We start from the raw sequence: 115,343 nt of genomic DNA, 5'->3' as shown, positions 1-115,343 counted from the left end.
CAACAGCGATCAGCCGCTGCTCGCCCACAACGGCCTGCTGATCATCAGCGGCGATCCGCTGATCGCCCGGCGCGCCACCACGGGCAGGCCGAAGTGGACACGCAAGGGCGTCGCACCCGCCGGCGCACCGCTGATCTTCGCGGGCGGCCGGCTCTTCCTCGTCAGCACCGAATACGACGGCGATGTCATCGGCCTCGACGCCGGCACCGGCAAGGAGGCGTGGCGCAGCAGGCTCAAGGGCAAGCTGAACGCCGAGCGCATTCTCGCCGCCGACAAGGAACGGATCTATGTCGTCGCCTCGGTGCGCACCGAGGACACCACCGTCCATCTCACGGCGATCGCCGCCATCAACCTCCGTACCCGCAAGGTGGAATGGCAGAAGCCGCGCGACAAGGGCACCCACGACTACGACCTCGAAGGCGTCGCGGTGGGCGGTCGCCTCGTCTATACGGACGGCCGGAAGAACGTCACGGTCCGCGACGCCGCGAACGGCCGGCAGCTGTGGACGCAGAAGATCGGCGATGACATCGCCTGGCGTCCCGCCGTGCACGCCGGGCGGGTCTTCCTCGGTGGCGAGCGCCTGCGGTCGGTGCACCTCGACAGCGGCAAGGCCGACTGGTCGATGTCCACCGGCGGGCGGCTCAGCTTCTACCAGCCGATGGTGGTCGACGGGGTGCTCTACGCGGCGGACCACAGCGGCGGGGTGTGGGCTGTGGACCCGGTGCGCGGTAAGAAGCTCTGGCTCTGCGAGGACGTCGGGGCACGGCGCGCGCCGACGGAGTTCGTACGGGTCGGTGACACGCTCTACGGCGCGTCGTATGACGACGTCGGTGGCATCTTCGCGCTCAACCCCCGTACGGGCGCGGCACGTTGGCACTACAACGACAACTCCGGCAGCATGGAGCAGTGGCATGTCGTCGCCTCCGGGCAGCGGTTGCTGGCCACGCACGGCGACGAGATCTACGGCCTGCCGGCGGTGTGAGCCGCCCCGCGACTCCGTCCGGTGAGCACCGCCGAGGGCCGCTGATCACTCCCACGTGACCAGCGGCCCTTGGCGGTGCGCGGGCCCGCGCCGGGCGGCGGCCGCCCCGCTCACCCGGCCGCCGGCTTCCCCCGCGGCAGGAACAGCGCAGGCAGCAGGGCCAGCGCGACCAGCGCCACGGCCCAGATGTAGGTGTGCCGGAACGCCTCGGCGAGCTGCGGTGCGACGGCGCGTACGGCGTCGGCGGGCAGTGCGTGGACGGCTTCCAGTCCGCCGCCGGACAGCGCGTGCGGCAGCCGTTCGGACATCGCCCCGGCGAGCAGGACGGACATCAGCGCGGCGCCGACCGACGAGGCGAGCTGCGGAACGATGGCGAGCGCCGTCGAGGCGGCCGGTATCCGGTCGATGCCCACGCTGCGGGTGGCCGCGGTCATCGTCGGCATCATCGTCATACCGACCCCGACGCCCATGACGGCGAGTGCGGTGAGCAGCACCGTGTAGGGGGTGTCGGCGGCGACCTGGGTGGTGAAGGTGAGGAACCCGGCGGTGGCCAGGACCACTCCGGTCAGCACGAGCCTGCGCGGTGCCACCTTGTCGACCAGCCGGCCGGAGAACTGCATCGTGATGCCGGTGGCCAGAACCTGCGGGATGCCCAGCAGCCCGGCGCCGGTCGCACTCTGCCCCCGTACGACCTGGTAGTAGAGCGGCAGCAGCAGCATCGAGCCGAAGTACCCGGCGGCGAACAGCGCCAGGGTGGCGGCGGCCGGCCCGAAGGAGCCGTGCCGCAGCAGCCGCAGATCGATCAGCGGGTCCCGGACGGTCAGCGAACGGATCACGAACGCGATGACGAGCGCGGCGCCGACCAGAGTGGGCAGCAGGGCGCCGGCAGTGGTGAAGGAGTGCCGTTCGGCGCCGCTGCTCAGCCCGTAGAGCAGCAGGGCCAGGCCGGGGGAGAGAGCCAGCAGACCGGGCAGGTCGAGCCGCCGGGTGGGCTGCGGGGTGTCCCGCCGGAAGAAGCGGGTGCCCAGGACGAAGGCGATCAGGCCGACCGGGATGTTGATCAGGAACACCCAGCGCCAGGATGCCGCATCCACCAGGTAGCCGCCCAGGACCGGACCGACCAACGGGCCGACCAGTACGGGGATGCCGAGAACGCTCATGATCCGGCCGCGGTGCGCGGGATCGGAGGCCCGGATGAGGATCGTCATGCCGACGGGCTGGACGACGCCGCCCGCCAGCCCCTGGACCACCCGGAAGGCGACCAGCGATTCGGTGTTCCAGGCGAGCCCGGCGAGCAGCGAGCCGACGGCGAAGCCACCGATCGCGAGCAGGTAGAGGCGCTTGGTGCCGAAGCGGCCGATGGCCCACGCGGTGAGCGGGATGACGGCGGCGAGCGCCAGGGTGTAGCCGGTGACGACCCACTGGATCGCGGCCAGCGGGGCGTGGAAATCCTCCGAGAGGCGGTTGAGCGCGACGTTGACGATCGTCATGTCCAGCACGGTCATCAGGGAGCCGAGGACGACGACGGAGGCGAGGGCCGCGACGCCGCGTTCACGGCTGCGGCGGCCGGCGGGCGGGGCGGACCCCGCGGCGGTGTCGTGGGGCGCGGTGGCCCCGTGGGCGGCGGCGCCGGGTGCGGCGGGGGCAGCGGACATGGCAGGACTCCCGAGACGGAGAGGGGTGCCGGCCGTTCAGCAGGCCGACACCCCGAACCCTCGGACCTCAAGCGAACTTGATGTCAAGGGGAGCCGGTCGGGCTCCCCGCCCGTCTCACCCCTTGCTGACCGCCGTCAGGATCTCCGGCAGCCGCCGCACCACTCGGGGCGCGGCCACCCGCAGCCCCAACTCCGCGATGCCGGCCCCGTAGACGACGCCGACCGGCAGCAGGATCCACAACAGGCCGTGCAGCCCCGCCACATGCAGCCAGATGGTCAGGCCCAGCAGCGGCGCGCTGAGCACCGCGCCCACGAGGAGCCCGCCGAACAGGCTGAACCACGCGATGGCCCCCTGGCCCGGCGCGACGTTCTTGTTGCCCTCCGACGGGATCGAGTACGGGAAGAGCGCCGAGGAGAGCGCGCCGGTGGCCAGCAGCGCGCCCAGCAGGGCCAGCGACAGCCCGTACACCTCCAGGAAGGAGGACCACGGGCCGATGAGGGCGGCGGTGCCGACGACGACCAGCGTGACGTACGGGACCGCGACCATCGCCAGGGTCAGCGCACGGGCCCGCAGCTCCTGATAGGCGTCCCGCGGTGTGGAGATCGTCGAGGCGACCATCCAGAACGCCGAGGTGTCCTGCCCGAACTGGTTGTACATCTGCATACCGAGCAGCGCGGACGCGGAGAACGCGGTGTAGAGGGAGCCGTTGCCCTGCACGGACGAGACGAACGGCACCAGCAGGCCGACCGCCAGCGACGTCGCCCAGGACATCTTCGACTTCGGGTCACGCCAGGCGTAGCGCAGCGTCCGCAGCATGACCGTGCCCGTACGGCCGCCGGGCAGTAGCCGCGCCACCCCGCGCTCCCCGGAACCGGCCCGGCGGGTGCTGTCCTTCTCCACGGCCTGGAGGGTGGAGGAGTCGGGGGACGCCATCAGGGTGGTCAGGGTGCGCTGCCACCACCACAGCAGCAGCGCCAGGGCCAGCGCCGTCAGGGCCAGCCCCGCCACCGCCCGCCCGTACGAGCCGTTTCCGGCGTCCTCCACCGCGCTCATCGCCGAGGCCGGCGGCACCCAGCGCAGGACGTTGCCCAGCGGCTCCAATACGGACAGGCCGTCCGGGCGGCCCAGCCGCTGGGCGGCGATGTTCACGCCCTGGGCGCCGATCGCGATGAACAGGCCGCTCAGCACGGCGAGATCGCGGCCACGGCGGCTGGTCAGCAGCCGCACCGAGGCCGTCGCGACCGCGCGCGCCAGGGTCACGCAGACCAACACCACCAGGACGGTGGCGATGACCCCGGTGACCGCGGCGACCGGCCCGTCGGCCACCGCGATGACCGAGCCGACCACCAGCGCGAGGGTGAAGACCGGGCCGATGCCGATGAGCGACGCCACCAGCAGCGCGCCGATCAGCGGGCGCGGCCGCAGCGGCAGCATGACCAGCCGGGTCGGATCGAGGGTCTCGTCACCCGTCGGGAAGAACAGCGGCATCACCGCCCAGCCCAGGGTGAGGATCCCGATGAGCAGCACGACCAGCGCGCCGACATGGGAGTTGCCGCGCAGCGCGACCAGCCCGAGCACGACCCCGGCCGCGAACAGCAGCCCGACGAGGACCGAGGCGACGTAGGCCAGCGTGCGTCCCGTCGACTGGCGCAGGCCGTTGCGCAGCAGGGTCAGCTTCAGGCCCACGAAGACGGAGGTCACGGAGGGCGCGGTGGCCGGACGCCGCGCCACGGTGACGGTTTCGGTGCTCATCGGCTGCCGCCGCCCAGCCAGTCCAGATTCTGTCCGGCACCCCGCGCGTTCGCGCCGACGAGTTCGAGGAACGCGTCCTGGAGCGAGGGGGCCGCGCCGCGCACCTCGGCGAGCGGACCGTCGGCCCGGATCCGGCCGGCCGCGATCACCGCGACCCAGTCGCACAGCGACTCGACCAGTTCCATCACATGGCTGGAGAAGATGACGGTCGCGCCGGAGGCGGTGTAGCGCTCCAGGACGCCGCGGATGGTCTGCGCGGACACCGGGTCGACGCCCTCGAAGGGCTCGTCGAGGAAGAGGATCTCGGGGTTGTGCAGCAGCGCCGCGGCCAGACCTATCTTCTTGCGCATACCGGTGGAGTAGTCCACGACCAGTTTGTTCTGCGCGCCGGACAGGTCGAGGACGTCCAGCAGCTGACCGGCCCGCTTGTCGACCTCGTCACCGGGCAGGCCGCGCAGCCGCCCGATGTAGCCGAGGAGTTCGCGGCCCGAGAGCCGCTCGAAGAGGCGCAGTCCCTCGGGCAGCACCCCGATCCGGGACTTCACGGCCACCGGGTCCTGCCAGACGTCGTGCCCGCCGATCTCGACCTGCCCGGAGTCCGGCCGCAGCAGGCCCGTCACCATGGACAGGGTGGTGGTCTTGCCCGCGCCGTTGGGGCCGACCAGGCCGATGAAGCGGCCGGCGGGCAACGTCAGATCGATGCCGCTGACGGCGACCTGCTCGCCGAACTTCTTCCACAGGCCCCGGATGCGTACGGCGGGCGGACCGGCCGCGCTGCCGCCGCCGGCTCCCGGCCCGCCCCGGGAGGCGTCCGTCCCGGTGAGTGGCGGCACCGACTCGGCCCGCTCTTCGATGTGTTCCGGTTCGTTGCCCACCGGTCTGCCCTTCGACGTCCCCGCAGGAGCGGCTGTGCCCCCGTCCGTGGCCACGATACGGGCGGATCACGCACGACGGTCGGGCTGTGGACGCAGCGGGCGCCGGGTGCCCGGGGGAGGGGCCGGTCGGCCGGTGGCGGCCGGTGGTGGCCGGGGAACGGGCGGCCCCCGGCCCCGGGGTCACTGCCCGCGGGCCGCCGCCGCGTCCCGTGCGCAGGCGTACGCCAGCGGGCTGATCAGCTCCTCCGCGTCCGGCAGCCAGCGGTTGGTGGCGGTGGGGCGGCGCGCCCACTGCACCGAACCGTGGGTGCCGACGCGGGTCGGCGGCGCGGCGATGTACTCGCCCTCGCCGCGGCAGACCAGGTCCAGGGCGGCCGGCGGCCAGCCCAGGTTCCGTACCAGCTCCGGGACCTTCACCGAGGCGCCGGGCAGGACGAGGAAGAGCATCCGGCGGCCGGGGGTGCGGGTGACGGGGCCGAGCGGCACCTCCATCCGCTCCATACGGGCCAGCGCCAGACAGCCCGCGGTCTCGGACACGTCGAGCGCCTCGAACGTCCGGCCCGTCGGCAGCAGGATCGCCGCCTTCGGGTGCTTGGTCCACATCCGGCGGACGGCGCTGCCGCTGCCGCTGGCCTGGCCCGCCCAGCCGGGGCCGGTGGGGTGCGCGCCCGGCGCGGCGCAGTCGGCGGCGTCGCACGAGCAGCGCAGGGTCTGGCCGTTGTGCTCCAGCCACGCGCCGGGGAACACGTCCCAATGGCGTTCCTCCGCGTAACGCACCGCGATGTCGAGCAGCTGCTCGCCGCGCTGCTGGGGGATCTGCGCGGCTCCTGTGACTCCGATGGTCTCTTCCACGCAGAGGTCAACTTCCCTTCTCACCAAGGGTTACGGCCGACATGCGGCGCGCCCCGGCGCATCGTTCTTGCATGTGGGGCGCATGGGTGCACCGGCGGGGGCGCGTAGGGGCCGTGGTCCCGGAGCGGGGTAACCACCTGCGTGAGGGGCGGAGAGGCCGCCCGGCGGCAGGCCGCAGTGCGCACGGGGATCCCGGGCACCGCGGCGCCGCGATCTGTGCACGGGCACCGCGCGCCAACTGCTTCTCGCAGGTCAAGACCTGAGGCCCGAAAGCGGGCCCGGATACGGGCAGGCACCTCTCGCTCGCATCACTCGTAGTGCGCATATGCCGGAAGTCCCGGATATCCCGGATATGTGTGGGGAATTGATCACGAGGAACGGCGTTCGACGGTGAACGCGCAGCAGTCATCAGGGGGTACAGCATGGCCGCAAGGCCACTCGTCGCGCGGCAGCCCAACGAACGGCTGCAGGCGCTGATCCAGGAAGCCGCCTGCTCCAACGCGGGGCTCGCCCGCCGCGTCAACATGTGCGGTGCGGAACACGGTCTCGATCTGCGGTACGACAAGACCTCCGTGGCCCGTTGGCTGCGTGGACAGCAGCCGCGTGGCCGTGCCCCGGCCGTCATCGCGGAGGCGCTCGGCCGGAAGCTGGGGCGCACGGTCACCATCGACGAGATCGGGATGGCCGACGGCAAGAACCTCGCGTCCGGCGTGGGGCTGCAGTTCTCCCCGACGGTCCTCGGGGCCATCGAGCAGGTCTGTGAGCTGTGGCGCAGCGATGTCGGGCGGCGCGACTTCCTCAGCGGGTCCACGGTCGCCGCGTCCGCACTGGTGGAGCCCAGCCGGGACTGGCTGATCACCGGCGCGGACTCCCAGGTCGCCCGGAACGCCGGGGCCCGGGTGGGGATGGCGGACGTCGAGGCCGTCCGCGCCATGACGTCGGCGCTCAGCGACCTCGACCACCGTTTCGGCGCCGGGCACGTCCGCCCGGTCGTCGTGCACTACCTCAACAGCGTCGTCTCCGGGCTGCTCGCGGGCTCGTACCGTGAGTCGGTCGGGCGGGAACTCTTCGCGGCGGTCGCGCGGTTGACGGAGCTGGGCGGCTACATGGCCGTCGACACCGGTCAGCCCGGTCTGGCCCAGCGCTACTACATCCAGGCGCTGCGGCTGGCCCAGGCGGCCGACGATCGCGCCTACGGCGGCTATGTGCTGGCGGCGAGCATGAGCCACCTCGCCGCCTCGCTCGGTAATCCGCGCGAGATCGCCCAGCTCGCGCGGGCCGCGCAGGAGGGGGCGCGGGGCCATGTCACCCCGCGCGCGGAGGCGATGTTCTTCGCGGCGGAGGCCCGCGGCCATGCCCTGATGGGCGACGACCGGGCCTTCCAGACGGTGGCGGGCCGGGCGCTGTCCGCGATGGAAGGCGCCGAAGCGGCGTCCGACGCGGGCGACGACCCGGTCTGGATCAGCCACTTCGGCCCGGCCTATCTGGCCGACGAACTCGCGCACTGCCACCGCGACTTGGGGCAGTCCGGTCCGGCCGCCCAGTGTGCGCAGGAGGCGCTGGACGGGCTCCCGGACGGGCGTGCGCGGCGGCGCGCCATCGGGCTGGTGCTGCTGGCCGGCGCCCAGGTGCAGCAGCGCGAGATCGAGCAGGCCTGCCATACGGGCACGCAGGCGGTGGAGCTGCTGAGCGGGCTGCGCTCGGACCGCGGCGCCGAGTATCTGGAGGACTTCCAGCTGCGCCTGGAGCCGTATCGGGACGAACCGGTCGTACGGGAATTCGGCGCGCGACTGGAACTGCGGGCCGTGGCGGCGTAGGGGGCAGCTGTAGCGGCGGAGGCAAGCGGAGGGGCCCGGTCCGGGGCGCCCTCCGCCGTCCGGGCGGGCCGGGGATCCGGCCCGCCCGGTGCGCTCAGGGGGCGGGCGGGGGTGGTGACCAGGGGACGTGGTCGAACGTTGCTGCGACCCGGTAGCGTGAGCCGACGATTCGTAGGTCTGCACGATGGTAGGAGTCCCGGTGACGCAGAGCGGACAGGGTCACGACCCGCAGGATTCTGCGGCCGGTCCCGCCCGAGAGGGCATAGTGCTGCCCGCAAACGGTGAGCCGTGGGTTCCCGAGCAGCAGGCCGCGCCGCCGGCGGGCCAGCCCTGGGGGCAGCCCTGGGGGCCGGGCCAGCAGCAGTCCCAGCCGGCGCAGCAGCCTTCGCAGCCCTACGGCCAGGCACCCGCCCAGGGGCAGCCGCCGGCGCAGTCCTACGGCGGGCCGGCCGGCGCGCCGTCGCAGGGATACGGCCAGGACTACGGTCTGCCCCACCAGGGCGCCCCCGCCTCGATGCCGCAGCAGCACTCCCAGCAGCCGCACTCTCCGCAGGGCGACGCCTTCCCGGCGCCGCCCCAGGCGCACCCCCCGTTGCCGCCCATGCCCCCGGCCATGCCGTCGCAGCCGGCCCCCGGCGCGCAGCCGCCGTCCGAAGGCGCCCCGTACGCAACCGGCGCGCAGCAGCAGGGCTACGGACAGCAGCAGGGGTACGGGCAGCAGCCCTACGAGCAGCAGCAGAATTTCGGGCAGCAGCAGCAGCCGCCGCAGCAGCAGCCGCAACAACAGCCTCAGCAGCAGGCGTACGGCCGGCCGCAGCAGCCGCAGCAGACGTACGGCGAGCAGCCCCCACAGCAGCAGCAACCCCAACAGCAACAGCACCAGCAGCAGCCCCGGCCGACGTCTGGGGCGCTCGTCCCCGCGACGCCGCAGGCCGCCGCGCCGCTGCCGCCCGCCACGAGCGACGCCGAAGCGACCGCGCTGATACCGCCCTTCGCGTCACAGGGCGCCCCCGCGGGCGCCCCCGGCGTCGCACCGCTGCCGCCCGAGGCTGCCGCGCGGCCCGAGACGCCCGGTGAGTCCACCCAGATGCTGCGCCGGGTCAAGCCGCCGCAGGGCGGCCTGACCAAGGGCGCCGCACAGCCGATGCCGCAGTCGCAGCCGATGCCCGGTGCGGGCCCCGGGGCCACGGACGGCTCCGAGGCCACCCAGATGATTCCCCCGGTCGGTGCCGGTGCGCCGACCCCGCCGCCCGGTGCGCCGTTCGGGATACGTCCCGGTGAGCCCGGCGACCGCCCGACCCCTGCCGAGTTCGACGGCCTCTTCCGCGCCGAGCCCGGCGCGCCGGGAGCGGGCGCCGCGCCGGATTCCACCGCGCAGCTGCCGCGCTTCGAGGACCCGGGCCGGCCGCCGTACGGCCACCAGGGGCCGGGCCAGGGCGGCCAGTTGCCCCCTCAGGGCTACGACAACGGCTACCACAGCGGCAACAACGGCAACTACAACAACACCTCCTACGACGACGGTTACGACGAGCCGCGCCGCCGCCGGCTGGCCCCCGCGGCGATCATCGGCATCATCGTCGTCGTACTGGCGGGTGCCGGGCTCGGTGTCGGCTGGGCGCTGAGCGGTGGCGGCGACGACGAGGCCGCCAAGAAGCAGCAGACGCCCGCGGCCGGCTCGGACAAGACGCCGAAGGAGTCGCCCAAGGCGCAGCCGTCCGCCGACCCCGCCGCATCGCAGGCCAAGGGTCTCGACGCGCTGCTGGGCGACAGCAACAACAGCCGTGACTCCGTGGTCAACGCGGTCAAGAACATCGGCAGTTGCGACAACCTCCCGGCCGCCGCGAAGGACCTGCGGGGCGCGGCCGCACAGCGCAACAATCTGGTGAAGCGGCTCCAGGGCCTCCCGGTCGACAAGATCCCGAACCACGCGCAGCTGACCGCGGCGCTCACCAAGGCGTGGCGGTCCTCGGCCGCGGCGGACAACCACTACGCGGCATGGGCCGGCCAGGTGGCGGGCAAGAAGGGCTGCCACAAGGGCAAGGCCCGCACCACGGGGCACACCGGGCAGGGCACGGTGGCCAGCGGCGAGGCGACGAAGGCCAAGCGGCAGGCGGCGAAGATCTGGAACCCGCTCGCCCAGAAGTACGGTCTGACGCCGCACAGCCCCGAGCAGCTCTGAGGCGACCGCGGGGGCGGGCGGGGCGAGGGGCCGAGGTGGTCCGGCCGCCCCGGCCCGCCCGGCACCGCTCAGGTGTCCGTGTGGCGCTGCTCCAGCGTCTTCGTGACGTTCACGAATCCCTCCTTGGCGGCGACCAACTGCCCGTCCCGTACGGCCTGGTAGGTCACCATGGCGTTCACGATGCGCGGGAAGTCCTGGACGGCGAGCATGTCGTCGTCGCGCCAGCGCAGCTTCGGGGTCAGGCCGCCGGTGTCGATGGCGCGGTCCCCGCGGTCCAGGGTCCTCTGCAGAGCGTGCGAGGTGATGTCCGCGGTGCCCTCGTCGTCGAGCTGCTCGATCAGGGCCCGCAGCACGGTGTAGGCGATCCAGGTCGTCTGGACCCCCTGGTCGGCGGGGTCGATGCGGTTGTCGCCGAAGGCGTGATCGTGGATGACCTTGCGCATCGGCTCCCAGCGGGCGTCGCTCGCGACCGGATACCAGCCGGTGAGGAAGGCGCCTTCCAGCGGCCCGGAGGTGCCGCCCGTGCGGTTGACGAGCGACTGCCCGACGCTGCCGAGGACGGAGGCGATGCGCACCTTGGGGCTGTCCTCCTGGAGCCGTCGGAAGGAGTCGAAGAACGCGTCGGTGTGGTCGCCGAGCGAGGCCGCCACGCAGGAGCCGTCCGCCGCCCCGCCGGCGTCGGCCGTCCCGTAGACGGCCGGGTCCGCGCCGACACCGTCCAGGGCGCGGGTCACCTCGGGGGTGTAGTCGGTGCCGTCCTCGGGCGCGCGGATGTCGTCGGCGGGGTGCCGATGGCCGCTCTGCAGGCCGGAGTTGAGCAGGGCCGGCATCTGGTCGCCCTGGAGGGTGTCCGGCCGGACCAGCGCGACGCGCTTGCAGTCCCGTGCCAGCTGGCGCCCGTTTCCGGCGAGCAGAGAGGCCTGGCCGCCGTTGACGGGGTAGGAGAGCGGGCTGGCGAACTCCTCGTCGGAGGCGCCGTAGCCGCCGATGAAGGGGATGCCCTTGATCTCCAGCGGCGACATGAAGGAGCGGCCGAACTGGCTGTACGAGCCGACGACCGCGACGGCCCCGCTGTCCACCGCGCGCTGGGCGCACTGCTGGGCGGTCACCGAGTCGTTGCGTTCGTTGCAGGTGAGGACCCTCAGATGATGGCCGTCGATACCGCCCCGGGAGTTGACCCAGCGGGCGTAGGCCTGTGCCATGGCGGGCATTCCCGGCATATTGGTCGCCTTGGTGTCCTGGGGGGCCCAGGTCATCACGGTGACCGGCTCCTTCTCCCCGGAGTCCCCCGAACTGCCGGGGAGGGAGCCGCAGCCGGAGAGCAGCGACGCGATGACCGCCGTGCACACCACCGCCGAAGCGATCGCGACCGCGGGTGCGTGAGAGAAGGGGCGGGGGGAGGGGCGTCGCCGTCCGGTCATGTTCACGAAGCCTTCCGTCCCGCCGGGAACGGTTGAGTGACGTCCGCACAACGGATGGTGACGTCGGGGTGAACTCCGGGGGGCCGCTGGAGATCATCAGCGCGGAACGTACGATCGAATACTGTGCAAGGTTCGGAGAACTCTTCCCGTCGCGGCCGCCGCTCCACCACCATGGGCGGCATGCCACTCAACGACATGCCGTGGTGGCGCTGGCGCAGCAATGTGCGCTCCGCGCTGCACATGCTCTCCGACCCCGCCTTCCAGCAGGAGACCTGGCTGGCCGGCCGGCCCGGCTACGGCGACGTCACCGACGCCGTCTACCGCCTCGTCGAGGACACCTGGCTCGACAACTGGTCCGCCGACAAATACGTCGGCACGATCTTCCGCGACGCGCAGGAGGCGGGCCTGGTCGATGCCGCCGTGCTGCGGGTGCTGCGGATCATGCACCAGGTCGGTGCGGACGCCCCGGTGGCCGCCTACATGCAGCACGAGGCCTGGCCGGAGGCCGTACGGTCCGCGCGAGCGGCGCATGTGCAGCTGGCCTCGGCGGACGGTGAGGACCCCGATGTCCCGCCGCGCTCGCTGGAGGTGCTGGCCCTCATGACCAGCGGACTGGATGCCCCGGCCTGAGCGCTGCGGAGGGTGTGCGACCCTATGAGGTCATGAGCGAGTCGCAGCCCCCCAAGCCCGGTCGAAACGGCCGGCCCGGTCGAAACGACCGGCCCGATCAGTACGTCCTCACGCTGTCCTGCCCGGACAAGCAGGGGATCGTGCACGCCGTGTCCAGCTATCTCTTCATCACCGGCTGCAACATCGAGGACAGCCAGCAGTTCGGCGACCACGACACCGGGCTGTTCTTCATGCGCGTCCACTTCAGCGCGGACTCCCCGGTGAGCGTGGAGAAGCTGCGGGCGAGCTTCGCCGCGGTGGGCGACTCCTTCCAGATGGACTGGCAGATCCACCGGGCCGACGAGAAGATGCGCGTCATCCTGATGGTGTCCAAGTTCGGGCACTGCCTCAACGACCTGCTCTTCCGCTCCCGGATCGGCGCGCTGCCGGTCGAGATCGCGGCCGTGGTCTCCAACCACACCGACTTCGCCGAGCTCGTCGGCTCGTACGACATCCCCTTCCACCACATCCCGGTCGGCCGTGAGAACAAGGCGGCGGCCGAGGCGGAGGTGCTGGAGCTGGTGCGCGCCGAGAACGTCGAGCTGGTGGTCCTCGCCCGCTATATGCAGGTGCTCTCCGACGATCTGTGCAAGGCGCTGTCCGGCCGGATCATCAACATCCACCACTCCTTCCTCCCGAGCTTCAAGGGCGCCAAGCCGTACCACCAGGCGCACGCGCGCGGGGTGAAGCTGATCGGCGCCACCGCCCATTACGTGACGGCGGACCTCGACGAGGGCCCGATCATCGAGCAGGAGGTCGAGCGCGTCGGCCACGACGTCACGCCCGACCAGCTGGTCGCCATCGGCCGCGATGTGGAGTGCCAGGCGCTGGCCCGCGCCGTGAAGTGGCACAGCGAACGCCGGGTGCTGCTGAACGGCACGCGCACGGTCGTCTTCGCCTGACGCGGACGACCGGCCGGGGCCCGGGTCCCACGGCGCCGGCCGGGCCCGGGTCCTCGGTGCCCGGCCGCGCCGGTCAGAGGCGGGACAGCGACGCCGTCGCGAAGAGGACGTCGCGGATCGCCGCCCGCTCGCCGTGCTGGCCCGCGGCGGCCTCCTCGGGCGGGACATGTCCGGCCGCCAGCTGGCAGAACTCGGCGCTGTCCAGGGCGATGTGGGCGACCGTACGCTCCGGCGAGGCGACGGCGGCCGGGGAATCCAGCGCTATGTACCAGTGGCCGCCACCGTTGCCCTCGACCTCCAGATGGAGGGTACGGCCGGGGGCGCCGACCTCGACCAGCCGCTGCGCGGGCGCCGCGGCCCCGGCGCGTCTGCGGTGCGCCAGCGCCTTGGGCAGCAGCCGGGCGGCGAGATCCACCAGACCGTGCAGATGGCCCGCGCTCGGCGGGTCGTACGGATAGTCCACCGCGTCCGCGATGTCCCCGGCATGCACCCAGCACTCGAAGGCGCGGTCCAGGAACGCGTCGCGCAGCGGGAGCCGGAAGCCGCCGTAGGGCACGGCGAGTTCGGCCGCCCCGCTGCCGGCGAACGACACGGTTCTGATCAGGGTGTGACTCTGGTCGCGCCACGGGCCGTGGGTGGCCGACGGGCTCGGCTCCTCGCCCATCGCCTGCCAGTACGCCTCCGTACGCGCGGTGGGGGCGGGCGAGCGCGGCGGGGCGGTGGCGCCCAGCGGGTCGGCGAGGCCGAGGGCCGTCGCGGCCAGCCCGTCCACCGCCATCAGATGCCCGATGACCCCGGCGACGGTGGTCTCGCGCGCGACCGGTCGGTCGTCCTCGAACCACCGCAGTCGCACCGGGGCACGCCACTCCGCCTCGCCCATGTCGCGCAGCAGCGCGTCGAGCCGCGCGGTCTCCGCGTCATACGGCGTGACCCATTCAGGGACCGGGATGCGGGCCGGCCGGCGGACCAGGCAGCCCTCCAGGACGCGGGAGCGCAGCAGCGGGTCGAGGTCGAGGCTGTCGGCGGGGTGCAGCAGGCCGACGGCGTCGCGCAGCCGCAGCGCCTCGTCCGCGCAGGAGGCGCAGTCCGTGAGGTGCGCTTCGACGGCGGCGGTCTCCTCGGCGGAACAGGCGGCCAGCGCCCAGGCCCCGAGCAGCGACTTGAGGACCTTGTGGGGCGGGGCGGCGGAGGCGGCCTGGACGGGCCGGGGCGGCGGGACGGGCGCGGGGGCGGAACCGGGCTCGTCGTCGGCCCCGGGTTCGTCGTCGGCCCCGGGTTCGTCGGCCCCGGAATCGGCGCGGTCGGGTTCGCGGCCGGCGTCCGGTTCGCTGCCGGCGTCCGGCTCGGGGCCGCTGGTCGGGGTGCGGGGGGAATCGCTCATGGCATCAGAGGCGGGCCTGGCCCCGGAGGTGGCATCAGGGGCGGGTGGAGGCGGGGCGTCGGGCAGCGGACCTTGGTCCTCGGCGGCGGTACGCGGGGAAGGTATCCGCGGTCGCTCGCCGGGCCCGCCGGCCGGCTGGGGGCCGTCCCACTCGTCCGGGCCGTTCACAGCGGCCGTCCCTGGCCCGCGCCCGGCGAGGGGCGGGGGAGGGGCGGCGGCAGCGCCGGGTGGTTGTGCGCGGTGGAGAGCAGTTGCAGCCCCAGGCGGAGCCGGCGTCTGGCCTCGTCCTCGGTGACGCCGAGGTCGGCGGCGGTCTGGCGGTAGTCGCGCCGCTGGAAGTAGGCCAGCTCCAGGGCGGCCCGCAGCGGCGCGGGCATGGAGGTGACGATGTAGTCGGCGCGGGCGGCGGTGGAGGCCTCGCGGATCTTCTGCTCCATCTCGGCGGGCGCAGGGGCGTCCGGGCCGCAGTCACGCGCGGAGGCGGCCTCGGTCTGGCGCAGCCGCTGGACGGCCTGATGGCGGGTGAGCCCGGCGACCCAGGAGCGCAGCGAGCCCTGCTTGGGGTCGTAGGAATCCGGGTTTTCCCAGATGAAGCCGAACACCTCGCGGGTGATGCGGTCGGCGGAGTCCTCATCGTCCAGGACGCGGTGCGCGAGGTTGTGCACGAGGGAGGCGAAGCGGTCGTAGAGCTCGCCGAGCGCGGCAGCCTCGCCGCGGGCGAGCCGCTGCTGCATCCGCCTGTCCCACCGTGGTGGTGCGTCGTTTCCCATCGGACCCCCATCCCTGTCCGTCGCTGCCGAACTCACACCTCTGCCGAGACTTGGCCACCCTTCCTGCTGTCCGGCCCCTCGCTTCCTGACGGGGCTGCCTGACGGGGTTGCCTGACGGGCGCGCCCGCGCGTGTGCGCACGATCACACCTCCGCCGTGCCCTCGAATGTAATGCCCGGGTCTGACAACGCACGCTCCTTTGCGGCAAGTCGAGCCCCCGAACGGCTTCGGATGGTAAGGACGTTGTCACTTTGCGGTGGTACTGCCCGATCGGAGTGGATCGATGCCGATCGTTCCTGCCCGTATAGGTGGATGTGTTATCTGTGTGTGACCGGGCGAAGGGGAAAAGTGACGTCCTGCTGGGCATAGCCTTGGGCGGGAGCGGCCTGTTGCGTCAAGGATTCGGAAGAGTTTCAGGGGAAAGAGGCCGGGCAGTCGAGCCGGGGAAGGATGAGCTCCGGATACCACCGGGATCCATCCGGTCCGAAAGCGAGCGAAAGGCTTCGAGCGCGTGTCGTTGAAGGTGGCAGAGGACGAAAAGGGCCTATGGGCCGTACTTCAGGTTTCCGGTGAAATGGACCTGGTCACGTCGCCTGCGGTGCGCCAGCACGTGCACGACGCCGTGGCGGACGGCCGGCGAAGTCTCGTACTCGATCTCTCCGAGGTCCGGTTCTGCGATTCCAGCGGTGTCGGCGTCCTCATCGCCGCGCGCCGGCTGATGCGCTCCTGTCAGGGGCGGCTGCGGCTGATCCTGCCCGCCCAGGGCGCCGTCGACGGTTCGCACGTCAACCGCGTCCTCGCGGCACTGGGTGTACGCAGGCTCTTCGAGGTCTACCCGGACGTCCACACGGCCGTCGACGAGGCCGCCGCCCCGCTCTCGGCGTGACGCCGGAGCCCCTGAGGGCTTGAGGCCCTGAGGCGCTGAGCCCGAAGCCCGACCCGCGGGCCCCGCCCACGGCATCGCACGCCCGCCCGCGGCCCGATTCACCCCGCTCCGTACGGGAATTCCGCCCGTACGACGAAGCCGCCGTCGGACGTGGGACGCGCCTCCAGCGTCCCGCCGAGGCTCTGCGCGCGTTCGCGCAGCCCCACCAGACCATGACCGCCCCCGGGCAGCGCGGGCACCGTCGCCGCCGCGTCCGGCGGCCCGTTACGGATCTCCACCCGCAGCCCCTCGCCGGCGCACACCCCGTCGGCCGCTCCCGCACCGTCCACCGGCCCGTTCGGCCCGCCGGACGGTGTCCGCGTCTCCACCGGGTCGACGCGCACCCGGACCCGCGCCCCCGGTGCGTGCTTGCGGACGTTGGTGAGCGCCTCCTGGACCGTGCGGAAGGCCGCCCGCTCCACCGTTTTCGTGCCGCCCGTACCGCCCGCGCCGGCCACCACACCGCCCTCGTACGTCACATCCAGCGCGCTCATCTCGATCAGCCGCGGCAGCTCGTCCAGATCGGGCTGCGGCGCCAGGCCGCGCGCCTCCTGCGCGTCGCCGTCCGGCGCCCGCAGCACACCGACCATGTGCCGCAGCTCCTCCAGTGTCCGTACGGACAGTTCGCGGATCGTCCGGGCGCCCGTGCGGGCCGCCTCGTCCTCGGTGCTGACCTGCACCGCCCCCGCCTGCAGGCTGATCAGGCTGACCTGGTGGGCCACCACGTCGTGCATCTCGCGGGCCAGCCGGGCGCGCTCGGTGGTCTTCACGCGGTCCGCGAGCAGCCGGTCCTCGCGGCGCAGGCTGCGGGTCAGGTCCTCGACGCGGACGGCGAGTTCCCGGCGGGTGCGGACCAGCAGCCCCAGCGCTATCGGCGCGGCGGAGGTCACACAGGCGTCGATCAGCACCAGCGTGTTCTCGCGGTACGCGGTGAGTTCGAGGTCGGACAGCGGATAGGGGAAGAAATGCGCGGCGATCAGCAGCGCCGCACAGATCCCGAGCCGGGTGCGCCCCGGGCGCAGCGCGGCGAGGGTGTACAGCGCGATCATCGGCGCGAACCAGATGTAGCCGATGTAGAGACCGGGCAGCGTGAAGAGGAAAACGAGGAGCGGGAAGCGCCGGCGCAGCAGCAGTGCGGCCGCGGCGACCATCGACACGCCCAGCTCCAGGGCGGGTTCGAGGCCGTTGACGAGCAGCGCGTCGGCGACCGCGAGCAGCACCGGGACCACCACGGGCGCGATCTTGTACAGCCACCGCCCCGCCGGCCCGTGCGCGAACGCCCGCAGCCGCCCGCGTATGCCGCCCGGCGCGGAGCCGGCGGCCCCCGTCACGCCGTCCCCCGGCCGCTGCCCGAGACGAGGCCCGCACGGTCGGCGACGATCGCCGCCTGGATGCGGTTGATGCCGCCCAATTTGCCCAGCAGGGCGCGTACGTGATCTTTGACCGTGCTGGGGGCGAGCCCCATCCGGTCGGCGATCTGGGCGTTGCCCAGGCCCTCGCCGAGCAGCGCCAGCACCTCCGACTCGCGGGGGGTCAGCCCGCTGACGGCCCGCGCCGCCGCGGCCTGGTCCTCGGAGGTCAGATAGCCGCCGATCACCGCCCGGGTCACGCCCGGGTCCAGCACGCTGCCGCCCGCCGCCAGCGTCCGTACGGCCCGCAGCAGCTGCTCCGGGTCGGAATCCTTGAGCAGGAAGCCCGCCGCGCCCTCGCGCAGCGCGGCCGTCAGGTACTCCTGGGCGTCGAACGTGGTCAGCATCGCCACGGCCGGCGGGTGCGGGGCGGCCCGCAGCCCGCGCAGCACGGTCAGCCCGTCCACGTCCGGCATCCGGATGTCGAGCAGCACGACCTCGGCCGCGCTGCGCAGCACGGTGTCCACGGCCTCCACGCCGGTGCAGTCCGCCACCATGTCGATGTCCGGGGCGGTCCCCAGAATCATCCGCAGTCCGGACCTGACGAGCTGCTCGTCATCCACCACAGCGACACGGATCACCGGCCGCCCCTTTCCGTCGCACCTGTCCTGGGCCGCGGGGCCGCCCGGCCCCGCCCGCCTCTCACGGTCCCGCCCCGAGGCGGCCCCGCACCCCCGCCGGCCGGCGGGGGTGATCCCGCGACCTCTGGAGGATGCCGTGAGCAGGCACCCAACGGCAGAGTTCTCCTCATGCTGCACCACTGAAGAGGCCATCGGCCCCATACGCGTTGCAGTTCACATCGGCGGCCGCCGCGACCCCCACACGCGGCGGCCGCCTTTTTGGCGTGCGTGCGGGGGAGGTTCGGAGGGGGATCTCCCGCGCACGCACGAAAGTCACGGGTCGCCCGTCAAGAGCCGTCTTGTGCGCTCTCCTCCAGCCGCCCGCCACGGCTCTCGGCGATCCGCACGGTGTCCCGCAGAGCCGCGCTGAGCTGCGCGGACAGGAACCGCAGCTGCGCGGCGTCCACCGCCGGGTCGGCGATCAGGGCCCGAGCGTGCTCCAGCAGACCTAAGCCCATACCCAGCTGGATGGCCTCGACCTGGTCGGCGTGCCGGGACACGGGGCCGCCGTCGCTGTCGGTCAGCAGATAGCAGCGCTGGTCGTCAGGCCCGGCCCAGGGGAGCAGACGGGCGCTGGGGCGGGCGGTACGGTGCGGCATGTCGACCTGCTTTCGTCAGGTGGGCCATGCCCCCGGACCGGTCGCACGGTCGCGGGGGTCCGCCGTGATCGACGGACTGGCAACGCCAGGTAGCGCGCCCCTCGACGAACAGTGACGCCCTGTGCCACTTTCCACCCCGAGCTGTGACGCCCTGTCCTACCCGTCGAGGCGGAGCCGGTCGGCGAGGTCGAGGAGGGGGGACGTCCGCCGGCGCTCGCGGCCACGGAGATCGGCCACCAGGCGGCGGCTCGTGGAGTGGTAGCGCATCCACTCCGGGGCGGCGCGCTCCGCCGTGAGCAGCGCCTGCAGCGCGCCGTCGTCCTTGTTCAGGTCGGCGAGGGCGAGCGCACGGTCCACGTGGAACCGGGCACGCCAGGTCGGCGGCAGCGCGTGCAGCTCGGGGACGGAGCGGGCCGTCCGCAGCGCCTGCGCGCTCTCCGCCATCTCCACCTGGAAGTTGACCTGCGCCACACCCACGTTGGTGGGGCCGAACGGCGTTGCGTAGTCGAGGCGGTCCGTGCCGATCCGCGCCGCGGCCGCGCCGGCCATGGAGAGCAGCTCCCGCACCGTGTCCCGCCGCTCCAGGCGGACCGCGGCCGTGGCTGCGCGGAGCAGCAGGATGCCCCACAGCGCCAGCTCGACGGGCGGGGAGCGGAAGCCCGGCTCCGTGCGCTCGGCGGCGGTCATCGCCACGTGTTCGGCGTCCGCGAGGCGGCCCTGTTTCGTGAGAACCCAGGCGAGGCTGGAGTGGCCAACGGTCTCCAGGTGGGGGTCATCCCCCTTGGCCGCCGCCGCCATCGAGCGTTCGAGGGCGGTGAAGGCGGCGTCCTCCTTGCCGAGCGCCGTCAGCGTGGTCGCGGCCACCTGATAGGCCTCGGCGAGGACGGAGTGGGCCGCGGCGGCCTCGCTCCCGGTGGTCGTGCGGGCCGTGGCCTTGGCGTCCTGGATCAACTGCGGTAGCAGCACGCCGATTTCCGCCATCCGGCCGTCGCGGCGGATGCTTTCCGTCGCACGCAGCGAGGCCCGCAGCGCCGCGATACCCGGCGGATCCTCCGGGTCGGACTCGTCACCCAGCAGGTCGGCGACGGGCGAGACCGCCTGGCGCAATGCCAGGACGGAGGGCTGGTCGCCCTCGCTGCGGACCTCGAACGTGGCGGGCTGACCGACGAGTGCGGACGGCTCCACGTCCAGGGCTCTGGCCAAGGCGTTGAGTGTGGCCGGCCGGGCCGTCCGCCGTACGCCTTGTTCGAGCTTGCGAACGGTGTCGGTGCACAGGCCCGCCCGCTCGGCGAGGCCTTCCTGCGTCAGTTTGCGCCGTCTGCGCAGCCGGGCGATGCGCTCGCCGATGCCTGGCTCCTCGTGGAACACATCCATGGCCACCCCCGCGAGAAGGACGTAGCGGCCACGCTACTCCGGTGTGTGGAGCGCCCAGGCCCGCGACCCCGCGTACACCCCCGCGCCCCGCCCGGTGGACAGCACCACCACCGAGGTCATGGCCGCCAGGGCGTACCCGGACGTCGCCGTCGCCAGCATGCCGGTGTGCGTATCGAAGGACCGGTTGAAGGAGCCGGTCACGGCCAGCAGGACCACCGTGCGGACCGTGAGGTACAGCTGCACGGAGGCGAACACCAGGAGGGCGCCCCGGACATCGCGGCGGCCGCGCAGCGCGAGTGCGCCGAGGGTCAGCAGGGCGGCCACCGTTCCCACGGCGGCGAATTCGGGGGTGGTCTCCAGGTGGAGGGTGCCGGGCACCGAACCGTCGACCACGGCGTGCAGGAAGCTGTCCGCGCGCACCATGGGGGACGTCATCGTGCGCACCGTCCAGGCGAGCTGCGCGGCGCCCAGGGCGAGGAACAGCACCCCGCAGATGCGCGACGGGCGGCGCCACCAGGCGTCCAGCTCGTCCGGGCCGCCGGGCCCGTCCGCGCCGCGGCGCTCCTTGGCCGGGAGCAGGACGACGAGGACGACCAGCGCGGTGAGCAGTCCCAGCCCGCGGGTGGCGAGCATCCAGCCGCCCAGCGGGTCGTTGCTGTACTGGTCGCGGTAGGCGGCATCGAAGAGGCCGACGCCTTCGCGGGCCGAGAGGGCGAGCAGCACGAATCCGCACAGCAGCGCCGCGGTGCGCGCCACCCGCCGCTGGGCCAGCGTCAGCCGCGCGATGACCAGGAAGGCCAGGGCGAAGGCCCATTCGTACGGTCCGAGCAGTTGGGCGCCGGGTCCGGCGGCGGGATTGAACAGGCCCTCGAAGAAGTCCATGACGGTGCCGTCGCCCTGGGCGATGCCGTGCACGGTCCAGCCGATCAGCGCGGCCGCGTGGAGCAGCAGGCACAGGCCGGCTGCCAGATATGCGCCGCTGTGCTCCGGAGCGGCCCGGCCGGGATCGGGCCCCGGGCGGACGTCCACCGTTCCGCCGTCCTGCATCACCATGGCCGACCCCCGTTCCGCCCGCGCCGGTTGCCGCACCGGCCGTTCCCGTACAGCAGCCTCACTGTGTCAAGGACGGCGCGAGGGGCGGTGGAGGTTCCGCTCCACGTCCGCGGTGTGTCGTGGGGAGGGGCTCGGGCGGGGGGTGCCGCTCCCTCCGGTTCGGTGACTGTGGGGCAAGATGGGGCCATGGGCATCTTCGGGGGCGAGGGCCGGTTGATCGGCGGAAGGTACCGCCTGGACCTACGGCTGGGCCGGGGCGGAATGGGCACGGTCTGGCGGGCCACCGATGACCTCCTGGACCGCCAAGTGGCAGTGAAAGAGCTGCACTTGGACGAGGAGGCGAGCGGGCCCGAGACGCGGGTGCAGCGTGAGCGCGCGATGCGCGAGGCGCGCACCGTCGCGCAGATCAAACACCCGAACGTGATCGTCGTGCATGACGTCGTCGAGCAGGACGGCCGGCCGTGGATCGTGATGGAGCTGGTCGAAGGGCCGTCGCTGGCCGACCGGCTGTTCACCGGCGGGCCCGTGGCACCGCGCGAGGCGGCCCGGATCGGCATCGCGCTGCTGGGCGCGCTGCGGGCGGCGCACGCGCGGGGGGTGCTGCACCGCGACATCAAGCCCGCCAACGTCCTGATGGAGACGGGCACCAACCGGGTCGTGCTCACCGACTTCGGGATCGCCCAGGTCCCCGGCGTCACGACGCTGACCGAGGCGGGCGGATTCGTCGGCTCGCCCGAATACACCGCGCCGGAGCGGATGGCGGGCCGCGGCACGGGACCCGAGGCCGATCTGTGGTCGCTCGGGGTGCTGCTGTGTGCCGCGCTCAGCGGCGCTTCGCCCTTCAGCCGCGACTCGTTGGGCGGTGTGCTGCACGCCGTCATCCATGACGAGATCGAACTCCCGGAAGCCGCCCGGCCGTTGGGCGCCGTCGTCGGCGGTCTGCTGGAGCGGGACCCGCTGCGCCGGCTGGACGTCACCGAGACCGAGCGGCTGCTGCGCGGCTATCTGCACTCCGGCCGGGCGCCGGAGCGGCCGGCAGGCGACGCAGCCACCCACCACCCGGCCGAAGCCCACCCGTCGGCCGCCGCCCTCGACCCCGACCCGATGTCCGCGGAGGCCCGTACGCCCGGCGCGCCCGCCGCTGCCGGGCACGGCGCGGGACGCCCGGCAGGCCGTACGGGACCTCGTGCCCACGGAGTGCCGATCCCGCACGCGCTCGACGACCGCGCGCTGGCCGCCGCGGCCCGGCCGCACACCGGCCGCACGCGGATCGCCCTGCTGGTGGCGCTGGCGGTGGTCGTGCTGGGCGGTGCGGGGGCCGGCGTCACGGCGCTCGTCATGAACCAGGGCGGCGAGGACGGCGCGAGGGACGCCACCGGCCGCTCCCAGCAGAAGCAGAAGCCGGGCACGCAGGTGACGCCGAGTCCTTCGGTCGGCAGCCCGCGCCCCGGCGTCACGATCGCCTCGCCGCCCGAGCGGGGCGGCACCGCCACGGCCCCGGCCGGATACGGCATCGTCCGCGACCCGCTGGGCTTCGCGCTCGCGACACCGGACGGATTCACCCGCTCCTACGAGAAGCCGCGGGTCTACTACTACTCCGAGGGCAAACGCTTCCGGCTCGGCATCCAGCTCCAGAAGCAGGTGCCGGCCGGTCCGCTCGGCACGATGCGTACGGCGCACGCCGAGGGCCCGGCCCACTACCCGGGCTACCGCCGGGGGCGGGTCGTCGAGACCACGCACAACGGCCTGCGGGCCGCGCTCTGGGAGTTCGTCTGGGACGGCAGCGCGCAGGACGGCGGCCCCCGCTACACCTACGACCTCAGCTGGAACGAGGGCGGCAAGATGATGGACGTGTGGATGTCGGCGCCGCTCGGGTCGCGCGCGGAGGCCAAGCGGCACTTCGACACGGCAGCCGACACCTTCCGGCTGACCCCTGGCAGCTGATCCGGTCGCCGCCACGCCCGCCCGCTGTCGGATCCGCGCTGCCCAGCACCGTCGTGGCCAGCGATTACTGGCGCGATTGTGCGCAGCGCGTGAAAACTCATTACTCCCGGGTACACAAAGCGCCCGGGGAGGAATACGCTCGCCGACATGACGGACTCGCAGGACACCGGAACAGCCGCCTCCACCGCTGACGAGGCCCCCGCGGCCACGGCGACCGCCGACGCCCCCGCCCCGCCCGCCGGGGGCAACCCCGTAGCCCTCGCCGCCGCCGGCACCCGCACCGCGGCCGACGTGGTCACCCCCGAGGTGGCCGCCCGGCTCACCCGCGGCGTGATCGGCAGCGGCCGTACCGCCAACCACACCCCCTTCACCGGGGAGAAGCTGGCGGACCTGCCGGAGTCCACCCCCGAGGACGTCGCCACCGCCTTCGAGCGGGCCCGCGCCGCCCAGGCCGCCTGGGCCAAGGTCCCGGTCAAGCAGCGCGCCGCCGTCCTGCTGCGCTTCCACGACCTGGTGCTGCGCCGCCAGGCCGAGGTGCTCGACCTGATCCAGCTGGAGACCGGAAAGGCGCGGCTGCACGCCCACGAGGAGGTGCAGGCGGTCGCCGTCGCCGCGCGCCACTACGGCCGCAAGGCCCCGTCCTACCTCGGCCCCAAGGGCCACACCGGTGTCATACCGACCCTGACCAAGGTCACCGAACTCCGCCAGCCGCGCGGAGTCGTCGGCCAGATCGCCCCCTGGAACTACCCCTTCGAGCTCTCCGTCGGCGACGCCCTGCCGGCCTTCGCCGCGGGCAACGCCGTCGTGATGAAGCCCGACACGGAGACCGCGCTGACCGCCCTGTGGGCGCGCGAGCAGCTCATCGAGGCCGGACTTCCCGAGGACGTCTGGCAGGTCGTGATCGGCGAGGGCCCGGTCGTCGGCCCCGCCGTCGTCGAGCACGCCGACTACGTCTCCTTCACCGGCTCGACCCGCACGGGCCGCGAGGTCGCCCAGGGCGCCGCCGCCCGCCTGGTCGGCGTCTCGCTCGAACTCGGCGGCAAGAACGCCATGTTGGTGCTCCAGGACGCCGACATCGAAAAGGCCGCGTCCGGCGCCGTCCGCGGCTGCTTCTCCTCCGCCGGCCAGCTGTGCATCTCCATCGAGCGGCTGTACGTCCACGAGTCCGTCGCCGACGACTTCCTCCAGCGGTTCGCCGCCCGCACCAAGGCGATGCGGCTGGGCAACGCCCTCGCCTACGGCGCCGACATGGGCTCCCTGGTCGGCGAGCGCCAGCTGGAGACCGTCACCCGCCATGTCGAGGAGGCCGTCGCCAAGGGCGCCGAGCTGGTCGCCGGCGGCCGGCCGCGCCCGGACATCGGCCCGCTCTTCTACGAGCCCACGATCCTCGACGGCGTCCAGGCCCCGATGGCGGTCTGCGGCGAGGAGACCTTCGGCCCGGTCGTCTCGATCTACCGCTTCAGCGACGAGGACGAGGCCGTGGCGCTCGCCAACGCCACGCCGTACGGCCTGAATGCCAGCGTCTGGACCAAGGACGGCCGGCGCGGCCGCGCCGTCGCCGCCCGGCTGCGCACCGGCACCGTCAACGTCAACGAGTCCTACGCCGCCGGCTACGGCAGCGCGCAGGCCCCGATGGGCGGCATGGGCGATTCGGGCCTCGGCCGCCGGCACGGCTCCGAGGGCATCCTGAAGTACACCGAGGCACAGACCGTCGCCCAGCAGCGGGTGATGCCGCTGGCGCCGTCCTTCGGCATGACGGACGAGAAGTACGCACAGATCATGACCCTTGGCCTGCGTGCGATGAAGGCCTTCCGACTTCGCTGAACGCCTTCCGGCTTCGCCGACCGAATCACCAGGGAGAGCCAGTGTCTCAGGAGAACTCTGTCCAGAATCAGGACCCGGAGCACGCGCGGGCGCCCGAGCAGGAGGACGGCTACGACTACGACGTCCTCGTCGTCGGGTCCGGCTTCGGCGGCGCCGTCTCCGCCCTGCGGCTGACCGAGAAGGGCTATCGCGTCGGCATCCTCGAAGCCGGCCGGCGCTTCACCCGCGCCACCCTGCCCAAGAACTCCTGGGACATCCGCAACTACCTGTGGGCCCCGGCCCTCGGCTGCTACGGCATCCAGCGTGTGCACCTGCTCGGCAACGTCATGGTGCTCGCGGGCGCCGGGGTCGGCGGCGGCTCGCTCAACTACGCCAACACGCTCTACGTGCCGCCGCAGCAGTTCTTCGACGACCAGCAGTGGGGCCACATCACCGACTGGCACGCGGAGTTGACGCCCTACTACGACCAGGCCAAGCGCATGCTGGGCGTCCGGCTCAACCCGACCATGACGCCCGCGGATGTCCATCTCAAGGATGCCGCACAGCAGATGGGCGTCGGCGACTCCTTCCACATGGCGCCGGTCGGCGTCTTCTTCGGCGACGGCGACGACGCCGGCGGCAAGGCGAAGGCCGCCCCCGGCGCCGAGGTCCCCGACCCCTACTTCGGCGGCAAGGGCCCCGCACGCAGGGCCTGCACGGAGTGCGGCGAGTGCATGACCGGCTGCCGGCACGGCGCCAAGAACACCCTCAACGAGAACTACCTCCACCTCGCCGAGCAGGGCGGCGCCGTCATCCACCCGATGACCTCCGTCGTCACCGTCACCGAGGACTCGCAGGGCGGCTTCGCCGTCGCCACCCTCCCCACCGACAACAAGCGCAAGGGCCGGGGCCGTACCTTCACCGCCCGCCGGGTCGTCATCGCGGCCGGCACCTACGGCACCCAGACCCTGCTGCACAAGATGAAGGACAGCGGTCTGCTGCCCGGCATCTCGGCGAAGCTCGGCGAGCTGACCCGGACCAACTCCGAAGCGCTGGTGGGCTCGCAGACCAACAACCGCCGCTACCGCAAGAAGTACGGCAGCACCCCCGACTTCACCCGCGGCGTCGCGATCACCTCGTCCATCCACCCCAACGCCAACACCCATATCGAGCCGGTCCGTTACGGCAAGGGCTCCAACGCGATGGGCGCGATGTCCATCCTCCAGGTGCCGCTCGCCGCCCGCCGTGTGCCGCGCGCGCTGTCCTGGGTCGGGCGCGGCGTACGGCACCCGGTCCTGATGATGTACTCGCTCTCCAACCGCCGCTGGTCGGAGCGCACCATCATCGGCCTGGTCATGCAGTCCCTGGACAACTCCCTGACCACGTACCGCAAGACGGACGGCATCGGGAAGGGACTGCTCACCGCCCGGCAGGGCCACGGTGCGCCCAACCCCGACCAGATCCCGGAGGCCAACGAGGCCGCCACGCTCATCGCCGACGAGATCAACGGCTTCGCCGGCAGCAACGTCGGCGAGCTGATGGGCACCCCGCTGACCGCACACTTCCTGGGCGGCTGCCCGATCGGGGAGGACGCCGACCACGGCGTCATCGACCCCTACCACCGCCTCTACGGCCACCCGGGCATCTCGGTCGTCGACGGTGCCGCGGTCTCCGCCAACCTCGGCGTGAACCCGTCCCTGACGATCACGGCACAGGCCGAGCGCGCGATGTCGCTGTGGCCGAACAAGGGTGAGAAGGACCCGCGCCCGGCCCAGGGCGAGGCGTACCGGCGGCTGAACCCGGTCGCGCCGGTCAGCCCCGCCGTCCCCGACGACGCTTTCGGCGCACTGAATCTGCCGCTGCTGGCCGTCCCGGCGGTCCCGCCCAGGAAGTCCCCGGCGACGCCCGAGCCGGAGCAGACCACGGAGCCGGCCCGCGCCCAGGAGTCCTGACAGGGTGGACGCATTGAGGGGCCGCACCGGACAGACCGGTGCGGCCCCTCAACGCGGCTGCCCGCGACCGCTGTTACGCGGCGCCGGCACCGTCCGTCCTGCGGCGGCGCACGACGAAGACCGCGCCCGCGCCCACGGCCATCGCGATCCCGCCGACCAGGCCGATCGCCGGCAGCGCGGAGGAGGCGCCGGTCTCGGCGAGGTTGCCGGTCACCGGCAGCTCGGCCAGATCGTCCCGCGGCTTGCTGGAGTTGACCGGCTTCGTGCTGCCCTGCGGGCCGGTCTTGTTGCCGGGCTTGCCGGGCTTGGCCGGCGGGACCTGGCCCGGCTCGCTGTCGGCGGGCAGGATCGTGAAGTCGTACCACTGCTCCTCGGACCAGCCGCAGGAGCCGTCCTTGTTGAGGTAATCCCCGGCGACCAGCGCGAAGCCGTCACCGGCCTTCGCGCCCTTGTCGGCACGGATGCGCAGCGTGAGCTCGGCGGTCCGGTGCGGGTCGAGCTGGAACCAGCCGAAGTACCGGCCGCTGGTCCACTCGTCGAACGCGGTCCACCTGCCGGTGTCCGGGTCCTGGTACTCCAGGTCCAGCTGGGTCCCGGGGTGGTCCATGTCGGCGGTCGGCACCGCGTAGATGACCGGGAAGACCTCGTCCAGCGCCCGGTCGGTGGTGTTGGCCAGCCGCACGCTGAAGCGCGACCAGGCTCCGCCCGCGACGAGCTGGGAGGGCAGACCGGCGACGTCGACCTTGATACCGGCCGCGTCCACCTCGCACTGCGGGTCGTCCGACGGGTCCGGGGACGGCGCCTGTGTGGTCGGGGGCGCGGGGGTACCACCGGGGGAGGCGGGGCCGGCCGGATCGGCCGGGTCCGTCGCCGTACCGCTTCCGCCATCGGTCCCGGCGCCCTTGTCCGGCTCGGTTCCCGTACCGGAACCGGGAGTTGCGGCCGGGGTGGCGGAGCCGCCGGAGGTGTCGCCGCCGGTCTCGCCGGTGTCGCCGGTCTGCTCCGGGGAGGGCGTGGCCGGTGCCGGTTCGGCGCTGGTCTCCGTCCCGGGGCCGGTCGTCGCGTACGCGGCGGGGGCCGCCATCAGGGCGGCGGGGGCGATGACGGCCGTCGCTGCGGCAGCCGTCAGGGCACGGCGAAGCTTCATCGAGAAGACCTCTCGGGTCCAAAATGCCGCAGGGCGGCACACGTTGGGTCGGGCCGTCGCGGTGGGGCGCGGTAGGGCCGTGCGATTGCAGGTACATGACCGGCCATGGCCGGAAATGGTTGTCCGCTTCGACCGGACGCGCTCCCGTGATACGCGTCACAGTGGCCACAGCCGTCACACAGGCACCCGACAGGGGACGCACAGGCCACTCATAGCGAAGGGCCCCGGGATTCCGTCCGCGAGGGGGGTGCGGACGGCCACGGGGCCCTTGGCTTTCGGTGCCGGCGTCAGGGCAGCGTCGGCACCGAGGGGCGGCGCTGGGGGGGGATAGCGCCGCTGGTTCAGGGGTTGTGCTCGATGGTGCGGGCCGCGCGGTGGTTGGACCAATGGCAATGCCGAGGTCCACACCAGGCGCGGTGAGTGACTCGTCAAGCATCGTGCTGGATACGCCTCATCCGGCGCAACCGTTTCGACCGGATGCGGTCGGTCCCGGGCGTCCCCAGGACCGACCACCCCATCGGATGTGACCGGGCTGCTGTCCCCTGCTGACCGGTCACGGCACCGGAACGAGGTCCCACGACGCGGACCGCTGCAAGCGGCCGGCGTCTCATCGCTCCGGGGTTCCGCCCATGGGGCGGCGTCTACGCGTAGTCCTGCAGGCCGCGCCTGGCTGGCGTGGCACCGGGAACAACGAACCCTCTCGGTGGCCGGTCACGCGCCGTACGGGTGAGACGGCAACCGAACTCAGATGCGGCCGCTGAAGGGGGGCGCGTGCCGCTGCCGCGCGCCGTGCCCGTGCGTCAGGACAACGCACGTTTCCGGCCAGCTGCAGACCGCGTCGGGCCCGGCCCCTCGTCGTCCCCCGGCGGGTCAGATCCGGCCGCGGGAGAGCTCCAGCAGGGTCATCGCCAGCGCCGTGCCGGGCTTGCCCAGCTGGTCGCGGTAGTGCGCCAGGATCTCCATCTCGCGCGAGAGGTTCACCCGGCGCCCGCCCGAGCCGATGCGCTCGCGCTGGATGACGGCCGAGACGGCCATCCGTTCCTGGACGAGGCCGATGATCCGGCCGTCGAGATCGTCGATCCGGGTGCGTGCGTCGGTGATCGCCCCGGCCGCCCGCGGGGTGCGCGCTCCGGTGTCGGGGCCGCCGGATCCCGCGGTGGAGGGGGTCGTGCCGGCGACGGCGGTGGCGGTGGCTGTGGCGCTGGTCTCGGTGCTCATGTCCGAATCTCCTGGGGTGGTGGCCCCGGAGCCGATGATCAGGTCCGGACAGACGCAGACGCCCCGGACCATTTCGGCCCGGGGCGCCTGGGAAGTTGCTTGTCAGTGAATCAAGCAGCGTGACCATGGCAGCCGGCTGGGCCGGTGCCATAGGTAAAGACGAAGGTCATCTGCTTGGACATGGCGCTCAGTATGAGCCCGTTAGAATCGAAAGTCCAACCCCTGCTCCACACCGCCGGAAGGCCGCCGAAGTGCCATCAGGACCCCCTGCCGCCGCCCCGGACGTCGTCCTCGTAGTCGACTTCGGCGCTCAGTACGCCCAGCTCATCGCCCGCCGCGTCCGCGAGGCCCGGGTATACAGCGAGATCGTGCCGTCCACCATGCCGGTGGCCGAGATGCTCGCCAAGAACCCGAAGGCGATCATCCTCTCCGGCGGCCCCTCGTCGGTTTACGCCGAAGGCGCCCCGAGCCTCGACCGCTCGCTGTTCGAAGCCGGTGTCCCCGTCTTCGGCATGTGTTACGGCTTCCAGCTCATGGCCACCACCCTGGGCGGCACCGTCGACGACAACGGCGCCCGCGAGTACGGCCGCACCCCGCTGACCGTCTCCCGTCCCGGCTCCACTCTCTTCGAGGGCACCCCCGCCGAGCAGCCGGTGTGGATGTCCCACGGCGACGCCTGCTCCGCCGCCCCCGAGGGCTTCACCGTCACCGCGTCCACCGACGTCGTCCCGGTCGCCGCCTTCGAGAACGACGAGAAGAAGCTCTACGGCGTCCAGTACCACCCCGAGGTCATGCACTCCACGCACGGCCAGCAGGTCCTGGAGCACTTCCTCTACCGCGGCGCGGGCATCGAGCCGAACTGGACCACCACCAGCGTGGTCGAGGAGCAGGTCGCCGCGATCCGCGAGCAGGTCGGCAGCAAGCGGGCCATCTGCGGGCTCTCCGGCGGCGTGGACTCCTCGGTGGCTGCCGCGATCGTGCAGAAGGCCATCGGCGAGCAGCTGACCTGCGTCTACGTCGACCACGGCCTGCAGCGCAAGGGCGAGTCCGAGCAGGTCGAGAAGGACTTCGTGGCCGCCACCGGCGTCCAGCTGAAGGTCGTCGACGCCGAGGAGCGCTTCCTGGCCGCCCTCGCCGGGGTGTCCGACCCCGAGCAGAAGCGGAAGATCATCGGGCGCGAGTTCATCCGCGTCTTCGAGCAGGCCCAGGCGGAGCTGGTCGCCGAGGCCGGTGCCCACGGCGAGTCCGTTTCGTTCCTCGTCCAGGGCACGCTCTACCCGGACATCGTCGAGTCCGGCGGCGGCACGGGCACCGCCAACATCAAGTCCCACCACAACGTCGGCGGACTGCCCGACGACATCGAGTTCGAGCTCATCGAGCCGCTGCGGCAGCTCTTCAAGGATGAGGTCCGGATGGTCGGCACCGAGCTGGGCCTGCCGGACGCCATCGTCCAGCGCCAGCCGTTCCCCGGCCCCGGCCTGGGCATCCGGATCGTCGGCGAGGTCACCAAGGACCGCCTCGACCTGCTGCGCGAGGCCGACGCCATCGCCCGCGAGGAGCTGACCTCGGCCGGTCTCGACCACGAGATCTGGCAGTGCCCGGTGGTGCTGCTCGCCGACGTCCGCTCGGTCGGCGTCCAGGGTGACGGCCGCACCTACGGCCACCCGATCGTGCTGCGCCCGGTGTCCTCCGAGGACGCGATGACCGCGGACTGGACGCGGATGCCGTACGACGTGCTGGCCCGTATCTCCACCCGGATCACCAACGAGGTCGCCGAAGTCAACCGCGTCGTCCTCGACGTCACCAGCAAGCCGCCGGGGACGATCGAGTGGGAGTGACCCCTGCCAGGATCTGACCCCCGCCAGGGTCTGACCCCTGCCAGGGTCGTCCGTGGAACGCCGGCGCCGCCGCTCAGCAGCAGTTCTGAGCGGCGGCGCCGGCGTTTGAGGATTGACGTGCGCGGCGGCGAATCCCATGATGACTTCCGTATAGTGATTGGATAAATCCATTATGCGGAAGCAGTAGTCAGCAGAGGGAGCGCGCAATGAGCACCATCGGATTCCTCGGCCTCGGCATCATGGGCAGCCCCATGGCCGTGAATCTCGCGAAGGCCGGGCACACCGTGCGCGGCTGGAACCGCAGCCCCGGCCGGGCGGACGCCCTGGTCGCCGCCGGTGGCACGGAGGCCGCGTCGATCGCGGAGGCGGTCCGCGACGCGGACGTCGTCATCACGATGGTCCCGGCGTCGCCGCAGGTGGAAGCCGTCGCGTACGGCCCCGACGGCATCCTGGAGAACGCCCGGCCCGACACCCTGCTGATCGACATGTCCTCGATCACCCCGCAGACCTCCATCGACCTGGCCGAGGCCGCGGGGCGCAAGGACCTCCGGGTGCTGGACGCTCCCGTCTCCGGAGGCGAGGCAGGCGCCGTGGAGGGCGTGCTGTCGATCATGGTCGGTGGCGACCGGGCCGACTTCGACGCGGCGCAGCCCGTCTTCGACGCGGTCGGCACGACGGTCGTGCTCTGCGGTCCGCACGGTGCCGGCCAGACGGTCAAGGCCGCCAACCAGCTGATCGTCGCGGTGAATCTGCAGGCCGTCGCCGAGGCCGTGGTCTTCCTGGAGAAGTCCGGCGTCGACCTGGCCGCCGCCCTGGACGTCCTCAACGGCGGGCTGGCCGGCTCCACGGTCCTGACCCGTAAGAAGGCCAACATCCTGGCGCGGGACTTCACCCCCGGCTTCAAACTGGAGCTGCACCACAAGGACATGGGCATCGTCACCGACGCCGCCCGCACCGTCGGTGCCGGTCTCCCGGTCGGCGCCACCACGGCCCAGCTCATCGCCTCCGCGGTGGCCCGCGGCGACGGCGCCCTGGACCACTCGGCGCTGCTGCGCGGGGTGGAGCTGCTGAGCGGGTACGGCCGCGACTGACGCCCTCAGGGCCCTACCGCCGCCGCGGGCCTTCGGCCCGTACGTCCGCCGCCGGTGAACCGCCTCCCGCGGAACTCGCCCCTTCGTCCTCGTCGGGGGCCTGGCCTCCTGAAGTACCGGAGGGTAGCTTCCGCACCGAGTGCTGTGTGCCGAACGTGCCAGGAGGAGAGCCGCGATGCCCGAACCGACGCCGATACCCACCGAGCAGCTGCAGTTCGCGATGCCGCCGACACACGAGACGATCGAGGGCGAGCGGCGGTACCGCAAGGAACGCCTGGTCGCGGCACTGCGCCTGTTCGGGCGCTTCGGCTTCGAGGAGGGCGTGGCGGGACACATCACCGCGCGCGACCCGGAGTTCACGACCTGCTTCTGGGTCAACCCCTTCGGGATGTCCTTCAAGCACATCACCGTCAGCGACCTGATCCTGGTCAACCACGAGGGGAAGGTCGTCGAGGGCCGCTACCACGTCAACCAGGCGGCCTTCGCGATCCATTCGCAGGTCCACCAGGCGCGCCCGGACGTCATCGCCGCGGCCCACAGCCACTCCGTCCACGGCAGGGCGCTGTCCTCCCTGGGGGAGCTGCTGGACCCGATCACCCAGGACGTCTGCGCCTTCTACGAATCCCATGCGCTGTACGACGCCTACACGGGTGTCGTCGTGGACGAGGAGGAGGGCCGCCGGATCGCGGCGGCCCTCGGCCCGCACAAGGCGGTGATCCTGCGCAATCACGGTCTGCTGACCGTCGGCGATTCGGTGGACGCGGCGGCCTGGTGGTTCATCACGATGGAGCGGTCCTGCCAGGTGCAGCTGGCCGCGAAGGCCGCCGGAAAGCCGGTGCTCATCGACCACCACAACGCCGTCCACACGCGCGAGCAGCTCGGCAACGACCTGGTCGCATGGATCAACTACCAGCCGCTGTACCAGCAGATGGCGCGCAGCGAACCGGACCTGTTCGACTAGGACGCCGTCGAATGCCCCGGCCGGGCGGTTATGTGCCCCGGCCGGGCCGTCGGGTGGACGGCCCGGCCGAGGGCGGGTTCAGAGTGCGTGCGGGAACAGTGCGGTGAAGGGATCGACGCCGGCGGCGATACCGCGGCTGAACGGTGCGTCGAAGTCCCAGACCAGGAAGAGCAGGAAGGCGATCAGCGCACTGAACAGGCCGGCCATCAGCAGTTCCCGCCCCGACCGCCGGATCTGCAGGGTGAAGATCAAACCGATGGTGATGGCGGCACCGATGATCAACCCGAACCAGACGACCGACGGCAGCGTCGAACCGGCCGCGTCAGCACGGGCGTTGCGCGCCCCGTCCGCCACCGCCAGCTGGTCGACGATGGGTTGGTAGGACTGCTCCTCGAAGCTGTCGCGGGGGTGGTGGTCGGTGACGTCGGCACGGACCTTGGTGAGCAGATCGGCGCCGTGCGCGGTGAGTTCGCCCTGCTCGGCCATGACCGGCCACTCCTTCTTCACCACGTACGTCACATAGCGATCGACGTCCGTGCGGATCTGGTCGCGCACCGGAGGCGAGTAGGCCCGCGCCCGCGCGCTGACCTCATGCAGGGCCTGCGCCTCGGTGCGCACGGTGTCCTCCGCGGCGCTCCGGGCCTCCCAGACCCCGGCGATCGCCAGACCCAGGACGATCGCGTAGACGACCCCCACCATCATGGTCATGTATTCGATGACATCGGGAGTTTCGGACGGGTCGTCGTCCTCGCCGATACGGCGCTGCTTGAGCACCGTGATGGCCAGGACGACGCCGCAGGCAGCGGCCATGGCGAGGGCCAGTACCAGCCATTGCGACATGGGATCTCCTACGAGGAACGGCGTCCGGCGGAACCGGACGAGGAGCTCGAACGGGGGCGGAGGGCGGCTCCGGCCAGTACGGCCGGGGCGGTGATCAGCAGGGTCCTGGTCACCATGGAGCGCCCGTCGTGCGGTTTGTGTGTCACCGGCGCATAGCTGCGCGGGAGCTGGGGCGTCGGGGAGACCTGGAGGGGCGCGGGGGCACGTTTCGCCGGGCGCGGTGGTGGGGCGGGCGGCGTGTGGCGGACGGGCGGCGGGGGCGGGGGGGACGGCGCCCGGGGCTCGGGGGCGGGGCGCGGTGTGACCGCGGGCGGGTGTGGGCGGGGGGCCGGTTTGTGCGGGGGAGGCGGGGGCGGCTTCGCGCACGGGAAGTGCCAGCCGTGCGGCATGGGGAATCCGGTCGGCACGTCGACGGGTGGACTCGTCCCGGCGTACGCACAGTTGTCGCCGTTCGCTGTCGACGAGGACGCCGAGGACGCCGAGGACGCCGAGGACGACGATGATGACGAGGTCGATGACGACGACGATGTGGTCGACGGGGTCGATGTGTTCGACGAGGACGCTGGTGTGGCCGATGTCGCCGGAGCTCGTCGTTCCGCGCCGTGCGCGGTGCCGCTCCGCGCGGCGTGCCCGGTGTCAGGTCCCGCGCCCTGCCTCTCGTGAGCTGTCGCCGAGGATGCCGGGGCCAGTACTGCGCTGATCCCGGTCAGCAGAAGGAATGCGGTGGTGGCGAGGCCGGCACCCACCCTGGGAAGTCCGTGTAGTTGGCACACGGCCAAAGTCTGCGCAGTGCGGCGCCGGTTCAGCCGCGGCGATCCATGGGTTCCCTCAAATGGTGGGAAAAGCGGATAGTGCGCACACGGTGGCCGCCGCGTGTGCGTACCGGGGGAGGGGACGGGTTGGGGTGGAGGTGGGGTGGGGGCTGCCGTGTGTGTGCCGGTGGGTGTCCGCCGGGCGTCCGGCGGGTCCGCCGTCCGGCGCGTGGCCGGCGCGTGACCGGTGCCTGGTCGGCGGATCCGGCTTCCCGGCGGGCGCTCGTCAACGCGCCGCCCGGCTTCGCCACCCTCCACCAGCTGGACGTTTAGGGGTAAGACCCGCAGGGTGAGGCACAATTCCCCGGCACAGCAGAGAAGTTGGCGACGAGTGGCGGCAGGGCGGTAGCGGACGTGTCGGTTGATGCGGCGGGCAGAGTGACCGGATCGGGCGAACCGGGGGCCGGTGCGGACGGTGGTACGGGTGGCACCTGCCTGTGCGGGCGGTGTCCGCACGGCGCCCGCGCGGGGCACCAGAAGGCGGTCGCCGCGTTCATCGCGCTGCGCGAGGAGTTCGCCGCCGGGCGGGGTGTGCCGGCCGGGCTCGCCCATTCCGCCGGGGCCGCCCGCCAATGGGTGTCCGACGAACTCGCCCTGTCAGCAAAGGGATTGGCTGCTCGCGGTGCCGCCGAAGGGGTCGCCTGGCTGGCGGTCGTACGGCGGCGCACCGTGCTGGTGGTGTGGGGTGCGGTGGTGGCCCTGCTGATCGGGCAGGCGCTGACCGCCATCGGGGGCGGCTGGACTCCGGGCCGTACGGCGGGACTGGTCGCGGCCGTCGTGCCGGCGCTCGGTCTGACGGTGGCGGCCTGGCGCCAGCATGCGCACGGCGGGGCGCTGGCGCCGCTGGTCGGTGTGGACGGACGGCTGTCCACCTCGCGTACGGTCGCGGCCGGTTGGGTCATGCTGGCGTTCTATGCCGTTCTGATGGCGGCCGTGCGGCCGGCGATCGGCGGCGCGGGGGGAGGGGCGCGGGAGCGCCTCCTGGGCGGTGGGGAACTCGCGCACTCGGCAGGGCTGTTGACGGTTCTCGCGGTCGGCATGGCGGTGGCCGTGGCGGCGCACGGGCTGGTCGCCGGCCGGGTCCGGGCGGGACGGGCGCAGAAGGTCTCCGCCGAACGCCCGCGGGCCGTCGACCTGTTGGCGGATGACCACGGACGGGGCAGCTGGACGGATGCGCAGTATCTGCTGCTGAACGCGGTGGTGATCGCGTTCGCGCTGGTCCGGCTGGCGGGACATCCCGGTGAACTCCCTCATGTGCCATGGGGGTTGGCCTTCCTGGTCGCACTCTCGGGGGCGGCGTACCTGGCGGGGAAGGCGCTGGAGGGGGGCAGGCCGGTCATCCTGTCGGTGGTCAGGGCCCGGGAGCTGGGCGATCTCGCCGCCCCGATCCGTACCGGCGACGACATCGAGATCCGCGGCACCGGCTTCGTCCCGCCGGGCGCCGGAACCCCGGACCGGCTCGCCCGTACCGTCGTACGGATCGGCGGGGTGCATGTCCCGGTCCCCCTGGTCCCGGTGTCCGGGGGCTTCGGCAACCCGACGGACGGCGTCCTGACCGTGCCGGTACCGGTCGATGTCGAACCGGGCCGGGTCGAGGTCTGCGTCGTCACGGCGGCGGGCGTGGAAACGGACGGCTACCCGATCGACGTCCAGGACTGAGCGGGAACCAGGAACCTGGGCCCAGGAACCAGGAACCAGGGCTTCCCGCTGGCTGCCGGGGTGTCCGGGAACGGGGGCTTCCCGGCTGGGGGCTTCCAGGACCGGGGCCAGGCATGGGGCTTCCAGGACCGGGGCCGAGCCTGGAGCTTCCAGAGCCGAGGGCGTCAGGGGCAGAGGGGGCCGGGCGGGCCGGGCGCGGCCGAGAAGCACGCGGGCTTGCTGAGTGTCCCGAGGTGTCCTGAGGAGTTCCGAGGCGCTCCGAGCGGTGCTGGGACGTGCCGGGACGTGCTGGGGCGCGGCCGGTCTGCGTGCCGGGCTTCCTGACATGCACCGGTCTGGTGAACGTCGTGTGCACGTTCGTACGTACCTCCCCAAGAGGCGTGGGCGCGGGCACAATCGTCTGCGCCCGGTCGCGATGGAGAGGCGGACGTCATGGTTCACGCGGATCGCACGATCAGTGCCGACTTGGGAGGAACGGGCGGCGCCGCCGGCAACGGACTGCGCGGCCGGATGGCGCGCGGTGCGCTGCTGCCGCTGCGTCTCTTCCTCGGTGCCACCTTCCTTTACGCGGGGCTGGACAAGCTGCTGGATGCCCATTTCCTCGCCGCCTCAGGCACCGGCTCGCTCGGTGAGTTGCTGACTCAGGTGCATGACACGGCGGCGCTGCCGCAGCTGGTGGATCTGGCGCAGAGGAGCCCGGTGGGCTTCGGCTATGCCATCGCCGTCGGGGAGTTGGCGGTCGGTCTCGGTACCCTCGTCGGGCTGCTGGGACGCCTCGCGGCGTTCGGCGGGGTGCTGATCTCGCTGACGCTGTGGCTCACCATGAGCTGGTCGACCACGCCGTACTACTACGGCAACGACCTCGCCTATCTCATGGCCTGGCTGCCGCTGGCGCTGGCCGGAGCGCCGCGCTTCTCCCTCGACGCCGCAATGGCGGGCCGCCGCAAACGCCATGGGGCCCAGCTCTTCGGATGAGGACGGCTGCGAGCGCCTGACTGCGGGCGTCTTCGCTACTGCGAGCGTCTGCCGGCCCGTGTCTGGCGCGGCGCACGCCTGGCGGTCTGCGCCTGATGGCCCGCGTCTGGTGGGCCGTGCCTGTTGGCCCGCGTCTGACGGCTCGCGTCTGGCGGCTCGCGTCTGGTGGGCCCGTGCTTGGCGGTCAGCGTTTGGTGGGCCCGCGCCTGGCAGCCGCGCCTGACGGCCCGCACCTCACCTGGTACCTGCCGTCCACATCCGCACCTCATCGGGTACCTCACGCCGTCGGCCACCCGTCAACCAGCCACTCACTGTGCCTCTCCCCCTGCCCTTCCCCTTCACATCACCGGCCCCTCCCCATCACCCGCCCCTCCCCATCACCCGCCCCGCCCCATCACCCGCCCCGCCCCCGTCATGAGCGGTGGGCGAGTTTGTGGCGGCGCGTCGTGGCCCAGATGGCGGCGGTGACGCCGGAGAGGATCAGGCCGGCCGGGATGACGAAGAAGAGCCAGGGGCCGGGGGCATTCCAGACGCCGAGGGCGTCGAGGCCGTAGCCGGTGCCGACGGTGATGGCGGCGATTCCTGAGATCAGCCGGGCCGGTTCGAAGGGGTGGCGCTTCACGAGTGACCTCCCGGGCGGGTCGGGGCGGCTGGCGGAGTGGGGGCGGCCGGGGCGGATGGCGCGACGGGCGGGGACGGGCGGCTGGGTGGGCCGGAGGCAGGCGTGGCGTGGCGGATGTCGAGCCGGCCGGCGCCGACCTTGAGGGTCAGGTCCAGTGTGCCGTGTGGCTTCTCGCCCTTCCTGAGGCCTTCGGCGGGCAGCGAGACCGTCCGCTCACCGCCCGCGGAGATGTCGACATCATTGGGTGCGTCGCCCGGCAGTTGGAGATCGCCGAGACCGAGGGAGATCCGGAGCCGCGCGGTCACCCCCTGAGGCAGCGTCACCTGGAGACGCCCGGCACCCACCTCGGCACTGGTGCGGACCGTGCGGCCGTCCTTGAGGGGCAGTCCGCTGAGGTCCAACAGGCCCTCCCCGGAGCCGAGTTCATAGCGCTGCTGGACGGCACCGACGCTGCTGGGGGACCAGGTGCGGTGCTGGACGTTGGTGGTGATGCTGTCGGGCAGCGCCGTCGCGCCGGCGAGGAGCAGGGCGGTCAGTACGACCATGAAGACCGTGCCGCCGCCCGTCCGGCCGAGCCAGGAACTGAGGACCAGGCCCAGGCCGAGGACGACGAGCGCACAGGCGAGGCCCGCCTGGAGCGAGAGCGCGAGGCCGTCGTGCCGGGAGACGGCGAGGGCGGTGCCCGCGCCGCCGAACAGCGCCAGCAGGAACGTCCAACCGCCGATGGGGCGGCCGGCCCGGGTCCTGCGCGGAGTGCGGGTGCTGCGGGGCGGCGCGGTCGGGCGGGAACCGGCACCGGCTCGGTCGCCGGGCCGGTGACCGGGCCATCCGGGGCCGGCGGCCTGGCCGTGGGTGGGCTCGTAGGTGAGGTCGAGCGGGAGGTCGGGGCCCCACAGATAGGCGGGGCCGGACACCGTGTCCGTGGAGCGCGGATCGCGCCACCAGGAAGGGCTGTTCGGTGCCGGGGGAGCCTTGGTCTCCGGCGGGGCGTCGGCGACCGCCTGTGCCGTGGCGGCGTCCATCGACTCCGGCCCCTCGGCCTCGGCGTGCCGGCGCCGGCGCGACCAGTAGGCGGAGCCCGCGACCGCGAGCGTCAGCATGATGGCGAAGGGCATCGTGCCGCCCCTGCCGAGGCTCGTCAGGAACAGGCCGCAGCCGACCAGCGCGAACAGCAACGCCGTCAGGGCGGAGCCCTCCACCCGGCCGGAGAGCAGCCTGCGGCCTTCGTTCTCCTTCTCGCCCTCCAGGGGGATGATCAGCCAGGCGAAGCCGTAGACGATGAGGCCCAGGCCGCCGATGGACAGGACGGCCAGCACGATCCGGAAGATCACCGGGTCGAGGTCCCACTGCCTGCCCAGCCCGCCGCACACCCCGGCGACCACCTTGTGCCGCCGGCTGCGGCGCAGCGGGACGGTCGGCGGGGTGGGGCCGTTGGCGTCGGAGGAGGCCGACTCCTCGGCGCGGGCTGCTTCGTTCATGGACCCATGGTGACAAGCGAGACGGAATCGCGGCATCCGTGGAAACCCTGGCAGATCCCTGAGATCTGCCCTGAGACCCACGAGACCGCCGCGGGCCGACCCGATATCCCCCGCGGGTTCGCATATCGCCCGGCGGGCGCGCCGCACCACGGAACGCGAGGCGGCAAGGGCGGTGGCCGGAGGTCGTTCCGCCGGTGTTGGCGACTATCGTTGCGCCCTGTATACGTACGGGTTTCCGGAGGGGCGTGCGGTGACGGAGGCGGCGTCGGTGGACGAAGGGCGACTGGTCGTCGGGCGGTATCGCCTGGTCGAGCGGATAGGGCAGGGCGGTATGGGCACCGTCTGGCGTGCCCGGGACGAGGTCCTCGGGCGCCAGGTGGCGGTCAAGCGGCTCCATGTCTCGCCCCAGCTCGACGCGGACGAACTCGCGATGCGTCATGAACGCACCACCCGGGAGGCGCAGGCCGCGGCGCGGATCAACCACCCGAATGTGGTGGGGGTCCACGACGTCGTGGACGACGCCGGGCTCCCTTGCATCGTCATGGAGTACGTGCCGTCCTCGACGCTCGGCGACGCCATCAAGGAGGCCGCCCGCGAGAACCGTTCGGTGCCGCCCCGGGAGGCCGCCCGCATCGGCCGCGGCATGATCGCCGCGCTGCGTGCCGCCCATGCGGCCGGTGTGCTGCACCGTGACGTCAAGCCGGGCAACGTGCTGCTCGGGCACGACGGCCGGGTCGTGCTCACCGACTTCGGCATCGCGGTCGCCACCGGGACGTCCACCCTCACCAAGACCGGCGAGCTGGTCGGATCCATCGACTACTTGGCGCCCGAACGGGTCAAGGGCGGCACCCCCGGGCCCGCTTCGGACCTGTGGGCGCTCGGCGCGACGCTCTATCAGGCGGTGGAGGGACGGCCGCCGTTCCGTAAGAGCACCGCGGTCGAGACGGCCTACGCGATCGCCATGGACCCGTTGCGGCCCCCGAGCAATGCCGGTGTGCTCGCCCCGCTGATCGAGGCGCTGCTGGCCAAGGAGCCGGAGGGCCGGCCGACCGCCGAGGTCGTGGAACAGGCGCTGCGGGCGGCGGAGAGCGAAGCGGACACGGCGCAGATGGGCTGGCCGACGCTGGCACTGGGGACCGTCGTTGCCGGGACGGGCCCGGACGGCCTGGCCGAGGCACCGACCGGCCCGGTGGCACACACGGCCGGGCGGGCCGGCACCGAGGACACCGGCTCGGGCACCGGCTCCGGGAGGATCAGGGGGACCGGCCCGACGGCCGGCATCGCCTCCGGCACGGGCGCAGGCACAACGGCAGGCACGAGCACAGCTCCAGGCACGGGCCCGGGCACGGTCAGCGGCTCCGGTGCGGTGACGGGCCGGGTGAACCTCGCCGACGGCGCCGGCCCCCGGGGCGGGACCTCGGCCGATGACCGTACGGACGTGCTGCCGTCCGGTGCGCCGCCCCGTAAGCGCCACGGCCGGACCATGGTCTGGAGCATCGTCGGAGTGCTCGTCGTGGGCGGCGGTGGCGGCGCCGCCTGGTACGCGATGCACCGCGACAGCTCCGCCCTGGCGAGCGACCCGGGCGGCACCCCCGTCCAGCCCAGCGTCCCGGACAACGACATCGGACCGCCGCCGCCGCTCCCCGAAGGCTTCCACCTCGTCAAGGAGAGGGGGCTCGGCGTCTCCTTTCCGGTGCCCGACGGCTGGAAGCGCGTGGTCAAGGACGGCGGTCGGCAGATCCTCTACACCAACAACGCCGAACTCGCCCAGCTGACGGTCAACGCCCTGGACTTCTCCTCGGCCGACCAGGTCCAGCACTTCAAGGAGGTGGAGGCGGACGTGAAGAAGTCGTACCCGATCTATCACCGGCTGCGGCTCCAGGACACGATCTACCAGGGCGACCCCGCCGCCATCTGGGAGTTCACCTTCCAGGGCAAGGCCCGGGAGTTTCGCGGGATCGACCTCGGGTTCGGCCGCGAGGGCGCCAAGGAGTACGCCATCTACGTCTCGGCGCCGAGCGCCGGATGGGCGAAGTACGAGAGGTACTTCTCCCACATCAAGGACGGCTTCCGCCGGGCGGACCCCGAGAGCTGAGGCAGCACGCCCGGTGCAAAGGTCAGGGACGGGCTCAGGGTCGACCCTGATGCCCCGGACCCCTACCGCGTGTGACGATCGGGGACATGACCACCGCGCCGCCCCGCGCCGAGGCGTTTCACTCCCCGGCGCCGGACCCTGACGAACCGCCCGTGCGCAAGCTCTACCGCAGCGCGGACGGGCGGATGCTCGGCGGTGTCGCGCGCGGTCTGGCGGGGCATCTCGGACTGCCGGTCTCCTGGGTGCGGATCGTGTTCGTGGCCCTCTTCCTGGCCGAGGGGATGGGCGCGCTCCTGTATGCGGCGTTCTGGTTCTTCGTGCCGCTGGGCGTCGGCGGGGTGGAGTCCCGGCCCCCGGCGCAGACCGACGGCAAGCGCGGGCTGCTCGGCCGCCGACCCGACAAGGGCCAGGTCTTCGCGCTGATCGCGCTGCTCGTCGGCATCACTGTCGTCGCCTCCAGATTCCAGCTCGGCCGGGCCAACAGCTACCTCTGGCCGGTGCTGTTGATCGGCGCCGGTGTCGCCCTGGTGTGGCGTCAGGCCGACAACTCCCGCCGTGCGCAATGGCTGGAGCTCGGCCGTCGCAAGGGCCTGCTGCCGGTGTTGCGCGGTGCTGCCGGAGTGGTGCTGGTCGGTGCCGGCGTGACCGGCATCGTCGTGCTCCAGGGCTCGGTGCGGCATCTCGGCTCGGTCCTGCAGGCCACCCTCGCCGTGGTGGTCGGCATCGCGCTGCTGGCCGGCCCCTATCTCGTACGGATCACCCAGGACCTCTCCGAGGAACGGCTGATGCGCATCCGTGCGCAGGAGCGCGCCGAGGTCGCCGCCCATGTCCACGACTCCGTGCTGCACACCCTGACCTTGATCCAGCGCAGCGCCGACGACCCCCGGGAAGTGGCCCGCCTCGCCCGTGCCCAGGAGCGTGAGCTGCGCGCCTGGCTCTACAAACCCGAGGGCCGCGGCAAGGACGAGGACGAGGAACCGACGGCCCTGGCGGACGCGGTCCGGCGGGCAGCGGCCGAGGTGGAGGACCACCACGGCGTGCCGATCGAGGTGGTGATCGTGGGCGACTGCCCGCTGGACGAGGCGCTGGACGCCCAGATGCAGGCGGCCCGCGAGGCGATGGTCAATGCCGCCAAATACGGCGGTGAGGGCGGGGCGGTGCAGGTGTTCGCCGAGGTGGAGGGCCGTTCCGTCTTCGTCTCGGTGCGCGACCGGGGCCCCGGCTTCGACCTGGACGCGGTCCCCGGGGACCGGATGGGCGTACGGGAGTCCATCATCGGCCGGATGGAACGCAACGGCGGCACGGCCCGGCTGCGCACCGCCCCCGAGGGCGGCACCGTGGTCGAGCTGGAAATGGAGCGCGCCGAATGAGCGGGGCGGGCGGTGGCGCGGTCCGCCGGCGGCACGGCGGCGCGGGGCGCGCGATGATGACAGGGCAGACACCGAGGGACGGACGGACGAGATGAGCAGCGACGGCGCGCAGGACTTCGACGCAGCGGACGACAGCACCCAGCAGGGCGGAGCACGGCACGACGGCGCACAGCCGGGCGGAGCGGTCGGCGGGGCGGCCGGGGCCGGTGGCGGTGCGGCCGAGGGGCGGACCGTCAGGGTCGTGCTGGTCGACGACCACCGGATGTTCCGTACGGGCGTCCAGGCCGAGATCGGCGAGACCGGGCGCACCGGCGTCGAGGTGGTCGGCGAGGCCGCCGACGTCGATCAGGCGGTCACGGTCATCGCCGCCACCCGGCCCGAGGTCGTCCTGCTGGACGTCCATCTCCCCGGCGGCGGCGGGGTGGAGGTGCTGCGCCGCAGCGCCGCCATGATGGCCGACGCCGACCGCCCGGTCCGCTTCCTCGCGCTCTCCGTCTCCGACGCCGCCGAGGACGTCATCGGCGTGATCCGCGGCGGGGCCCGTGGCTATGTCACCAAGACCATCACCGGCACCGACCTGGTCAACGCCATTTTCCGGGTCGCCGACGGCGACGCGGTCTTCTCGCCGCGGCTGGCCGGCTTCGTCCTCGACGCCTTCGCGTCCACGGACGCCCCGCCGGTCGACGAGGACATGGACCGGCTCACCCAGCGCGAGCGCGAGGTGCTGCGGCTGATCGCGCGCGGCTATGCGTACAAGGAGATCGCCAAGCAGCTGTTCATCTCCGTGAAGACCGTCGAATCGCATGTCTCGGCGGTGCTGCGCAAGCTCCAGCTCTCCAACCGCCATGAGCTGACACGGTGGGCCACGGCCCGGCGACTGGTCTGACCCTTAGGGGATCCCCGGGGCCCATGAGGGGGTCCTTGAGGAGCTCCTTGAGGGGGCGCTCCCGTAGGGACCGTCCCGAGAACCGCACGGACCGCCCGAGGGCGGTCGTCAGCGGGATGAGCCGGGACGGACGCGTGCGGGCAAGGCGGGGCGGACGTCCCTGGCCGCGGCAGGGCGGACGTCCGTGGGGCGGGTGACGGGCGGACCAGGTGGTGAAGGCGGAGGGCCCGCGTAAACCGGTATCAAAGAGGGCCCAAAGAGGGGCAACCACGACGACGCGGATCGTCATCTAACGGCGCGGAAAGGCTCGCTGCCGACGGCGGTGCCGAAACCACACCCCACGTCGTCCGCGTACTGTCCTGGAAGCGAGACCCCCGATGAGCCTGACGGGCACGCCCTTCTTCCTCACCTCGATCGCGCTGCTGGCCGTCGCCTTACTGCTGCCGCTCGCGCTCTGGACCCGGATATCCGGGCCGCGCCTGCTGCGCGGCCTGGCCCGGCTGATGATGCTGCTGTTCGCCCAGGTGACGGCCATCATGGTGGTGTTCGTGCTGGTCAACAACGCAAACAGCCTCTACGACACCTGGGACGACCTGCTCGGCACCGGAAGCCATGTCGAGGCCGCCCAGGATCTGGGCCCCGACGGCATGGGCGGCCGGCAGATCAGCAACGAGCCCAAGCAGCTCCAGGCCTTCCGGCCGGCGGACGACCCGGTGGTGGGCACCGGAGTGCAGCAGACCGACCTCAGGGGGAAGATCTCGGGCGTCAGCGGCGAGGTCTATGTGTGGCTGCCACCGCAGTACAACGATCCCGCGTACCGGAACAAGAAGTTCCCCGTCGTCGAGCTGCTGCCCGGATATCCGGGTTCGTCGAAGTCCTGGCTGGGTGCGCTGGGCGTGGGGGAGCAGCTCAGGCCGCGGATGCAGCGCGGTGAGATCGCACCGTTCATCCTGGTGGCGCCGCGGACCAACGTCCTCAGTGGCGCCGACACCGGGTGCGTCAACCTCCCGGGCAAGGTCAACGCCGACAGCTGGCTGACGGTCGACGTACGCCGGATGGTCATCGACAACTTCCGGGCCGGTGACGCGCCGGACGCGTGGGCCCTCGCGGGCTACTCGGCGGGCGCCCACTGCGCAGCGAAGCTCGCCCTGGCGCATCCGGACCGCTACCGGGCAGCGGTTGCCATGTCCGGCTACAACGACCCGGCGATCGAGCGCGACTCCCTCGCCGGCAAGGACCCCGAGCAGCGTGTCCGTTCCAACCCGATGAACATTCTGCGGTCCGCCAATGCCGCCGGGAAGCCGCCGCGTACGGCGCTGTATGTGTCGGGTGCGGAGGGTGACGGATACCAGGCGGGCATCGGGCTGCGGCAGTTGGCGCAGAATCCGACGACGGTCACCGTACGGAAGATCGCGGCCGGCGCCGGCGGCCACACCACGGCGGTGTGGAAGCAGCAGGTGCCGGAGGTCTTCCGCTGGTTGGGCCACCAGCTCAGGTCATGAGCGCGCCGGGATGACCGCTGCCGTGACCGGCGCGCGCAGCCGCCAGCCCAGGGCGCGGTAGAGTTCACGGCCGTCCGGACTGGCTACCAACACACCCTCCACGGCGCCGAGTTCGACCGCATGTGCCGCGAGTGCGGCCATCACGACCCGGCCCAGTCCGCGGCGCCGGTGCGCGGCGTCGGTCCCGATCATGTCGAAGACGGCGGAGGGGCGGTACGCGCCGCGGTGCCCCGTCGGGGAGACGAGCGCGACCCGGCCGCTCGCGGCGGGCACGGGGGTCGCCCCGGAGTCGGCCGACCCCGTCTCCTCGCAGGCCAGGACGCGGGCGTCGAGGGTGCCGTCGTCCTGGTGGGAGACGTCCAGCCGGTAGCCGGGCGGTGGTGCGAGGGGGCGCGTCGGCGGCACCGCCAAAGGGGACGTCATCAGGTACTGCGGGTCGCTGATCTCCCAGGCCGGGGTCAGCGCGGGCGCGACCGCTTCGCGTGGTGCGCAGACCTTGAGCCCGAGGCCGGGGGTGGTGATGCCGTCGACCAGCCGTCGCAGGACGGCCGGGTCGGCGGTCGGCAGGACGTAGCGCGCGAGGTGGTGCGGCCGCCCGACCTCGATCCGGAACCCGCCGGGGACCTGCCGGGGCGCGTCCGTGCCGCGGGCGCGGGCCCAGCCGTCCACCCAGGCGTGGACGACGGCGGGGAGCGCGCCGGACCGGGAACCGGTGCCGGATCCCGAACCCGTGCCGGCCCCGGCCGCGAAGTCGAAGCCGGAGCCGAAGCCCAAGCCGGAGACGGCCCCGGAGCGGGCCCCGGAGTCGGAACGCGCCCCGTCGGCGCAGGAGTTGGTCACCCGGCCGAGCCTAAAGGCGCCCGCCCGGCCGTGCCGCGCTTTAGGCCGCGCTCCGGTGGTCACGCCGGCCTGCTGGCTCCCGCGAACGGCATCTCGTCGATCGGCGCGATCCGTACGGGCGCTCCCGGGTGCGGGGCGTGGATCATCTTGCCGCCGCCGATGTAGAGGCCCACGTGGCTGATGCCGGAGTAGAAGAACACCAGGTCACCGGGGGCGAGTTCGGACCTGGCGACGCGCTGTCCCGAGTTGATCTGGGTGTAGGTGGTGCGGGGCAGCGAGATGCCGCCGGACTTCCAGGCGGCCTGGGTCAGCCCCGAGCAGTCGAACCCGGAGGGTCCCGTGGCACCCCAGATGTAGGGCTTGCCGATCGCGCCGCGGGCGAACGAGACAGCGCGGGCGGCGCGGGAGCCGGGGGCCGCTGCCGGCGCCCCTGTAAGGGAGCTGACGAGGTCGCCCTGGGGGCCGTCGCGGCCCGTTCCGCGGTCGGCGTGGCCGTCCTGGCCGGCGGCCCGCGCCATCCGCGCTCGCTGCTCGTCGGTCAGGTGGTCCAGCAGCCGCTCGGCGGAGTCCAGCTTCCGCACCACGGTGACCCGGTGCTTCTTGAGCGCGGACTCGGTGCGCACCAGCCGCTCCGTGGTCGCCTCGGCGCGTTCGCGGATCTGGCGGACGCTGCCGAGCCGGCGCGCGTACCCGGCCACGGCGGTCGCCTGATGGCTGCCCACCCGCTCCAGCACGGTGGCGCCGTCCAGATAGCGCTGCGGGTCGGCGGAGAGCAGCAGCCGTACGGTCGGGTCGACGCCGCCCGAGCGGTACTCGGTCGCGGCCATGGTGCCCAGCTCGGCCCGTGCGGCGTTCAGTTTCCGGGTGCGGCGGGCGGCCTCGTCCTGCAGCGCGCTCAGCTCCGCACGCGCGGTATCGGCCTGCTCCTTCGCGCCGTTGTACTTCTGCGTCGCCACCTCTGCCTCCTGGTACAGCGCTGCGACTTGGTGCTTGACCTGGTCGGGTGCGGGGCGGGGAGCGGCCTGGCCGGTGCCGTCGAAAGCGCCGGCCGTGGCGGCCCCGGCGAGGGCCAGGGTGGCGGCCGTACGGGCCGTGCGTGCGGTCCGGGCGCCGACGCCGGGCAGCGCGAACGGGGCGAGCGGATGCTGCGTGGTCCTGCGGTGCGACGCCACTGGGGCCGTCACTTCCTTCCCTGCGGGCCGTGCATGGCCCGGCTGGTCCGTGGTCCCGAGGGGCCCGGCGGCGGCCCCTGGCAAGGGGGCGGGCCACCGCCGGGCCCGGCACGGCGTCCGATCCGTCACCGGACGGATGCCGGCAACGGCGGGGAGTCGGCCGCCTGGAGGAGGACGCTAAACCTGGGTGTCACCAAGGAGCCTTCACTTGCCCGGCACTGGTCGCTTTCGGCCGCTTCCGTTACGTGAATGCTCGCCCGGTCACCGCCGGCGAGGCCCGGGACCGGCATGTCCTGACCGATGCGGCGATTGCGGGCGCCCTGCCTGAAGGCCCGTGCTATGCGGCGGATACGATCCAGCACTATGGACGTAGTAACCAATATCTTCGTCGGTCTGCACATCATCGGCATCGCCTCCCTGCTGGGCGGCTTCCTGACCCAGATGAAGGCCATGAGCGCCGGCGGCGCCCGCTTCGTGCCGGCCATGCTGCACGGCGCGCTGACGATGCTGGTCACCGGCATCGTTCTCGTCGGCCTCAACCAGGCCGACGACCATCCGGTCAACAACCTCAAGATCGGCATCAAGCTGGCCGTCCTGGTGGTCATCCTGGCGCTGGTCTACGTCAAGCGGGACGAGGAGAAGGTCGACAAGGCGCTCTTCGGCGCCGTCGGCCTGCTCACGGTCGCCAACATCTTCATCGCGGTCCTCTGGACCTGAGGACCCCAAAAACGGCACACCGCGCGGTCGGCGCACTCCGGACTCCGGAGGCGATGACCGCGCGGTGGCCTGTGGGGGGTGGCCGTGGGGGGTGGCCGTGTGGGGGGTGGACTCAGGGGGAGGCCGCGGGAGCGCGGCCCCCGTGGAGCGGGCGGGCCCTCAGGCCGGGCGGACGCTCCCGTATATCGGCATGTAGTAGATCGACTCCTCGCGGACGCTGGCGCCCGGTTTCGGAGCGTGGATCATCTTGCCGCCGCCTATGTACATCCCGACGTGACTGATGTCGTCGTAGAAGAAGACCAGGTCACCCGGCTGCAGATTCTTGGTGGCCACCCGCTCGCCGGTCTTCACCTGATCCCAGGTCGTCCGCGGCAGATCGACCCCGGCCGCCTTCCACGCCGCCTGCGTCAGACCCGAGCAGTCGAAGGAGTTGGGGCCGGTCGCGCCCCAGACGTACGGCTTGCCCATCTGGGCACGGGCGAAGGCGAGCGCCTTCGCGGCCTTGGAGGAGGTCTGGCCGTCGCCGGTCGAACCGCCGCCGGACCCGCCGGCCGAGCCGTCCGAGGAACCGTCGCCCGGTCCGCCGCCCTGCCGCTTCTGGTCCGCCTCGCGCTGCTTGCGCTCCTTCTCGGCCTGCTCCTGGGCCTTGCGCTTGGCCTCCGCCTCCTTCTCGCGCTCCAACTGCGCGAGGCGCGCCTTCTCCTGGGCGGTCAGCCGGGACAGCAGCTGCCGGGCCTCGGCGAGCTTGCCCTGGACCGACGCCTTGGACTCCTTCAGCGACACTTGCGAATCCTGCAGCCGCTCCAGGCTGCGGGTCGCCTCGGCGCGCTGGTGCGCCGCCGCCGACTGCTGCTCCTGATAGTCGCTGACGGCTTGCTTCTGCCGGCCGGTCAGCCGCTCCATCAGGTGGCTGCGGTCGAAGAACTGCTGCGGGTCCTTGGCGAGCATCAGCTGCGCGGTCGGGTTCATGCCGCCGGTGCGGTACTGCGCGGCGGCGTAGGTCCCCAGCTGGCGCCGGGACTCGTTCATCTTGTCGGCACGCTTCGCCGCGGCGTCGAGAAGGCCGTTGACTTTGTCGCGCTGCTCGTCGGCGTTCTCCTTGGTGGCGTTGTACTTCTCCGTTGCCACCTCGGCCTGGTGGTACAGGTCGTCGACCTTCTTCTTGACCTCTTCGATGCCGGGCTTGGGCGCCCTGGGGGCCGCATCGGCGGACTGCGAGAGCAGCGTGACCGAGGCGAGGGCAGCAGTGGTGAGCCCGGCGGCCGTACGACGGCTTCCGGGCGAGGTGAGTACGCGGGTGCGCGGCTTGCGATGCGACGCCAAGGCCGGCGACTCCTTCCGTGGACCGCCTACCGGGTTAGCTGTCGGGTTCGGGCGGGTGTCGCTGACGGAAGGCTTGCCCTACGGTCCGTACCGCCGCTGGCGACGGCTGTACGGATCGATTCACCCCGGTGGTGCTGGTGGGTCCCCGGCTCCGGCTGCCTTCGTGGCAGGAACGGACTCGGCGTGGCGGCCCGTGCTGACGCTTTCGTCCGCGGGGATGCGGGCTGCCTGAGCGTGCACGGTAGCCAACTCGTGTGGCTCCTGTGAAGGCTGATGTTCGATTTGCCCGAAACCTTTTCGTGACCTGAACGCGATGCGGGGGCACTTGCGCCAGATGTCGGATTCGGTTACGTGACGGAGAGCGGTGCGGCCGGTTCCGGACGGTGAACCCCCCTTGTCCGCTCCGGCAGACGGCGCCTCTCCACGTCCGCGACCGGTATCGGCGACTCCGGCGCGGGCTGTCAGTGGGGCGCTCTAGACTCGGTGGGCGATGAGCAGCCTCTTTGACGACAGCTTCCTGGCGGACCTCGGCCCCAAGGGTGAGGAGCCCCCGCCCCCTCCCGAGGACGAGCACGGCCCGCCCGCGGAGGAGGTGCCGGCCGACCTCTTCGGCGGCGCTTTCGACGCGCCCGCGCCCAGGGAGCCGTACTACCGCGACGGCGCCCCCCGCCCGGCCGTCGATCCCGCGGCGCTCCTCGACGGGCTCAACGACGAACAGAAGGCCGCCGTGGTGCACACCGGCGGCCCGCTGCTCATCGTCGCCGGCGCCGGTTCCGGAAAGACCCGGGTGCTGACCCACCGCATCGCGCATCTGCTCGGCTCGCGCCATGTCCACCCCGGCCAGATCCTCGCGATCACCTTCACGAACAAGGCCGCGGGCGAGATGAAGGAGCGCGTCGAGGAGCTGGTCGGACCGCGCGCCAACGCCATGTGGGTCTCGACCTTCCACAGCGCCTGTGTCCGCATCCTGCGCCGCGAGTCGAAGAAGCTCGGCTTCACCTCGTCGTTCTCGATCTACGACGCCGCCGACTCCAAGCGGCTGATGGCGCTCGTCTGCCGGGACCTGGACCTCGATCCCAAGCGCTTCCCGCCCAAGTCCTTCAGCGCGAAGATCTCCAACCTCAAGAACGAGCTCATCGACGAGGAGGACTTCGCCGGCACCGCGGCCGACGGCTTCGAGAAGACCCTGGCCCAGGCGTACGCGATGTACCAGTCGCGGCTGCGCGAGGCCAATGCCCTGGACTTCGACGACATCATCATGACGACGGTCCATCTCCTCCAGGCCTTCCCGGATGTCGCCGAGCACTACCGCCGCCGCTTCCGGCACGTCCTCGTCGACGAATACCAGGACACCAACCACGCGCAGTACACCCTCGTACGCGAGCTGGTCGGCCCCCATGAGTCCGCCGCCGAGCTGTGCGTCGTCGGCGACGCCGACCAGTCGATCTACGCCTTCCGCGGCGCCACGATCCGCAACATCCTCCAGTTCGAGGAGGACTACCCGGACGCGACGACGATCCTCCTGGAGCAGAACTACCGCTCCTCGCAGACGATCCTCTCCGCCGCCAACGCCGTCATCGAGCGCAACGAGAACCGCCGCCCCAAGAACCTCTGGACGGACGCCGGCGCCGGCCCCAAGATCACCGGCTATGTCGCCGACACCGAGCACGACGAGGCCCAGTTCGTCGCCGACGAGATCGACCGGCTGACCGACGCCGGCGACGCCAGGGCCGGCGACGTCGCCGTCTTCTACCGCACCAACGCCCAGTCCCGCGTCTTCGAAGAGATCCTGATCCGGGTCGGGCTGCCCTACAAGGTCGTCGGCGGCGTGCGCTTCTACGAGCGCAAGGAGGTCCGCGACGTCCTCGCCTACCTGCGGGTCCTCTCCAACCCGGAGGACACCGTCCCGCTGCGCCGGATTCTGAACGTCCCCAAGCGCGGCATCGGCGACCGCGCCGAGGCGATGATCGACGCCCTGTCCCTGCGCGAGAAGATCACCTTCCCGCAGGCGCTGCGCCGGGTCGACGAGGCGTACGGCATGGCCGCGCGCTCCGCCAACGCCGTCAAGCGGTTCAACGTCCTGATGGAGGAGCTCCGCACCATCGTCGAATCCGGCGCGGGCCCCGCGACCGTCCTGGAGGCGGTCCTGGAGCGCACCGGCTATCTCGCCGAGCTGCAGGCCTCCACCGACCCGCAGGACGAGACCCGCATCGAGAACCTCCAGGAACTCGCCGCCGTGGCCCTGGAGTTCGAGCAGGACCGCGGCGAGGAGAGTCCCGGCACCCTCTCCGACTTCCTCGAACAGGTCGCCCTCGTCGCCGACTCCGACCAGATCCCGGACGAGGAGGAGGACGGCAGCGGCGTCGTCACCCTGATGACGCTGCACACCGCCAAGGGCCTCGAATTCCCCGTCGTCTTCCTGACGGGCCTGGAGGACGGCGTCTTCCCGCACATGCGCTCGCTGGGACAGACCAAGGAGCTGGAGGAGGAGCGCCGCCTCGCGTACGTCGGCATCACCCGCGCCCGCGAACGCCTCTACCTCACCCGCTCGACGATGCGCAGCGCCTGGGGCCAGCCCTCGTACAACCCGCCCTCCCGCTTCCTGGAAGAGATTCCGGCCGACTACGTCGAGTGGAAGCGCACGGGCCCCGCGACGCCGTCCGCCTCGATGGGCGGCCTCTCGGGCGGCGGGGGCGGCGGCTTCGGTTCGGGCATCACGGCCGGCATGTCGTCGGGGCGGGCGAAGGGCCCCAGCGGGTTCGCGACCCGGCGGGGCAAGGAGCATCCGGTGGTCGCGCTGGCCATCGGGGACCGCGTCACCCACGACAGCTTCGGACTCGGCACGGTCGTCGGGGTCAAGGGATCGGGCGACAACGCCGAGGCGACGATCGACTTCGGCGGCGAGAAGCCGAAGCGGCTGCTGCTGCGGTACGCGCCGGTGCAGAAGCTCTAGGAAGCGCGGCCCGGCCGGGGCGGATCCGCCCCGGCCCTGACGCCGCCACGGGGGCGGTTGCCGGTGCCTGTGGCGTCCTGGGTCAGTTCGGGTCGAGACCGTGACTGGTCAGCCACGGCAGCGGGTTGATCGGCTCGTTGCCGCCGGGGCGCACCTCGAAGTGCATGTGCGGGCCGGTGGAGTTTCCGGAGTTGCCCGAATAGGCGATCTGGTCACCGGCCTTGACCGATCCCGACCGGATCTTGGTGCTGCTCAGGTGGCAGTACCACGTCTCGGTGCCGTCGGGCGCTGTCACGATCGCCATGTTGCCGTAGGCGGAGTCCAACTGCGTGCGGACGGTCCCGTCGGTGGCGGCCATGACGGGCGTGCCGTAGCTCACCGGGAAGTCGATTCCGGTGTGCACGGACATCCAGTTGACGCCGGCCTGGCCGAAGAGCGCACTGAGTCCGTGCTGCTTGACCGGCAGCACGAACTTGGGGCGGGCGGCCTCCTTGCGGGCCGCCTCCTCCGCCTTGCGCTTCTTCTCCAGCGCCTGCCGCTCCTTGAGGTCGATCCGCTCCTGGGTGCGGTTGGCCCGGTCGGCGAAGTCGTCGGCGCCCCGGCTGAGTCCGGTGAGCTGGGTGTCGAGCTTGCTGTTGGCCACGGACGGTTTGACGTCATCGGGCGACGACGCCGCCTGCGTGCTCTTCTCGTCCTTGTCCTCGGCGCCCAACCCGGAGACCGAGGCGGCGGCGACGGCGCACACGCCCATGGCGGCGACCGAGGGAACGGCGACGGTCAGCAGCGCCGACCGCTTGACCGTGCGGCGGCGCCCGCGCCCGCGGACGGCCTTCCCGGCGGCCGGGCCCTCGATGCGCGCCTCGCCCATGGCCGCGACCGGCATGGCCTGCGTCATCGCGTCGGCGACGGACGCGGCGTCGTCGGAGGGGGCGGGCTCGTGTGAGGGGGAGGCGGCGGTGGCGTCGTCCTCGGAATCCGCGCCGTCACGGGTGATGCCGGGCTCGTACGCGGCCTGCACACCCTGGCCCCAAGTGGTGGTTTCCCACTGGCTGCTGTCGTCGGCGGGCGGCCCGGCCTGCGCGGGGATGTTGGCCATCAGCCCCTGGTCGGTGGTGGCCCAGACCGCCGTGGCCTCGAAGCTGCCGGTCTCCTCCACCGCGGTCGACCCGTACTCGGCGGTGTCGTACGCCGGGGTGCCGTACGCGGTGGGGTAACTCCCGGTGTCGTACGCCCCGGTGGGGAAGCTGCCGGTGTCGTACGCGCCGCCCGGGTAGCCGCCGTCGTGGCCGACGGTCGCGTAGGCCCCGGTGTCGTACCCGGGCTGCCCGTAGGCGGCGGACCCATGGGCGGCGGTCGTGTCGTACCCGGTGGTGTCGTAGGCGGGCGCCTCGTACGCGGTGTGTGCGTACGGGTCGTAGCCCGGGTCGGTCTGCTGCGCGCCGGTGGCGGCGTAGGCGCCGGTGTCGTACGCGCCGGTGCCGGAGAGGTCGTAGCTACCGGTGTCGTACTGGCCGGGGGCGAAGGCGCCGCCGGTGATGGTGCCGGTGTCATACCCGCCCGAGGCGTAGCCGCCGGCCGGGTAGGCGCCGGTGTCGTATCCGCCGCTGCCGGTGTCGTACGTCCCCGTGGCGTAGGTGCCCGTGCCGTACGCCTGGGTGTCCTGAGCGGCGTAGCTGCCGGTGTCGTACATGCCGGTTTCGTACGAGCCCGGGAGCGAGCCGAAGAGCGGGTCGCCATCGCCGAATTCGGCGCAGCCGGACGGGGAATGCTGCTGCCCGTAGGGGTCGTAGACCGGATAGTGGGCATACGAGGCGTCGGAAGCGGGTCCTGTCGGAGGCTGGGCCTCCGATGGGTGACGGTCGTTCACCAACTTCTCTTTCGCCTCGGCAGCAGGAGAATTAGCGGCGACTGTACCCGGCGGTATGCGACGGCGACAATCTTCCACAGGTTTCCGGCTCGCCAAGACCGGGCATTTGGCCGCCTTTCGGCAGCGGGCATGCGAGTTCTTGGCGCCCCGTTCGAGGTTTGTTCGATGTCCGGCCAAGATCACTTTGCCGTCACGGGGCGATTGTCGCGTGGCGGGCGAGGAGATCAGGCCACCGAAATGGCACTCTCGGCCCCTTTCGCCGCCCCGGCCGAGGCGAGCGCCTCGCGGATGCCCGACGCGACGGTGCCGTTGACCGGTAGCGCGAGATGTCCGACACCGGCGACATGCACGTTGCGCGCGATCAGATCCGGGTGGGTGAGGCGCGCCGTCGTGGCCGGAACCATCACCTGGTCCTCCTCGCTCCAGAACGCCACGAACTGCGTCCGGCACCGCGGGGCCGGAAGGGACAACTCGGCGATCACATCGGAATCCGGACGCATCTGGCGAACGATCGGGTGCGCAGACATCAGAGGCGCGACGCGGGTGCCGGAGTGGGGCGTGCCGAGCGTGATCACGGTGCGGACGCGGGCGTCGCCGCCGAGACGCTGTACGTAATAGCGCGCGATGAGCCCGCCGAGGCTGTGGCCCACGATGTCCACCCGGCGGTGGCCCGTGCGGGCGCACACCTCTTCCACATGCCGGCTCAACAGCTCGGCGGCCTTGCGGAGGTCGCAGGTCAGCGGGGAGTAGTTGAGCGCTGTGACATGGCGCCAGCCGTGCCGGAGCAGCGAGCGGCGCAGCAGGACGAAGACGGAGCGGTTGTCGACGAAGCCGTGAAGGAGGAGGACCGGCGGATGGGAGCGGCCCTCCGTCGGGAGGAGCAGCGGCGCGTCCGGGGCGGGGGGTGCGGCTGCGGTCGGGGTCGGCGCGGGGGCCGCGCGGGTGCCCTGCTCGGGCTCCTGGGTCATTCCGGTCGGATAGAGGAGCAGATGGCCGGCGAGGGTCACCAGCTCGATCACGGTGCTGCGGAGCAGCAGAAAGGGCATGGCCTTCATGGCCGACCTCCCGGATGGCACGCGGAAGGCGGCTCCGGCCCCCGTATGCCCTAGTGGGAAGTCATCTGCAGCGACGGCGTGCTGGTCGCTCGCCCTGATGCGCGCCGTGCGGCGCGGTGGTCCGGCTGCGGCTTCCCGTGCGCCCTGCCCGCGAGGCCTCACCGCCCGGCTCCGGCGGTCCGACACGCGGGACGCGGCGCTTCGCGAATGTGTCCCATGTGTGATTTCCCCCTCCCTGCATGTCACGAAACGGCTGGGTACGCGATGCTGGCGATAACGTTCGTTCACTCGTGGCCGCCGATCGTGGCCGCGCGATCGATTGTCGGCTCGGCGGCACCGCCCGGGTGAGTGCCGTGCATGGCTTGGAGGCAGTGATGGGTGTGGCTCGGCATGACGCAGCGCAAGCGGGAAGCCAGGGCACGGTGGGCAGGTCGGGGCCGATCCGCGTCGTAGTGGCCAAGCCGGGCCTGGACGGGCATGACCGGGGGGCCAAGGTCATCGCCCGCGCCCTGCGTGACGCCGGTATGGAGGTCATCTACACCGGCCTGCACCAGACCCCGGAGCAGATCGTCGACACCGCGATCCAGGAGGACGCCGACGCGATCGGGCTGTCCATCCTCTCGGGCGCCCACAACACCCTCTTCGCGAAGGTGATCGCCCTTCTGGAGGAGCGCGACGCGGCGGACATCAAGGTCTTCGGCGGCGGCATCATCCCCGAGGCGGACATCGCGCCGCTCAAGGAACAGGGCGTCGCGGAGATCTTCACGCCCGGCGCGACGACCACCTCCATCGTGGAATGGGTCAACGCACACGTGCGGCAGTCGGCCGTCTGATCCGGCCGCGCCGGCTGCCGGGCAGGGGAGCTTCCCTGCCCGCGGTCGTACCGCGGTGAGTGGTGCCGCTGCCCTGGCCCTCCCGTCGTCGTCCGCTGCTCCGCCCGCGGTCATGGGGTTTCCCGTGCGGGCGGGGTGAGTTCGGCGTGCATGGTCGCGCGCAGCCGCAGGGTGCCGACGAGGCGCTGGAACGCCTCGGACCAGTAGCCGCCGGCGCCCGGCGAGGCGCCCTCCGGCTCGTCCGTGATCGCGGTGAGCATGTCGAGACGGTCCGCCGCCGCCGGGTCCAGGCAGCGTTCGGCCAGGCCCATCACGCCGCTGAAGCTCCAGGGGTAGCTGCCCGCGTCCCTGGCGATGTCCAGCGCGTCGACGACGGCCCTGCCCAGAGGCTCGGCCCAGGGGACCGCGCAGATCCCCAGCATCCGGAAGGCGTCCGAGAGACCGTGGGCGGCGATGAACTCCGCCACCCACGCGGCCCGTTCCTCCTCGGGCAGGGCCGCCAGCAGCTTCGCCGGATCGCGTGACGAGCCGCCGGGCGACACCTCTGAGGGCTGCGCGGGCGCGGTCGGCGTGCCGAGCAGGGCACGCGCCCAGTCGGCGTTCCGCTGGCGGACGGCGGCGCGGCACCAGGCGTCGTGCAGCTCCGTACGCCATTCGTCGGCGACCGGCAGCGCGATGATCGCCGCGGGCCCGCGGCCCCCGAACCGCTCCGGCCAGGTCTCCAGCGGCGCCGCTTCCACCAACTGGGCCAGCCACCAGGACCGTTCCCCTCTGCCGGACGGCGGCCGCGGCGCCACACCGTCCCGCTGCATCGCGGCGTCGCACTCATGCGGCGCCTCGACGACGATCAACGGGCCGGTGGCGGCGGCTTGGCCCTTCCCGCTCGTGTCCGCCGGGACGGTGCGGTCCAGGCTCACGCACGTACGGGCGCGCTGCGCCATGCGACCGGCCAGCGCGGAATCGGGGAGTGCGGAGAGCAGCTCGGCGGCGGTCGCCCGGACCGTGCGGCTGCGGTCGGACAGGGCCTGTTCCAGGAATGGTTCGTCCGCCGACGACAGGCCCTCGCGCAGCGAGTCGACGAACATCAGACGGTCCTCGGCGCGCTCGGTGGGCCAGGTGGTGGCGAGGAGTTCGAGGCCGGCCCGGCGGTCGCGGCGGCGGACCGCTGTCAGCAGGGCGACCCGCTCCGCGAACAGGCCCTCCTCCCAGAGGCGCCGGACGCTCTCGGGGGTGGCGGCCGCGGGCGACGCCGTCGGGGAGCCGATACCGCGCAGGGCGAACTTCCACTCGTCGTTCAGCCGCGCCAGCCACAGGGCGCGCGGCCCGGCAAAGGCCAGCGCGGCCGGTCGCAGGTCCGTACGGGCACGGGCGGCGTCGAGCAGGGCGGGCAGCAGTGCCTCGGGGGCGCGATAGCCGCGCTCGCCGGCGGCGGTGAGCCACTGGGGCAGCAGCTCGGTGAGGTCGGGGGCGGTGCCACGGCGGCTCCCCGCGGCGCCGCCGCGATCGGCGAGCAGCAGGGACAGCCGGCGGCGCGCGGCGGGCGGCAGCGGAGGGCGCGGGTCCGCGGGGGCCGGTGCGGGACGCTCGCCTGCCGGTGCGGGACGCAGGGCGGCGCGGCGGCGCACCGTGCTCACGGCGGCCGCGTCCAGCAGTGCGGCCGCGCCGGCCTGGCCGGGGCGTACCGCGACCGGCGGACGACGCCGGTCCGTCCCGAGCAGCGCGGCGCTCACCAGGTCGGCCCAGGCGGCGCCGGGCGCGGCGGTGCGGGCGGTGCGGGCGTTGAGGACATCGTCGGGCGCGGGCGCGGGCCGGGTGGTGGCGGACCCGGGGGCGGTCGTGGACGGGGACCCGGTGGCGGGTTCGGTGGGGGCGGGGATCGGCATGGCGTCTCTTCTCCAGGCGTCGGAGGGTGCGCGGGTCGAGCCGGGCGTGCGGTGGCCGGGGCCCGGGTGGGGGAGGCGGGTCACAGGGACACCGGGGCCGGGTCCCAGACCGTCAGGGGCAGGAATCCGCGGTGGCCGCATTCCCCGAAGACCGTGACCGGGGCGCCGCCCGAGATGGCGGCCAGCTGCCACAGGCCCGGCCGCCCCAGGGCGCGCGGGTCGAGGGGGAGCGCCGACTCGCCGTCGGCGTCGGCGAGTTGCCATCGGGCTCCGTCGGCCGCGGGTATCGGGGTGACGTCGGCGAGCACCACCGGCCAGAAATCCAGCCAGGGGTCGTCACGCAGCGCGTCGCCGTACGCCGCCAGCGCCGCGTCGATTCCGCAGCCCGGGGGCACCGGGCCGGGCGCCGCCGGGGCATGCCGCGCGCCCAGGGCGGCGCGCAGCGGGCGGGCGCCCGGGTAATAGGCGAGGTCGGCGTCCAGCACCAGACCGGGCGGCAGGGCCGAATCCAGCGGGCGGCCGGCGGCCCCGAAGGAGAGGTGCAGCGCCATCCGGCCGCTCCGCTCGCCCTTGAGGTAGATCCTGCGGGTGGTCAACCTGCCGTCTTCGCTGTCGTGTTGAGCCAGGCTGAGCCAGCGGTCCCGGAACGTGGCCGCCTCGGGGCCGGTCAGCAGGTCGGCGGCGTCCGTGGTCAGTCCGACGCGCGAGCGGACCGTCGCCGCGAGCGGGGCCGGCAGCTGCTCGACCCCGAGGAAGCCCTGGTCGAGGAGGTGCAGCAGCGCGCACTCCTCCAGCAGCCGGGCGGGCCAGTCCGCGCCGGAGGACACCACGGCCCCCAACTCCCTTACCCTGCCGGCGAGTCCCGGAGCCTGCGCGTCGACCATGCGGGCCGCCGTCTCCTCCCAGGAGCCACCCCCGCTCCCGGCCCCGCCCGGGCGGGAGGTGCCCTGGGCTGCCCGGCCGGCCGTCGCGAGGCCGGAACGCAGCAGATCCTCCAGGCGCTGCTCCAGATCCGCGGCGCCGGCGGCGATCCGCTGCGCGCGTCGGTCCGCCCGCCGCCTGGCGGCCTCCGGGTCGGCCGGTGCGCGCGCTGCGGGGCTGCCGCCCGGCGCCGTGTCCGCGCGCTGCCCGGCGCGCTCCCGGCGCCCGGCCAGCCACTCGCCCGCCCACTCCGGCGGCACCCCCGCCTCGACCGATCCGTCCCCGCCCGCCCAGAGCAGCAGCAGCCCCAGCGCGTGCTTGCACGGGAACTTCCGGCTCGGGCAACTGCACCGGAACGCGGGCCCTTTGACGTCCACGACGGCTTGATAGGGCTTCTTGCCGCTGCCCTTGCACTGCCCCCACACCGCGCCGTCGTCCGTGCCCGTCCCGGACCACGGGCCGGGCGCCGCGAGCTTGCCGCCCGCCTTCCGTGATGAATCGTCAGGTGCCAGTGCGAGCACCTGATCCGTCGTCCAGCGTTCCCCCTGCGGATTCATGTCATCGACGCTACGACCGACCACTGACAATCGCCGTCGCGCAGGACGAACAAGCAGGTCAGAGGCGGATTTCGGGTGATTGTCAGTGGCGTGGTGCAGCCTTGGATCTGCAAGCGGCCGGCGGGATCGAGGGGTGCCGGCCGCAGACCTTGCGACGAGGGGGAACCATGTCGGGGAACAGCATCGAATCGACGGCGGAAGCGCTGCGCGAGGCGGACGCGGGCCAGGCGCTGCGGCCGCACGCGGAGGACACCTTCGCGGACGAACTCACGGCGCTCGCCGCGGCCGACGACCGGCCGCGGCCGGAGCGCTGGCGGCTCTCGCCGTGGGCGGTCGCCACCTATCTGCTCGGCGGCACACTCGCCGACGGCACGGTCATCACACCCAAATACGTCGGCCCGCGGCGGATCGTCGAGGTCGCCGTGACGACCCTCGCGACGGACCGCGCGCTGCTGCTGCTCGGTGTGCCCGGGACCGCGAAGACCTGGGTGTCGGAGCACCTCGCGGCCGCGGTCAGCGGCGACTCCACCCTGTTGGTGCAGGGCACCGCAGGCACCCCGGAGGAGGCGATCCGGTACGGCTGGAATTACGCCCAGCTGCTCGCGAACGGCCCCAGCCGTGCCGCCTTGGTGCCCAGCCCCGTGATGCGCGCGATGGCGCAGGGTATGACGGCGCGGGTCGAGGAGCTGACCCGCATCCCCGCCGATGTGCAGGACACCCTCATCACCGTTCTGTCGGAAAAGACCCTGCCCATACCGGAGTTGGGGCAGGAAGTGCAGGCCGTCCGCGGCTTCAACCTGATCGCCACGGCCAACGACCGCGACCGCGGGGTCAACGAGCTCTCCAGCGCGCTGCGCCGCCGCTTCAACACCGTCGTCCTGCCGCTGCCCGCCACACCCGAGGAAGAGGTGGACATCGTCTCGCGCCGGGTCGAGCAGATCGGCCGCTCGCTGGACCTGCCCACCGGCCCGGAAGGCATGGACGAGATCCGCCGGGTCGTCACGGTCTTCCGCGAACTCCGCGACGGCATCACCGCCGACGGCCGTACGAAGCTCAAGTCGCCGTCCGGCACCCTGTCGACGGCCGAGGCCATCTCGGTCGTCACCAGCGGCCTGGCGCTGGCCACCCACTTCGGGGACGGCATGCTGCGCTCCGGGGACGTGGCCGCCGGCATCCTGGGCGCGGTCGTCCGCGACCCCGCCGCCGACCGCGTCGTCTGGCAGGAGTACCTGGAGGCGGTCGTGCGCGAGCGCGACGGCTGGAAGGACTTCTACCGCGCCTGCCGCGAGGTGAGCGCATGACCGGGGGAGGCTTGCCCGGAGGAGGCGCGGGCGGCGCCGACGGGCCGGTGCTCCTCGGGGTGCGGCACCACGGCCCCGGTTCGGCGCGGGCGGTGCGGGCCGCGCTGGACCAGTCCCGGCCCGGCGCCGTCCTGATCGAGGGCCCACCGGAGGCGGACGCGCTGGTGCCGCTGGCCGCGCAGGAGACCATGCGGCCGCCCGTCGCCCTGCTCGCCCATGTGCTGGACGATCCGGGCCGCGCGGCGTTCTGGCCGTTCGCCGAGTTCTCCCCGGAGTGGGTGGCACTGCGCTGGGCGCAGGAACACCGCGTCCCGGTCCGCTTCATCGATCTGCCGGCGGCGCACTCGCTGGCGATGACGGAGGAAGCGGAGGAAGCGGAGGAAGAAGCGGCGGGAGAAGACGGCGGCGACGGGGACGCAAGGGGCGGCGGGGACGCCAAACGCGACGGGGACGCCGCGGGCGGCGAATGTGTCGTAGGCGGAGAGAGGGGAGCGGGCGTCGGCAAGGAGGACGCGGACATCCGGGTCGATCCCATCGGGGTGCTTGCCGCGACCGCCGGATACGACGACGCCGAGCGCTGGTGGGAGGACGTCGTCGAACACCGCGGCGCGGACGGCCGGGCGGAGGCGGACGCGCTGGCGCCCTTCGCGGCGCTCGCCGAGGCCATGGGCGCGCTGCGCGAGGCGTACGGCGACGGCGGACACCGCCGCGATCCGGTGCGCGAAGCCCATATGCGCCTGCGTATGCGGGCCGCACAACGCGAGTTCGGGGACCATGTCGCGGTGGTGTGCGGGGCCTGGCACGTTCCGGCACTGGCCCGCCGCGGCGCCGTGACCGCCGACCGGCAGCTCCTCAAGGGCCTGCCCAAGGTGAAGGCCGCGGTCACCTGGGTCCCGTGGACCCACCGGAGGCTCGCCCGCCGCAGCGGATACGGCGCCGGCATCGCCTCGCCCGGCTGGTACGGCCACCTCTTCAGCGCCCCCGACCGCCCTGTCGAGCGCTGGATGACCAAGGTCGCCGGAGTGCTCCGCGCGGAGGACTACGCCGTCTCCTCCGCGCACGTCATCGAGGCGGTGCGGCTCGCCGAGGGGCTGGCCGCGGTCCGCGGCCGGCCGCACGCCGGGCTCGTCGAGGCGGACGACGCGATCCGCGCCGTCATGGGGGACGGTTCCGCTGCGCCCTCGTCGCTGATCCACGACCGGCTGGTCGTCGGGGACGTGCTGGGCGAGGTCCCGGAGGACGCCCCCGCCGTGCCGCTGCAGCGCGATCTGGCCCGTATCCAGCGGACGCTGCGGCTCAAACCGGAGGCGCTGGAGCGGGAGGCGGAGCTCGATCTGCGCAAGGAGACGGACGCCGGACGCAGCAGACTGCTCCACCGGCTGCGCCTGCTGGGCATCCCCTGGGGCGAGCCGACCAGGTCGCGCGGCAGCACCGGCACCTTCCGTGAGACCTGGCGGCTGCGCTGGGAACCCGAGCTGTCGGTGCGGGTCGCCGAGGCCGGTATCTGGGGCACGACCGTGCTCTCGGCGGCCACCGCCAAGGCCGTGTCCGACGCGGCGGGTGCGGCGTCCCTCGCCGAGGTCACGTCGCTCGCCGAGCGGTGCCTGCTCGCCGAACTCCCCGACGCCCTGCCGGTGGTGATGCGGGTGCTGTCGGACCGCGCCGCGCTGGACGCGGACGTGGGGCATCTGGCCCAGGCGCTGCCCGCCCTCGTCCGCTCGGTGCGCTACGGCGATGTGCGCGGCACGGACGGCGCGGCGCTCCGCGAGGTGGCGTTCGGCCTGGCCGAGCGGGTCTTCGTCGGGCTGCCGCCGGCCTGCGTCGGACTGGACGCGGACGGCGCCGCCGAGATGCGCGGCCATCTCGACGCCACCCATGGCGCGGTCGGGCTCCTCGGCCAGCCGGTGACGGCCCGGCCGGTGGCCGGCCGGGTGGCGACCGGCCGGCCGGTGACCGGCGTGCCGGAGGCGGCGCCGGCGGCGGGGCTGCGGTCCCGGTGGGCCGGCGTGCTGCGGTCGGTGGCCGGGCGGGACACCGTGCCGGGGCTGATACGGGGGCGGGCATCCCGACTGCTGCTGGACGACGGCGAGTTGGGCGAGGAGGGAGCCGAGCATCTGATGGGGCTCGCGCTCTCGCCCGGCACCCCACCGGCCGACGCCGCCGGATGGATCGAGGGGTTCGCCGGCGGCGGGGACGGCGGGGGAATGCTGCTGGTCCACGACGCACGCCTGCTGGCGCTGGTCGACGGCTGGCTGACCCGCGTACCGGCCGCGGCGTTCACGGATGTGCTGCCGCTGCTGCGCCGGACCTTCGCCGAGTACGAGGCCGGGGTGCGCCGCACCCTCGGTGAACTGGCGCGGCGCGGGCCCGCCGCCTCGACGGCATCCCGCCACCCGGCGGACGACGGCACGGACGAGGCGGCACCCGGCTTCGGCCCCGGCCTGGACCGCGACCGCGCCGCGGCCGTACTTCCCACGCTGAGCCTGCTGTTGGGCTGTAGCCGCCGGGAGGGAGACCGCGAAGCGGGCACGGGAACGGGCGCGGGCACAGACGCAGGCACGGACGCGTGGGCAGGCGCCGCTATCGACAGTGCCGCCGACGCCGACGCCGACGCCGAGACCGACACCGATGCCCATGCCGATCTCGACGCTGATACCGGCGCCCGATCGGGCCGCGCCCAGGACAGCAGCAGCCACAGCGACACCACCACAAGCAACGGCAATAGCAACAGCAACAGCAACAGCAACAGCAACGCCAAGAGCAACGCCAACAGCAACGCCAAGAGCAAGGGCAACGGCAACGGCAGCGGCAACGGCAGCGGCACCCGACATCACAGCGAAGGCAGCACCAACACCAGCGCAAACAGCACCAACACCGACAGCACCAACACCAACAGCACTGACAGCACTAACACCAGCGCAAACAGCACCAACACCGACAGCACCAACACCAACAGCCTTGCGGGGGCGGGTAGATGAGTGGCAGCAGTGGGGCGGATCGCACGAAGGTGAGGGAGTACGGGGGTGTCACCGGTGCCGAGGCGCAGGCGGAGCGGCTGCGGCGCTGGCGGCTGGTGCTCGGCGGAGGCGAGGCGGAGGGCACGGGCTGTGCCTTGCGGGGCCAGGACGCCGCGATGGACGGGGCGCTCTCCGCGCTGTACGGCCAGGACAAGGGAGGCCCGGTTGCCGGGGGGAGGGCGGACGGTGGACAGCGTGCGGCGGGGCTGGGCGCGTCGGCGCCCGGGGTGGCGCGCTGGCTCGGCGACATCCGTACGTACTTCCCGACCTCCGTGGTGCAGGTGATGCAGCGCGACGCGATCGACCGGCTGGGTCTGTCCGCGCTGCTGCTCGAACCGGAGATGCTGGAGGCCGTCGAGGCGGACGTCCATCTGGTGGGCACCCTGCTCTCGCTCAACAAGGTCATGCCGGAGACGACCAAGGAGACCGCGCGGGCGGTCGTGCGCAAGGTCGTCGAGCAGCTGGAGAAGAAGCTGGCGTCCCGCACCCGCGCCACCCTCACCGGAGCCCTGGACCGTTCCGCACGGATCAGCAGGCCGCGCCATCGCGACATCGACTGGGACCGCACGATCCGGGCGAACCTCAAGAACTACCTCCCCGAGTACCGCACGGTGGTGCCGGAGCGGCTGATCGGCTACGGGCGGGCCGCGCAGTCCGTGAAGAAGGAGGTGGTGCTCTGCATCGACCAGTCCGGTTCGATGGCGGCCTCGGTCGTCCATGCCTCGGTGTTCGGCGCGGTGCTGGCGTCCATGCGCGCCATCGACACCCGGCTGGTCGTCTTCGACACCGCGGTGGTCGATCTGACGGACCAGCTCGACGATCCGGTCGATGTCCTCTTCGGTACCCAGCTCGGCGGCGGTACGGACATCAACCGCGCGCTCGCGTACTGCCAGTCGCGCATCAGCCGCCCCGCGGAGACCGTCGTCGTGCTCATCAGCGACCTCTACGAAGGCGGCATCCGGGACGAGATGCTCAAGCGGGTCGCGGCGATGAAGGCGTCCGGGGTGCAGTTCGTGACGCTGCTGGCGCTGTCCGACGAGGGAGCACCCGCCTACGACCGCGACCACGCCGCGGCCCTCGCGGCCCTGGGGGCACCGGCGTTCGCGTGTACGCCGGATCTCTTTCCGGAGGTGATGGCGGCCGCGATCGAGAAACGGCCGCTGCCCATACCGGACATGGGGGAGCAACGGTGACAGCAGGGCCGGGGGGACTTGCCAGGCACCTGGCGGGTCGTGCAAGGATCAGCGCATCGCTCGATCGCCTGCGACGCGAGTGACACCGAGGCCGTGTGCCCGCGTGTCCCCGTCCGTATGGGAAGGCCCCTCCTTGTCCGCTGTGCCCGTGACGCCTGCCGCTGTGCGCTTGCCGCGCACAGTGGCCGCGCGGCGTGCGCTGCTGGCGGGTCTCTTCCTGGTGGGCTTTGTCGCTCTCGGCTTCGCCTTCGGCTCCGGCGCCCACGCCGACGACCGCGACTCGGCACAGGCCCGGTCCGGGGCAGCCGCCCCGGGCCGGACCACCGCCGATGCGCCGTCCTCGGCCCGCTCCCACCTCACCGCACCCGCTCGGGCCGAGGCAGCGCCTCCGGCCGGGGCGCCCACCCCGGTCCGGGCCGCCACCCGGGACGGGGCGGTGGACGACGAAGCCGCAGCCGGTAGGGCCGTGGCCGAGGGCGCGGACCAGGGCGCGGAACGGGTCGACCGGCAGCGTGCGGATGTCGACCGGCAGGGTGCGGACGCCCGTGCGGAGATGGCCGAGCGCAAGGACGCCGCCTCCGCCACGGTCACCGAAGCCGTGCGGCCCGCCGCCGAGCGGACCGCGCCCGTCACCGACCCGATCGCCGACCCGGTGACCGGCGTCGTGCGGGAGGTTCGTGGCGCGGCCGGTGCCGCGCTGCCCGGAGGGCTCCCGGCCGGTGAGAACGCCGGCCGGCCCGGCAACGGCGGTGCGCCCGAGCACGGTTGCGGCCCGCAGGGCACCCGGCCGGACGGTTCGGGTACGGGGCGTACGGCGGATGGCCGGGCGACCGGACCTGCCGTGGAGCTGGTGTCCCCGGACGCCGCTGACCTGGGAAATTCCGCTGAGGTGCGGGCCGGTTCCGCGGTGCCCGAGCAGCGGGACCAGCGCCATGACGGCGGCCTTCCGGGGCAGTTCCCGCAGGGCCCCGCAGCCCCCACCTCGCACACCGCCGGTGACGGCCACGCCCCCCGTGGCGGGGACCAGCACTCCACCGCTCCGGCGGACCCCACGCGCTTCCGGCTGCTGCCCGGTGGCGTGCGTACGGCCGATGGCGCTCCGACGCGTCGGCGCGCCGAAGACATCCTCGAATTCCCGGGCTAGGGCAGACCGCTCCGCGTCTGTATCTGGACCTGCCGCGCGGGGGCGGGACAGGTCTGCCCGTCAAACCCCCTGAATTCGAAGGACTTTCACTCTCATGCGCACGAACATTCGCCGTTCCATCGCCGTTGCCGCCGCCGCTTCGGGCCTGTGGGCCCTGGGCACCGTTGCCGCCAACGCGGCCGAGCTGCCCGGCCTCCCGGCGCTGCCGGCCGCCGGTGCGGTGACCGACACCGCGCAGCAGCTGCCCGCTGGCGACGTGGCCAAGACCGCCACCGGGACCGCGACCAAGACCGTCGGTAAGACGGTCGGCCAGAAGGTCACCAAGACGGCAACGAAGACGGTGACGAAGACGGCCTCGAAGGCCACGACGACCGTGGGCGACGCGGCCGGCAAGGCGACCGGCGCCCTCGGCGGCGGCCTGCCCACCGACAAGCTGCCCACCGGCAAGATCCCCAGTGGTGTGCCCTCCACCGACCAGCTCCCCACGGGCACGCTGCCGACCGACAAGGTCAAGGACGGCGTGCTGCCCGCCGTCCCGTCGCTCCCGGCCGTTCCCTCGCTCCCCGCCGTCCCGGGTGCGCCGTCCGCCGGACTGCCCGGCGGTCTGCCGAAGAACGTCGCCCTGCCGCAGCACCTCGCCCTGCCCACAGCGCCTGCGCTGCCCAAGGCCCCCGCGCTGCCCAAGGCCCCCGGTTCGGCCGACAACCTGTTCGCCGCGCTCGCCGGGGCGGGCGTCCGCCCCGAGCAGCTGACGCAGCTCGCGCAGGGCGGTCTGGGCACCGTCCGCCCGGCCGTCGACAAGGCGGCCGCCGACGTGCTGCCGCCCGTCGCCCGCCGTGTCGTCGTCAAGGTCGTCCCGGTCGCCCAGGGCGCCGTCGGTGGTGCCGGCCGGCTCGCCGGTGACGCGGCCGGCCGGACGGCCCCGTTCGCGGTCTCCGTCGGTGGCCGTGCGCAGGTCTTCGTGCAGGGCGTGACCACCGAGGCCACCCCGTTCGTGCACGGTGTGCGCAGCGATGCCACCCCGTTCGCGCAGGGCCTGGTCACGGTCGTGGCGGCCGACGCGCAGGACACCGCCACCGAGGCCGTCGCCGGCGCGCAGGGACTGGCCCCGGTCGCGTCCGTGCCCGCGGTGCCCGCCGGCGTCACCGAGCTCGCCGACCTCACCAACCCGGCCAACGTCCCGGCCCTGCCCGCCCTCCCGGCGGCTCCGGTGGCGCTCCCCGCTCAGGGAGTCTGAGCCGGCGGCCGCGGCGGCGGCCGGCGTCACCACCCATGAACAGCCGGGCGGACCTCTGTGGGGGAGGGCCGCCCGGCCTTGGTGTTTTCGGCCCACCGACGGCCTGTCCGTGCTCAGTCCCGGGTGTCGGGCACTCTCAGCCGGTCCCAACTGACTCGCCCCGGCACGCCGTCCGCGTCCTTGCCCGAGAAGCCGAGCTTGCGCTGCCAGGCCGCGTACGACTTGCGGTCCGCCTCGGTCCAGTCCGGGCCGGGGCCTTCCTTGTAGTGGCCACAGCCCTCGGCGACCAGACGTTTGCCCATCGCCGTGATGACCGCGCTGCGTGCGCCCGAGCGGAAGTGTCCGCCACCGGGGAACGGCTCGTACGGCGGATGATCCGGCTTGGGTGGCACCGGCCGGTCGCCCCCGGAGCCGGTCCCCGTATCCGTACCCGTGCCGGCGTCGGAACCGCTTCCCGGATCGGCGCTGCCTTCCGCCGCCTTCGCCAGCCGCTTCTTGATCCGGGCCCGCATGGAGTCCATCGTGAAGCCGCGCGGGTCGACCTTTCCCGGCTGCCATTCCTTGTGGCCGATGACGGAGCGTTCGCTCCAGCCGTGCGCCCGGCAGATCGCCGCCGAGACCTTTTCGATGGCGGCCTTCTGCTCCTCCGGCCACGGGTCCTTGCCGTCCCCGAGGTTGATGCATTCGAAGCCGTAGAAATGGCGGTTGCCGTCGGTGTCGGAGTTGTTGTCGGGCGGCAGCTCCGTCTCGTTGATCACGGCCTGGAGCACGTCGCGGTCGCCGAGCCCGGCGTGGTTGGCGCGGCCGTTGCCGACGAGATGGATCTCGCCCTTCTTGTCGATCACGCCGTGGCAGAGCGGGCCGGGCAGGGAGGCGTGGCCGTCGTAGCAGAGGTCCACCGAGCTGTCGGTGCCCTTGGTGACGGTGTGGTGGATCATCACGCCGTGCAGCGGGCCCCAGGGGCCCTTCGCGTTCCTGTTGTGGGTACGCCAGTTGCGGACTTCGTGGACGACGAGACCCTCGTCGCGCAGTGCCTTGAGCAGCTTGCCGGCGGTCAGTGGTGTGGCCATCAGCCCGCACCTCCTTCGTCGACCGCGGCTTCGGCCGCGGCGGTCGTCTGGGACCTGCTTGCCGTGGGCGCCGACGTCGCCTCGCTCGTCGTCGGCGTGCCGTCCGTCTCCTCCTCACGGGCCTCGGCCTCGGCGGCCAGCGCGGCCTCGTCGGCCGCCGGGATTCCGGCGGACAGCGGGCGGAACGCCAGTCGCAGATCGGGGGCCGTCTGCTCACCCTGTACCCACGCCAGCGGCGCATAGTGCACCGCGATGCCGGCCGGTGCCTGCAAGAGCGGTCGCCGGGCCGGGTCGGTGGGCCATTCGACGTCCCCGGTGGCCGTACGGGCCGGGATGATCCAGAAGTCGCCGGTGCGGTAGGTGCCGCCGGCCGCGAAGTACACCTCGACGCCGTCCTCCAGCGGCAGCCAGTCGCCCTCCTCGACGCGCAGCGCGCCGTTCCGGAGCCGGCCGTCCTTGGCGCCGCGCCGCACCTGCCGGCTGCTCTCCTGGTGGTCCCAGCGGCGCAGGAACGGGTGGCGTTCGGGCCGCCGGCCGGTGCCCGGCGCCGGCTCGTCCGAGAGCCGCACCCGGCGCCCCGGGAGGTCGAGCTCCTCGACCCGCAGCAGCGGCTCGGCCTCGCCGCGGCTCGTGGCGGCGCTGTCCAGGAACTCGACCCGGTCGCCGACGTGCAGATCCAGCTTGTCGTCGCTGCCCAGGGCGGCCAACTCGACCCAGGTGCCGTCGAGTGCGTCGACCGGGAAGGTGACGGAGCCGTTCTCCCGGGACCATGTGAAGGTGGCATCCTTCGCGGTGCCGCCGTCGTGCACCTCGACGCGGTAGAGCTGGTTCTCCGGACCCCGGTAGCGGGCCTCGGGGGTGACCAGGCACGGCTCGTCATCGGCGTGGTCGGGGCGCCGGCTGCGCGCCGCCAGACGGGACGCGGGGGCGGCGGCCTTCTGCGCCCAGCGGGTGAACGCCGTCCGGATGTCGGCGACCGGCGGATTGTCGCCCTCCAGCTCCAACGCGGAGCCGGGCAGCGGCAGCACCTGCCACACCACCTTGGCGCGGGCGGCCGTGTCCGGCATCGCGGAGCCCAGCGCGACCTCGCGCAGCGCCGGGTCCTCGGCCGCGGTGACCGTACGCTCCCAGACCTTCAGGTAGGCCAGGTACGGGAATTGGGTGGGCAGCCGGTCGCCGGGGCGCTCCGGGTCGCGGTAGCCGTCGGGCTGGTCCCAGTACGTCCAAGTGGTGGGCGGCGCGGCGGGTTCACCGGTGTCGTCGGCCTCCGCGGCGGCCTTGCCGCCCGCGCCGTCCGCGGGCACCGGCACGCCGGCCTCGGGGCGGGTCGCGTCACACAGGATGCCGTCCACGTAGTAGCGGCCGCCATGGATGATCAGGTCGTCCAGCTCGCGGCTGCCGCCCTGCATCTCGATCCTGAAGCCGGTGGCGCCGTGCGGCCCGCCGTGCGCGCCGATCAGGTCGGCGGCGAGGGTCCGGGCCTGGAACAGCTGGATCGCGGTCTGCTCATTGGCGTCCGCGTCCAACTGGACCCGGCCCTGCTGGGCGATGACCGCGGAGTAGTGCCGCTCCGGCCGGTGGGTGATGCGGGAGAGATCGGCGTGCATGGAAGGGGTCCCCCTCGTACGGGATGCTCAGAAGGTCGGGAGTCGGATGGTCGCGGGCGGTGGGCGGATCGGGTCCTGCGGGCGGGGAGTTCACCCCGCGAACGGGTCGTCGCGTCACGTCACGAACACGATTCCGGCGTCGGTGCCGGCCGGGGTGTACTCGGCGAGCCGGGCCCGCAGGCTGTCCTCGCGCTGCGGCCGGTAGAGGTCGTGCCAGGCGCCCATCTCGGCGCCGTCCTCCGCGCCGCGCCGGATCTCCTCGGCGCAGCCGGCCGCCAACTCTGCGTATTCCGGGGTCCCGTAGCGCTCGCTGCGCAGCAGTGGCCGCACCCGGTCGGCGTCCGCGGGGCCCGCCAGGTCGGGCTGGCAGCGGTAGCGGCGCGGGGTGCGCGAACCCGGCGGGACGGAGGAGAACCGGAGGCAGCCGATGCCCCGCCGGGCGACGTGCATCCGCCCGGTGAAGATGCTGTTCTCGGCGATCTGCACGGCGTGCGTGTGCACCTCCCCGATGACGGTGCTGCGATGCGCGTGCAGCACGGCGTGCGCATGCCGGCAGTCCGGCGCGGACAGCGCCTCGCGGTCGTGGCCGGTGGCGTCCAGGATGCTGTCGCGCAGGTGGATCGGCGGCGGATCGCAGCTCACCTCGTCGCCGATCACCTCGATGGTGCCGAGGACGCAGCGGTCGATCTCGACGCAGGCGGTGGTCCGGTCCAGCACCAGGCTCGGCTCCTCGGGGGAGGCAGGGTGGCATTCCGGCTCCAGCGACCAGCCGGGTACGAGGGTGCAGTGCCGCAGCACCACCGCGCCCATGGGGCCGCTGACGTGCAGGCCGCGGCCGGTGACCAGCAGCCCGTCCAGCACCATCCGCGGCCGCTCGTCCGGAGCGCGGTCCCCGTCCGGTGAATCGGCCGTCCTGGCACGGATGTTGAGCGCGTCGGGCCGGTTGCTGTACCAGTCGAGCAGCCGGATGACGGGCCGGGTGCCCTCGGCGGCGCGCAGCTCCAGCCGGTCGCCCGGGTCCAGGTCGAAGTCCAGCTGCTCCTGGTAGGCGCCGCTGTGGGTGATCTCGATGAGGCCGTCGGGGCCGCAGCGCCCGGCCCGGCGGTCGTGCTGCCACGCCCCGTACGCGTCCATGATCCGCTGGTAGGCCTGGCCGGGCCCGACGCGGTAGACGGCCGTGTCCGGCGGCGGCGTGTGACGCTCGCGCTCGGCACGGTCCTCGCGCAGGTACTCGCCGCCGCCGAGGTCGTCGGCGAACGCGTAGTGGTAGTCCACCCACACGCCCTGCCGCGGGGCGGACCGCGAGCCGAAGGCCAGCCGGCCCAGCTCCGGGTCGACCGCGACCTGGCCGCGCTTGGGCCGGTAGCGCCAGTCGCTGAGGTCGGCGACGACGACGTCGGACAGCGGGATCGGGGTGTCGTGGCCGTCTCGCCGGATGGTGAAGCTCTTGCCGGGGCCGTAGTAGTCCGCGAGCCGGTCGTGCAGCTGGCGGCGGCGGATCGCGGCCGGCACGTTGTCGAGGGCCGCGAGGTGCGACGCGGACGGCTCCGGCTCCGGCCGGGTCACCAGCGGGGTGTCATTGCCCAGGATCGAGAAGGTGTAGAGGTTGCGGGCCCGGTCGACGCAGTACGCGGGGGCGTGCGTGACCGCGTACGGCTTCAGGCGCCAGACGAAGAGGCCCACCCCGGCGGGGGTGTAACCACCTTGTGTGCGGGTGGAGTTGACGCTGCGCACATCGACCGACCGGGCGACGGTCCCGAACGGGCCGCCCGCCAGGTCCAGGGCCGCCCCGTCCCGTACGTCCACCAGGCGGCCGCGTCCGCGGCGCCGCTCGTTGCCGGCCTCGGTGCCGGACCCGTACAGCTTGACCGGCTGCTGGTGTGCCACCAGCCGGGAGAACTCCACGGCCCGCGCCGGCCAGCCGGCGACGCCCTCCGACAGTTCCTCCAGCAGCGCGAGGGTGCCCTTGCGCCGGCGGTTGCCGACGGTGGCCGCCACATCGCGGCGCGGCGCCAGCGCCTCGGCGAGCCGGCGCCGTGAGGAGTCCGGCAGCCCGCCGTCCCGCAGCCCGGTCGCCTGCACCCGTTCGTAGCCGGGCAGCGGCCGGTAGCCCACCAGGTCGCCGAGATAGGGCAGCACCCACTCGGCGGCGCTTTCCACGAACCAGTCGTCGTACTGCTGGGCGACGCCGTCGCGCACCAGGTCCACCTGCTCGGCGATCACCGCGAGCAGTGCCCGCAGGGGCTCCCCGGCTTCCGCGTCGCGCAGCCGGTGCCACTGCGGAAGCAGCTCCGCGAGCCCGTCCGGCTCCCTGATCGTGCTCATGCCGAAACCTCGCTTCGCTCGGCCCCGCGTGCGCGAGGCGTGCACCTCCCGGTGGTCCGCTCCTGTCGTGCGCTCATCGGGCTACCTCCGTGAGGATCAGCGTGTCCGCGACCTGCGGTGAGAACAGGGCCAGTTGGGCCGGCCGGATGCCACGGAAGACGCAGACCGCGCGGCCCTTCGCCAGTGGACGGGTGTCGGTGATGTCGGGGTTCAGGCGCAGGAGTTCGGCCAGTGCGATGCCGTACCGCGCGGCGACGGCGGACAGGGTCTCTCCGCCGCCCTCCGTCACCACATGGACCTGCTCGTCGTAGGTGGCGAGTCGGGCCGGCACCGAGGCGGGGGGCGGTTCGGTGAACCGGTCCGCGAGTCCGGCCAGTTCGTCGGGCGTGACGGAGGCCGGGACGCCGGTGAGGACGTCGACGTCCACATGGTCGACGCCGGGCACCGCCTGCGCGGTGGCGAGCACCTCGGAGAGCCGGGCCGGCTGGCCCAACTCACGTCCCGCATAGCCGAGTTCCGCGAGCAGGGCCCGCCGGACCCGCGGTTCGACCAGCGGCCAGGTGTGGTCCGCCGCCACCTTGATCCTTGCCATGAGGAGCAGCAGCACCGGCTCGCGCAGGTCCACCCGGACCGGCAGCCGGGCGTCGCCGTACTCGGCGAGGGAGGAGCGCAGCGCCCGCAGCACCTCGGCGTCCTCGCCGAGCGGACTGTCGTCCACCCCGGCGACGGTCAGATGCAGGACCTTGCGCCGCCCGTCGTGGAGTTCGCGGGCCGAGGCCCGGCCGATGCCCGCCCGGGAGCGCGCGAAGTCCTCGTAGTCGCGCAGCGACACCAGCCGGTCCAGCGCGGAGACCGCGAGCGGGACGGTGCGCCGCGTCATACCGGGGCCGTCGGCGTCCGCGCCGCCGGTGGCCGGCTGCGGGTTGGTGACGCCGGTGACGCCCAGCGGCCGGGTGATGGCCTGGGTGATGCGGTGCGCCGGGACGTTGGCGGCCTGCCCGGTGCCGAAGCGGTAGCGGGCCCGGACGTTCTCGTGCCCGGTGGGCAGCCGGGCGCCGTGCGTCCCGTCGCCGAAGGTCACCGTCGTACGGCCACCCCCGCTCGCGGCTCCGCTCGACCGGGAGGTGCCGCCGTCCGCGGCGCCGAGCACGTACACCCGCTCGCGCGGGCCGCGCCCGGCCAGGCTGTCGACCGGGTGCCACAGCAGCCCGTCGACCCGGATCTCCAGTTCGGGCGTGGCACCCAGAGGGTTGTCCGCGGGCAGCCAGGTCAGCGGGGACTGCCACAGCGCGAACGTCTGGTGCGCGCGGTTCGCGTCGCCGCTGCCCAGCGGCTCGTCCCGGAACTCGCCGTGGGTGGCGGCCACGACGTTGCCCTGGATGCGGACGGTGTCGCGGCGGTAGCGGTAGGCGAGGTCGGCGGTGAGGGTGAGCGTCGTATGGACGTGATCGCCCGGCAGGCCGGGATCGAGGCGCTGGTCGACGGCGGCGATCACCGCCAGCTCGGTGCCCCGGACCCCGGCCGAGCCCGGGATGTCGGTGCGCTCGCCGGACACGATGAGGTGCCGGCCGGGGAGCAATCCGTCGTAAAGCAGGCTCAGTTCGAGTGCATTGCCGTGCACGTCCTCGCCCAGCGGCTCGTCGGCCATCCGCAGCGGCTGCCCGCCCGCGTGCACGGTGGTGTCGCGGATCGCCGAGAGCGTCACGTCGTGCGCGTCCAGCCAGGGGTCGGCGAGGGTCAGTTCGGTGCCCCGGCCGGTGATGCCGTAGTTGGTGTAAGCGGCGGTGCGCACGGCCGTGACCCGGGTCGTGACGAACGCCAGCTTCTTGTCGCCGGGGATGCCGTCCGGGCCGTCCGCTCCCTTGCGGGGGCGCTGGATCGCGACCCAGCTGCCGACCGTGATGCCGTCCTGCACCGACTCCAGCGGCAGGACGTAGCGGTTGGCGGGCGGCGGCACCGTCGCGATGCCGATCTCCACCGCCGCCGGTTCGCTGCCCGGGGCGCGGCGCACCGTCACCTCGTACTCGCCGTGCCGGATCTGGTGCGCCTCGCCCGGGGCGAGGCGCCACTCCTTCGTCTCGCCGTTGTGGATCGCGACCTGGATCTTTCCGTTGTCGTCCGGCCGGGACACGAACAGGGTGCGCTCAGGCAGGCCCGAGAGCAGCCGGGCGGTGATCCCGGCCTCCTGCGAATCGGCCGGGCGGCGGCCCAGCCAGCTCAGGTCGTGGTCCTGGGCCACCCGGGTGGACAACTCCACCCGCCCCGGGCCGAAGTCGAAGGCGGTGTCGGACGGCAGGTTCTCGGTGCGCTGCACCGAACTGCCGGTCTCGGTGTGCTGGAACTCCGCCTTCACCGGCATCCGGCCGGCCGTGTCGAACAGGATCCGCACGCCGGTCAGGACGCCCCCGGTCAGCGGCCAGTCGGACTGCCGGATGACGCGGCCCTTGTCGTCCTGCACGGGCTTGAGCGGAGCGGTCGACCCGAAGGGGGCGGACGTCACCCGCATCGCCAGCAGTGCGCGCAGCGCGGCGGGCACCTCGGGTGCGGCCCGCCGCCACGCCGCGTACATCCCGTCTGCCAGCCGCGGATCCAGCGCGGACAGCAGCCGCGCGGTCAGGTCGGAGCCGGGCGTGAACAGCCGGCCCCCCTCGCGCGAGAGGGCCCGCGCGCCGGACGGCGGACGGACCACGCTGGTGCGCAGCGCGGGCAGTACGGCACCGAGCGCCCGCAGCGCCGCGGAGGTCTCCGGTGCCGTCCCCGCCGCCTTCGGCCCGGCCGGTACGCTCCGCGCCGGCTCCAAGTCCGCCGCGCGCTCGCGGAGTTCACCGACCACGGCCGTCAGCTGCTCGAACCAGGCCGATACCTCCTCGTACGCCGTGGCCAGCACCTGGGCCTCGGCCAGCCGCTCGTGCGGGGCGGCGAGCCGCTCGGCGAAGGCCGCGGGCGTCTTGATGCCGTCCAGGTCCTTGCGGAGCGGTGCCAGCACCTGTGCGTCGAAGGTGGCGATCTGCTTGCTGACCGGCCGCGGGTTCGGGGTCTGCGGGGTGGGCGGTCCGGGCTCGTCCGGGTCGTCGGGGTCCCCGCCGTCCACCGGCTCGGTGATCCACTGCCGCAGCTCGTCCACCAGCTCCTTCAGGGTGGGCGGCGCGGACTGCGGCAGCCCGATGGCGGTGAGGTCCTCCTCCCGGTCGGTGCGGACCTTCGCGACGGGCAGCAGCAACTGCTTGTTCCCGAAGTCGAAGAGCAGCTGGTCACCGGTCTGCAGTGAGGTGGAGGTACCGGAGACGTACAGCTCCGCGCGCTGGGCCAGATCCTCCGCCGTGATCAGGGCCGGGCGGCGCCTGCGCACCTTCAGCTCGTTCCACGCCCAGCGGGCGGTGAGGTTCTCGCTCGTCTCGAAGGTCTGCGACTCCTCGCCGGTGGCGGCGGGCACGCTGTGGCTCCGCGCGCCCCGCGGGATGACCACCGGCAGGTCCTCGGCGCGCGGGTCCTTGTCGAGGGTGTACGCGAGATGGGTGTCGGCGGCGACGCCCGGCCGCGGCCGGTGGCCCACCAGCCGGCCGAGCAGGGCCAGCGACCGGTGCTCGTTGGCGGTCCGCAGATAGCCCTCGTCCGCGATCCGCTCGGAGTGGAACGTCAGGACGTCCCCCAGGACCGCCCAGGCGTCGAGCAGGCCGATCGCCGGATCGTCGGGGGTGCGTACGGTCAGGCCGCGCAGCGCCGGGTAGGCGGGCGAGGCGAGCCGGTCGAGCATCCCGGCCAGGAACGAGCCGTAGTCGCCGACGCGGTGGTCCAGGGCCGTGCGGCCCGGCGGGTTGTGGAGGGCGTCGGGGGCGCGGCGCTCATCGCTCGCGCCGCCCCCGCAGCCGCATCCGCATGTCGCACTCATCGGGCACCCCCGAGCTCGATGGCCAGCCGGCCGTTCTCGGGCCGGTCCGGGTCGTTGTCGCACACGGCGATCTCCAGCGGGCCGAGCCGCAGCACACCGTCCTCCAGCGCTCTGTCGTCGATCTGGTCGATGTCGTTGCCGTGCGCCTGGTGGAAGAGCCGTTGCAGCCGGGTCACCTGAACGCTCAGCACGCCCGGCACCGCCGCGGCCACCGCGACCAGCCGGGACAGCCGTACCGGCTCGCCGAACGTCAGCGCGTCCGGGTGGAAGAAGCCGAGCCGGCCGCCGGACAGCCGCCGGCTGCTCAGCACCCGCGTCAACTCCGCCAGGATCTGGCCGTGTTGGTGGCCGGGCGCGGCGCAGACCTCGATCTCGATGTCCAGTGGCACCGTGCGGGCCGGCCCGACCACCAGGTCGTGTCCGATCCGCCGGTAGCTCTCCAGCGCGTACGCGACGGAGTCCAGCAGCTGAGGAGCCGGCTCGCCGGACCCGTCCGCGTCGACGGCGACATGTGCCTCCTGGACGCTGCCGGTCCAGCGGATCTCCGCGGCGGCCCGCTGCACCCCGGGCAGCGCCGAGGCCAGCTCCGCGTAGTCCGCGGCGGTCACCGCGCGCAGCCGGGTCCGTTTGAGGTCCAGCGGAGCGAGCTGGCGGACCTGCTCGATCGGCTCGGGCCCGGCGCCGCCGGTCGCGGGCAGCGGGTTGCGTACGCCCGCCACCGGCATCGGGACGCCGGCGTCCGACTCCCGTGGAGCACGGCTGAGCACCAGATGGTTGATCGCCTCGGCGCCGACGTTGCCCGCCGTGCCGCCGCCCAGCCGGTAGTGCAGGGTCGGACGGCTGCCGGGCACCGGACGGGCGCCGTAGCGGCCGTCACCGAACCGCAGCGCGATCCGGCCGTCGTCCTCCAGCTCGCCCACGAGGTGCCGGTCACGGGGGCCGCTGCCGAGCAGGTCACGGCGCGGGACCCAGGTGACGTCCCCGTCGTGGAGACGTACGGCCGGGAGCGCGGCCCGTGGATCGGGCAGCAGGGCGGACGCCGGGCCGTGCAGCACCGGCTCGTCCGGATGCAGCCCCACCGCGTACGCGGGGCCCCAGGTGTGCGCGATCTCCCAGGCGATCCGGCCGTCCAGCACCGCACCCGCGCGGGCCCGTGCGCTCAGCACCTCCAGGCGGCGCAGCTTCGCGCTCAGCAGCCGGTCGCCGCGGTGCAGCAGCTCACGCAACGCCCGCACGGGGTGGTGGCGCAGCTCCAGCCGCTCCAGGACCTTGAGGCCGAAGACCACCGTCAGTTCGGCGATCTCCTCGTCCGACAGCCCGTCGCGGTCGCGGGCGCTGCGCCACAGCTCCACCAGCCGCGCCCGCACCCGTTCCCGGATGCCGGCCAGCCGGGTCGCCTGCCCGGCCGCGACGTGCGCGGGCTGCGGGAAGGGAACGGTCTGGGCGACGGGGGAGCGGTGCAGGACGGGGCGGAAGCGCGGCGCGATGCCCGGATACACGGACTGCGCGAGCAGCGTCCGCAACGCCTCGGCCTGCGCGTACACCGTCCCCGGCACGACCTTCTCGCGCCGCTGCCCGGCAAGCTCCAGGCCGAGCCCGGCCCGTACGGTCTCCGCCTCGCCGACGACCGTGAACAGCTCACGGATGTCATCGGCGGTCAGCGACTGATGGCAACCGGCCTTCTCCAGCAGGGCGTTGATGGTGCGTGCGGTGGCGTTGCCGTCGTCCTTGACGTCGCCGCAGCCGAAGGCGGGCGGTTCGCAGGAGCCGGTCACGGCCGGTAGGGACGGCACCGTCACCGTCTCCGGCACGCCCGCCGGGCACTCCCCGAAGGTCAGCGACCGCCCGTGGTCGACGAGCGCCACATTGCCGCGCGCGACGCTCACGTCGTCCACCGGCCGGCAGTCGCTGCCGCCCCGCGTCGACAGGCACAGCGGGAACGTCAGCGCGTCCTCCGGCGCCCAGGTCACCTCCAGCACCGGCTGGTTGTCGAGCTGGTCGACGCCGGGGGTGACGGAGGTCAGCCGGACGGCCTGGCGGTGGCTCGGGTCCTGGTCGCCGGGCGTACCCGTGCGCGGACCCTTCACCTCCTCGAACACCAGCAGGTCACCGGGGGAGAGGCGCAACGAGCGGGCCTCGCAGGCCTCGTCGGCCCACTCGTCCCGCAGCGTCGCCGAGGTCGCGCCCCTCGGCAGCGCGCACACCTCGTCGCCCCAGGTCCACAGGCGGATGGCGTTGTGCTCCGGGCGCAGTCCCAGCGGCGCGTCCGACACCGGCTCGAAGACCTCGACCGACCCGCGCTCGTCCAGCACGGCCAGATCCCGGTCATCGATGACGGTCCCGACCTCGGGCCGGTCCTGCGGTCCGTACGTGCGGACGTCGACGGCGGCGAACCGGAACTCGCCCGGCAGCAACGTCAGTTCCTCGGCCGTCTGGACGGCGACGAACGCCCGCGCGCTGCACCCGTCATGCATCGGGTAGTCGATGAGCCGTACGTGACGGCGTACCGAGACCCGCCGCCGTGCGGTGTCGAGGTACGCCTCCGTCGCCACGGCGTCCTGCTGATAGCTGATCTGGTCGGCCGTGTACGCCAGCAACTCGACCAGCGTCATGCCCAGGTCGGCGGGACTGCGCTCGACCCAGTCCGGCGTCGTCAGCCGCAGCCGGTCCAAGGCCAGCTGCCGCAGCGTGTCGTAATCGCGCGCGGTGTAGTCGATGACCGGGGCGGGCCGGAAGGTGTCCGGGCAGTCGGCGCCCGCCTCGTCGACGCAGTCGAAGGGGCTGGGGCAATCGGCCCGGAAACGGAACTCCGCGCCGAAATACCGCTGGTCGAAGCCCTCGTACGGCTCGGTGCCCGGCCTGCCGTACGGGTCGGTGGTGACGAGCGAGAGCCGGTAGCGGGAGGTGTCGCCGGTCCGGTCCAGGACCACATGCAGCCGGTCGTCCAGCTCGGGGTCCTCCTCCCGCTCGACGCCGACCTCCAGCGCCTCGATGCCGGTGACGCGGCGCCCCCCGTCGATCCGTACGTTCTCCGGGCACAGCCCGTGCGGCGCCTTCCCCAGGAACGTGACGGTCAGCGTCACCCCGTCGTCGGCGACCTCGACCGCGTCGATGCCGTTCAGCCGCGCGGCCCTGACGCGCCCCCGCCTGCTGTCCGTACGGCACATCAACTCGCCCACGGTGCCGCCGTGTTGCTCACTCATATCCCGCCCCGCCCCTCGAACACGTCATCGCGCCGGCTCGCGGTGGAGCGCACCACATAGCGCAGATACACCCGTACGACGTTCTCCTCGCTCACCACGTCCAGCGCCTCGACCTCGATGAGATCCCCCAGCCAACGCTGCAACGACGCCTGAACGGACAGCTCCACGGCCGACGCCAGCTCCGGACTGTTCGGCGTGAAGACGAGATCCAGCAGTCCGCAGCCGAAGTCCGGCCGCATCACCCGCTCACCGGGACCGGTGAACAGCAACTGCTCGATCAGATCCCGCACATGCTCCTCGTGCGACGCATGCGCGGTCCGCCCCCGCCGGTCGACCCGGAACGGGAACGCCACGTCGGTACGTATCTGCTTCGCAGCCCTCATCGGCTGGACACCCCCTGATGGACGGGCGCCACGACCGGCGGGCCCTGCGGCACCAGCCCGGCGCTGAAACACATCGCCGCCGAGGTGTCCAGCAGGACCGGCACCCCGTCGATCCGCACCTCGTCACCGCCGCCGGCCGGCGTCCAGCGCACGCTGGTGCACGGCTGCGGCCGGCCACCGACGGAGTGCGGGCAGCCGCTGACCGTGAAGAGGTCGGCGGCGGTGGCCACGGGCACACCGTCGACGCGTACACCCCGGCCGGCGGCCGCGGTGGACACCGCGCGGCCGCCGTGCGGGCAGCTGATCACGGCACCGCCGTGGACGAGATTCCCGGTCACCACGTTTCTCGCTCCCCCGTCTCCGCAATCGCTTCCTGGCTCATGTCTTCTCGGTTCATGGCCTCTCGGTTCAGCGTTTCCTCGGCACCGTCAACCGGCCCTCGTTGATGTCGACCTGGTCGCCGACGAGTGAAATGGACGCCCCGGCACCGTTGTTGATCTGCACCCCCGCCGCGTTGATCCGCACATACGCGCCGCCCGGTGCCTGGAGCAGAATCCCTTCCTCCGGCACATCGGACAGCACGATCTTGTGATGCCCCTGCGTCTCGATGACCACCGGCTCGGCCCCGACCCGCGCCCCGGCCTGCGCATCCACCGGCAACTCGGCCTCGGACCCGTACCAACAGCCCGCCCACACCGGGAAACTCGGGTCCCCCTGCTCGAACTCGATCCACACACCCGCGCCCTCGCTCGGGATCACGTACTGCCCCGCCTGCGCACCCGTGAACGGGAAGCAGGGCATGGCCCAGGTGGACGCCTCGTCACCGAGCACGTCCGGCACATAGGCGGTGATCCGGCCGATCCGCATCGGATCGTCGTTGCTCGCCACCCGGCCCCGGAACTTGCCGAGAAAGCGATGGTTCGATGCTGGCGCCATACGAGCTGCTCCTGGTCGTGTCGTGCGGGGTACGGAGAAGGTGCGGGCAGATGGTCAGGGCTATGGGCGCAGGCGATCGCTGCGGGCGATCAACCCCTCCCGCGACAGCGTGAAGTTCTGCTGGTAGGACCCCGGCCGGAGAGTGTGCGTCACGCTCTTCACGTAGTAATCGCCGTCGTACGTGACCCCCGCACCCCGCACCCCGACCAGCTCCCGCGGCCGCAGCAGATATCCGTGCCGGTTCACGTCCAACTGCCCCGACCCGCTGATCGCATCCGCACTGGTCGCGGCGCGCCCCAACGCCTCCGCCTTCGCCAGCGCCTCGTCCTTCTTCGCGGTGCCCGAGAGCGTCCTCCGCTTCAGCGCCGGCGACGCGCGCCGGCCCAGCGGCGGCCTGAGCGGGCTGATATCGGGCTGCGCGAGGAGCGGCGCCTGCCGCGTCACGGGATCCTGCACCCGAGCCTGCGGCTCCTCCCGCGCCGTCCCGTCATAGGCAAACGTCAGCTGATCGACGGTCGAATGCACATCCATATTCACGTTCAAGGCATGCTGCCGCTGCCCGAGCCGCTGCTCCGGCCCCCAGAACGCGGTGGAACGCCCGGGAACGGGCCCGGGGTCGAGGTAGAACGTGTAACCGTTCGCCCCCGCCAGATCATTCACATACTGCAGATCCGTCCCCGTCTGGTAGTCCACCCGCAACTGCTCCCGCGGCGGCTGCGGCACCTGCTCCCGAATGATCCGGGCCTCGATCCCGTAATCCGCGTACTTCGCCAGGATGCGCTCGACCCGCTGCGAGGGGGCGAGGTTCGGATACCGGTCGGTCCGCTCCTCAAGGTCCATGAGAAGGCTGAGATCCTCACCCGTGACCGTCAGCGTGGTCTGACCGGGCTGATTACTGGCCCCCACCTCCTGCCGCACGATCAATCCGTCCAGCAGCACCACGGGCGTCCCCTTGACCGCCACGGTGAGAATCACCCGCGTCTTGGGATCGAAAAACCCCTCCGGGAGCAGCCGCTGAATGATCGCCCCCTTCTTGGTCAGGTCAAAGGCGAGCTGAAAGCCGCTCCTCTCACCCGCCGTACTGGTGATCTGCGCCGACAGCAGCGCCTCCGTCACCTCCTGCGGCACCAGCCGCGCCAACTTGGGCCCCATGTACAGCGACACATGAATGGGCCCACCCCCCACGGGCAGATCATCAGCCATTCCGCACCCCCGGCCCGCCCAAGCCACCGGGGAACCCACCGGGCAGCGGCACGGCTATCTCCTCGCCGGGCTCATCGGTCAATTCGCGCGGGTCGAGCACCGGGTTCGCGTCCGCGATCCGCCACCACTGCCCCGAATCCCCGAAATACCGCTGCCCGAGCTGATCGGCCCGCTCCCCGTCCCTGACGACATGCGGCACGGTCTCGTCGGCATCGTGCTCGACCGGCGGCAACAACCTCCGCTTGGCGTACTTCACTTCACTGCCGTCAGCCGCCCGATGGACCCCGATCTCCACGTCGTGATACCGACTGCTCCGCGGATACGGATGAGCCCCCGGCACATCGTCCAACGCACTCTCATACGGCTCGATCACGCCTCAGATCCCTCCCCCGAGCCCAAGCTGCGCCAGGCTCCCGCCCCGCGCCCGCCGGGCCAACTGCTCCTTCTGCGCGAGATGCGCGAGATACAACTCGGCACCACGATGCCCGGCCGGCAGATCGCTGACCGTCAGCACCTTCATCCCGATGCTGAGCGACGCCCGAATCGGGTTGAGGTTGACGTCGAAAGCCGACTCATTGACGGACAGCTCGGTCAGCCGGACCGGCATGACCCGCTTGCTGCCCCAGGTGAACAGCGTCAACGGCATCTCGATCGGGCTGATCTCAATAGTCCCCTTCTTACTGAGCCTGGACGCGGCGCGCAGCTGCGCGGTGGTCGGCTGCACCAGCATTTCGAGGACGGCGAGTTGAGGATGAATCCCATCGGGCGCGGCCACGTCCAGCTGATCGGTCGCGTCGATCTCGGCCGTGAACTTCCAACTCTCCTGCGCGGGGCCCTTGAGACGTAGCGCCTCGTTCCGATCCCCACCACTCCCGCCTCCGCCACCGCCGCCTTCCCCTCCGGCGGCCTGAGGCGCAACCGAGCGTTCGAGCGTGTCCGGGTTGAACTGCAGCACGATGATGCGCTGGGGGGTGCCGCGCTCGGGATCGACGATGACCATGCCGGAGCGGATGGGCTTGGGGATGTCGGCGTAGGTGGTCACAGTCGGGCCTCCAGGCGGGGATGGCGCAGGGTGATGTCCTCGACACTGAGGTGGCGCCACCCCAAGCGCCGTATGTCATAGGCGAGTTGCTTAGTGATGCAGTGCCGTCCTTCATCATGCGCTGGCCCGAATGGGTCGTTGGCGAAGGAATCTGGGCTTGTCGGCTTCACGAGAGTCGCGCGGACAGTCGCTCCCGTAGGGGCGTGTAGTCGCATTCCGGGAAGACGTGCGGCAGGACGTCGAGCATTCTCACGATTCGGTCAGCCGTCCGCTCGAACTCCCATTCGTTGAGGGGTGCCTGGGTGTAGAGGTGCTGCCAGCCGAATGCACCCTTTGTGAGACGTAGGTGTTCTACATACGTGTTGTAGTCGAGATCCATTTGCCACAATCCTCGCTCGTGATCGGAAAACCAGATCTCGAGGTTCTTCACTCCAGACTGCAATCGGATCGCAACGAATGACCCAGTGCCTGTGAACGGGGCATCGTCGATGACGCGAAGTTCCACACCGATGCGCTGCTCCTCGTCCGAGTAGAGGGATGGATCGAAGCTTGGAGGATTCTCGCGCACGGCCTGCTGCAAAGGCGTGAGAAAGAATTCACCCGTTACCAATTGATAAGGATCTATGGTCTTCCACTGGCTTCCGATCTCTGAGAATCGAACGGACCGCTCGTAGAGAGAAGCGTCGAGGTGAGGGCCGCTCGGGCCCTCTGTAGCGCCGGGAACGGAATCTCGAGTAACCGGTCCCTGGGTTTCATGAACCACCTGAATCCCAGGATGATGTCGAAGTTCCTCCTGGATCCGGACCCATCCTTGCTCCCAGGGTGTCACGTTCTGCATTTCGCGTCCTCCTCGCAAATTTCTAGAATGTCAGCCACTTATGTCTGGCGGCTCTCCTGAGTCTCCTGATGGTCTCGGGCTTATTCTTGTAGCTCCCTCCGGTGGAAGTCTCGTCCTGATCTCCGGATTGAAGGTGTTCGTCTTTTCTGAGCGCCCTGGCCAGGGCGCTCACATTGTCGAACGTTTTCCCTTCTCTCAGTCTGATGATCCTCTCGGCGAAATACATGCTGATTCCTGTTGCCCGGCGGAGCGCATGCACGTCATCCCGGTTCACGTTGGCGACATGGGGTGCGTAGTCATGTTCTTCAGGCGGCGGCCGGAAATTACGCGGCCAGGTTATGGTGGCTGGATCCCGCTTCCAGTGGCTGCCGGTATAGCTGTATCCGCCCCACATGACTTTAATGGAGCTCGGGAATCCGGGGAATTTGTCATCGCTGTAGTAGGCGACATTTACGTCGTACCAGATCATGTTATTAAGCTTCCCCTTCCACTTGGAATTCCGCACCGCCTTGCCAAGTGCCCGGGCCGCGGGATGTTCCACGGCAATGGCGGCTTCCTTGTTCTGAGCCCCACGTGCAGGAACCAGATTGGAGGTTGTTGCGTCACCTCCGAGTGGCGCAGGAAGCAGGTGCATGCGTACCCACTTGCCGCCGGTGCTGTATGGCTTCCCATCTGGGCCTCGCTCGTCAGCCACCATCTCCCAGCCCACGGGTAGGGCGTCCAGCGCGTCCTCCGCTTCCGTTCCCTTCTTAAGGGGCTCGTGAATGTGGTGGGCTTTGAAACTCTGTGCCTTCTGCCGACCGTTCGTGAATGGTGGGAGCTTCGTCGGTGGAAGAGCGGGTTCGGCCCCCTGGGGGTTCCGGTAATCGTTGCGGTCGTCGCTGTGGGTGTGTCCGTTCGTGACGCCCTGGCTGGGGTTTAGGTGTGCGGTGATATCGAATTTCTGGTTGTTCGACTTGCTGAGCGCTGTGAGGCGGTAGTGGGCCCGTAGTCCGTCGCGCATGGCCTGATGGTCTGACTGCGATATGCCGCGCTCTAGCTTTGCGTTGATGATGGGCCGAATCCGAGCCACGATCTTGCGCAGCCTGTCGCTCTTCGACTCCTTTGAGTCCTCGTCCCTCTTTGTTCTGTCTTTGTCCGGCTTGGGCTTGGGCCTGCCGGGTTTGCCCGGGCCATGCTTGTCGTGGCGCGGCCCGGGCTTGCCGGGCCCCGTCTTGTTGTCCTTGGGCCGGGGCCTACGTGGGCCATCCCCGTCCGGCTTCGGCTTGGTCTTGCTGTTGCCGTCCCTGTCGCCGTTCGGGTTCTTGCTGTCCGCGTCCTTGCCGTCCTTGTCCTTCGGCTTGTTCGGGTCCTTCGGCTTCGTGGGGTCCTGGTCCTTGGGCTTGTCCGGCGCCTTGCTGTCCGTGTCCTTCGGCTTCGCGTCCGGGTCGGGTTTCGGCTTCGGTTGGGGCTCCGCCTTCGGCTTGGGCTTTGGGGCAGGCGTCGGGCGGGTGTCCTGCTTGACGGGGGTGTCCTTGTCGAGCCTTGGCCGGCCCGGCTGGTCCGTGGCCTTGGGCTTGTCGGGGCCGGCCTGGTTCTTGGACCTGCTCGGAGCGTCCTTGTCGGTCTTGGGTTTGCCGGGGGTGTGGTCCTTCGGCTTGCTCGGGCCCGCGTCCGTGTCCCTGTCCGGGGTCTTCGTCGTGGGCTTGTTCGGGTCGGCCTTGGGGCCCGGCTTCGCGTTGGGCCTGGTGTCCGGGCCGGTGCCCTTGCCCGGCTTCGGGAGGGTGGAGGTCGGGCGGGGGGCTTCCTTGTCGGGCGCCGGCTGTTCCTTCTTGCCGCCCGTGCGGGGCCGTTGGTCGTCCCCTGCGCCGTTCTGTCTGCCGCCGCCCCCGCCGGCCCCGCCCCCCTTGTCCCCCTTGCCGAGCTTCGCCGCCACCGACTTCAGGCGGCGGCCCACCTTCGCGAGGTACTTGCCGATGCCGTTGAGGAGGGCCTCGTAGGCCAGTTCCAGGAGGGCGACGATGCCGGCCGCGACCGCCTTGGCGAAGAGGACGCCCGCGCCGCCCTGGCGTACCGCCTTGAGCCAGTCGAGGACGGCGCCCATCGCGCGGAGGATCTCGCCGAGGGCGCCGATCGCCGTGCGGATCGCGTCGATCACGGCCATCACCCAGCCCGCGCCGGGGATCAGCTTCGCGATGACCTTGGTGATGACGATCTCGCCGATGATGAAGGGGAGCTGGGGGACGATCGCGTCCCAGGTCTCCTTCACGATCTTTTCGAGGGTGAAGCCGCCCTTGATGAGCTTGTCGATGATCGCCTTCGGGATGCCGATGATCTCTTCGATCTTCGACTGGAACCATGCCTTGACCGCGTTCTTGACCTCGCGGAACAGGTGGTTCTTCGCGCCGTCGACCGCCGAGTTCTTCGCGCCGCTCAGCCAGCCGCCCGGATCGTCCATGAAGTCGACCGCGATCATCATGAACTCGCCCAGGGCGCCGAGGAGTTTGGACGCGTACTCCAGTACCGTTTTGATCGCGTCCACGACCGCCTTGATGACGTCCATGAGCATCTTCTTCAGGACGTTCAGAATGTCGCTGAGGAGCTTGGCGATGCGGTTGAGGAGGTCGGTGATGATTTTCTTGAGGAGCGTCGCCAGCTTCGTGACCAGGGCTATCGCCGCCGCTATCAGGTCCGTGACGAACTTCCTGATCCGGCGCGCGAGTTCGATGATCATCTTGACCATGTTCTTCGCGAACTCGATCAGGTCGTTGATCAGGTTCCTGATCGTGTCGACGACGAACTTGCGGGCCTCGTTGATCCAGCGCTCGACGTTCTCCTTGAAGTTCTTGATGAAGTTGACGACCGCGTCACGCGCGTCCCGGATGACCCGGACGATCGCGTTCTTGATTTCCCGGACCTTCTCCTTGAGCCAGTCGAAGGCCTTGGTGAGCCAGTTGCCCGAGTCGTTGGCCGCGGTGTCGGTCTTCTGCTTGGCGTCCGTCTCCGCCTTGTCGCCCTTGTCCTTGATCTTCTTGTCGCTGTCCTTCTTTTCCTTCTCCGTGTCGTCGTCGGTCTTCTTTTCCCGGTCCTTGACGTCCTTACGTACCTTGTCGCGCTTTTCCGACTTCTTCGTGCCGAGCTTCGTGAGCTCCTCGTCCTGACTCTTGCGCCAGTCGCCGCGCTGCGACGTGACCTCCGAATGGGCCTTCGCGCGCTCGCCCGTCTGCTCCGCGGTGTTCTTGGCCACCTCGCCGGCGACCTGCTGCCTGTGCTTCGCCTGCGACTCGCGGAAGCCCTTGTCCTTGGTCTGGCGACCGTCGGACATCTCCTTGTGGCCCTTGCTGAAACTCTGCTGGAACTGCGGCTTCCGATCGTGCTCCGCCACGGTCGAAGCCGCCTCGGCGGGCACCGCCCCCGTCGACGCCTTGCCCGTGCGCACGCCGCCCTTGCCGCCCTCGCGGCCGGGCACCTTGCCCTTCAGCTCTTCTTTGGGGGCGTTGGGGTAGACCTGGTTCTCGCCCATCGTGCGCCCGGCGTCGTCACGGCCCGTCGTGACGGTCTCCTGGCCCTTGGCGTCGACCGACTGGCCCTGCTCACCGGCCTTCTCGTCGGCGGCGCTCTCCATGTTCACGCCCGGCGCGTTGCCCGCCTGGGCCTGCTTCAGGGCCTCGTCCTTCGTCGGGAGCCCCGCGAACTTGGCGGCCAGCTCCTCCTTGTCCACCTTGAAGCCGAGCTTCTCCGCGACCCAGCCGACACCGAAGCCGAGGGCCATCTTGAAGGTGTCCCAGCCGCCCGGCTCCTCGGCCTTCTCCGCCTCGATCTGGCCCTCGGGCTTCTTCTCGCCCTTGACCTCGGCCTTCTCGTCCTTGGGCGCGTCGGATTTCTTCGCCTGATCCTGGGAGTACTGCGCCGCGGCGTCCGCCCTGGGCTTTCCCTCCAGGGTCTGGGGCGCGCCCGCCGGGCGCTGCATGTTCGGCGGTGCGGCGGCGAGCTGCTTGTGCTCGTCGCCGACCGTGCGGTCCACCGAACCGCCCACGCCGCCCATGGCCTCAAGTGCCTTGTGGGGCTTGAGCTTTGCGGCCGAGGACAGGCCCGCCTCGGGGGAGATCTGTGAGAGGTTCGGTGCGGGGCCCGAGTCCTTCTTCTTCCCCTTGGCCGACGCGCCGCCCTTGCTGCTGCCTCCGCCGCCCCCGCCGCCGCGAGGCGCCTTGGGCGCGGGGGCGGCGTCAGGCGCGGTGAACTTGGCGCCGGGTTCCTCCTTCGCTCCCGGCTCTTCCTTGGGCGTCTTCGACGGCTGCGGGTTCTCCTTCGGCGCGGGCGCGGACCCCTTCACCGGTTCTCTGGGCGTGGACTCCTTCACCCCGGGAGAGTCCGGCCCCTGGGTGTTCGCGCCCCCCGAGGGAGAGCTCTGCCCGGCCGTCTCCGTCTCCGTCTCCGTCGACGGCGGGCCGCTCTGCGCCCCCGAGGACGCCTGGCTGCTCGCACCCCCCGGCGTATCCGCGTTCGAGCCGCCCGAGACATGCGTGTCCCGCGCGGGTGACGGCGACGTGCTGTCCTGGCCCTTGTCGCCGACGGTCTCCGCCGTATTGCCGTCGCCGTGGCCCGCGGTGGCCGGTTCCGCCTTCTTCTGGCCGTCGTTCCGCTGCTCGTCCTTCTTCGGTTCTTCGCCCTTGCCGGCCGTCTCCGGTGCCGCGGACTTGCCGCCCGCGGCCTGCTGGGACTGCTTCTCCTGGGCGCCCCCGGCCGTGTCGCCCGCGCCCCTGGCGCCCTTCTCCTCCTTGGCGGCGGGCTCCTTCGCCTCGCCGCCGCCCTCCGTCGTGCCCGGTGACTCCTGCACCGCCTTCTGCGCCGCGACGGGGCCCGCCTTCGGGTCGTCCCCGCTCTTCGGGTCCTTCGACGCGGCACCCGCGCCCGGCCGGGAGCCGGCGATCCCTTCCGCGTCCGGGTCGCCGGAGAAGGCGTCGCCGGGCCCGCCCTCGGTCTCCACCGACGGCGCGGACTCCAGGGGCGCCTCGGCCTCGGCTTCCTCCGGCTCGGCCTCGGCTGCTTCGTCCTCGGCGTCCTCCGCGTCCCGCTCGGCCTGCACCTGGTCGGCCCTGGTCGGCGGGGGAGCGGGGAAGGACGGCGCCGCCCGGTCGGCGGGCGCGGACGGATCGAGTGTCTCCGCCGTCGGTACCCCGGACACGTCGAGGTCCTGCTGGGGGAGGAAGTCCTCCGGCTGGAGCTTGGTGTCCCAGGCGCTCTGCTCGGCGCCGCCGACCTCCACCTCCGACGTGCTGCCGGAGCCGAACGGATCGTCGTCGGCGGCCTCTTCGGGGCCGTCGAGGTCCTGGTTGCGTACGCCGTCGAGCCTGCTGGTCCGGCCGGGCAGTTCGGTGTCCCTGCCCGCCGCTCGGGGGGAGCCCTGGGGCGTGTCCCTGCCGCCCTTGTCCTCCTGCTTCACCTGCTGGCCCGCGACGTGCTGCTCGGCGGCTTCCGGGCGGTTCTTCGCCGCGGACTCCTCCTTGCTCGCGGCCGCCGCGCCCTGCTGGGCGGTCTCCTCCTTGCCCGCCGCGCCCTTCTTGTCGTCCCCGCTCTTCCGGTCCGCGCCGTCCTTCTTGCCCTCGCTGTCCTTCTTGCTCTCCTGAGCACCTCCGGACTTCTGCTGACCGTCTTCCCTGCCGCCCGCGGCCGCCGTGCCCGACGAGTCCTTCTCCGCGGAGGCCCGGCCTCCGGCGGAACCCGGCTGCTGCTTCCCGGCGGACGACGCACCGCCCTTGCCTTCCCCTGCCGCGGGCTCCTGCGTGCCGCGCGGCGCGCCGCCGCCCTGCGGAGTGCTTCCGCTCTGCGGCGTGCCGCCGTTCTGTGGCGTACTGCCGGGCGTGGCCGGAGCCTCTGCCCGGTCCTTCTCGGGGCCGGGCGCCACGGCGGGCTTCTCCTGCCGGGCCCGCTCCTCCTGCGCCGTGCGCCGCTCACTGTCCCGCTCGGTGCGCAGCTCGTCGGCCGCGTCGGGCTCCACCGCCGGCGCGTCCTGCGCCGCCCACTCGGTGGTGTCGGCCCCGAGGTCGCCCTGCGCCTCGATCTCCTCGACCAGGTCGAGCACCCGGTCGTGCTCCGAGCCGAGCAGCCGGTGCTCCAGGCGTACGAGCACGTGGTCCCGCAACTCGTCCGGCAGCCGCGCCAGTTGGGTACGGGTGCGCTTCGACAGGTCCTCGGGGTCGCCGCGCAGCGAGCGCATGACGGAGTTCGTCAGGCGGTCGAGGAGGGTCGCCGGATCGATCTGCTCGGCCCGGTTGCGGTCCGCGTCCACCGTCGCGTACCGCAGCCACCCCGGCGTCGCCCGGCCCTTCTCGACCTCGTCCGCCGCCGGTTCCTCCGTGCGTACCGAATCCCGCAGCGCTCCCAGCACGGACTCCTGGGCCGCCGACTCCGCTTCCCGTTCGATGGATTCCTGGGGGAGGGATACGGACCCCAGGTCGCGCCCGGCCCGCAGCGCGCCCAGCCCGTGCGGGTTCTGGACCGTGTGCAGGAGTTCGTGGGCGAGCAGCCGCTGACCGTCCGCCGTCCCCGGGCGGTATGTGCCCTCGCGGAAGAAGATGTCCTGGCCGACGGCGAAGGCGTCGGCGCCCATCATGTCCGCGAGCCGCCCGGAGTCGCGGTCGGTGTGCAGGCGGACCTGGCTGAAGTCGTGGCCGAGCTGCTCTTCGAGGTCGCGGCGGACGCTCAGGTCGAGGGGCTGGCCTGCGCCGCTGACGATGTCCTTGGGCTCGGGGGTACGGGACGTGGCGTTCCGTTCCCTGCGCTTGCGGCGCTTTTCGGCGGCGGTGGACCGGCTGTTGTCCTGGGTGGAGGAGTGGGACGTGCTCATCGGGGCTCACCCCGTCCCATGAGGCCGGCGTGGACCGAGCGGGCCAGGGCCTCGCCCAGGCGCGTGGGTGAGGTCGTACGCGGCAGGGGCGGCAGGCCCGCGAGCCCGTCGAGGGACACCGGGGAGCCGTCGGCCGCCAGGGGGACACCGCGTTCGTGGACGAGGCGGGCGAGTTCGCGTTCGAAGGAGGCCGATACGCGGGCCGGGTCGATGCCCGCGTCGAAGCCGTCCAGGACCAGTTCGCCGATGTCGATGCGGAAGGTGCGCGGGGGCTCGGCGGCTGCTGCCGGGCGGGGCGTGACGCCGCCGTCCGGCGCGTCGGGGCGGGGATGCCCGCGGTGCTCGTTCAGACCCATCCGTGGACCTCCGACGGCGTCAAGGAGCGTTCCAGCTTCAGGTATTCGGTGCGTGCGGCCGCCAGCATGTGGCGCATCTGGAGGCGGTCGCCCTCCTCGGCGGCGAGGAAGGCGCCGGAGAGGGCGATGTTGCGGATCGAGCCGCCGGCGACGGTGAGTTGGGCGAGGAGGGCCGGGTCGATGCCCTTCGTGGGGGCCTGGCTCGGCAGTACGCGGCTCCAGATTTCCGCGCGCTCCTTCTCGCCGGGGAAGGGGAAGTCGACGACGAAGCGGATGCGGCGCATGAAGGCGGTGTCGAGTGCCTTCTTCATGTTGGTGGTGAGGATGGCCAGGCCCCGGTACGCCTCCATGCGCATCAGGAGGTAGCTGACCTCCAGGTTGGCGTAACGGTCGTGGCTGTCCTTGACCTCGCTGCGCTTGCCGAAGAGGGCATCCGCCTCGTCGAAGAGCAGCAGGGCACCGCCGCGTTCCGCCGCGTCGAAGACACGGCTCAGGTTCTTCTCGGTCTCCCCGATGTATTTGCTGACGACCTGGGAGAGATCGATGATGAAGAGGTCGAGGCCCAGCTCCTTGGCCATGACCTCGGCGGCCAGTGTCTTGCCGGTGCCCGAGCCGCCCGCGAAGAGGGCGGTGACGCCCAGGCCGCTGCGCAGCGCCTTGGCGAAACCCCAGTCCTGGTAGACGGTGCTGCGCTGCCGTACGTGCGCCACGACCTCCTGGAGGATCTTCAACTGCCGCTCCGCCAGGACGAGATCCCGCCAGCCGGCCCGCGGCTCGATGCGCCGCCCCAGCTCGTCCAGGCCCATCCGCGCCTCGTTGAGTCCGGCCTGCCAGGCCAGGTCCCCGGCGCCCTCGGCACCCGCTCCGGGCAGATCGCGGCGGACCGTCGCGGCGGCCGCTCGTATGACATGGGGCGGGAGTTGGAACTGCGCCACCAGCGACTGCACATGACGTGCCGTCACCTCGGGTACGCCCGCGAAGGCGTCGGACCACAGGCCCAGCTGCTCCTCGGTGTCCAGCTTCGGTACGGTCACCCGCTCGCCGCGCGGCGCTCCGGTCGGCCGCGGATCCGGGCCGGAGACGACGAGGGGTACGGCCGCGCCCGCGATGAAGGCATCGGCAGCGGCGTGCTGGTCCCGGTCCATCTCGCCGACCTCGATCAGCAGCGCCGCGGGCAGCAGGATCGCCTCGCGCTGCCAGAGACGGGCGAGGCGGTCCCGTTCGCCGGCGTCGGTCGGTACGTCGTCGGCGGCCATGGAGTACAGCCCCAGGCCCGAACGGCGGGCCGCGGTGGCCGCGATGTCCGCGCGCGTGCGCAGATCGCCGCCGACCAGCTCCACGCGCGGCGGCGCGTCCGGCCCCGCGCCCGCCCAGCCCGCCGCGACCCGGCCCGCGGCCCGCTCGTGCGAGGGCGGCAGGCCCCCGGGCGCGGTGGTGCGGCGCAGCAGCCCGTGCAGCTTGGCGTCCAGATAGGGGGAGCCGACGAGGAAGTGCAGGATCCGCTCGTCGAGGCGGATCCTGCTGGTGGTCAGCCGGGTCTCGTCGTCCAGTTCGATCAGACGCCAGCGGCGCAGCGGCGCGACGGGCGTCAGCGCGCTCCAGTGCGGTGCGCCCAGGGCCGCCAGCGCGAGCGAGAAGGTGGGGTGGGTGCGGCTCGGGTCGCCGCTCGCCGCGGCGCAGCGGGAGCCGGTGGTCGGATCCAGCTCGGCCGCGGCGGCGAGCAGCACGATCTCCCGCTCGAAGGGGCTCAGCCCGAAGCAGTCGGTCAGCGCGTCGAGGGTGGGGAGCGGGGCGTCGTAGGGCTCGGGAGCCGGTGTGGAGGGCGCGGGCTCGCGGTCTTCCGGCGGGCTGCCCGGCACGTTCGTTCGGGCCCGCCCGGCGTGGGCGTCCAGCCGCACCAGAACGGAACGCAGCGCGGCCGCCAGCGCGGCGCCGTCCGCCGCACTGCTGCCGGCCTCGCCGCTGCCCGCCCCGCCGCCCGCCGCAGCCGGCCCGTTGCCGCCGCCCATGTCCTTGTCCGCCCCCGCGCCGCCCATCGCGCCTCAGCTCTCCTTGCCGTCGTCCGTGCGGGCCGCGCCGTCGGCGGGGTCCGCCCCGTCCGTACGGCCGGCGTCCGCACCGCCCGGCTCGTCCGCGCGGTGCGGGCCGCTCGTACGGGGGCGGACGCCGCCCTCCCGCTTGGACCCGCCGGCGGCCTTGGACGTACGCGAACGGGCGGGCGCAGCCCCCGATGCGCTGCCGCCACGGCCGCCTGCCGCGTCGCCGTCCGCCTTCTTCGCGGCACGTGCACCGCCCCTACGGGGAGCGGCCGACGCCGCCTTCGCCACCGTGGACCGCATGTTGGTGGTCGCACCGTCGTGGGTGACGGGCTTCGCGCCGGCCGGCTCCGGGCCGGGTGGGGCGGCGTCCGGGGAGGCCGCCCCGGCGCGCTTCGTGGCGCTCCCCCGGCTGCCCCCGCTTCCTCCGCGCGCATCGCTCGCCGCCGCCTTCGCCGCGCCCTTGCGCGCCGTCGGCACCGTGCCCCCGGCTCCCGCCTGCGCGCCTTCGCCGGCCGCCCGTCCGGGGGCCGGTCGCTCCGGCGCCCCCGCCGCCCCGAAGGGCAGCACCGTGACCTCCGGCCGCTGCACCGGCTTCGCCGGGAGGGGCGTCTGGTGGCCGTCGAGCAGCACCAGCGACGCCTGGTAGACGACGGACAGGGAGTACGGGGTGTTGTGGAGCATGCCCCAGAGCTTCGAGGTCTCGTCGACGTCCATCTGGGTGGGCGTGAAGCGCACCCGCTGGAGCGACTCGGCGAGGTCGCTGCCCTCCAGATACGGCCGCTGCGCCGCCTCCTCGATCAACTCCGCGGGCAGCACCGGTATTTCGTGCAGGGTGCGGACCACGCTGCCGATCAGCCGCTGGCCGACCAGCTCGGTCTCCTCGCCGTACGCACTGATCACGAAGTGCAGGTCCAGCGCCGCCGCGGGCCGCTTGAGCAGGGTGCCGTCGGAAGCGCGGGTGGCCAGATCGCTGTTGCGCATCGAGGGGTTGTGGGTGACCTGGTAGAGGAAGACCGTGATCGTCGGGTCCGTCGGAGGGTCGGCCGGCGGCTTACGGGTCTCCACCGAGACGGCCATGTCGATCTCGGGGTGCAGATTGTGCTCGATCAGCAGCGCAAGGGCCTGGGTGACCGTCGCGACGGCGAGTGCGTTGCTCATGACGTCAGTTCCTCTTCTCGTCGCGGGAGAGGTAGTCCGTAAGGCTCAGCGCCGGGCCGCGCCGCACCGCCCGGCCGGGATCGGCGGGCTCCTTGCGGGCCGGGCCGCCCGCGGCGGTGACCTCCAGCCGCCCGATGTGTACGTGCACCACCTGCTCGGCCGGGCGGCCGCCCCGCCGCCCCGCCGCGGTCTTCCGGGCCGCCGCGCCGCGCGCCGCCGCGTCGTCGCGCGGGCGCAGGAGGGCGGCCGGGGCCGGGGCGGCGGTGGCCCGGGGAGTGGTGAGGAGTGCGGGCGGGCGTCCGGACGGGGTGTCGTCGTCCGGCGGGGCGCCGGCCGGGCGGCGGGGCCGCACCGTCCCCGCGGTGGCCGGGCGGGCGCGGTCGGCCGGAGGGCCTGCGGGGCGGAGCAAGGGCGCGGCCGGGCGCGGGCCGCCGTCCCGGCTGCCGTCCGGGGCGTCCGGCGCGGTCGGCCCGTCGCGGACCACGGTCTCCCGCTCGGTGGTCCGCACCTCCCGCTCCACCCGGGTGAACTCGGCGCCCGGGAGGTGCGGGTGTGCCGTCGGCGGTGTGAGCAGGCCGGGTGCCGTGCCCGGCTCGTCACGGTCGCCGGCGCGCAGTGACTCGATGCGTTCGAACGGGCCGGGGAGCCGTGGGCGTACCCGTGCGGGCCGGCCGGTGCCGGGGGCGTCCGCGGGAAGGCCCGGCAGCGGACCGGCGGCGGGCGCGGGCGCATGCCGGGCCAGCAGCCGGTCGAAGTAGTCGGGCAGCTCAGGCATCTGCGCACAACTCCAGGTAGTGGCGGCGGCGTTGCGGGCTGAGCGCGAGGACCTCCGGCTCGCTCCAGCCGTATGCGGTGGCGAGCAGATGGACATCGAGGAGGACGTCCCGGGCCCAGGCGTCCAGCTCGGTCCACAGGTAGTCGGCGATGTCCAGCTCGGCCGGGGTGGCCTCGCCGCATTCGGGGCAGGCGATGTTCAGGGTGATCTCGGCGGCCGGGTCGGCGCGTTCGGCCTCCTCCGCCAGGCGCCGGCGCACCTTCTCCGGCAGCGCACCCGGCAGTTGAGCGGCAGGCACCGGCTTCCCGTCCCGGGCGGCCGCGACCGTGCAGCGGGTCAGCAGCAGCTGCTGCGGGCCGGGAGGGTCCAGGGCGGTGGCCGGGTCGGCGAGTGCGCGGGCGACGGCGGCGAGGTCGGCGACGGTCGGCAGCCGGAAATCGACCACCCAGCCGCCCTCGACCACCCGCAGCACTCCCTCCTCGAAGGCCGGATCGTCCGGCGGCCGGGCGAACCGGCCCGCGTCGAGGTCGAATTCCATCGCCTCGGCGCAGGACGCGCATTCCACCCGTACCTGCATCCGCTCGCCGAACAGCGCCCGGCGCAGCGCGAAGAGGTCGGCCGCGCGCCGGCCGACCGGCACCGACAGCAGGGCTTCGGTGCCGGCCTCCGGGCGGGCCGCACGGTGCAGCAGCAGGGCGCGGCCGGGTGCGTCCCGGTCCAGCCCCGCCTCCCAGGTTGCCAGCAGTTCAGCCGGGCCCGTCAGCACCATCCCTCACCCCGTGCCGTCGTCCGCACGCCGCGCGTCGTGTGCGCGGCGCGTCACCTGCGCCCTCGGGCGCCCCCTGTCGCACCGGCCGCAGCCGGCCGTCCCTCCGCCGTACGCACCGCCCTCAGGCGGGATGCGTGAACGACGGCTCCTGCGGTTCGGGCACCTCGTAGTCCCGCTCCCAGCCCTCACACTCCAGCTTCAGGCTCTGGATGGCGACGGCGTTGGCGTTGGCGTCCATCTCGCCCAGGACCTGGTATTCGCTCGGCCAGGACCGGTAGATCTTGTGCGAGACGGCGACCTGCCCGGCTTCGTTGAGGACCTGGATCACGATGTCCTTGCGGAAGTCGGCCAGCGAGACCTCGGAGCCGAGTCCGGCGCCGACCTGCCAGACCTTGTTGGCCCAGCGGTCGAACTCCGGGTCGTGGGTGACCCCGCGCTCCAGGGTGATCCCCTCGAACTCCGAGCGTCCCGGGGATTTGCGCGGTGAGCTGGGGTCGCCGCCGTGCCGGTGCTTGACGACCTCGGTGGTGCGCTTCAACGGGCTGATCTTGCTGATGCCCGCGACCGTACGACCGTCCCACAGGACCAGGAACTTGAAGTTCTTGTACGGGTCGAAGCGATGGGCGTTGATCTGAAACTCAGCCATCGGATTCCTTCACGTCCTTTTCCCTCACGTCCCCGGACGTCAGATGTCGAACTGACCGGCCATCTGCTGGATCTTGACGATCACGAACTCCGCGGGCCTGACCGGCGCGATACCGACCACGACATTGACGATGCCGCGCTCGATGTCCTCGTCGGTCGTGGTGTCCTTGTCGCACTTGACGAAGTACGCCTGGCGCGGAGTGCCGCCCTTGAAGGCGCCCTTCTCGAAGAGCGCGTGCAGATAGGCGGAGGCGTTGAGCCGGATCTGCTGCCACAGCTGCTCGGTGTTGGGCTCGAAGACGACCCACTGGAGGCCGCGCAGCAGGCTCTCCTCGACGTGCAGCGCGAGACGCCGCACCGGGACGTACTTCCACTCGCTGTCCAGCGCGTCCGCGCCCTCCAGGGTGCGGGCGCCCCAGACCAGCGGGCCGACCATCGGGAAGGTGCGCAGGCAGTTCACGCCGAGCGGGTTGAGCAGCCCGTTCTCGCGGTCGGTGAGCTTGACGGTGAGCGAGTGCACACCCGCCAGCCGCGCCTCGGTGCCGGCCGGTGCCTTCCAGACGCCGCGCTCGCTGTCCGTACGGGCGATGACACCCGCGACGGCGCCGGAGGGCGGGAAGGACCGCAGCCGCCCGGTGAGCGGGTCGGTGAGCTGGAGGTGCGGGAAATACAGGCCCGAGTGATTGCCGCGCACCGGTTCGAAGGCGGCGATACCGGCCCGTGCGGCGTCCACGCTGCCCCAGGCACCGGGCGCGTCGACGAGCAGGAAGATCCGCCGCTCCTTGCACAGCCGCTCGGCGGCCGAGAGCACCGTGACCATGTCCGCGGTGTTCTCGTACGACGCCAGCTCCGGCAGCGAGAGCAGATTGACGTCGTGGACGTCGCGCAGCGCCTGGAGCCCGCTCTTGCGGGACTCGCTGCCGATGAGGTCGCGCGGTCCCGGCGGGTCGCCGTCCTCGCCGCCGCAGAGCGCGAAGACCGGCGGGTTGACGGACGCTTCCAGGCCCAGGTCGTTGGCGCATTCGCCGACGAAGCGGACCACGTCGTCGGGGTCGGTGGACCCGGCGACGACCTGGAGGCGGCGCCCGAAGGCGGTGACCTCGGCACCCGCGAAGGCGTGCTTGCCGGGGGCGTCGGGCAGGGCGCGCAGCTTGTGCTCCAGCAGCAGCGCCAACTCCGTGACATTGCACGGTGCTTCGCCGTCGCAGTCCGGGTCGTGGAGTGTGAACTCACGCTCCACCTCACCGATCTTGACCGTCAACTCAACGTTGAGGTCGGGGAGTTCGTGGTGGAACGCCTTGGAGACCGTGCCGGACGGGTCCGGCCGTCCCTCGCCGACGACCTCGACGCGGATCAGCGACGAGCCGGAGTTGATCACCGTCTCGGCGTACCGGCCGTGACCGGAGTCCATCGACAGGCCGGAGTAGGCCTCGCGGGCGGTGCCGTGCGCGTCCAGGACCTGGAGGTTGAAGGTCTCGTCAGGGCGGCGGGTGTCGTAATCGACGGCGACCCGGAGGCCGGAGCCCCAGATGCCCGGCTCCTTGGCGTGCACCTCCAGCACCGGGCACTGGCTGTGCCCCTCGGTCGACTCCAGGGTGACGCAGGCTTCCTTGCCGCTGCCGGCCTTGGCGACCCGGACGATCACGGCGATGGTGCCGCCGTTGCCGAAGAACTGGTGGACGGCGTAACCGACCGGGCTCTGCGAGGTCAGTCCGCCGAAGCGGCGCTCGAAGTCGGCGAAGCTGGTGATCCGGACCGGCTGATGGAGCGGGCCGCGCCGGGTGTGGCCCACGAAAGCGGTCACGGACGTGGTGACGGTGGTGATGCTGCGGATGCTGCTGGGAAGCTCTTCGACATAGACGCCGGGATAGGTCGTATGTGTCGGCATTCCCCCTCCAATCCCTTCAGGCACCGAGTGTGAGGACACCAAGAAATCGAGAAAGGGGGAGGGACGGCGGGTGCGGAGGAGCCCACGGCCGCCCTGTGCCCGCGGTCGCGCATCCCCCCGCCACCCATCAAGTTCCCCCGTCTGCACCCGAAGCGGAGCGGCCTGCCGGCCGACCTGCACGGGACCAAGCCTGAAGCTTGTGACTCCTGATGCGTAAGCATGCGTAAGTGCTCAACGCAGTGTCCGTTGGCGGCAGTTGAGGGGTCAAGAGGCCTTTCCGGACACCCCTGGCGGATGGGTCGGTCGCGGTGCGGACGTGGTGTGCAAAGAGGTTGTGCCGGACGCCGCACATCCTTCTCCCACTGTTTTCCCTTTCCCCGGAAGCGGAACCGGACGACCTGGGGCGCACAGGGAGATAACGGGGTGATCCGCCGAGCGGGAGGGGGTGGGAGCGCGCCGGTTACGCGCCCCCGCCCCCGTCGCCCCGGCCCGCCCGCCGACGAAAACCGGCCGCCGACCGGTCACGGCCCACCGGCCCGCACCGGCACCCGTCCACCGGGGCGCCGATCGGTCGCCAGGGCGGCCGGGCTGCGAAATCCGTGTCGCCGACCCGTTCCCGCCAGGGGATCTGTGACCGTAATCACCGCCGGAGTGTGATCTGCGATTTAGGGACCCAGGTCCAGCGGCGATAACCTGCGAGACGGACATGCCGCGTATTCGGACACCGTGTACGCCTCCCCTGTGACAGCGCCGTCACGTTGCCCTTCGCGGCACGCCCATCGCAGAGAACGAACCGCGATCACTACGGCGATTCTGAGAAGACAAGGGACGGACGCGCGTGGACCTGTTCGAGTACCAGGCGAGGGACCTCTTCGCCAAGCACGGTGTACCGGTGCTGGCCGGTGAAGTCATCGAGACGCCTGAGGCGGCGCGCGAGGTGGCCGAGCGACTGGGCGGCAAGGCTGTCGTCAAGGCGCAGGTCAAGGTCGGTGGCCGCGGCAAGGCCGGCGGCGTGAAGCTGGCCTCCGACCCGGCCGACGCGGTCGCGAAGGCCGACCAGATTCTGGGCATGGACATCAAGGGCCACACGGTCCAGAAGGTCATGCTCGCCGAAACCGCGGACATCGCGGAGGAGTACTACGTCTCCTTCCTGCTGGACCGCACCAACCGCACCTTCCTCGCCATGGCGTCCGTTGAGGGCGGCGTGGAGATCGAGGTCGTGGCGGAGGAGAACCCCGACGCGCTGGCCAAGATCCCGGTCGACGCCAACGAGGGCTGCACCCCGGAGAAGGCCGCCGAGATCGTCGCCGCGGCGAAGTTCCCGGCCGAGATCGCCGGCCAGGTGGCCGACGTCCTCCAGCAGCTGTGGACCGTCTTCATCAAGGAAGACGCCCTCCTCGTCGAGGTCAACCCGCTGATCAAGTCCGGCGACGGCAAGATCATCGCGCTGGACGGCAAGGTGTCTCTCGACGAGAACGCCGACTTCCGCCAGCCCGAGCACGAGGCGCTTGAGGACAAGGCCGCAGCCAACCCGCTCGAGGCTGCCGCCAAGGCCAAGGGCCTCAACTACGTCAAGCTTGAGGGCGAGGTCGGCATCATCGGTAACGGTGCCGGTCTGGTCATGTCGACGCTGGACGTCGTCGCGTACGCCGGTGAGAACCACGGCAACGTGAAGCCCGCCAACTTCCTCGACATCGGTGGCGGCGCCTCCGCCGAGGTCATGGCGAACGGCCTGGAGATCATCCTCGGCGACCCGGACGTCAAGTCCGTGTTCGTCAACGTCTTCGGTGGCATCACCGCCTGTGACGAGGTCGCCAACGGCATCGTCCAGGCCCTGGAGCTGCTCAAGTCCAAGGGCGAGGACGTCAACAAGCCGCTGGTCGTGCGCCTCGACGGCAACAACGCGGAGCTGGGTCGCAAGATCCTTTCCGACGCCAACCACCCGCTGGTGCAGCGCGTGGACACCATGGATGGCGCGGCCGACAAGGCCGCCGAGCTCGCGGCTGCGAAGTAAGGACGAGGGACTCCAACACCATGGCTATCTTCCTCACCAAGGACAGCAAGGTCATCGTCCAGGGCATGACCGGCGCCACCGGCATGAAGCACACCAAGCTCATGCTGGGTGACGGCACCAACGTCGTCGGTGGCGTGAACCCGCGCAAGGCCGGCGAGAAGGTCGACTTCGACGGCACCGAGGTGCCCGTCTTCGGCTCCGTCGCCGAGGCGATGGAGAAGACCGGCGCCGATGTCTCCGTGATCTTCGTTCCGCCGAAGTTCGCCAAGAGCGCCGTCGTCGAGGCCATCGACGCCGAGATCGGCCTCGCGGTCGTCATCACCGAGGGCATCGCGGTGCACGACTCCGCCGCCTTCTGGGCGTACGCGGGTGCCAAGGGCAACAAGACCCGGATCATCGGCCCGAACTGCCCCGGCCTGATCACCCCCGGCCAGTCCAACGCCGGCATCATCCCGGGCGACATCACCAAGCCCGGCCGCATCGGCCTCGTGTCCAAGTCCGGCACGCTGACCTACCAGATGATGTACGAGCTGCGTGACATCGGCTTCTCCTCGGCCGTCGGCATCGGTGGCGACCCGGTCATCGGCACCACCCACATCGACGCGCTGAAGGCCTTCGAGGCCGACGCCGACACCGACCTGATCGTGATGATCGGCGAGATCGGCGGCGACGCCGAGGAGCGTGCGGCCGACTTCATCAAGGCCAACGTCACCAAGCCGGTCGTCGGCTACGTCGCGGGCTTCACCGCGCCCGAGGGCAAGACCATGGGCCACGCCGGCGCCATCGTCTCCGGCTCCTCCGGCACCGCCCAGGCGAAGAAGGAGGCCCTGGAGGCCGCCGGCGTCAAGGTCGGCAAGACCCCGTCGGAGACCGCCCGGCTGGCCCGCGAGCTCCTCGTCGGCTGACCGAAGCCTCCCGGCAGCACCGGATCCGTCCGGCGCACCAGGCCGCGGGCCCGTACCCCATTCCGGGTACGGGCCCGCGGCCGTTGTGCCTGCCGGGGGCGTCCCGCTCGCGGCCCGGCCGTCAGCGGAACTCCGGGACGAGCCGCGCCCCCGGCGGCAGGTCCTGCACGGCCGCGTTCCCGGGGTCGTCGGAAGGCGCGGCGGAGGGCGGGGCGGCCTCGGCGTCCGGGGCCGTGCCGGCCGTGTCGTCCGCGCCGCCGTGACCCGTCCGGGCACCGGGGGAGGCGGCCTCATCGGGCGCGGCCGTCGACGACGAGGCGGGCTGCTCCTTCACCGGAGGGGTGTAGCCGTCCGGTGTGGTGAACAGCACGATGACGGTCGCCAGCGCGATCAGCCCGGTCAGCCCGAGCGCCGCCCGGGTGGTCCGCGTGGTGAACCGCTCACTGCCGCTGCGCACCGCCCGCGCCCCCGGCGGCGCCACCGGCTGCGCCGCGGCCAGCTCCGTGAGCCGGGCATGCAGGATCTCGCCCTGCCGCAGCGGCGGCAGCTCGCCGAGCCCCAGTTCCGGCAGCCGCTCGGCGACCTTCTCCCGCGCATGCGTCAGCCGCCCGGCCGCGGCCGGCGTACTCGCCTCGATTTCGGCCGCGGTCTCGTACAGCCCGAGCCCGACCCCGTCGTGCAGCAGCAACGTGCGGCGGTACGGGGCCGGCAGTCCCAGCATCGTGTCCAGCAGTGCGCGGTCCTCGGGGGCGGTGGGCGGTGCCGGCGCCTTGGGCGACGTCTTCTCGGCGGACCGGTGGCCGGGGCGCAGCCGGTGCCACGGCGACAGCGCGTACTCGTACGCGGCCGCCCGCACCCACCCCGCCGGATCCGGATCGACCGCCACCTCCGGCCACCTCTGCCACGCCAGCTGGAACGCCCGCTCCACGGCCTGCTGCGAGAGCCGGGGCCGGCCGGTGAGCAGGACCACCTGCCGGATCAGGGCGGCGGCATGCCGCGTGTAGAGCGCGTCGAAGGCGGCGGCGGCCTCCCCGGGGGCGCGCTCGGAGGCGTCGCCTGGCGAAGCGTCAGGCGAGGGGTCGGAAGCGGGAGTTGAGCCGCCTTCAGAACCCGTGACCGGGTGGGTTGCTGCGGTGCCGTCACCTGTGAGGCCGGGGGCGGGGGTGGTGTCAGGTGCGGTAGGGGTGCTCCCGCTCCCGTCCTCGCTCCCGCTCCCGCTTCCGTTCGCTTCGGGGGTCGCGTTCCGCTCCGGTTGCTGCTTCCGCCGCGCCCGACGTGGTCGTTGGGGCCGCTGTTTGCGCTGAGTCATGACTGCCTCTCCACACCGAAGCCCGACGGGCCGACGAACCTCGCAGTACTGAGCAGTGTGGAAACGCGCATAAGCACATACTGCGCGACACGTCGGGCATTTACCCAGTACCTGGATGAATCGTGTGTTGTTGGCAGCATGGCGATGTGAGCCAGCTGACTGATCGTGGCCCCGTCCTGTCGTCGCACGGCCGCACCGCCGCGCACCGCTCCTCCGCGATCGGCGGCGCCTTCCTCGGGGGCGTGACGGCCGCAGGCCTGGGCCTCGGGGCGTTCGCCGTCGCCGTACTGCTGCTCTGGGTCGCCTCGCCGTACCCGGGCGGCGACCCGTCCAGGTCCCTGCACCTCGCCGCCGACCTGTGGCTGCTCGCGCACGGCGGCGATCTCGTCCGCGGCGCCACCCACTCCGGCACCCCGGCCCCGGTGGCCCTGACGCCGCTGCTGCTCGCCGTCCTCCCCGTCTGGCTGCTGCACCGGGCGGCCCGCCACACCCTGGCGACGACGGCCGGAGACCGGGCCGGCGCCGGCGCGGGCAGGGGCACCGAAGACGACTCCGATCCCACCTACGGCGCCGTTGCGCCGCGCACCCTGCTCGGGGCCCTGCTGACCGGCTACCTCCTGGTCGCTGCGGGCGTCGTGCTGTACGCCTCGACCGGGCCGCTCAGCGCCGCACCCCTCAGCGCACTGCTGTGCGTACCGGGCGCCGCGGTGACCACCCTGGCCGCCACGGCCTGCCGCATCCTCGGACCCATGAGCCCCGGCCTGCTGCCCCCGTCGGCCCTGCGGGTCCTCAACGGCCTTCCGGACGGCCTCCGCTTCGTCCTCGGGGGCGCCAGGCGCGCCACCGCACTACGCGCCGCCACCGCCGCCACCACCGCCCTGCTCGCCTCCGGCGTGCTGCTCACCTTCCTCGGGCTCGCCCTGCACGCCGGTGACGTACGCCAGGACCTGTTCCGGCTCGCGCCCGATCTGGCGGGCCGCTGCACGGTGGTGCTGCTCTGCCTGACCCTGCTCCCCAACGCGGCGGTCTGGGGTGCCGCATACGGCCTCGGGTCCGGCTTCACGGTCGGCGTCGGCGGCACGATCGGCCCCCTGGGCACGTCAGCACACCCGGCGCTGCCGCATTTCCCGCTCCTCGCAGGCCTGCCGGACGCGGGCCACGGCCGCCCGCTGACCTGGGCGGTCGCCGCGGCGCCGATCGTCGCCGGGCTGCTGCTGGCCCGTTACGCGGCACGTCCCGCGGCCGCACTCGGCGCACCGGGCGGCCCGTGGTCCTGGCGGACCGGTGCGGCCGTCGCCGCCCTGGGCGCCGGAGCCTGCGGGGCGGTGATGGCGGCGCTGGCCGGTGTCTCCGGCGGGGCGATGGGCAGCGGCACGCTCGCCGCCTTCGGCCCGACCTGGTGGCTCACCGGCCTCGCGGCGGCGGGCTGGAGCGCCCTGATCGGCGTCCCGGGCGCGCTCATCCTGCGGGCCTGCCGGCTCCGCTCGGCCCGTCGCGCGAGGGCGGCCGCCGACGCCGCCGTGGCGGAACAACACCCGGCTCCGAAGTCGGCCACGAAGCCGGTTCCGGTGCCCAAGGCGACGCCGGGGCTCAAGCCGAAGTCGGTGCAGAAGCCGACGCCGACGCCGAAGGGGAAGCAGAAGCGGGGCCCGGAGCAGAAGCCGATGCCGGGCCCGGAGCAGAAGCTGAAGCAGAAGTCGGGCCCGGAGCCGACACCGAAGGCGAAGGGAAAGCAGAAGCCGACGCCGAAGGGGGAGCTCAAGCCGAAGGAGAAGCCCAAGCCGAGGGGGGAGCAGCGGCCGAGCCCGACGCCGAAGCCGAAGGGGAACGGGAAGGGCAACCCGACCCCGAAGCCGACCCCGAAGCCGAAGTCGAAGGCGGGGATGGGACCGGCGCCGGAGGCGAAGCCGGTCGTGCCTGCCGAGGTCGCGGCACCGGACGGAGACGTCGCGCGGCCGACGCCGCCGGACCACGGTGCTGTCCGCAGTCCCCGCGCCCGGTGGCCGCGCCGCACCCCTTCCGGCCGGCCCACGTCCACCGTCTCGGACGGGGCAGCGACAGCGGAAGCGGAAGAGGGAGCGACGCCGTCGGCCGAACCGGTACCCGCTCCCGGACGGGCGACCGCTCCACCCCGGCGAGGAGATCCGGAAACCGCAAGAGAAACCGCGACAGCGGCAGAAGCAGCAGAAGCAACGGCAACAGCAGAAGCAACAGAAGCAGCAACGGCAGCTGAGGCCCGTCCGGAAGCGGACGGCCCGTACCGCCTCGGCGGGGCGGTGCGCCGTTTCGACCCCTGGGCCGAAGCGGAGTCCGACTCCCGGGTGGCCCGCTGGGCGGAGCTGCGCGCGTACTCCGGCGGCCCGGTGGGGGACGAGGCCCAGGGCGAGGACGGGGACGAAGCGGTGGACGAGGGCCGGGCGGCCGACGCCCCGAGCGCCGAGCAGGACCGTTAGGGCAGCCCCGCTACTCCTTCGTCAGCGGTCCGTCCCGCGTGGGTCACTCATCCGTGCTGAGCAGTCCGCGCAGTTGTTCCGGGAGGAGGGTCTTGCAGCTGTTGGCGGCCGACTGGGTCAGCGCGTCGTCCACGCACGTGAAGTAGTCGCGGTAGACGAGCTGCACGGTGAAGGTCGCGGCCACCATCATCAGCGCCAGTGAGGCCGTGACCAGGCCGGCGATGGCAGCTGTGGTCTGCGGGCGGGTGGAGCCCGGTCCGGACGGGGCGCCGTGCTGTCCCGGTGTGGTGGCGGTGGGGGCCGGGCGGCCCTCCATCGCCGCGGTCGTCGCCGCGGCCTTGGCCTTGGCGGACCCCGGTTTGGCGGATCCGGGCTTGGCCCGCAGGGAGCTGATGCCCCAGTAGAGCGCGAGCACCCCCAGCAGCAGGGCGATCTCCGGCTGGCTGAAGAGCACGAAGAAGAAGGCCCACATGCCCGCGAGCAGGGCGTAGCGCGCGCGACGCTGGGCGGGGTCGGTGGGGTCCCAGCGCAGGCCGCCGGGGTTGCCGCCCTGATTGCCGGGTCCGCCCTGGCCGCCGCCCTGCTGGCCGTTGCGGGCGCTCGGCCGGGTGCCGAATCCGCCGCTCTGGCGGCCGGGCTGCCGGCTGCTCCACTGGCTGCCCCAGGTCGGCGGCGCGTCCTGCGGAGGCTGTTCGTCGTCGCCGTGGTGATCCTGGCCGTGCGCGTGCTGACGCGGTCGCCACTCCTGGTCGGGGGCGTCGGGGGGCGGCGGTGCGAAGGGGTTGTCCCGGTCCGGTTCGGGCGTACCCGCCTTGCCCGACGCCTCCGGCGCGTCCGAGGAGCCGCCGGTGGAGTCCGTGGAGTCCGTGGAGTCCGTGGAGTCCGTGGGGTCCGTGGAGCCCGTCGGCCCGGAGGAAGAGGAGTCAGGGGAGCCGGAGGAGCCGGAGGAGCCGGAGGAACCAGGGGAGTCCGCAGAGGAGGACGACGACTGGCGCTCACGCGGCAGCAGGACCATCCCGGGGGCGGTGACGGGCTGGGGGTACCACCCAGCGGTAGCCGGGGGAGGGAGGAGGAGGGCCGCGCGGCGGCGTCGGTCCGGCATCTGGAGTGTGTCTTCCCCTTGTCTTGGCCGTCCGTCCGGCGGGTGGGCCAGGCGGTCGATCACCACGAACTGCATGCGTTCTCACGCCCGACGCTACCTCCCGCGCTCGCCCCCGTCCCGTGGGGGCCGCGCGGTGTGCCGGTATCGTTGCTGACGGTCGGCGCCTTCGTAGGGTTCCCCGTATTCACGCAACCCATGGCTTTGTATGACCGTACAAACCTCCACAAGAACTTCCGGGCACCCGCAAGCGCCCGTAAAGGTGCCCGTAATCCACTGCCGGGCACCCGCAGATCCCCCGCCAGACAGCAGCACCCGCGAGAAAGACCCCCCATCGTGGCTTCCTCTCCACCGCCCCCCGCGGCCCCGCCGTCCGATTCGCCCGCCCGCATCGTCGTGCTCGTCTCCGGTTCCGGGACGAATCTGCAGGCGCTGCTCGACGCCATCGCCGAGGCGGGGCCGGCGGCCTACGGGGCCGAGATCGTGGCCGTGGGCGCCGACCGGAGCGGCATCGTCGGTCTGGAGCGGGCCGAGCGGGCCGGTCTGCCGACCTTCGTCTGCCGGGTCAAGGACCACGAGGACCGTGCGGCGTGGGATCTGGCGCTCGCCGAGGCGACCGCGGCCCATGAGCCCGATCTGGTCGTCTCGGCCGGCTTCATGAAGATCGTGGGGAAGGAGTTCCTCGCGCGCTTCGGCGGCCGGTTCATCAATACCCACCCGGCGCTGCTGCCCAGTTTTCCCGGTGCCCACGGCGTGCGCGACGCGCTCGCGTACGGCGCGAAGGTCACCGGATGCACCGTCCACTTCGTCGACGACGGCGTCGACACCGGCCCGATCATCGCCCAGGGCGTGGTCGAGATCCGGGATGAGGACGAGGAATCCGCGCTGCATGAGCGCATCAAGGAAGTCGAGCGATCGCTGCTCGTCGAGGTCGTGGGGCGTATGGCCCGTCACGGCTACCGCATTGAGGGACGAAAGGTACGTATCTCGTGACCGCCACCGAAGGTACGAAGCGGCCCATCCGCCGCGCGCTGGTCAGCGTCTATGACAAGTCCGGGCTGGAGGAGCTGGCGCAGGGCCTGCACGCGGCGGGCGTCCAGCTCGTCTCGACCGGCTCGACGGCCGCGAAGATCGCCGCTGCCGGGGTGCCGGTCACCAAGGTCGAGGAACTCACCGGCTTCCCGGAGTGTCTCGACGGCAGGGTCAAGACCCTGCACCCCAAGGTCCACGCCGGCATCCTGGCCGACCTGCGGCTGCCCGACCACCAGAAGCAGCTGGCCGACCTCGGCGTCGAGCCGTTCGACCTGGTGATCGTGAACCTCTACCCGTTCCGGGAGACCGTCGCCTCCGGCGCCACCCCCGACGAGTGCGTGGAGCAGATCGACATCGGCGGCCCCTCGATGGTCCGTGCCGCCGCCAAGAACCACCCGTCGGTGTCCGTCGTCGTCAACCCCGGCCGCTACGACGCCGTCCTGGCGGCCGTCGCCGCCGGTGGCTTCGACCTCGCCGCCCGTAAGCGGCTGGCCGCCGAGGCGTTCCAGCACACCGCGGCCTACGACGTGGCCGTCGCCTCCTGGTTCGCGGACGGCTACGCCGCGGCCGACGACTCCGGCTTCCCCGAGTTCCTCGGCTCCACGTACGCGCGCAAGAACGTGCTCCGCTACGGCGAGAACCCGCACCAGGGCGCCGCGCTCTACGTCAACGGCAACGGCGGCCTCGCGGACGCCGAGCAGCTGCACGGCAAGGAGATGTCCTACAACAACTACACGGACACCGACGCCGCCCGCCGCGCCGCCTTCGACCACACCGAGCCCTGCGTCGCGATCATCAAGCACGCCAACCCCTGCGGCATCGCGGTCGCCGCGGATGTCGCCGAGGCGCACCGCAACGCCCACGCCTGCGACCCGCTGTCCGCCTTCGGCGGGGTGATCGCCGTCAACCGTCCGGTCTCCGTCGCGATGGCCGAGCAGGTCGCGGAGATCTTCACCGAGGTCATCGTCGCGCCCGACTACGAGGACGGCGCGGTCGAGGTCCTCTCCCGCAAGAAGAACATCCGCGTGCTGCGCGCCCCGGGCGCCCCGTCCGACCCGGTCGAGGTCAAGGCCATCGACGGCGGCGCGCTGCTCCAGGTGACCGACCGTCTCCAGGCCGACGGCGACGACCCGTCGACCTGGACGCTGGCCACCGGCGAGGCGCTGTCCGCCGACGAGCTGGCCGAGCTGTCCTTCGCCTGGCGCGCGAGCCGCGCCGTGAAGTCCAACGCCATCCTGCTCGCCAAGGGCGGCGCCACGGTCGGCGTCGGCATGGGCCAGGTCAACCGCGTCGACTCGGCGAAGCTGGCCGTCCAGCGCGCCGGTGAGGAGCGGGCGCGCGGTGCGTACGCCGCGTCCGACGCCTTCTTCCCCTTCCCCGACGGCTTCGAGGTCCTCGCCGAGGCCGGCGTCAAGGCCGTTGCCCAGCCGGGTGGTTCGGTCCGTGACGAGCTCGTCGTCGAGGCCGCGAAGAAGGCCGGCGTGACGATGTACTTCACGGGAACGCGGCACTTCTTCCACTGAGCGCGCCCCCACCACGGGCCCGGCGGAACGCTCCGCCGGGCCCGTGGTGCGTCTCCGGCCGGTGGCGGAAATGACGAATGCCCTCACCACAGCTGTGTGGTGAGGGCACTGTGCCCGGTGCGATGTCCGCCGTCGTCGGCGACGGCGTCAGTAACGCGGCCGGTTGAACCAGGCGTTGCCGTCGTCCTTCGACACGAAGACGATGACCAGGATGCCCAGCACGGTGTGCACCAGGCCGAACGGGAACGTCATGAGGCTGGCCATGGTGTTGACGACACCGAAGATGATCGCGCCGATGCGCACCCCGGAACCGCCGTTGGCGAACTGCAGGGCCAGGGTGATCGCCGCGGCCGAGAAGATCACGATCAGCACGATGACGGCGATGAGCACGCCCTTGCCGACGTTCATCGCGGCGATGGAGTCGCTGGTGGTGTAATCACCCGCGCTCTTCGAGGCCTTGCTGATGCTGCCCAGCCCCATCACGGCGAGCACCAGCCCGATCATGTTCAGACCGGCGAGCACGAACAGCATGACGCGGCCGGCCTTCACCCCGCCCGGCATCGCCTGCGGGTACTGCTGGTGCATCCCACCGCCGGGCATCCCGCCGCCAGGCATTCCGCCGCCCGGGTAGGGCGGGCCGTACGGCGAGGGCTGCTGCTGCGGGTAGCCGTAGTGGGGCTGCTGGCCCGGTGGCGGGCCGTACGGATTCTGGTTCGGGTAGCTCACGAGCGGTTTCCTTCGGGCGACTTGGGCGGGAATCAGCGAAGAGGGAACGTCCAGCGCCTCGAAGGCCCCGATCGCGCCGATGCGAGGGGGCCTTCGAGGAAGTCATGCGCTGCGGCGGTCCGAAGACGGCTCACTGGGAGCGGACGACCACCGTGCCGACGACCTTGTCCGCGAAGGTCTGCGACTTCTCGTCCCACAGCGGCCACAGGAAGCCGACGTAGCACGCGAGACCGTCGAGCGCGTGGCACAGGCGGCGCAGGAAGGCCATGCCGAAGCCGATCGGCTGGCCGGTGTCCTCGCGCACCAGGCGGATGTTCATCGCCTTCTTGCCCGGGGTCTGGCCCGTCTTGCCTTCCTTGGACAGGAGGAAGATGCCGGCGCCGATTCCGTACGCGACGCTCAGCAGGATCATCAGGATGCCGACGATGCCGATGCCGGTGTTCGCGGAGTTGGCGGCGTCACTGACGCACTGGTAGTCGCCGGGCGGGCAGGCGTTCATGTTGTCCGTCGCGGAGGACGAGGCGCCCGCGGCCACGACGAACGTGATGATGTTCAGGATCGTCGGGACCAGACCCACGATCAGGTAGTCGACGAGGGTGGCGCCGACGCGGGCACCCCAGCTCGCGTACCCCGTCGGCGCGCCCATGCCCGGCATCCCCGGCTGGCCGCCCGGGTAGCCCTGCTGCTGCGGGTAGCCGTACGGCTGCGCCGGCTGCTGCTGTTGCGGGTAGCCGTAGGGCTGGCCCGGCTGCTGCTGGGGGGCGCCGTAGGGCTGCTGCTGCGGGGGCTGCTGCGGGTAGCCGTAGCCCGGCTGGCCGCCCTGCGGGGGCACCGGGGGCTGGCCGTACGGGGCCTGCGGAGCCTGCTGCGGCTGCTGGCCGTACGGGTTGTTCGGGTCGCCGAAACTCATCTGCTGATTTCCTCCGTTGGGTCAGTGGGGGACGACGCGGCGTGACTCGGAGGAAAAACAGGTTTCACTGGCCCGCCCCCGACGATGCCTGCGGCACTGAGCGGCAATCCTTCTAGTTGCGCATTAATGTTGTCCAGTCAAGAGGGGGAGGCGTTGTGCAAGTGCAATGATCGATTGCCCTGCAGGCCCGCCTCCTTGCCCGCCTCCCCGACCTGATTGGAACGGGACCGCCCCCATCCGGGAGGATGGCGTCATGACTGCGCAGATTCTGGACGGCAAGGCCACCGCCGCCGCGATCAAGTCCGAGCTCACCTCCCGCGTCGAGGCCCTGAAGGCCAAGGGCGTGCAGCCGGGCCTCGGCACCGTCCTGGTCGGTGACGACCCCGGCAGCCGCTGGTACGTCAACGGCAAGCACCGCGACTGCGCCCAGGTCGGCATCGCCTCCCTGCAGCGTGAACTGCCGGAGACCGCCACCCAGGAGGAGATCGAGGCAGTCGTACGGGAGCTCAACGAAGACCCCTCCTGCACCGGGTACATCGTCCAGCTCCCGCTGCCCAAGGGCATCGACACCAACCGCGTCCTGGAGCTGATGGACCCCGCCAAGGACGCCGACGGTCTGCACCCGATGAGCCTGGGCAAGCTGGTGCTGGGCGTGGAGGGCCCGCTGCCCTGCACGCCGTACGGCATCGTCACCCTGCTGCGGCGGCACGGCGTGGAGATCAAGGGCGCCGACGTGGTCGTCGTCGGCCGGGGCATCACGATCGGCCGCCCGATGCCGCTGGTGCTCACCCGCAAGTCGGAGAACGCCACCGTGACCCAGTGCCACACCGGCACCCGCGATCTGTCCGCGCACCTCAAGCAGGCCGACATCATCGTCGCCGCGGCCGGTGTGCCGCACATCATCAAGCCCGAGGACGTGAAGCCGGGCGCGGCCGTCCTGGACGTCGGCGTCAGCCGGGACGAGAACGGCAAGATCGTCGGCGATGTGCACCCCGGCGTCGCCGAGGTCGCCGGCTGGGTCGCCCCCAACCCGGGCGGCGTCGGCCCGATGACCCGCGCGCAGCTGCTGGTCAACGTCGTCGAGGCCGCCGAGCGCGCGGCCGGCTGAGCCCGATCGACGACCTGGACACGGAAACCGGACACCGGAAGGGACTGCCAGCCATGGGTGCCGAAGCGCATTCGGACGGAGCGTCCGAGCCGCAGCGCTCGCGTCGCTTCCCGCAGCTGACACGGGACACGGCACGGCCGGAAGGCGGTGGGCGCGCCGCCTCCGGCGAGCATGCCGCCCCTGCCCGGCAGTGGCCGCTGCTCTCCGTCATGGGCGGGGTGGCGGTGGGGCTGCTGCTGGTGGCCCTGGACGTGTTCCGTATCGGGGGGATCGTCATCGGGCTGGCCCTGCTGGGGGGCGCCGCGCTGCGCTGGGCGCTGCCGTCGGTGGGCATGCTGGCGGTCCGCTCGCGTTTCACCGACCTGCTCACGTACGGGGTGCTCGGCTTCGTGATCGTGATCCTGTCGCTGATGGTGCAGCCCAAGCCCTGGCTGCACGTGCCGTTCCTGGACGACATCGTCCACTTCACGGTGCGGTCCGGCCCGTAAGGCCTCCGGGAGCTCGGGGCGTCCCGCCCGCCGGGTCTGCCGCCCGTACGGCCGGCGTCTCCCGTCACGCGGCGAGGACCTCGGTGTTCTGGCAGGCGGCCAGGCGCCACCTGCCGCCCTCCTTCGCCATGACATAGAGCGGGGTGCCCGGGTTCCCGATCGGCAGGCCCTCGCGCGTCAGGTACTGGGCGTGCACCTTGACGGCCGCGACGTCGGGCCGGATGAACAGCACCTGCACCACCTCGTACGTGGCTGTCGTGTCCCGCATGGCGCCGGGCAGCACCTCGTGGGTGAAGGCGGCGATCTCGTCGCGGCCGGTGAGCCGCCTGCCGTGCCCCGTCGTCCAGATCGCGTCGGCCCGGAAGAGGCCGACGAACTCGTCGGGGAGCTCGTTCTGCTGGGAGTGCTCAAGGGTGGCGATCACCTCACGGATCGCCTCGATCTCGGCTGCCTGCGTCGTTTCGTCGTGCGCTGAGGTCTTCATGGGACCAGCATGAAATCTCAACCAAACTTGAGGTCAAGCGCACGCTGTGTGGCGCTCTCGCCCGTGACGTACGCCTCACGGGACCCCGGCAAGCCCTTATCCCATGCCCTTCGTGCACGTCCAGACGCCGTTCCGCATGTGAACGGAAGTACGCGGAGCTGTATGAGGGTCGTGAAGGTGCCGCCAAAAGTGCCACACTGCTCGGGTCACGGGGCGTGCGCGGGTGTGTGACCAATGCCCGAAATGCTCCCGTGCGCCCCTGAGATGGGAACGGACGTCTCTCGCGACGCATCCCAGTGGGTAGCCAAGAGGGCGGCCCCGGGGGGCCGTTGTCCCGATACCCGGGACGGCGGGAGCGAGGGCGGTCCGGTGGCGCGGACACGGGCAGGCCGGCGCACGGCGCAGGTGCGCATATGTGGGGATGAGGGGGAGGCAATGCCTCGCTGGAAGGCACTACCGGAAGAACTCGATCCGGAGGTGCGGGAGTTCGCCGGACAACTGCGTCGACTCGTCGAGCGCAGCGGCCTGAGCGTGGCCGCGGTCGCGGACCGTACGGGATTCAGCAAGACGTCCTGGGAGCGCTATCTCAACGCCAGGCTGCTGGCGCCGCAGCGCGCCGTCATCGCCCTGGCCGAGGTGACCGGCGCCAACTCCGGGCATCTCACCACCCTGTGGGAGCTGGCCGAACGCGCCTGGAGCCGCTCGGAGATGCGGCACGACCACACCATGGAAGCCATACGGGTGGCCCAGGCGCGGGCCGCGCTCGGGGAGTGGGACACGGCGCCGTCGGACGCGGCGCGCGCGGCGGCGGTACGGAAGCAGACGGCGAAAGCTGCCGTGACCACGCCCCGGTCGACGGCCACGACGGCCAAGACGGCCAAGACGGCCAAGACGGCCAAGACGGCCAAGACGCCCAAGACCCCCAAGATGTCGAAGGCTCCCCAGGCTCCCCAGGCTCCCCAGGCTCCCCAGGTGCCGCAGCAGAGGAGCGGGGAGTTGCCGTCCGAGGTCGACTTCTCCGAGATGCTCCTCCCGGCTGCTCCCGCGTCCCCGCCCACCGTGGTGATCCCCGACGTCGCCGACCACATACCGAGCCCCGCCTCCCCGCTCGCGGCCGCGCCCCCTGCCGAGGGCTCATACGGCGAGGACCGGCCCGCGCGCGGGCGGCGCGCCGTGATGTTCGCCGTCGGGGCGGTGGGCGCGCTGCTGGTCGCGCTCGCCGCCGTGCTGCTGATCCATCCGGCCGACGGCGGCAGCGCGAAGGCGGCGTCCAAGCCGTCGGCGCCGCCGAGCAAGAGGCCGGTGCTGCCGGCCGGTGTGGGGTGCTCCGGCGCCGACTGCGCCGGCAAGGACCCGGAGAAGATGGGGTGCAGCGGGCAGTACGCCGTCAGCCCGTCCCGGGGCACGGCGGGCACCGTCCTCATCGAGGTCCGCTACAGCAAGGTCTGCCACGCGGCCTGGGCGCGGATCACCGGCGCGACCCAGGGTGATCAGGCCACCGTCAGCGCGGGCGACCGCAGCGCCACGGCTCGCGCGGGCCGGGACGGCGACGCGTACACCCCGATGGTCGCGGTGCCCGGCGATCCGGCGAAGGTCGCGGCCTGCGGCACCACGGTCGCCGGAACGAAGGCCTGCGCCCGCCCCGTCCCGGTTGCCCCGTAGGCGAGCCGGCCGCCCTCCTTCGGCCATGCGTGGCCGGAAGCGCCCCTCGCAAAGGTGGCGAGAAATGAGGGGGCATGTCCGTACGGATCCCGGGCATGCGATGAATATCCCCCCACGGGTGTGGCACAACTCGGCGGCCGCCTGCACTCCCCCCTCCACAGCGGGCGGCCGCCCACCACTCGCGGGGGCCTGCGCGACCGGCCTGTGCCGGGGGTTCGAGGGGGCCCGGACGCGCCCGGTGAGGTGTTCCACACCGGCCCGACGCCTGCGCCGTGCGGGGGTCCGATAGCCTGACGCGGGTCTCTCGATACCAAGAGACATCGATGAGACCTCGATAAATGGGCAGGGACACCCACCGCCACCCATGGTGGTCCGGGGGCTTGCCCCCAGGAACCCGCAGAAAATATCGCGCAGGAGATCGCCATGACCCGCACTCCCGTCAATGTCACCGTCACCGGCGCCGCCGGCCAGATCGGTTACGCACTTCTCTTCCGCATCGCCTCCGGTCACCTGCTCGGCGCGGACGTGCCGGTCAAGCTGCGCCTCCTGGAGATCCCGCAGGGTCTGAAGGCCGCCGAGGGCACCGCAATGGAGCTCGACGACTGCGCCTTCCCGCTGCTCCAGGGCATCGACATCTCGGACGATCCGAACGCGGCCTTCGACGGCGCGAACGTCGCCCTGCTCGTCGGCGCCCGCCCCCGTACGAAGGGCATGGAGCGCGGCGACCTGCTGGAGGCCAACGGCGGCATCTTCAAGCCGCAGGGCGCCGCGATCAACGCGCACGCCGCGGACGACATCAAGGTGCTGGTCGTGGGCAACCCCGCGAACACCAACGCGCTGATCGCGCAGGCCGCCGCCCCGGACGTACCGGCCGAGCGCTTCACCGCGATGACCCGCCTGGACCACAACCGTGCGCTCTCGCAGCTCTCGAAGAAGACCGGCGTGCCGGTCAGCGAGATCCGTCGCCTGACCATCTGGGGCAACCACTCCGCGACCCAGTACCCGGACATCTTCCACGCCGAGGTCGCGGGCAAGAACGCCGCCGAGGCCGTCAACGACGAGAAGTGGCTGTCGGACAGCTTCATCCCGACCGTCGCCAAGCGCGGCGCCGCCATCATCGAGGCGCGCGGCGCCTCCTCGGCCGCCTCCGCCGCCAACGCCGCCATCGACCACGTGCACACCTGGGTCAACGGCACCGCGGACGGCGACTGGACCTCGATGGGCATCCCTTCGGACG

Annotated in this window: 85 protein-coding genes and 1 riboswitch (2 of these 86 only partly in view); of the genes, 36 read left to right on the top strand and 49 right to left on the bottom strand. The window is 72.3% G+C overall.

Annotation, left to right across the window (positions count from 1 at the left end; all coding sequences use genetic code 11):
- Positions 1–982, top strand: the final stretch of a protein-coding gene (locus ACIRQ7_RS04660) for a PQQ-binding-like beta-propeller repeat protein (protein ID WP_404259808.1). Its footprint begins 1,439 nt before the window's first position; only the last 982 of its 2,421 coding nucleotides appear in the window; its start codon lies off the left edge, out of view; it ends in the stop codon at positions 980–982.
- A 110-nt stretch (positions 983–1,092) separates the two neighbouring features.
- Here the strand turns inward: ACIRQ7_RS04660 and ACIRQ7_RS04655 are convergent, their stop codons facing one another.
- The 4 genes from ACIRQ7_RS04655 to ACIRQ7_RS04640 all read right to left on the bottom strand — a co-directional run bounded on the left by ACIRQ7_RS04655 (position 1,093) and on the right by ACIRQ7_RS04640 (position 6,117).
- Positions 1,093–2,637: a DHA2 family efflux MFS transporter permease subunit gene (locus tag ACIRQ7_RS04655; protein ID WP_404259806.1), complete on the bottom strand. Its 1,545-nt coding sequence runs from the start codon at positions 2,635–2,637 to the stop codon at positions 1,093–1,095.
- A 115-nt stretch (positions 2,638–2,752) separates the two neighbouring features.
- Entirely contained in the window at positions 2,753–4,390 is a 1,638-nt protein-coding gene (locus ACIRQ7_RS04650; protein ID WP_404259804.1) for a transporter, read from the bottom strand.
- Positions 4,387–5,265 carry an ABC transporter ATP-binding protein gene (locus tag ACIRQ7_RS04645; RefSeq protein ID WP_404259802.1) on the bottom strand — a complete coding sequence of 293 codons (879 nt, stop codon included), beginning with the start codon at positions 5,263–5,265 and terminating at the stop codon, positions 4,387–4,389. Before ACIRQ7_RS04645 ends, ACIRQ7_RS04650 begins: the two co-directional genes overlap by 4 nt.
- A 180-nt stretch (positions 5,266–5,445) precedes the next feature.
- A complete protein-coding gene (locus ACIRQ7_RS04640; protein ID WP_403667625.1) occupies positions 5,446–6,117 on the bottom strand; it encodes a bifunctional DNA primase/polymerase in 672 nt (223 codons plus the stop codon).
- Positions 6,118–6,539: 422 nt separating this feature from the next.
- Here ACIRQ7_RS04640 and ACIRQ7_RS04635 point away from each other — a divergent pair, with 422 nt between their 5' ends.
- Both ACIRQ7_RS04635 and ACIRQ7_RS04630 read left to right on the top strand, forming a co-directional pair.
- Positions 6,540–7,934: a transcriptional regulator gene (locus ACIRQ7_RS04635; RefSeq protein WP_401461777.1), complete on the top strand. Its 1,395-nt coding sequence runs from the start codon at positions 6,540–6,542 to the stop codon at positions 7,932–7,934.
- 199 nt (positions 7,935–8,133) lie between these two features.
- Positions 8,134–10,113 (top strand): hypothetical protein, encoded by a 1,980-nt coding sequence (locus ACIRQ7_RS04630; RefSeq protein WP_404259800.1) that lies wholly within the window; start codon positions 8,134–8,136, stop codon positions 10,111–10,113.
- Positions 10,114–10,181: 68 nt separating this feature from the next.
- Here ACIRQ7_RS04630 and ACIRQ7_RS04625 read toward each other — a convergent pair whose 3' ends face one another.
- Complete coding sequence (locus tag ACIRQ7_RS04625; protein WP_404259798.1) at positions 10,182–11,534, bottom strand: ABC transporter substrate-binding protein; 1,353 nt, start codon at positions 11,532–11,534, stop codon at positions 10,182–10,184.
- Between the two features lie 171 nt (positions 11,535–11,705).
- Here ACIRQ7_RS04625 and ACIRQ7_RS04620 point away from each other — a divergent pair, with 171 nt between their 5' ends.
- Together ACIRQ7_RS04620 and purU are read left to right on the top strand one after the other, a co-directional pair.
- Positions 11,706–12,164 carry a hypothetical protein gene (locus tag ACIRQ7_RS04620; protein WP_404260115.1) on the top strand — a complete coding sequence of 153 codons (459 nt, stop codon included), beginning with the start codon at positions 11,706–11,708 and terminating at the stop codon, positions 12,162–12,164.
- 32 nt (positions 12,165–12,196) lie between these two features.
- Positions 12,197–13,105, top strand: a complete 909-nt coding sequence (gene purU, locus ACIRQ7_RS04615; protein ID WP_401461783.1) for a formyltetrahydrofolate deformylase — start codon at positions 12,197–12,199, stop codon at positions 13,103–13,105.
- 73 nt (positions 13,106–13,178) lie between these two features.
- Here the strand turns inward: purU and ACIRQ7_RS04610 are convergent, their stop codons facing one another.
- The gene (locus ACIRQ7_RS04610; protein WP_404259796.1) at positions 13,179–14,654 is read right to left on the bottom strand and encodes a zf-HC2 domain-containing protein; all 1,476 of its coding nucleotides are present in this window, start codon (positions 14,652–14,654) and stop codon (positions 13,179–13,181) included.
- Positions 14,651–15,256, bottom strand: coding sequence for a sigma-70 family RNA polymerase sigma factor (locus tag ACIRQ7_RS04605; protein WP_404259795.1), 606 nt, complete (start codon positions 15,254–15,256; stop codon positions 14,651–14,653). Before ACIRQ7_RS04605 ends, ACIRQ7_RS04610 begins: the two co-directional genes overlap by 4 nt.
- Positions 15,257–15,766: 510 nt before the next feature.
- Here ACIRQ7_RS04605 and ACIRQ7_RS04600 point away from each other — a divergent pair.
- Complete coding sequence (locus tag ACIRQ7_RS04600; RefSeq protein WP_404259793.1) at positions 15,767–16,141, top strand: STAS domain-containing protein; 375 nt, start codon at positions 15,767–15,769, stop codon at positions 16,139–16,141.
- A 98-nt stretch (positions 16,142–16,239) separates the two neighbouring features.
- On the opposite strand, the gene ACIRQ7_RS04595 is transcribed toward ACIRQ7_RS04600, so the two are convergent.
- From ACIRQ7_RS04595 to ACIRQ7_RS04575, 5 genes are all read right to left on the bottom strand, one after another.
- Positions 16,240–17,511 carry a sensor histidine kinase gene (locus ACIRQ7_RS04595; protein WP_404259791.1) on the bottom strand — a complete coding sequence of 424 codons (1,272 nt, stop codon included), beginning with the start codon at positions 17,509–17,511 and terminating at the stop codon, positions 16,240–16,242.
- Positions 17,508–18,170 (bottom strand): response regulator, encoded by a 663-nt coding sequence (locus ACIRQ7_RS04590; protein WP_401461797.1) that lies wholly within the window; start codon positions 18,168–18,170, stop codon positions 17,508–17,510. Before ACIRQ7_RS04590 ends, ACIRQ7_RS04595 begins: the two co-directional genes overlap by 4 nt.
- 326 nt (positions 18,171–18,496) lie before the next feature.
- On the bottom strand, positions 18,497–18,808 hold the full coding sequence (locus ACIRQ7_RS04585) for a hypothetical protein (protein ID WP_404259789.1): 312 nt from the start codon (positions 18,806–18,808) through the stop codon (positions 18,497–18,499).
- Positions 18,809–18,964: 156 nt separating this feature from the next.
- Positions 18,965–20,182, bottom strand: coding sequence for a helix-turn-helix domain-containing protein (locus ACIRQ7_RS04580; protein ID WP_404259787.1), 1,218 nt, complete (start codon positions 20,180–20,182; stop codon positions 18,965–18,967).
- A gap of 33 nt (positions 20,183–20,215) precedes the next feature.
- Positions 20,216–21,235, bottom strand: coding sequence for a hypothetical protein (locus ACIRQ7_RS04575; protein ID WP_404259786.1), 1,020 nt, complete (start codon positions 21,233–21,235; stop codon positions 20,216–20,218).
- Between the two features lie 186 nt (positions 21,236–21,421).
- Here ACIRQ7_RS04575 and ACIRQ7_RS04570 point away from each other — a divergent pair, with 186 nt between their 5' ends.
- The 3 genes from ACIRQ7_RS04570 (at position 21,422) to ACIRQ7_RS04560 (ending at position 26,934) form a co-directional block, all read left to right on the top strand.
- On the top strand, positions 21,422–23,179 hold the full coding sequence (locus ACIRQ7_RS04570) for a serine/threonine-protein kinase (protein ID WP_404259785.1): 1,758 nt from the start codon (positions 21,422–21,424) through the stop codon (positions 23,177–23,179).
- A 147-nt stretch (positions 23,180–23,326) separates the two neighbouring features.
- Positions 23,327–25,003 (top strand): succinic semialdehyde dehydrogenase, encoded by a 1,677-nt coding sequence (locus tag ACIRQ7_RS04565; protein WP_404259783.1) that lies wholly within the window; start codon positions 23,327–23,329, stop codon positions 25,001–25,003.
- Positions 25,004–25,044: 41 nt separating this feature from the next.
- Positions 25,045–26,934 carry a GMC oxidoreductase gene (locus ACIRQ7_RS04560; protein ID WP_404259781.1) on the top strand — a complete coding sequence of 630 codons (1,890 nt, stop codon included), beginning with the start codon at positions 25,045–25,047 and terminating at the stop codon, positions 26,932–26,934.
- Between the two features lie 73 nt (positions 26,935–27,007).
- Here ACIRQ7_RS04560 and ACIRQ7_RS04555 read toward each other — a convergent pair whose 3' ends face one another.
- The gene (locus tag ACIRQ7_RS04555) at positions 27,008–28,081 is read right to left on the bottom strand and encodes an LPXTG cell wall anchor domain-containing protein (RefSeq protein ID WP_404259780.1); all 1,074 of its coding nucleotides are present in this window, start codon (positions 28,079–28,081) and stop codon (positions 27,008–27,010) included.
- Positions 28,082–28,951: 870 nt separating this feature from the next.
- Positions 28,952–29,299 (bottom strand): chorismate mutase, encoded by a 348-nt coding sequence (locus ACIRQ7_RS04550; protein WP_404259779.1) that lies wholly within the window; start codon positions 29,297–29,299, stop codon positions 28,952–28,954.
- Between the two features lie 251 nt (positions 29,300–29,550).
- Between ACIRQ7_RS04550 and guaA the strand changes: the two genes are divergently transcribed.
- From guaA to ACIRQ7_RS04535, 3 genes are all read left to right on the top strand, one after another.
- A complete protein-coding gene (guaA, locus tag ACIRQ7_RS04545; protein ID WP_404259777.1) occupies positions 29,551–31,137 on the top strand; it encodes a glutamine-hydrolyzing GMP synthase in 1,587 nt (528 codons plus the stop codon).
- Positions 31,138–31,298: 161 nt separating this feature from the next.
- Entirely contained in the window at positions 31,299–32,228 is a 930-nt protein-coding gene (locus ACIRQ7_RS04540) for a 2-hydroxy-3-oxopropionate reductase (protein ID WP_404260113.1), read from the top strand.
- A 142-nt stretch (positions 32,229–32,370) separates the two neighbouring features.
- Entirely contained in the window at positions 32,371–33,189 is an 819-nt protein-coding gene (locus tag ACIRQ7_RS04535; protein WP_401463701.1) for a class II aldolase/adducin family protein, read from the top strand.
- A gap of 78 nt (positions 33,190–33,267) precedes the next feature.
- Here the strand turns inward: ACIRQ7_RS04535 and ACIRQ7_RS04530 are convergent, their stop codons facing one another.
- Positions 33,268–34,029, bottom strand: coding sequence for a hypothetical protein (locus ACIRQ7_RS04530; RefSeq protein WP_404259776.1), 762 nt, complete (start codon positions 34,027–34,029; stop codon positions 33,268–33,270).
- A gap of 387 nt (positions 34,030–34,416) precedes the next feature.
- Between ACIRQ7_RS04530 and ACIRQ7_RS04525 the strand changes: the two genes are divergently transcribed.
- The 3 genes from ACIRQ7_RS04525 (at position 34,417) to ACIRQ7_RS04515 (ending at position 37,475) form a co-directional block, all read left to right on the top strand.
- A complete protein-coding gene (locus tag ACIRQ7_RS04525) occupies positions 34,417–34,692 on the top strand; it encodes a hypothetical protein (RefSeq protein ID WP_404259775.1) in 276 nt (91 codons plus the stop codon).
- A 527-nt stretch (positions 34,693–35,219) separates the two neighbouring features.
- Positions 35,220–36,500: a hypothetical protein gene (locus ACIRQ7_RS04520; protein WP_404259774.1), complete on the top strand. Its 1,281-nt coding sequence runs from the start codon at positions 35,220–35,222 to the stop codon at positions 36,498–36,500.
- Between the two features lie 432 nt (positions 36,501–36,932).
- On the top strand, positions 36,933–37,475 hold the full coding sequence (locus tag ACIRQ7_RS04515; RefSeq protein ID WP_404259772.1) for a TQO small subunit DoxD: 543 nt from the start codon (positions 36,933–36,935) through the stop codon (positions 37,473–37,475).
- Between the two features lie 412 nt (positions 37,476–37,887).
- Here ACIRQ7_RS04515 and ACIRQ7_RS04510 read toward each other — a convergent pair whose 3' ends face one another.
- Together ACIRQ7_RS04510 and ACIRQ7_RS04505 are read right to left on the bottom strand one after the other, a co-directional pair.
- Positions 37,888–38,097 carry a hypothetical protein gene (locus ACIRQ7_RS04510; protein WP_404259771.1) on the bottom strand — a complete coding sequence of 70 codons (210 nt, stop codon included), beginning with the start codon at positions 38,095–38,097 and terminating at the stop codon, positions 37,888–37,890.
- Positions 38,094–39,575 carry a PspC domain-containing protein gene (locus tag ACIRQ7_RS04505; protein WP_404259769.1) on the bottom strand — a complete coding sequence of 494 codons (1,482 nt, stop codon included), beginning with the start codon at positions 39,573–39,575 and terminating at the stop codon, positions 38,094–38,096. Before ACIRQ7_RS04505 ends, ACIRQ7_RS04510 begins: the two co-directional genes overlap by 4 nt.
- A 331-nt stretch (positions 39,576–39,906) precedes the next feature.
- Between ACIRQ7_RS04505 and ACIRQ7_RS04500 the strand changes: the two genes are divergently transcribed.
- The 4 genes from ACIRQ7_RS04500 (at position 39,907) to ACIRQ7_RS04485 (ending at position 45,428) form a co-directional block, all read left to right on the top strand.
- A complete protein-coding gene (locus ACIRQ7_RS04500) occupies positions 39,907–41,670 on the top strand; it encodes a serine/threonine-protein kinase (RefSeq protein ID WP_404260111.1) in 1,764 nt (587 codons plus the stop codon).
- A gap of 86 nt (positions 41,671–41,756) precedes the next feature.
- Positions 41,757–43,040: a PspC domain-containing protein gene (locus ACIRQ7_RS04495; protein ID WP_404259768.1), complete on the top strand. Its 1,284-nt coding sequence runs from the start codon at positions 41,757–41,759 to the stop codon at positions 43,038–43,040.
- Positions 43,041–43,131: 91 nt separating this feature from the next.
- Positions 43,132–43,926 carry a LuxR C-terminal-related transcriptional regulator gene (locus ACIRQ7_RS04490; protein WP_404259766.1) on the top strand — a complete coding sequence of 265 codons (795 nt, stop codon included), beginning with the start codon at positions 43,132–43,134 and terminating at the stop codon, positions 43,924–43,926.
- 377 nt (positions 43,927–44,303) lie between these two features.
- Positions 44,304–45,428, top strand: a complete 1,125-nt coding sequence (locus tag ACIRQ7_RS04485) for an alpha/beta hydrolase (protein ID WP_404259764.1) — start codon at positions 44,304–44,306, stop codon at positions 45,426–45,428.
- Here ACIRQ7_RS04485 and ACIRQ7_RS04480 read toward each other — a convergent pair.
- Both ACIRQ7_RS04480 and ACIRQ7_RS04475 read right to left on the bottom strand, forming a co-directional pair.
- Positions 45,423–46,268: a GNAT family N-acetyltransferase gene (locus ACIRQ7_RS04480; RefSeq protein WP_404259763.1), complete on the bottom strand. Its 846-nt coding sequence runs from the start codon at positions 46,266–46,268 to the stop codon at positions 45,423–45,425. The two genes, ACIRQ7_RS04485 and ACIRQ7_RS04480, sit on opposite strands and share 6 nt — an antisense overlap.
- 59 nt (positions 46,269–46,327) lie before the next feature.
- Positions 46,328–47,452, bottom strand: a complete 1,125-nt coding sequence (locus ACIRQ7_RS04475; RefSeq protein ID WP_404259761.1) for an NlpC/P60 family protein — start codon at positions 47,450–47,452, stop codon at positions 46,328–46,330.
- Positions 47,453–47,803: 351 nt separating this feature from the next.
- Between ACIRQ7_RS04475 and ACIRQ7_RS04470 the strand changes: the two genes are divergently transcribed.
- Positions 47,804–48,157 carry a hypothetical protein gene (locus ACIRQ7_RS04470; RefSeq protein WP_401461859.1) on the top strand — a complete coding sequence of 118 codons (354 nt, stop codon included), beginning with the start codon at positions 47,804–47,806 and terminating at the stop codon, positions 48,155–48,157.
- A 159-nt stretch (positions 48,158–48,316) separates the two neighbouring features.
- Here ACIRQ7_RS04470 and ACIRQ7_RS04465 read toward each other — a convergent pair whose 3' ends face one another.
- Positions 48,317–49,480 carry an NlpC/P60 family protein gene (locus ACIRQ7_RS04465; protein ID WP_404259759.1) on the bottom strand — a complete coding sequence of 388 codons (1,164 nt, stop codon included), beginning with the start codon at positions 49,478–49,480 and terminating at the stop codon, positions 48,317–48,319.
- Between the two features lie 7 nt (positions 49,481–49,487).
- Positions 49,488–49,674: riboswitch (cyclic di-AMP (ydaO/yuaA leader) on the bottom strand.
- A 296-nt stretch (positions 49,675–49,970) separates the two neighbouring features.
- Between ACIRQ7_RS04465 and pcrA the strand changes: the two genes are divergently transcribed.
- Positions 49,971–52,433: a DNA helicase PcrA gene (gene pcrA / locus ACIRQ7_RS04460; protein WP_404259757.1), complete on the top strand. Its 2,463-nt coding sequence runs from the start codon at positions 49,971–49,973 to the stop codon at positions 52,431–52,433.
- 82 nt (positions 52,434–52,515) lie between these two features.
- Here the strand turns inward: pcrA and ACIRQ7_RS04455 are convergent, their stop codons facing one another.
- Positions 52,516–54,300, bottom strand: coding sequence for a peptidoglycan DD-metalloendopeptidase family protein (locus tag ACIRQ7_RS04455; protein WP_404259756.1), 1,785 nt, complete (start codon positions 54,298–54,300; stop codon positions 52,516–52,518).
- A gap of 224 nt (positions 54,301–54,524) precedes the next feature.
- Entirely contained in the window at positions 54,525–55,355 is an 831-nt protein-coding gene (locus ACIRQ7_RS04450) for an esterase/lipase family protein (protein WP_404259755.1), read from the bottom strand.
- 422 nt (positions 55,356–55,777) lie between these two features.
- Between ACIRQ7_RS04450 and ACIRQ7_RS04445 the strand changes: the two genes are divergently transcribed.
- Positions 55,778–56,188, top strand: coding sequence for a cobalamin B12-binding domain-containing protein (locus ACIRQ7_RS04445; RefSeq protein WP_401461874.1), 411 nt, complete (start codon positions 55,778–55,780; stop codon positions 56,186–56,188).
- A gap of 110 nt (positions 56,189–56,298) precedes the next feature.
- Here the strand turns inward: ACIRQ7_RS04445 and ACIRQ7_RS04440 are convergent, their stop codons facing one another.
- Together ACIRQ7_RS04440 and ACIRQ7_RS04435 are read right to left on the bottom strand one after the other, a co-directional pair.
- A complete protein-coding gene (locus tag ACIRQ7_RS04440; RefSeq protein WP_404259754.1) occupies positions 56,299–58,071 on the bottom strand; it encodes a DUF5691 domain-containing protein in 1,773 nt (590 codons plus the stop codon).
- A gap of 80 nt (positions 58,072–58,151) precedes the next feature.
- The gene (locus ACIRQ7_RS04435; protein ID WP_404259753.1) at positions 58,152–59,549 is read right to left on the bottom strand and encodes an SWIM zinc finger family protein; all 1,398 of its coding nucleotides are present in this window, start codon (positions 59,547–59,549) and stop codon (positions 58,152–58,154) included.
- Between the two features lie 167 nt (positions 59,550–59,716).
- On the opposite strand from ACIRQ7_RS04435, the gene ACIRQ7_RS04430 reads away from it, so the two are divergent.
- From ACIRQ7_RS04430 to ACIRQ7_RS04410, 5 genes are all read left to right on the top strand, one after another.
- Positions 59,717–60,850: an AAA family ATPase gene (locus ACIRQ7_RS04430; protein WP_404259752.1), complete on the top strand. Its 1,134-nt coding sequence runs from the start codon at positions 59,717–59,719 to the stop codon at positions 60,848–60,850.
- Positions 60,847–63,828 carry a DUF5682 family protein gene (locus ACIRQ7_RS04425; RefSeq protein ID WP_404259750.1) on the top strand — a complete coding sequence of 994 codons (2,982 nt, stop codon included), beginning with the start codon at positions 60,847–60,849 and terminating at the stop codon, positions 63,826–63,828. Before ACIRQ7_RS04430 ends, ACIRQ7_RS04425 begins: the two co-directional genes overlap by 4 nt.
- Positions 63,825–65,060, top strand: coding sequence for a VWA domain-containing protein (locus ACIRQ7_RS04420; protein WP_404259748.1), 1,236 nt, complete (start codon positions 63,825–63,827; stop codon positions 65,058–65,060). The genes ACIRQ7_RS04425 and ACIRQ7_RS04420 overlap by 4 nt, the downstream gene beginning before the upstream one ends.
- A 169-nt stretch (positions 65,061–65,229) precedes the next feature.
- Positions 65,230–66,204 carry a hypothetical protein gene (locus tag ACIRQ7_RS04415; protein WP_404259746.1) on the top strand — a complete coding sequence of 325 codons (975 nt, stop codon included), beginning with the start codon at positions 65,230–65,232 and terminating at the stop codon, positions 66,202–66,204.
- Between the two features lie 94 nt (positions 66,205–66,298).
- Positions 66,299–67,441: a hypothetical protein gene (locus ACIRQ7_RS04410; protein ID WP_404259745.1), complete on the top strand. Its 1,143-nt coding sequence runs from the start codon at positions 66,299–66,301 to the stop codon at positions 67,439–67,441.
- Positions 67,442–67,554: 113 nt separating this feature from the next.
- Here ACIRQ7_RS04410 and ACIRQ7_RS04405 read toward each other — a convergent pair whose 3' ends face one another.
- From ACIRQ7_RS04405 to ACIRQ7_RS04310, 20 genes are all read right to left on the bottom strand, one after another.
- A complete protein-coding gene (locus tag ACIRQ7_RS04405) occupies positions 67,555–68,511 on the bottom strand; it encodes a peptidoglycan-binding protein (protein ID WP_404259743.1) in 957 nt (318 codons plus the stop codon).
- A complete protein-coding gene (locus ACIRQ7_RS04400; RefSeq protein WP_404259741.1) occupies positions 68,511–70,118 on the bottom strand; it encodes a DUF6519 domain-containing protein in 1,608 nt (535 codons plus the stop codon). Before ACIRQ7_RS04400 ends, ACIRQ7_RS04405 begins: the two co-directional genes overlap by 1 nt.
- A 114-nt stretch (positions 70,119–70,232) precedes the next feature.
- Entirely contained in the window at positions 70,233–72,443 is a 2,211-nt protein-coding gene (locus tag ACIRQ7_RS04395) for a hypothetical protein (protein WP_404259740.1), read from the bottom strand.
- 73 nt (positions 72,444–72,516) lie between these two features.
- The gene (locus ACIRQ7_RS04390) at positions 72,517–76,332 is read right to left on the bottom strand and encodes a putative baseplate assembly protein (protein ID WP_404259739.1); all 3,816 of its coding nucleotides are present in this window, start codon (positions 76,330–76,332) and stop codon (positions 72,517–72,519) included.
- A complete protein-coding gene (locus ACIRQ7_RS04385; RefSeq protein ID WP_404260109.1) occupies positions 76,329–79,499 on the bottom strand; it encodes a putative baseplate assembly protein in 3,171 nt (1,056 codons plus the stop codon). Before ACIRQ7_RS04385 ends, ACIRQ7_RS04390 begins: the two co-directional genes overlap by 4 nt.
- A gap of 32 nt (positions 79,500–79,531) precedes the next feature.
- Positions 79,532–79,918, bottom strand: a complete 387-nt coding sequence (locus ACIRQ7_RS04380; RefSeq protein ID WP_403667519.1) for a GPW/gp25 family protein — start codon at positions 79,916–79,918, stop codon at positions 79,532–79,534.
- Positions 79,915–80,259, bottom strand: a complete 345-nt coding sequence (locus ACIRQ7_RS04375) for a hypothetical protein (RefSeq protein ID WP_404259737.1) — start codon at positions 80,257–80,259, stop codon at positions 79,915–79,917. The genes ACIRQ7_RS04380 and ACIRQ7_RS04375 overlap by 4 nt, the downstream gene beginning before the upstream one ends.
- Before the next feature lie 67 nt (positions 80,260–80,326).
- Entirely contained in the window at positions 80,327–80,854 is a 528-nt protein-coding gene (locus tag ACIRQ7_RS04370; protein ID WP_404259735.1) for a phage baseplate assembly protein V, read from the bottom strand.
- Positions 80,855–80,914: 60 nt separating this feature from the next.
- Positions 80,915–82,057 (bottom strand): hypothetical protein, encoded by a 1,143-nt coding sequence (locus tag ACIRQ7_RS04365; protein WP_404259733.1) that lies wholly within the window; start codon positions 82,055–82,057, stop codon positions 80,915–80,917.
- Positions 82,050–82,430 (bottom strand): hypothetical protein, encoded by a 381-nt coding sequence (locus ACIRQ7_RS04360; RefSeq protein ID WP_404259732.1) that lies wholly within the window; start codon positions 82,428–82,430, stop codon positions 82,050–82,052. Before ACIRQ7_RS04360 ends, ACIRQ7_RS04365 begins: the two co-directional genes overlap by 8 nt.
- A 3-nt stretch (positions 82,431–82,433) precedes the next feature.
- Complete coding sequence (locus ACIRQ7_RS04355) at positions 82,434–83,099, bottom strand: hypothetical protein (protein ID WP_404259731.1); 666 nt, start codon at positions 83,097–83,099, stop codon at positions 82,434–82,436.
- A gap of 166 nt (positions 83,100–83,265) precedes the next feature.
- Positions 83,266–83,937, bottom strand: coding sequence for a hypothetical protein (locus ACIRQ7_RS04350; protein ID WP_404259729.1), 672 nt, complete (start codon positions 83,935–83,937; stop codon positions 83,266–83,268).
- 22 nt (positions 83,938–83,959) lie between these two features.
- The gene (locus tag ACIRQ7_RS04345) at positions 83,960–90,763 is read right to left on the bottom strand and encodes a DUF4157 domain-containing protein (RefSeq protein WP_404259728.1); all 6,804 of its coding nucleotides are present in this window, start codon (positions 90,761–90,763) and stop codon (positions 83,960–83,962) included.
- Positions 90,760–91,119: a hypothetical protein gene (locus tag ACIRQ7_RS04340; RefSeq protein WP_404259727.1), complete on the bottom strand. Its 360-nt coding sequence runs from the start codon at positions 91,117–91,119 to the stop codon at positions 90,760–90,762. Before ACIRQ7_RS04340 ends, ACIRQ7_RS04345 begins: the two co-directional genes overlap by 4 nt.
- The gene (locus tag ACIRQ7_RS04335) at positions 91,110–93,155 is read right to left on the bottom strand and encodes an ATP-binding protein (protein ID WP_404259726.1); all 2,046 of its coding nucleotides are present in this window, start codon (positions 93,153–93,155) and stop codon (positions 91,110–91,112) included. The genes ACIRQ7_RS04340 and ACIRQ7_RS04335 overlap by 10 nt, the downstream gene beginning before the upstream one ends.
- 6 nt (positions 93,156–93,161) lie before the next feature.
- Complete coding sequence (locus tag ACIRQ7_RS04330) at positions 93,162–94,316, bottom strand: Pvc16 family protein (RefSeq protein WP_404259725.1); 1,155 nt, start codon at positions 94,314–94,316, stop codon at positions 93,162–93,164.
- Between the two features lie 4 nt (positions 94,317–94,320).
- Positions 94,321–95,091, bottom strand: a complete 771-nt coding sequence (locus ACIRQ7_RS04325; protein WP_404259723.1) for a hypothetical protein — start codon at positions 95,089–95,091, stop codon at positions 94,321–94,323.
- The gene (locus tag ACIRQ7_RS04320; RefSeq protein ID WP_404259721.1) at positions 95,084–95,860 is read right to left on the bottom strand and encodes a hypothetical protein; all 777 of its coding nucleotides are present in this window, start codon (positions 95,858–95,860) and stop codon (positions 95,084–95,086) included. Before ACIRQ7_RS04320 ends, ACIRQ7_RS04325 begins: the two co-directional genes overlap by 8 nt.
- A gap of 121 nt (positions 95,861–95,981) precedes the next feature.
- A complete protein-coding gene (locus ACIRQ7_RS04315) occupies positions 95,982–96,506 on the bottom strand; it encodes a phage tail protein (protein ID WP_401461953.1) in 525 nt (174 codons plus the stop codon).
- A 39-nt stretch (positions 96,507–96,545) separates the two neighbouring features.
- Positions 96,546–98,393: a phage tail sheath family protein gene (locus ACIRQ7_RS04310; RefSeq protein ID WP_404259719.1), complete on the bottom strand. Its 1,848-nt coding sequence runs from the start codon at positions 98,391–98,393 to the stop codon at positions 96,546–96,548.
- Positions 98,394–99,231: 838 nt separating this feature from the next.
- On the opposite strand from ACIRQ7_RS04310, the gene sucC reads away from it, so the two are divergent.
- Positions 99,232–100,407 carry an ADP-forming succinate--CoA ligase subunit beta gene (gene sucC, locus ACIRQ7_RS04305; RefSeq protein WP_404259717.1) on the top strand — a complete coding sequence of 392 codons (1,176 nt, stop codon included), beginning with the start codon at positions 99,232–99,234 and terminating at the stop codon, positions 100,405–100,407.
- A 20-nt stretch (positions 100,408–100,427) separates the two neighbouring features.
- On the top strand, positions 100,428–101,312 hold the full coding sequence (sucD, locus tag ACIRQ7_RS04300) for a succinate--CoA ligase subunit alpha (protein WP_401461962.1): 885 nt from the start codon (positions 100,428–100,430) through the stop codon (positions 101,310–101,312).
- 121 nt (positions 101,313–101,433) lie between these two features.
- Here sucD and ACIRQ7_RS04295 read toward each other — a convergent pair whose 3' ends face one another.
- The gene (locus ACIRQ7_RS04295) at positions 101,434–102,621 is read right to left on the bottom strand and encodes a hypothetical protein (protein ID WP_404259715.1); all 1,188 of its coding nucleotides are present in this window, start codon (positions 102,619–102,621) and stop codon (positions 101,434–101,436) included.
- A gap of 146 nt (positions 102,622–102,767) precedes the next feature.
- Here ACIRQ7_RS04295 and ACIRQ7_RS04290 point away from each other — a divergent pair, with 146 nt between their 5' ends.
- The gene (locus ACIRQ7_RS04290; protein WP_404259713.1) at positions 102,768–105,074 is read left to right on the top strand and encodes a DUF6350 family protein; all 2,307 of its coding nucleotides are present in this window, start codon (positions 102,768–102,770) and stop codon (positions 105,072–105,074) included.
- Between the two features lie 43 nt (positions 105,075–105,117).
- Here the strand turns inward: ACIRQ7_RS04290 and ACIRQ7_RS04285 are convergent, their stop codons facing one another.
- Positions 105,118–106,176: a hypothetical protein gene (locus tag ACIRQ7_RS04285; RefSeq protein ID WP_404259711.1), complete on the bottom strand. Its 1,059-nt coding sequence runs from the start codon at positions 106,174–106,176 to the stop codon at positions 105,118–105,120.
- Positions 106,177–106,509: 333 nt separating this feature from the next.
- On the opposite strand from ACIRQ7_RS04285, the gene purN reads away from it, so the two are divergent.
- The gene (gene purN, locus ACIRQ7_RS04280; protein WP_404259709.1) at positions 106,510–107,166 is read left to right on the top strand and encodes a phosphoribosylglycinamide formyltransferase; all 657 of its coding nucleotides are present in this window, start codon (positions 106,510–106,512) and stop codon (positions 107,164–107,166) included.
- Complete coding sequence (purH, locus tag ACIRQ7_RS04275; RefSeq protein WP_404259707.1) at positions 107,163–108,728, top strand: bifunctional phosphoribosylaminoimidazolecarboxamide formyltransferase/IMP cyclohydrolase; 1,566 nt, start codon at positions 107,163–107,165, stop codon at positions 108,726–108,728. Before purN ends, purH begins: the two co-directional genes overlap by 4 nt.
- Positions 108,729–108,875: 147 nt before the next feature.
- Here the strand turns inward: purH and ACIRQ7_RS04270 are convergent, their stop codons facing one another.
- Positions 108,876–109,454, bottom strand: a complete 579-nt coding sequence (locus ACIRQ7_RS04270; protein WP_401461980.1) for a hypothetical protein — start codon at positions 109,452–109,454, stop codon at positions 108,876–108,878.
- A gap of 130 nt (positions 109,455–109,584) precedes the next feature.
- On the bottom strand, positions 109,585–110,364 hold the full coding sequence (locus ACIRQ7_RS04265; RefSeq protein WP_404259705.1) for an RDD family protein: 780 nt from the start codon (positions 110,362–110,364) through the stop codon (positions 109,585–109,587).
- Between the two features lie 253 nt (positions 110,365–110,617).
- Between ACIRQ7_RS04265 and ACIRQ7_RS04260 the strand changes: the two genes are divergently transcribed.
- Together ACIRQ7_RS04260 and ACIRQ7_RS04255 are read left to right on the top strand one after the other, a co-directional pair.
- Positions 110,618–111,472, top strand: coding sequence for a bifunctional methylenetetrahydrofolate dehydrogenase/methenyltetrahydrofolate cyclohydrolase (locus ACIRQ7_RS04260; protein WP_401461986.1), 855 nt, complete (start codon positions 110,618–110,620; stop codon positions 111,470–111,472).
- Between the two features lie 53 nt (positions 111,473–111,525).
- Positions 111,526–111,960 carry a DUF3017 domain-containing protein gene (locus ACIRQ7_RS04255; RefSeq protein ID WP_404259704.1) on the top strand — a complete coding sequence of 145 codons (435 nt, stop codon included), beginning with the start codon at positions 111,526–111,528 and terminating at the stop codon, positions 111,958–111,960.
- A 64-nt stretch (positions 111,961–112,024) separates the two neighbouring features.
- Here the strand turns inward: ACIRQ7_RS04255 and ACIRQ7_RS04250 are convergent, their stop codons facing one another.
- Positions 112,025–112,444 carry an SgcJ/EcaC family oxidoreductase gene (locus tag ACIRQ7_RS04250; RefSeq protein WP_404259702.1) on the bottom strand — a complete coding sequence of 140 codons (420 nt, stop codon included), beginning with the start codon at positions 112,442–112,444 and terminating at the stop codon, positions 112,025–112,027.
- Positions 112,445–112,879: 435 nt separating this feature from the next.
- Between ACIRQ7_RS04250 and ACIRQ7_RS04245 the strand changes: the two genes are divergently transcribed.
- Both ACIRQ7_RS04245 and ACIRQ7_RS04240 read left to right on the top strand, forming a co-directional pair.
- A complete protein-coding gene (locus ACIRQ7_RS04245) occupies positions 112,880–114,106 on the top strand; it encodes a helix-turn-helix domain-containing protein (protein WP_404259700.1) in 1,227 nt (408 codons plus the stop codon).
- 423 nt (positions 114,107–114,529) lie between these two features.
- Positions 114,530–115,343, top strand: the 5' portion of a protein-coding gene (locus ACIRQ7_RS04240) for a malate dehydrogenase (protein WP_404259699.1). Its footprint extends 176 nt past the window's final position; 814 of the gene's 990 nt are visible here — the first part of the coding sequence; its start codon is at positions 114,530–114,532; its stop codon lies off the right edge, out of view.

This window comes from Streptomyces sp. NPDC101393, assembly GCF_044767385.1.
In the GTDB taxonomy this organism is placed as follows: Bacteria; Actinomycetota; Actinomycetes; order Streptomycetales; family Streptomycetaceae; genus Streptomyces.
Note: the sequence above shows the minus strand (reverse complement) of the source record. Positions and strands in the feature narration are given on the sequence as shown.

Coding starts and splice junctions, on each gene's coding strand:
- ACIRQ7_RS04655 (WP_404259806.1), bottom strand. CDS start 2,637: ATGTCCGCTGCCCCCGCCGCACCCGGCGCCGCCGCCCACGGGGCCACC.
- ACIRQ7_RS04650 (WP_404259804.1), bottom strand. CDS start 4,390: ATGAGCACCGAAACCGTCACCGTGGCGCGGCGTCCGGCCACCGCGCCC.
- ACIRQ7_RS04635 (WP_401461777.1), top strand. CDS start 6,540: ATGGCCGCAAGGCCACTCGTCGCGCGGCAGCCCAACGAACGGCTGCAG.
- ACIRQ7_RS04625 (WP_404259798.1), bottom strand. CDS start 11,534: ATGACCGGACGGCGACGCCCCTCCCCCCGCCCCTTCTCTCACGCACCC.
- ACIRQ7_RS04620 (WP_404260115.1), top strand. CDS start 11,706: ATGGGCGGCATGCCACTCAACGACATGCCGTGGTGGCGCTGGCGCAGC.
- purU (WP_401461783.1), top strand. CDS start 12,197: ATGAGCGAGTCGCAGCCCCCCAAGCCCGGTCGAAACGGCCGGCCCGGT.
- ACIRQ7_RS04605 (WP_404259795.1), bottom strand. CDS start 15,256: ATGGGAAACGACGCACCACCACGGTGGGACAGGCGGATGCAGCAGCGG.
- ACIRQ7_RS04585 (WP_404259789.1), bottom strand. CDS start 18,808: ATGCCGCACCGTACCGCCCGCCCCAGCGCCCGTCTGCTCCCCTGGGCC.
- ACIRQ7_RS04580 (WP_404259787.1), bottom strand. CDS start 20,182: ATGGATGTGTTCCACGAGGAGCCAGGCATCGGCGAGCGCATCGCCCGG.
- ACIRQ7_RS04575 (WP_404259786.1), bottom strand. CDS start 21,235: ATGGTGATGCAGGACGGCGGAACGGTGGACGTCCGCCCGGGGCCCGAT.
- ACIRQ7_RS04570 (WP_404259785.1), top strand. CDS start 21,422: ATGGGCATCTTCGGGGGCGAGGGCCGGTTGATCGGCGGAAGGTACCGC.
- ACIRQ7_RS04565 (WP_404259783.1), top strand. CDS start 23,327: ATGACGGACTCGCAGGACACCGGAACAGCCGCCTCCACCGCTGACGAG.
- ACIRQ7_RS04555 (WP_404259780.1), bottom strand. CDS start 28,081: ATGAAGCTTCGCCGTGCCCTGACGGCTGCCGCAGCGACGGCCGTCATC.
- ACIRQ7_RS04550 (WP_404259779.1), bottom strand. CDS start 29,299: ATGAGCACCGAGACCAGCGCCACAGCCACCGCCACCGCCGTCGCCGGC.
- ACIRQ7_RS04530 (WP_404259776.1), bottom strand. CDS start 34,029: ATGTCGCAATGGCTGGTACTGGCCCTCGCCATGGCCGCTGCCTGCGGC.
- ACIRQ7_RS04525 (WP_404259775.1), top strand. CDS start 34,417: ATGGGGAATCCGGTCGGCACGTCGACGGGTGGACTCGTCCCGGCGTAC.
- ACIRQ7_RS04515 (WP_404259772.1), top strand. CDS start 36,933: ATGGTTCACGCGGATCGCACGATCAGTGCCGACTTGGGAGGAACGGGC.
- ACIRQ7_RS04505 (WP_404259769.1), bottom strand. CDS start 39,575: ATGAACGAAGCAGCCCGCGCCGAGGAGTCGGCCTCCTCCGACGCCAAC.
- ACIRQ7_RS04500 (WP_404260111.1), top strand. CDS start 39,907: ATGGGCACCGTCTGGCGTGCCCGGGACGAGGTCCTCGGGCGCCAGGTG.
- ACIRQ7_RS04495 (WP_404259768.1), top strand. CDS start 41,757: ATGACCACCGCGCCGCCCCGCGCCGAGGCGTTTCACTCCCCGGCGCCG.
- ACIRQ7_RS04490 (WP_404259766.1), top strand. CDS start 43,132: ATGAGCAGCGACGGCGCGCAGGACTTCGACGCAGCGGACGACAGCACC.
- ACIRQ7_RS04485 (WP_404259764.1), top strand. CDS start 44,304: ATGAGCCTGACGGGCACGCCCTTCTTCCTCACCTCGATCGCGCTGCTG.
- ACIRQ7_RS04470 (WP_401461859.1), top strand. CDS start 47,804: ATGGACGTAGTAACCAATATCTTCGTCGGTCTGCACATCATCGGCATC.
- pcrA (WP_404259757.1), top strand. CDS start 49,971: ATGAGCAGCCTCTTTGACGACAGCTTCCTGGCGGACCTCGGCCCCAAG.
- ACIRQ7_RS04450 (WP_404259755.1), bottom strand. CDS start 55,355: ATGAAGGCCATGCCCTTTCTGCTGCTCCGCAGCACCGTGATCGAGCTG.
- ACIRQ7_RS04440 (WP_404259754.1), bottom strand. CDS start 58,071: ATGCCGATCCCCGCCCCCACCGAACCCGCCACCGGGTCCCCGTCCACG.
- ACIRQ7_RS04435 (WP_404259753.1), bottom strand. CDS start 59,549: ATGAATCCGCAGGGGGAACGCTGGACGACGGATCAGGTGCTCGCACTG.
- ACIRQ7_RS04430 (WP_404259752.1), top strand. CDS start 59,717: ATGTCGGGGAACAGCATCGAATCGACGGCGGAAGCGCTGCGCGAGGCG.
- ACIRQ7_RS04425 (WP_404259750.1), top strand. CDS start 60,847: ATGACCGGGGGAGGCTTGCCCGGAGGAGGCGCGGGCGGCGCCGACGGG.
- ACIRQ7_RS04420 (WP_404259748.1), top strand. CDS start 63,825: ATGAGTGGCAGCAGTGGGGCGGATCGCACGAAGGTGAGGGAGTACGGG.
- ACIRQ7_RS04410 (WP_404259745.1), top strand. CDS start 66,299: ATGCGCACGAACATTCGCCGTTCCATCGCCGTTGCCGCCGCCGCTTCG.
- ACIRQ7_RS04405 (WP_404259743.1), bottom strand. CDS start 68,511: ATGGCCACACCACTGACCGCCGGCAAGCTGCTCAAGGCACTGCGCGAC.
- ACIRQ7_RS04400 (WP_404259741.1), bottom strand. CDS start 70,118: ATGCACGCCGATCTCTCCCGCATCACCCACCGGCCGGAGCGGCACTAC.
- ACIRQ7_RS04395 (WP_404259740.1), bottom strand. CDS start 72,443: ATGAGCACGATCAGGGAGCCGGACGGGCTCGCGGAGCTGCTTCCGCAG.
- ACIRQ7_RS04390 (WP_404259739.1), bottom strand. CDS start 76,332: ATGAGTGCGACATGCGGATGCGGCTGCGGGGGCGGCGCGAGCGATGAG.
- ACIRQ7_RS04385 (WP_404260109.1), bottom strand. CDS start 79,499: ATGTGCCGTACGGACAGCAGGCGGGGGCGCGTCAGGGCCGCGCGGCTG.
- ACIRQ7_RS04380 (WP_403667519.1), bottom strand. CDS start 79,918: ATGAGGGCTGCGAAGCAGATACGTACCGACGTGGCGTTCCCGTTCCGG.
- ACIRQ7_RS04370 (WP_404259735.1), bottom strand. CDS start 80,854: ATGGCGCCAGCATCGAACCATCGCTTTCTCGGCAAGTTCCGGGGCCGG.
- ACIRQ7_RS04365 (WP_404259733.1), bottom strand. CDS start 82,057: ATGGCTGATGATCTGCCCGTGGGGGGTGGGCCCATTCATGTGTCGCTG.
- ACIRQ7_RS04350 (WP_404259729.1), bottom strand. CDS start 83,937: ATGCAGAACGTGACACCCTGGGAGCAAGGATGGGTCCGGATCCAGGAG.
- ACIRQ7_RS04345 (WP_404259728.1), bottom strand. CDS start 90,763: ATGAGCACGTCCCACTCCTCCACCCAGGACAACAGCCGGTCCACCGCC.
- ACIRQ7_RS04340 (WP_404259727.1), bottom strand. CDS start 91,119: ATGGGTCTGAACGAGCACCGCGGGCATCCCCGCCCCGACGCGCCGGAC.
- ACIRQ7_RS04335 (WP_404259726.1), bottom strand. CDS start 93,155: ATGGGCGGCGCGGGGGCGGACAAGGACATGGGCGGCGGCAACGGGCCG.
- ACIRQ7_RS04330 (WP_404259725.1), bottom strand. CDS start 94,316: ATGAGCAACGCACTCGCCGTCGCGACGGTCACCCAGGCCCTTGCGCTG.
- ACIRQ7_RS04325 (WP_404259723.1), bottom strand. CDS start 95,091: ATGCCTGAGCTGCCCGACTACTTCGACCGGCTGCTGGCCCGGCATGCG.
- ACIRQ7_RS04320 (WP_404259721.1), bottom strand. CDS start 95,860: ATGGTGCTGACGGGCCCGGCTGAACTGCTGGCAACCTGGGAGGCGGGG.
- ACIRQ7_RS04315 (WP_401461953.1), bottom strand. CDS start 96,506: ATGGCTGAGTTTCAGATCAACGCCCATCGCTTCGACCCGTACAAGAAC.
- ACIRQ7_RS04310 (WP_404259719.1), bottom strand. CDS start 98,393: ATGCCGACACATACGACCTATCCCGGCGTCTATGTCGAAGAGCTTCCC.
- sucD (WP_401461962.1), top strand. CDS start 100,428: ATGGCTATCTTCCTCACCAAGGACAGCAAGGTCATCGTCCAGGGCATG.
- ACIRQ7_RS04295 (WP_404259715.1), bottom strand. CDS start 102,621: ATGACTCAGCGCAAACAGCGGCCCCAACGACCACGTCGGGCGCGGCGG.
- ACIRQ7_RS04285 (WP_404259711.1), bottom strand. CDS start 106,176: ATGCCGGACCGACGCCGCCGCGCGGCCCTCCTCCTCCCTCCCCCGGCT.
- ACIRQ7_RS04265 (WP_404259705.1), bottom strand. CDS start 110,364: ATGAGTTTCGGCGACCCGAACAACCCGTACGGCCAGCAGCCGCAGCAG.
- ACIRQ7_RS04260 (WP_401461986.1), top strand. CDS start 110,618: ATGACTGCGCAGATTCTGGACGGCAAGGCCACCGCCGCCGCGATCAAG.
- ACIRQ7_RS04255 (WP_404259704.1), top strand. CDS start 111,526: ATGGGTGCCGAAGCGCATTCGGACGGAGCGTCCGAGCCGCAGCGCTCG.
- ACIRQ7_RS04250 (WP_404259702.1), bottom strand. CDS start 112,444: ATGAAGACCTCAGCGCACGACGAAACGACGCAGGCAGCCGAGATCGAG.
- ACIRQ7_RS04245 (WP_404259700.1), top strand. CDS start 112,880: ATGCCTCGCTGGAAGGCACTACCGGAAGAACTCGATCCGGAGGTGCGG.